Source organism: Bacillus sp. FSL P4-0290, assembly GCF_037975435.1.
In the GTDB taxonomy this organism is placed as follows: Bacteria; Bacillota; Bacilli; order Bacillales; family Bacillaceae; genus Bacillus; species Bacillus subtilis.
Window position 1 is genome coordinate 511030 of the sequence record NZ_CP150253.1, and the last position, 114077, is coordinate 625106.

The 114077-nt window shown below is 41.1% G+C and carries 120 protein-coding genes, 11 tRNA genes, 3 rRNA genes, 3 pseudogenes and 1 riboswitch (2 of these 138 only partly in view); of the genes and pseudogenes, 91 read left to right on the plus strand and 46 right to left on the minus strand.

Translation table 11 applies throughout. The annotated features are described in order from the left end of the window. Positions 1–1281: the 3' portion of a PH domain-containing protein gene (locus MKY10_RS02600; protein ID WP_038428384.1), read on the plus strand. It extends 201 nt beyond the left edge of the window; only the last 1281 of its 1482 coding nucleotides appear in the window; its start codon lies beyond the left edge, outside the window; its stop codon occupies positions 1279–1281. A gap of 196 nt (positions 1282–1477) precedes the next feature. Here MKY10_RS02600 and MKY10_RS02605 read toward each other — a convergent pair whose 3' ends face one another. After that, on the minus strand, positions 1478–2077 hold the full coding sequence (locus MKY10_RS02605; protein WP_015252769.1) for a rhomboid family intramembrane serine protease: 600 nt from the start codon (positions 2075–2077) through the stop codon (positions 1478–1480). A gap of 94 nt (positions 2078–2171) precedes the next feature. Between MKY10_RS02605 and acpS the strand changes: the two genes are divergently transcribed. The 14 genes from acpS (at position 2172) to MKY10_RS02675 (ending at position 12977) form a co-directional block, all read left to right on the plus strand. Continuing rightward, the gene (gene acpS / locus MKY10_RS02610; protein WP_015252768.1) at positions 2172–2537 is read left to right on the plus strand and encodes a holo-ACP synthase; all 366 of its coding nucleotides are present in this window, start codon (positions 2172–2174) and stop codon (positions 2535–2537) included. Between the two features lie 165 nt (positions 2538–2702). Further along, positions 2703–3719 carry an outer membrane lipoprotein carrier protein LolA gene (locus MKY10_RS02615; RefSeq protein WP_080019556.1) on the plus strand — a complete coding sequence of 339 codons (1017 nt, stop codon included), beginning with the start codon at positions 2703–2705 and terminating at the stop codon, positions 3717–3719. 114 nt (positions 3720–3833) lie between these two features. After that, a complete protein-coding gene (alr, locus tag MKY10_RS02620) occupies positions 3834–5003 on the plus strand; it encodes an alanine racemase (RefSeq protein WP_015252766.1) in 1170 nt (389 codons plus the stop codon). Between the two features lie 115 nt (positions 5004–5118). Continuing rightward, positions 5119–5400 (plus strand): type II toxin-antitoxin system antitoxin EndoAI, encoded by a 282-nt coding sequence (gene endB / locus MKY10_RS02625; RefSeq protein ID WP_003225183.1) that lies wholly within the window; start codon positions 5119–5121, stop codon positions 5398–5400. Positions 5401–5404: 4 nt separating this feature from the next. After that, the gene (gene ndoA, locus MKY10_RS02630; RefSeq protein WP_003156187.1) at positions 5405–5755 is read left to right on the plus strand and encodes a type II toxin-antitoxin system endoribonuclease NdoA; all 351 of its coding nucleotides are present in this window, start codon (positions 5405–5407) and stop codon (positions 5753–5755) included. A gap of 114 nt (positions 5756–5869) precedes the next feature. Next, positions 5870–6694 carry an RsbT co-antagonist protein RsbRA gene (rsbRA, locus tag MKY10_RS02635; RefSeq protein ID WP_015252765.1) on the plus strand — a complete coding sequence of 275 codons (825 nt, stop codon included), beginning with the start codon at positions 5870–5872 and terminating at the stop codon, positions 6692–6694. Between the two features lie 4 nt (positions 6695–6698). Beyond that, on the plus strand, positions 6699–7064 hold the full coding sequence (gene rsbS / locus MKY10_RS02640; protein ID WP_003225190.1) for an RsbT antagonist protein RsbS: 366 nt from the start codon (positions 6699–6701) through the stop codon (positions 7062–7064). 3 nt (positions 7065–7067) lie between these two features. After that, a complete protein-coding gene (gene rsbT, locus MKY10_RS02645) occupies positions 7068–7469 on the plus strand; it encodes a serine/threonine-protein kinase RsbT (RefSeq protein WP_003246640.1) in 402 nt (133 codons plus the stop codon). Between the two features lie 11 nt (positions 7470–7480). Then, positions 7481–8488 carry a phosphoserine phosphatase RsbU gene (gene rsbU, locus MKY10_RS02650; RefSeq protein WP_015252763.1) on the plus strand — a complete coding sequence of 336 codons (1008 nt, stop codon included), beginning with the start codon at positions 7481–7483 and terminating at the stop codon, positions 8486–8488. Between the two features lie 61 nt (positions 8489–8549). Beyond that, positions 8550–8879 (plus strand): anti-sigma factor antagonist RsbV, encoded by a 330-nt coding sequence (rsbV, locus tag MKY10_RS02655; protein WP_003234298.1) that lies wholly within the window; start codon positions 8550–8552, stop codon positions 8877–8879. Next, positions 8876–9358, plus strand: a complete 483-nt coding sequence (rsbW, locus tag MKY10_RS02660; protein WP_003234299.1) for an anti-sigma B factor RsbW — start codon at positions 8876–8878, stop codon at positions 9356–9358. The genes rsbV and rsbW overlap by 4 nt, the downstream gene beginning before the upstream one ends. Next, a complete protein-coding gene (gene sigB / locus MKY10_RS02665) occupies positions 9324–10112 on the plus strand; it encodes an RNA polymerase sigma factor SigB (protein ID WP_048654765.1) in 789 nt (262 codons plus the stop codon). Before rsbW ends, sigB begins: the two co-directional genes overlap by 35 nt. Further along, positions 10112–10711, plus strand: coding sequence for a phosphoserine phosphatase RsbX (gene rsbX / locus MKY10_RS02670; protein WP_003246608.1), 600 nt, complete (start codon positions 10112–10114; stop codon positions 10709–10711). Before sigB ends, rsbX begins: the two co-directional genes overlap by 1 nt. A 106-nt stretch (positions 10712–10817) precedes the next feature. After that, entirely contained in the window at positions 10818–12977 is a 2160-nt protein-coding gene (locus tag MKY10_RS02675; protein ID WP_048654766.1) for a Tex family protein, read from the plus strand. Between the two features lie 9 nt (positions 12978–12986). Here MKY10_RS02675 and cmpA read toward each other — a convergent pair whose 3' ends face one another. Further along, positions 12987–13100 carry a cortex morphogenetic protein CmpA gene (gene cmpA / locus MKY10_RS02680; RefSeq protein ID WP_003225207.1) on the minus strand — a complete coding sequence of 38 codons (114 nt, stop codon included), beginning with the start codon at positions 13098–13100 and terminating at the stop codon, positions 12987–12989. Positions 13101–13203: 103 nt separating this feature from the next. On the opposite strand from cmpA, the gene MKY10_RS02685 reads away from it, so the two are divergent. The 8 genes from MKY10_RS02685 (at position 13204) to MKY10_RS02720 (ending at position 14497) form a co-directional block, all read left to right on the plus strand. After that, positions 13204–13656, plus strand: coding sequence for a SprT family protein (locus tag MKY10_RS02685; protein ID WP_003234309.1), 453 nt, complete (start codon positions 13204–13206; stop codon positions 13654–13656). Positions 13657–13778: 122 nt separating this feature from the next. Continuing rightward, positions 13779–13853 (plus strand) — tRNA-Asn (locus MKY10_RS02690). 4 nt (positions 13854–13857) lie between these two features. Continuing rightward, a tRNA-Ser gene (locus MKY10_RS02695) sits at positions 13858–13948 on the plus strand. 29 nt (positions 13949–13977) lie between these two features. Beyond that, positions 13978–14049, plus strand: a tRNA-Glu gene (locus tag MKY10_RS02700). Positions 14050–14060: 11 nt separating this feature from the next. Then, a tRNA-Gln gene (locus MKY10_RS02705) sits at positions 14061–14135 on the plus strand. A gap of 28 nt (positions 14136–14163) precedes the next feature. After that, positions 14164–14239: transfer RNA gene (locus MKY10_RS02710), tRNA-Lys, on the plus strand. Positions 14240–14250: 11 nt separating this feature from the next. Beyond that, positions 14251–14332, plus strand: a tRNA-Leu gene (locus tag MKY10_RS02715). An 81-nt stretch (positions 14333–14413) separates the two neighbouring features. After that, positions 14414–14497, plus strand: a tRNA-Leu gene (locus MKY10_RS02720). 222 nt (positions 14498–14719) lie between these two features. On the opposite strand, the gene MKY10_RS02725 is transcribed toward MKY10_RS02720, so the two are convergent. The 3 genes and pseudogenes from MKY10_RS02725 to MKY10_RS02735 form a co-directional block, all read right to left on the minus strand. After that, positions 14720–15283, minus strand: coding sequence for a GNAT family protein (locus tag MKY10_RS02725; RefSeq protein ID WP_015252759.1), 564 nt, complete (start codon positions 15281–15283; stop codon positions 14720–14722). Positions 15284–15481: 198 nt separating this feature from the next. Continuing rightward, on the minus strand, positions 15482–16000 hold the full coding sequence (locus tag MKY10_RS02730) for a hypothetical protein (RefSeq protein WP_033883541.1): 519 nt from the start codon (positions 15998–16000) through the stop codon (positions 15482–15484). A gap of 10 nt (positions 16001–16010) precedes the next feature. Continuing rightward, positions 16011–16685: pseudogene (locus MKY10_RS02735) on the minus strand (hypothetical protein); the annotation flags it as partial. Positions 16686–16737: 52 nt separating this feature from the next. Here MKY10_RS02735 and MKY10_RS02740 point away from each other — a divergent pair. Both MKY10_RS02740 and MKY10_RS02745 read left to right on the plus strand, forming a co-directional pair. Beyond that, positions 16738–17244, plus strand: coding sequence for a hypothetical protein (locus tag MKY10_RS02740; RefSeq protein ID WP_046664266.1), 507 nt, complete (start codon positions 16738–16740; stop codon positions 17242–17244). A 245-nt stretch (positions 17245–17489) separates the two neighbouring features. Continuing rightward, a complete protein-coding gene (locus MKY10_RS02745; protein WP_113713038.1) occupies positions 17490–17999 on the plus strand; it encodes an HNH endonuclease in 510 nt (169 codons plus the stop codon). 204 nt (positions 18000–18203) lie between these two features. Here the strand turns inward: MKY10_RS02745 and MKY10_RS02750 are convergent, their stop codons facing one another. Further along, positions 18204–18968, minus strand: a complete 765-nt coding sequence (locus MKY10_RS02750) for a hypothetical protein (protein WP_015252754.1) — start codon at positions 18966–18968, stop codon at positions 18204–18206. Between the two features lie 174 nt (positions 18969–19142). Beyond that, positions 19143–19643: a DUF4944 domain-containing protein gene (locus tag MKY10_RS02755; protein WP_015252753.1), complete on the minus strand. Its 501-nt coding sequence runs from the start codon at positions 19641–19643 to the stop codon at positions 19143–19145. Between the two features lie 85 nt (positions 19644–19728). Between MKY10_RS02755 and MKY10_RS02760 the strand changes: the two genes are divergently transcribed. The 8 genes from MKY10_RS02760 to cspC all read left to right on the plus strand — a co-directional run bounded on the left by MKY10_RS02760 (position 19729) and on the right by cspC (position 26853). Beyond that, on the plus strand, positions 19729–20778 hold the full coding sequence (locus MKY10_RS02760; protein WP_015252752.1) for an amidase domain-containing protein: 1050 nt from the start codon (positions 19729–19731) through the stop codon (positions 20776–20778). Between the two features lie 1770 nt (positions 20779–22548). Then, positions 22549–22782 (plus strand): helix-turn-helix transcriptional regulator, encoded by a 234-nt coding sequence (locus tag MKY10_RS02765; RefSeq protein ID WP_003240464.1) that lies wholly within the window; start codon positions 22549–22551, stop codon positions 22780–22782. Beyond that, positions 22779–23132: a hypothetical protein gene (locus MKY10_RS02770; RefSeq protein WP_029725810.1), complete on the plus strand. Its 354-nt coding sequence runs from the start codon at positions 22779–22781 to the stop codon at positions 23130–23132. The genes MKY10_RS02765 and MKY10_RS02770 overlap by 4 nt, the downstream gene beginning before the upstream one ends. An 817-nt stretch (positions 23133–23949) precedes the next feature. Continuing rightward, positions 23950–24126, plus strand: coding sequence for a hypothetical protein (locus tag MKY10_RS02775; protein WP_009966645.1), 177 nt, complete (start codon positions 23950–23952; stop codon positions 24124–24126). Between the two features lie 24 nt (positions 24127–24150). Continuing rightward, complete coding sequence (locus MKY10_RS02780; RefSeq protein WP_015252750.1) at positions 24151–24837, plus strand: hypothetical protein; 687 nt, start codon at positions 24151–24153, stop codon at positions 24835–24837. A gap of 424 nt (positions 24838–25261) precedes the next feature. Further along, positions 25262–25447 carry a hypothetical protein gene (locus MKY10_RS02785; RefSeq protein WP_009966647.1) on the plus strand — a complete coding sequence of 62 codons (186 nt, stop codon included), beginning with the start codon at positions 25262–25264 and terminating at the stop codon, positions 25445–25447. A 349-nt stretch (positions 25448–25796) separates the two neighbouring features. Continuing rightward, positions 25797–26390, plus strand: a complete 594-nt coding sequence (locus tag MKY10_RS02790) for a type 1 glutamine amidotransferase family protein (protein WP_046160077.1) — start codon at positions 25797–25799, stop codon at positions 26388–26390. Between the two features lie 262 nt (positions 26391–26652). Further along, positions 26653–26853, plus strand: a complete 201-nt coding sequence (gene cspC, locus MKY10_RS02795; protein WP_003234247.1) for a cold shock protein CspC — start codon at positions 26653–26655, stop codon at positions 26851–26853. Between the two features lie 675 nt (positions 26854–27528). Here cspC and MKY10_RS02800 read toward each other — a convergent pair. From MKY10_RS02800 to MKY10_RS02810, 3 genes are all read right to left on the minus strand, one after another. After that, the gene (locus MKY10_RS02800; RefSeq protein ID WP_010886417.1) at positions 27529–27990 is read right to left on the minus strand and encodes a CarD family transcriptional regulator; all 462 of its coding nucleotides are present in this window, start codon (positions 27988–27990) and stop codon (positions 27529–27531) included. Between the two features lie 589 nt (positions 27991–28579). Continuing rightward, positions 28580–29443, minus strand: coding sequence for a DMT family transporter (locus MKY10_RS02805; RefSeq protein WP_014478938.1), 864 nt, complete (start codon positions 29441–29443; stop codon positions 28580–28582). A 230-nt stretch (positions 29444–29673) separates the two neighbouring features. Continuing rightward, the gene (locus MKY10_RS02810) at positions 29674–30549 is read right to left on the minus strand and encodes an AraC family transcriptional regulator (protein WP_015252747.1); all 876 of its coding nucleotides are present in this window, start codon (positions 30547–30549) and stop codon (positions 29674–29676) included. A gap of 112 nt (positions 30550–30661) precedes the next feature. Here MKY10_RS02810 and MKY10_RS02815 point away from each other — a divergent pair, with 112 nt between their 5' ends. Beyond that, positions 30662–31621, plus strand: coding sequence for a DMT family transporter (locus MKY10_RS02815; protein WP_015252746.1), 960 nt, complete (start codon positions 30662–30664; stop codon positions 31619–31621). A gap of 122 nt (positions 31622–31743) precedes the next feature. On the opposite strand, the gene MKY10_RS02820 is transcribed toward MKY10_RS02815, so the two are convergent. Further along, entirely contained in the window at positions 31744–32622 is an 879-nt protein-coding gene (locus tag MKY10_RS02820; RefSeq protein WP_015252745.1) for an AraC family transcriptional regulator, read from the minus strand. Between the two features lie 226 nt (positions 32623–32848). Here MKY10_RS02820 and MKY10_RS02825 point away from each other — a divergent pair, with 226 nt between their 5' ends. From MKY10_RS02825 to MKY10_RS02840, 4 genes and pseudogenes are all read left to right on the plus strand, one after another. Further along, positions 32849–34237 carry a PLP-dependent aminotransferase family protein gene (locus MKY10_RS02825; protein WP_044052628.1) on the plus strand — a complete coding sequence of 463 codons (1389 nt, stop codon included), beginning with the start codon at positions 32849–32851 and terminating at the stop codon, positions 34235–34237. Between the two features lie 109 nt (positions 34238–34346). Then, entirely contained in the window at positions 34347–35639 is a 1293-nt protein-coding gene (locus MKY10_RS02830) for an MFS transporter (RefSeq protein WP_015252743.1), read from the plus strand. A gap of 246 nt (positions 35640–35885) precedes the next feature. Next, a complete protein-coding gene (locus MKY10_RS02835; protein ID WP_044052627.1) occupies positions 35886–36260 on the plus strand; it encodes a hypothetical protein in 375 nt (124 codons plus the stop codon). 240 nt (positions 36261–36500) lie between these two features. Then, a pseudogene (locus MKY10_RS02840) lies at positions 36501–37092 on the plus strand (YdeI family protein). A gap of 352 nt (positions 37093–37444) precedes the next feature. Here MKY10_RS02840 and MKY10_RS02845 read toward each other — a convergent pair. Beyond that, positions 37445–38104, minus strand: coding sequence for a hypothetical protein (locus MKY10_RS02845; protein WP_061891303.1), 660 nt, complete (start codon positions 38102–38104; stop codon positions 37445–37447). A gap of 198 nt (positions 38105–38302) precedes the next feature. Here MKY10_RS02845 and MKY10_RS02850 point away from each other — a divergent pair, with 198 nt between their 5' ends. After that, positions 38303–38626, plus strand: a complete 324-nt coding sequence (locus MKY10_RS02850) for a hypothetical protein (RefSeq protein WP_015252739.1) — start codon at positions 38303–38305, stop codon at positions 38624–38626. Positions 38627–38903: 277 nt separating this feature from the next. On the opposite strand, the gene MKY10_RS02855 is transcribed toward MKY10_RS02850, so the two are convergent. Continuing rightward, entirely contained in the window at positions 38904–39179 is a 276-nt protein-coding gene (locus tag MKY10_RS02855; protein ID WP_015252738.1) for an HPr family phosphocarrier protein, read from the minus strand. A gap of 332 nt (positions 39180–39511) precedes the next feature. On the opposite strand from MKY10_RS02855, the gene MKY10_RS02860 reads away from it, so the two are divergent. Further along, on the plus strand, positions 39512–40057 hold the full coding sequence (locus MKY10_RS02860) for a TetR/AcrR family transcriptional regulator (protein WP_015252737.1): 546 nt from the start codon (positions 39512–39514) through the stop codon (positions 40055–40057). A 143-nt stretch (positions 40058–40200) separates the two neighbouring features. Here MKY10_RS02860 and MKY10_RS02865 read toward each other — a convergent pair whose 3' ends face one another. Beyond that, the gene (locus tag MKY10_RS02865; RefSeq protein ID WP_003234225.1) at positions 40201–41064 is read right to left on the minus strand and encodes a DMT family transporter; all 864 of its coding nucleotides are present in this window, start codon (positions 41062–41064) and stop codon (positions 40201–40203) included. Between the two features lie 154 nt (positions 41065–41218). Between MKY10_RS02865 and MKY10_RS02870 the strand changes: the two genes are divergently transcribed. Both MKY10_RS02870 and MKY10_RS02875 read left to right on the plus strand, forming a co-directional pair. After that, a complete protein-coding gene (locus MKY10_RS02870; RefSeq protein WP_061891243.1) occupies positions 41219–42598 on the plus strand; it encodes a PLP-dependent aminotransferase family protein in 1380 nt (459 codons plus the stop codon). A gap of 194 nt (positions 42599–42792) precedes the next feature. After that, positions 42793–43218: a MaoC family dehydratase gene (locus tag MKY10_RS02875; protein ID WP_003234221.1), complete on the plus strand. Its 426-nt coding sequence runs from the start codon at positions 42793–42795 to the stop codon at positions 43216–43218. 52 nt (positions 43219–43270) lie between these two features. Here the strand turns inward: MKY10_RS02875 and MKY10_RS02880 are convergent, their stop codons facing one another. Both MKY10_RS02880 and MKY10_RS02885 read right to left on the minus strand, forming a co-directional pair. Then, a complete protein-coding gene (locus tag MKY10_RS02880) occupies positions 43271–43843 on the minus strand; it encodes an alpha/beta hydrolase (protein ID WP_015252734.1) in 573 nt (190 codons plus the stop codon). Between the two features lie 81 nt (positions 43844–43924). Further along, positions 43925–44254 carry a winged helix-turn-helix transcriptional regulator gene (locus MKY10_RS02885; protein WP_015252733.1) on the minus strand — a complete coding sequence of 110 codons (330 nt, stop codon included), beginning with the start codon at positions 44252–44254 and terminating at the stop codon, positions 43925–43927. A 252-nt stretch (positions 44255–44506) separates the two neighbouring features. Between MKY10_RS02885 and MKY10_RS02890 the strand changes: the two genes are divergently transcribed. Then, positions 44507–45379, plus strand: a complete 873-nt coding sequence (locus MKY10_RS02890; protein ID WP_014478959.1) for a YitT family protein — start codon at positions 44507–44509, stop codon at positions 45377–45379. Between the two features lie 148 nt (positions 45380–45527). On the opposite strand, the gene MKY10_RS02895 is transcribed toward MKY10_RS02890, so the two are convergent. Next, positions 45528–45914 (minus strand): winged helix-turn-helix transcriptional regulator, encoded by a 387-nt coding sequence (locus MKY10_RS02895; RefSeq protein WP_003242640.1) that lies wholly within the window; start codon positions 45912–45914, stop codon positions 45528–45530. Positions 45915–46024: 110 nt separating this feature from the next. On the opposite strand from MKY10_RS02895, the gene MKY10_RS02900 reads away from it, so the two are divergent. Continuing rightward, on the plus strand, positions 46025–46618 hold the full coding sequence (locus MKY10_RS02900; protein WP_015252732.1) for an NAD(P)H-dependent oxidoreductase: 594 nt from the start codon (positions 46025–46027) through the stop codon (positions 46616–46618). A 143-nt stretch (positions 46619–46761) separates the two neighbouring features. Here MKY10_RS02900 and MKY10_RS02905 read toward each other — a convergent pair whose 3' ends face one another. Continuing rightward, positions 46762–47949 (minus strand): MFS transporter, encoded by a 1188-nt coding sequence (locus MKY10_RS02905; RefSeq protein WP_015252731.1) that lies wholly within the window; start codon positions 47947–47949, stop codon positions 46762–46764. A gap of 206 nt (positions 47950–48155) precedes the next feature. On the opposite strand from MKY10_RS02905, the gene MKY10_RS02910 reads away from it, so the two are divergent. The 5 genes and pseudogenes from MKY10_RS02910 (at position 48156) to MKY10_RS02930 (ending at position 52310) form a co-directional block, all read left to right on the plus strand. Beyond that, complete coding sequence (locus tag MKY10_RS02910) at positions 48156–48752, plus strand: TetR/AcrR family transcriptional regulator (RefSeq protein ID WP_015252730.1); 597 nt, start codon at positions 48156–48158, stop codon at positions 48750–48752. A 618-nt stretch (positions 48753–49370) separates the two neighbouring features. Next, entirely contained in the window at positions 49371–49706 is a 336-nt protein-coding gene (aseR, locus tag MKY10_RS02915; RefSeq protein ID WP_015252729.1) for a metal-responsive transcriptional regulator AseR, read from the plus strand. Positions 49707–49718: 12 nt separating this feature from the next. Then, entirely contained in the window at positions 49719–51026 is a 1308-nt protein-coding gene (locus MKY10_RS02920) for an arsenical efflux pump membrane protein ArsB (RefSeq protein WP_015252728.1), read from the plus strand. Between the two features lie 58 nt (positions 51027–51084). Then, positions 51085–51331, plus strand: a pseudogene (locus tag MKY10_RS02925) (hypothetical protein). Positions 51332–51524: 193 nt separating this feature from the next. Further along, complete coding sequence (locus tag MKY10_RS02930; protein WP_015252727.1) at positions 51525–52310, plus strand: GNAT family N-acetyltransferase; 786 nt, start codon at positions 51525–51527, stop codon at positions 52308–52310. A 56-nt stretch (positions 52311–52366) separates the two neighbouring features. On the opposite strand, the gene MKY10_RS02935 is transcribed toward MKY10_RS02930, so the two are convergent. Next, positions 52367–53287, minus strand: coding sequence for an EamA family transporter (locus MKY10_RS02935; RefSeq protein ID WP_044052625.1), 921 nt, complete (start codon positions 53285–53287; stop codon positions 52367–52369). Positions 53288–53419: 132 nt separating this feature from the next. On the opposite strand from MKY10_RS02935, the gene MKY10_RS02940 reads away from it, so the two are divergent. Then, positions 53420–54868: a PLP-dependent aminotransferase family protein gene (locus tag MKY10_RS02940; RefSeq protein WP_015252725.1), complete on the plus strand. Its 1449-nt coding sequence runs from the start codon at positions 53420–53422 to the stop codon at positions 54866–54868. A 117-nt stretch (positions 54869–54985) separates the two neighbouring features. Here MKY10_RS02940 and MKY10_RS02945 read toward each other — a convergent pair whose 3' ends face one another. After that, a complete protein-coding gene (locus tag MKY10_RS02945; RefSeq protein ID WP_015252724.1) occupies positions 54986–55609 on the minus strand; it encodes a flavin reductase family protein in 624 nt (207 codons plus the stop codon). An 88-nt stretch (positions 55610–55697) separates the two neighbouring features. On the opposite strand from MKY10_RS02945, the gene MKY10_RS02950 reads away from it, so the two are divergent. Beyond that, entirely contained in the window at positions 55698–56378 is a 681-nt protein-coding gene (locus MKY10_RS02950) for a winged helix-turn-helix domain-containing protein (RefSeq protein WP_003244115.1), read from the plus strand. 79 nt (positions 56379–56457) lie between these two features. Here MKY10_RS02950 and MKY10_RS02955 read toward each other — a convergent pair whose 3' ends face one another. From MKY10_RS02955 to MKY10_RS02965, 3 genes are all read right to left on the minus strand, one after another. Next, a complete protein-coding gene (locus MKY10_RS02955; protein ID WP_015252723.1) occupies positions 56458–56901 on the minus strand; it encodes a carboxymuconolactone decarboxylase family protein in 444 nt (147 codons plus the stop codon). An 85-nt stretch (positions 56902–56986) separates the two neighbouring features. Beyond that, a complete protein-coding gene (locus tag MKY10_RS02960; protein ID WP_080019537.1) occupies positions 56987–57166 on the minus strand; it encodes a hypothetical protein in 180 nt (59 codons plus the stop codon). Further along, positions 57163–57306 carry a hypothetical protein gene (locus tag MKY10_RS02965; protein WP_014478971.1) on the minus strand — a complete coding sequence of 48 codons (144 nt, stop codon included), beginning with the start codon at positions 57304–57306 and terminating at the stop codon, positions 57163–57165. Before MKY10_RS02965 ends, MKY10_RS02960 begins: the two co-directional genes overlap by 4 nt. A gap of 267 nt (positions 57307–57573) precedes the next feature. Here MKY10_RS02965 and ydfH point away from each other — a divergent pair, with 267 nt between their 5' ends. The 3 genes from ydfH to MKY10_RS02980 all read left to right on the plus strand — a co-directional run bounded on the left by ydfH (position 57574) and on the right by MKY10_RS02980 (position 61721). Then, positions 57574–58797: a two-component system sensor histidine kinase YdfH gene (ydfH, locus tag MKY10_RS02970; protein WP_015252722.1), complete on the plus strand. Its 1224-nt coding sequence runs from the start codon at positions 57574–57576 to the stop codon at positions 58795–58797. Then, positions 58790–59431, plus strand: a complete 642-nt coding sequence (gene ydfI, locus MKY10_RS02975; protein ID WP_003244318.1) for a two-component system response regulator YdfI — start codon at positions 58790–58792, stop codon at positions 59429–59431. The genes ydfH and ydfI overlap by 8 nt, the downstream gene beginning before the upstream one ends. Before the next feature lie 115 nt (positions 59432–59546). After that, the gene (locus tag MKY10_RS02980) at positions 59547–61721 is read left to right on the plus strand and encodes an MMPL family transporter (RefSeq protein ID WP_015252721.1); all 2175 of its coding nucleotides are present in this window, start codon (positions 59547–59549) and stop codon (positions 61719–61721) included. Positions 61722–62133: 412 nt separating this feature from the next. On the opposite strand, the gene MKY10_RS02985 is transcribed toward MKY10_RS02980, so the two are convergent. The 4 genes from MKY10_RS02985 to mneP all read right to left on the minus strand — a co-directional run bounded on the left by MKY10_RS02985 (position 62134) and on the right by mneP (position 65835). Further along, the gene (locus MKY10_RS02985; protein ID WP_015252720.1) at positions 62134–63036 is read right to left on the minus strand and encodes a carboxylesterase; all 903 of its coding nucleotides are present in this window, start codon (positions 63034–63036) and stop codon (positions 62134–62136) included. A gap of 202 nt (positions 63037–63238) precedes the next feature. Next, the gene (locus MKY10_RS02990) at positions 63239–63928 is read right to left on the minus strand and encodes a DUF554 domain-containing protein (protein ID WP_015252719.1); all 690 of its coding nucleotides are present in this window, start codon (positions 63926–63928) and stop codon (positions 63239–63241) included. Between the two features lie 89 nt (positions 63929–64017). Beyond that, positions 64018–64830, minus strand: a complete 813-nt coding sequence (locus MKY10_RS02995; RefSeq protein WP_015252718.1) for a MerR family transcriptional regulator — start codon at positions 64828–64830, stop codon at positions 64018–64020. Positions 64831–64941: 111 nt separating this feature from the next. Then, positions 64942–65835 carry a manganese transporter MneP gene (gene mneP / locus MKY10_RS03000; RefSeq protein ID WP_015252717.1) on the minus strand — a complete coding sequence of 298 codons (894 nt, stop codon included), beginning with the start codon at positions 65833–65835 and terminating at the stop codon, positions 64942–64944. Between the two features lie 476 nt (positions 65836–66311). Here mneP and MKY10_RS03005 point away from each other — a divergent pair, with 476 nt between their 5' ends. From MKY10_RS03005 to MKY10_RS03020, 4 genes are all read left to right on the plus strand, one after another. Continuing rightward, positions 66312–66932 carry a nitroreductase family protein gene (locus MKY10_RS03005; protein WP_029725829.1) on the plus strand — a complete coding sequence of 207 codons (621 nt, stop codon included), beginning with the start codon at positions 66312–66314 and terminating at the stop codon, positions 66930–66932. 15 nt (positions 66933–66947) lie between these two features. Continuing rightward, complete coding sequence (locus tag MKY10_RS03010) at positions 66948–67886, plus strand: ring-cleaving dioxygenase (RefSeq protein WP_029725830.1); 939 nt, start codon at positions 66948–66950, stop codon at positions 67884–67886. Positions 67887–67984: 98 nt separating this feature from the next. Next, complete coding sequence (locus tag MKY10_RS03015) at positions 67985–68374, plus strand: DoxX family protein (protein WP_003234169.1); 390 nt, start codon at positions 67985–67987, stop codon at positions 68372–68374. A 185-nt stretch (positions 68375–68559) separates the two neighbouring features. After that, on the plus strand, positions 68560–68898 hold the full coding sequence (locus tag MKY10_RS03020; RefSeq protein WP_048654932.1) for a thioredoxin family protein: 339 nt from the start codon (positions 68560–68562) through the stop codon (positions 68896–68898). Positions 68899–68937: 39 nt separating this feature from the next. On the opposite strand, the gene MKY10_RS03025 is transcribed toward MKY10_RS03020, so the two are convergent. From MKY10_RS03025 to MKY10_RS03040, 4 genes are all read right to left on the minus strand, one after another. After that, positions 68938–69174: a spore germination protein gene (locus tag MKY10_RS03025; RefSeq protein WP_003244342.1), complete on the minus strand. Its 237-nt coding sequence runs from the start codon at positions 69172–69174 to the stop codon at positions 68938–68940. A gap of 206 nt (positions 69175–69380) precedes the next feature. After that, positions 69381–69674 (minus strand): hypothetical protein, encoded by a 294-nt coding sequence (locus tag MKY10_RS03030; protein WP_009969672.1) that lies wholly within the window; start codon positions 69672–69674, stop codon positions 69381–69383. Positions 69675–69707: 33 nt separating this feature from the next. Next, a complete protein-coding gene (locus MKY10_RS03035; protein ID WP_017695984.1) occupies positions 69708–69938 on the minus strand; it encodes a spore germination protein in 231 nt (76 codons plus the stop codon). Positions 69939–70062: 124 nt separating this feature from the next. Next, on the minus strand, positions 70063–70644 hold the full coding sequence (locus tag MKY10_RS03040; protein ID WP_003234158.1) for a DUF421 domain-containing protein: 582 nt from the start codon (positions 70642–70644) through the stop codon (positions 70063–70065). 208 nt (positions 70645–70852) lie between these two features. Here MKY10_RS03040 and MKY10_RS03045 point away from each other — a divergent pair, with 208 nt between their 5' ends. Continuing rightward, positions 70853–71560 carry a DUF421 domain-containing protein gene (locus tag MKY10_RS03045; RefSeq protein ID WP_003234156.1) on the plus strand — a complete coding sequence of 236 codons (708 nt, stop codon included), beginning with the start codon at positions 70853–70855 and terminating at the stop codon, positions 71558–71560. Between the two features lie 14 nt (positions 71561–71574). Here the strand turns inward: MKY10_RS03045 and cotP are convergent, their stop codons facing one another. Genes cotP through MKY10_RS03060 form a run of 3 tightly spaced genes read right to left on the minus strand, consistent with a single transcriptional unit; the run spans position 71575 to position 72547 of the window. Further along, positions 71575–72006: a spore coat protein CotP gene (gene cotP / locus MKY10_RS03050; RefSeq protein WP_003234154.1), complete on the minus strand. Its 432-nt coding sequence runs from the start codon at positions 72004–72006 to the stop codon at positions 71575–71577. A 12-nt stretch (positions 72007–72018) separates the two neighbouring features. Beyond that, positions 72019–72261, minus strand: a complete 243-nt coding sequence (locus tag MKY10_RS03055; protein ID WP_003234151.1) for a spore germination protein — start codon at positions 72259–72261, stop codon at positions 72019–72021. Positions 72262–72274: 13 nt separating this feature from the next. Then, positions 72275–72547, minus strand: a complete 273-nt coding sequence (locus MKY10_RS03060) for a spore germination protein (protein WP_003243854.1) — start codon at positions 72545–72547, stop codon at positions 72275–72277. Between the two features lie 298 nt (positions 72548–72845). Here MKY10_RS03060 and MKY10_RS03065 point away from each other — a divergent pair, with 298 nt between their 5' ends. The 3 genes from MKY10_RS03065 to MKY10_RS03075 all read left to right on the plus strand — a co-directional run bounded on the left by MKY10_RS03065 (position 72846) and on the right by MKY10_RS03075 (position 74419). After that, positions 72846–73442, plus strand: a complete 597-nt coding sequence (locus tag MKY10_RS03065; protein ID WP_015252712.1) for a TetR/AcrR family transcriptional regulator — start codon at positions 72846–72848, stop codon at positions 73440–73442. Then, positions 73439–73783 carry a DoxX family protein gene (locus MKY10_RS03070; protein ID WP_015252711.1) on the plus strand — a complete coding sequence of 115 codons (345 nt, stop codon included), beginning with the start codon at positions 73439–73441 and terminating at the stop codon, positions 73781–73783. The genes MKY10_RS03065 and MKY10_RS03070 overlap by 4 nt, the downstream gene beginning before the upstream one ends. 162 nt (positions 73784–73945) lie before the next feature. Then, entirely contained in the window at positions 73946–74419 is a 474-nt protein-coding gene (locus MKY10_RS03075) for a GNAT family N-acetyltransferase (protein WP_015252710.1), read from the plus strand. 159 nt (positions 74420–74578) lie between these two features. Here MKY10_RS03075 and vmlR read toward each other — a convergent pair whose 3' ends face one another. The 3 genes from vmlR to dinB all read right to left on the minus strand — a co-directional run bounded on the left by vmlR (position 74579) and on the right by dinB (position 78607). Beyond that, entirely contained in the window at positions 74579–76222 is a 1644-nt protein-coding gene (vmlR, locus tag MKY10_RS03080; RefSeq protein WP_015252709.1) for an ABC-F type ribosomal protection protein VmlR, read from the minus strand. 318 nt (positions 76223–76540) lie between these two features. Then, entirely contained in the window at positions 76541–77917 is a 1377-nt protein-coding gene (locus MKY10_RS03085) for an amino acid permease (protein ID WP_339226158.1), read from the minus strand. Positions 77918–78088: 171 nt separating this feature from the next. Further along, positions 78089–78607, minus strand: a complete 519-nt coding sequence (gene dinB, locus MKY10_RS03090; protein ID WP_046380803.1) for a damage-inducible protein DinB — start codon at positions 78605–78607, stop codon at positions 78089–78091. A gap of 168 nt (positions 78608–78775) precedes the next feature. Between dinB and MKY10_RS03095 the strand changes: the two genes are divergently transcribed. Next, a complete protein-coding gene (locus MKY10_RS03095; RefSeq protein WP_003242874.1) occupies positions 78776–79234 on the plus strand; it encodes a MarR family transcriptional regulator in 459 nt (152 codons plus the stop codon). Beyond that, positions 79231–81888, plus strand: coding sequence for an MMPL family transporter (locus MKY10_RS03100; protein ID WP_061891241.1), 2658 nt, complete (start codon positions 79231–79233; stop codon positions 81886–81888). The genes MKY10_RS03095 and MKY10_RS03100 overlap by 4 nt, the downstream gene beginning before the upstream one ends. A gap of 146 nt (positions 81889–82034) precedes the next feature. Here MKY10_RS03100 and MKY10_RS03105 read toward each other — a convergent pair whose 3' ends face one another. Both MKY10_RS03105 and MKY10_RS03110 read right to left on the minus strand, forming a co-directional pair. Further along, positions 82035–82664, minus strand: coding sequence for a nitroreductase family protein (locus tag MKY10_RS03105; RefSeq protein WP_003234135.1), 630 nt, complete (start codon positions 82662–82664; stop codon positions 82035–82037). A gap of 15 nt (positions 82665–82679) precedes the next feature. Then, on the minus strand, positions 82680–83174 hold the full coding sequence (locus MKY10_RS03110; RefSeq protein WP_015252703.1) for a MarR family transcriptional regulator: 495 nt from the start codon (positions 83172–83174) through the stop codon (positions 82680–82682). A gap of 310 nt (positions 83175–83484) precedes the next feature. Between MKY10_RS03110 and MKY10_RS03115 the strand changes: the two genes are divergently transcribed. Then, positions 83485–84693: an MFS transporter gene (locus tag MKY10_RS03115; protein WP_014475975.1), complete on the plus strand. Its 1209-nt coding sequence runs from the start codon at positions 83485–83487 to the stop codon at positions 84691–84693. Between the two features lie 36 nt (positions 84694–84729). Here MKY10_RS03115 and MKY10_RS03120 read toward each other — a convergent pair whose 3' ends face one another. After that, on the minus strand, positions 84730–85467 hold the full coding sequence (locus MKY10_RS03120) for a sulfite exporter TauE/SafE family protein (RefSeq protein ID WP_003234130.1): 738 nt from the start codon (positions 85465–85467) through the stop codon (positions 84730–84732). Between the two features lie 248 nt (positions 85468–85715). On the opposite strand from MKY10_RS03120, the gene MKY10_RS03125 reads away from it, so the two are divergent. From MKY10_RS03125 to MKY10_RS03135, 3 genes are all read left to right on the plus strand, one after another. Then, entirely contained in the window at positions 85716–86390 is a 675-nt protein-coding gene (locus MKY10_RS03125) for a GntR family transcriptional regulator (protein WP_003234129.1), read from the plus strand. A 126-nt stretch (positions 86391–86516) separates the two neighbouring features. Then, positions 86517–87779 (plus strand): glycoside hydrolase family 18 protein, encoded by a 1263-nt coding sequence (locus MKY10_RS03130; RefSeq protein WP_236833328.1) that lies wholly within the window; start codon positions 86517–86519, stop codon positions 87777–87779. Between the two features lie 159 nt (positions 87780–87938). Then, positions 87939–89126: a glycosyltransferase gene (locus MKY10_RS03135; RefSeq protein ID WP_015715326.1), complete on the plus strand. Its 1188-nt coding sequence runs from the start codon at positions 87939–87941 to the stop codon at positions 89124–89126. 38 nt (positions 89127–89164) lie between these two features. Here MKY10_RS03135 and MKY10_RS03140 read toward each other — a convergent pair whose 3' ends face one another. Further along, a complete protein-coding gene (locus MKY10_RS03140) occupies positions 89165–89875 on the minus strand; it encodes a membrane lipoprotein lipid attachment site-containing protein (protein WP_015252697.1) in 711 nt (236 codons plus the stop codon). Between the two features lie 65 nt (positions 89876–89940). After that, positions 89941–91329, minus strand: a complete 1389-nt coding sequence (gene phoB / locus MKY10_RS03145; protein ID WP_015252696.1) for an alkaline phosphatase PhoB — start codon at positions 91327–91329, stop codon at positions 89941–89943. A 331-nt stretch (positions 91330–91660) separates the two neighbouring features. Between phoB and fra the strand changes: the two genes are divergently transcribed. Further along, complete coding sequence (fra, locus tag MKY10_RS03150; RefSeq protein ID WP_015252695.1) at positions 91661–92032, plus strand: iron chaperone frataxin; 372 nt, start codon at positions 91661–91663, stop codon at positions 92030–92032. An 80-nt stretch (positions 92033–92112) separates the two neighbouring features. Here fra and MKY10_RS03155 read toward each other — a convergent pair whose 3' ends face one another. Next, positions 92113–92610, minus strand: coding sequence for a YdhH/YoaO family protein (locus tag MKY10_RS03155; RefSeq protein ID WP_015252694.1), 498 nt, complete (start codon positions 92608–92610; stop codon positions 92113–92115). Positions 92611–92627: 17 nt separating this feature from the next. Next, positions 92628–93110: a GNAT family N-acetyltransferase gene (locus MKY10_RS03160; RefSeq protein WP_015252693.1), complete on the minus strand. Its 483-nt coding sequence runs from the start codon at positions 93108–93110 to the stop codon at positions 92628–92630. A gap of 82 nt (positions 93111–93192) precedes the next feature. On the opposite strand from MKY10_RS03160, the gene MKY10_RS03165 reads away from it, so the two are divergent. Beyond that, a complete protein-coding gene (locus MKY10_RS03165; protein WP_015252692.1) occupies positions 93193–94170 on the plus strand; it encodes an HD domain-containing protein in 978 nt (325 codons plus the stop codon). A gap of 142 nt (positions 94171–94312) precedes the next feature. Beyond that, complete coding sequence (locus MKY10_RS03170) at positions 94313–94933, plus strand: YdhK family protein (protein ID WP_015252691.1); 621 nt, start codon at positions 94313–94315, stop codon at positions 94931–94933. A 12-nt stretch (positions 94934–94945) separates the two neighbouring features. On the opposite strand, the gene pbuE is transcribed toward MKY10_RS03170, so the two are convergent. Beyond that, complete coding sequence (gene pbuE / locus MKY10_RS03175) at positions 94946–96112, minus strand: purine transporter PbuE (protein ID WP_003234105.1); 1167 nt, start codon at positions 96110–96112, stop codon at positions 94946–94948. 55 nt (positions 96113–96167) lie between these two features. Next, a riboswitch (purine riboswitch) is annotated at positions 96168–96267 on the minus strand. Positions 96268–96443: 176 nt separating this feature from the next. Between pbuE and MKY10_RS03180 the strand changes: the two genes are divergently transcribed. The 8 genes from MKY10_RS03180 (at position 96444) to gmuG (ending at position 103690) form a co-directional block, all read left to right on the plus strand. Further along, positions 96444–96755 (plus strand): PTS sugar transporter subunit IIB, encoded by a 312-nt coding sequence (locus MKY10_RS03180; RefSeq protein WP_003242472.1) that lies wholly within the window; start codon positions 96444–96446, stop codon positions 96753–96755. Continuing rightward, the gene (locus MKY10_RS03185; RefSeq protein ID WP_015252690.1) at positions 96755–97087 is read left to right on the plus strand and encodes a PTS lactose/cellobiose transporter subunit IIA; all 333 of its coding nucleotides are present in this window, start codon (positions 96755–96757) and stop codon (positions 97085–97087) included. The genes MKY10_RS03180 and MKY10_RS03185 overlap by 1 nt, the downstream gene beginning before the upstream one ends. A gap of 18 nt (positions 97088–97105) precedes the next feature. Continuing rightward, complete coding sequence (gene celB, locus MKY10_RS03190; RefSeq protein ID WP_003244271.1) at positions 97106–98434, plus strand: PTS cellobiose transporter subunit IIC; 1329 nt, start codon at positions 97106–97108, stop codon at positions 98432–98434. A gap of 17 nt (positions 98435–98451) precedes the next feature. Continuing rightward, entirely contained in the window at positions 98452–99849 is a 1398-nt protein-coding gene (gene gmuD, locus MKY10_RS03195; RefSeq protein WP_015252688.1) for a 6-phospho-beta-glucosidase GmuD, read from the plus strand. A 148-nt stretch (positions 99850–99997) separates the two neighbouring features. Continuing rightward, positions 99998–100711 (plus strand): transcriptional regulator GmuR, encoded by a 714-nt coding sequence (gene gmuR, locus MKY10_RS03200; RefSeq protein WP_015715336.1) that lies wholly within the window; start codon positions 99998–100000, stop codon positions 100709–100711. A gap of 28 nt (positions 100712–100739) precedes the next feature. After that, positions 100740–101639, plus strand: coding sequence for a fructokinase GmuE (gene gmuE / locus MKY10_RS03205; protein WP_014479017.1), 900 nt, complete (start codon positions 100740–100742; stop codon positions 101637–101639). Further along, positions 101636–102583: a mannose-6-phosphate isomerase, class I gene (gene manA, locus MKY10_RS03210; protein WP_041850757.1), complete on the plus strand. Its 948-nt coding sequence runs from the start codon at positions 101636–101638 to the stop codon at positions 102581–102583. Before gmuE ends, manA begins: the two co-directional genes overlap by 4 nt. A gap of 18 nt (positions 102584–102601) precedes the next feature. Further along, a complete protein-coding gene (gene gmuG, locus MKY10_RS03215) occupies positions 102602–103690 on the plus strand; it encodes a mannan endo-1,4-beta-mannosidase (protein WP_041850758.1) in 1089 nt (362 codons plus the stop codon). A gap of 58 nt (positions 103691–103748) precedes the next feature. Here gmuG and MKY10_RS03220 read toward each other — a convergent pair whose 3' ends face one another. Further along, entirely contained in the window at positions 103749–104603 is an 855-nt protein-coding gene (locus tag MKY10_RS03220) for a manganese catalase family protein (protein ID WP_021481617.1), read from the minus strand. A gap of 333 nt (positions 104604–104936) precedes the next feature. Between MKY10_RS03220 and MKY10_RS03225 the strand changes: the two genes are divergently transcribed. The 12 genes from MKY10_RS03225 to tsaD form a co-directional block, all read left to right on the plus strand. Next, positions 104937–105013, plus strand: a tRNA-Arg gene (locus MKY10_RS03225). A 13-nt stretch (positions 105014–105026) separates the two neighbouring features. After that, positions 105027–105100: transfer RNA gene (locus MKY10_RS03230), tRNA-Gly, on the plus strand. A gap of 161 nt (positions 105101–105261) precedes the next feature. Then, positions 105262–106811 (plus strand): 16S ribosomal RNA (locus MKY10_RS03235). Positions 106812–106981: 170 nt separating this feature from the next. Then, positions 106982–109909, plus strand: a 23S ribosomal RNA gene (locus MKY10_RS03240). Positions 109910–109964: 55 nt separating this feature from the next. Continuing rightward, a 5S ribosomal RNA gene (gene rrf / locus MKY10_RS03245) occupies positions 109965–110080 on the plus strand. Together the 16S, 23S and 5S rRNA genes with 4 tRNA genes alongside form the textbook arrangement of a ribosomal RNA operon. Before the next feature lie 14 nt (positions 110081–110094). Then, positions 110095–110171, plus strand: a tRNA-Met gene (locus tag MKY10_RS03250). 60 nt (positions 110172–110231) lie between these two features. Then, positions 110232–110308 (plus strand) — tRNA-Asp (locus tag MKY10_RS03255). Between the two features lie 180 nt (positions 110309–110488). Further along, complete coding sequence (gene thiL / locus MKY10_RS03260) at positions 110489–111466, plus strand: thiamine-phosphate kinase (RefSeq protein WP_015252686.1); 978 nt, start codon at positions 110489–110491, stop codon at positions 111464–111466. A gap of 14 nt (positions 111467–111480) precedes the next feature. Further along, entirely contained in the window at positions 111481–111957 is a 477-nt protein-coding gene (tsaE, locus tag MKY10_RS03265; protein WP_015252685.1) for a tRNA (adenosine(37)-N6)-threonylcarbamoyltransferase complex ATPase subunit type 1 TsaE, read from the plus strand. Next, the gene (gene tsaB, locus MKY10_RS03270) at positions 111938–112627 is read left to right on the plus strand and encodes a tRNA (adenosine(37)-N6)-threonylcarbamoyltransferase complex dimerization subunit type 1 TsaB (protein ID WP_015252684.1); all 690 of its coding nucleotides are present in this window, start codon (positions 111938–111940) and stop codon (positions 112625–112627) included. The genes tsaE and tsaB overlap by 20 nt, the downstream gene beginning before the upstream one ends. Before the next feature lie 9 nt (positions 112628–112636). Further along, positions 112637–113092, plus strand: a complete 456-nt coding sequence (gene rimI, locus MKY10_RS03275) for a ribosomal protein S18-alanine N-acetyltransferase (protein ID WP_015252683.1) — start codon at positions 112637–112639, stop codon at positions 113090–113092. Then, positions 113085–114077, plus strand: partial view of a tRNA (adenosine(37)-N6)-threonylcarbamoyltransferase complex transferase subunit TsaD gene (gene tsaD, locus MKY10_RS03280; RefSeq protein ID WP_015715342.1) — the 5' portion only. It continues 48 nt past the right edge of the window; 993 of the gene's 1041 nt are visible here — the first part of the coding sequence; the start codon lies at positions 113085–113087; the stop codon falls past the right edge of the window. Before rimI ends, tsaD begins: the two co-directional genes overlap by 8 nt.

Below are 114077 nucleotides of genomic sequence, written 5' to 3' on the forward strand. Positions count from 1 at the left end.
AGAAGGTTTACCTATCGAATTGAAGATGATGAATTTAGAATCGAAGAAGGCTTATTTGTTACGAAAAAGCGATACATATCGATTGATCGGATTCAAACGATGAATACGAGCGCAGGCCTTGTCCAGCAAATCTTTAAGCTTGTGAAGCTGCAAATTGAAACAGCAGGCGGAGGCAAGGAGGCAGAAGCCGTTCTTTCTGCTATTTCTGTTGAAGAAGCGGAACGCATCAAAGAAGCTGTCTTTAAGAAAAAAGCGCAAAGACGAGAAAATGAACTTGATGAAGAACGGCTTGAAGCTGAAGAGGAGTTGGTTCCGGCCGTTGAGGTGCAAGAGCACTATCGCATGAACGCGAAAGAATTGCTCATGGCCGCTTCTACCTCCGGCGGAATCGGAGTCATTATCTCCGCTGTATTTGCACTTATTTCCCAGCTTGATGAAGTGCTGCCAATGGATTGGTTATTCGATAAGTTTTCCTTCCTTCAGCACGCCAGCATCGGTATTTACGCGGTACTGATTTTTATCGGTTTATTTATCGCCTGGATTTTCAGCATCGCGGGCATGATGTTTAGATACGCGAACTTTCAAATCATAAAAAAAGAGCAGGAACTGGTGATTTCAAGGGGAATTATTGAAAAACATCAAGTCACGATTCCATTGCGAAAAATACAAGCCATTAAAATCAAAGAAAATATCATTCGTCAGCTTTTCGGCTTTGTAACGGTGTCCATCGTCAGCGCAGGAGGCGGTGACCGGGAAAAAGAAGAAGGCGCTTTGACCATTCTCTTTCCAATGATTCATAAAAAAAAGCTTCCGCACATGCTCCGAACATTTACGCCGGAATACACGCTGGAAGAAAACTGCCGCCGCCTGCCGCGGCGCGCGTTGAAACGCTATTTGTTCCGTTCTGTCATTTTTTCACTCTTTTTGATCATCCCGTTATGTATCTTCTTTCAGCCATGGGGCTATCTGTCAGTGATCCTGCTGCCGATAGAATTGTTCTTCGGCTATCTCGCGTATAAAGAGGCTGCATGGACGATCAACGGGGACCGTCTTCAGCTGACGTCTAGATTTATAGGCAGAACAACCGCCATTGTACTGAAAAAACGAATGCAGGTCTGCAAGTTCAGCCAATCCTATTTCCAAAAGAAAGGCCGCTTGTATACCATTTCTACTTCGGTGAAATCATCGAGCCATATGGAAGAATTAACGGTGAGGGATGTAGGTGAAGAGGATGCAGCCTTCATTTTAAAGTGGTACTCATATGAAAAAGCGGACGGTTAATACCGCCGCTCCAGCGTGTCGGCTAACCCTCGCATTCGTTGTCAGGACTGCGCTTCGGTGCTCACGAATTAGAACATTCGCTCCGCTCCTATGCTCGTCCTTCCTAGACTTCAAGGGTTTTCAATCACGCTGAAAAGATGACAAAATCCTAAAATGAAAACCATTTTAGGATTTTGTCAACAATCTGAAGCGGCGGTTAATACCGCCGCTCTTTTTTTTGCACGCATAAAAACGAAAGAAGAAACCCGCCGCATAGTCCAAACAAATGGGCCATCATGTTAATATTGGAGTTGATAAACGACATGAGAACGGCAAATGCGAGCAGTGTGATGATCATTTTGGAATGCTCCTGCCCAATTAACTCATTGCGAAAAAGAACCATAAACAGGTACACGCCGAATAGCCCGAAAATTGCGCCTGAAGCACCGACATGCACGTAATCAAGCGGCTCTGTAACATAAGTGCCGATATTGCCGATGATGCCGGAGCCGGCGTATACAAGAAGGAAACGCGCTTTTCCCAGCATGCGTTCCAAAGCCGGGGCAAATAAAAAGATGGACATGGAATTAAACAGCAGATGTGTGAAACCGGCGTGCAGCAAAATCGGTGTGATCAGCCGCCACCATTCCCCGTTTGCGACACCTAGATTATAGCCTGTGACGGTATCCCTCCATAACATGACTGAATGGGCAGGAAGTGAAAAAAACAGCCAGAGAACAGCTTGCAAAGCCAATATAAAGGTGACAACGGGGTAAAGCCTGATAAACGTTTTAAAATTTTCAGTCCGTATAAACATTCCGAGCCCCTTTTCTTCATTTTGGTATATCTATAGTAACACGTTTATGAGACAAACCATTTAAATAGTACGTACGCAAAGGAGGTTATCATACATGATTTACGGCATTGGGCTGGACATTACCGAGCTTAAACGCATCGCCTCTATGGCTGGGCGCCAGAAAAGGTTTGCCGAGCGGATTTTGACGCGAAGCGAGCTTGACCAATACTATGAGCTTTCAGAGAAAAGAAAAATCGAATTTCTCGCAGGCAGATTCGCGGCAAAAGAAGCTTTCTCGAAAGCATTTGGCACCGGCATTGGGAGGCAGCTCAGCTTTCAGGACATTGAAATTAGGAAAGACCAAAATGGCAAGCCCTATATCATTTGCACGAAACTGAGCCAGGCTGCCGTTCACGTATCGATCACTCATACAAAAGAATACGCTGCCGCGCAGGTTGTGATTGAAAGGTTGTCAAGCTAGTCTGCATATTAGGGAAACCCCACTCATATATTTGATAGTGCATTAAGGGAGACAAGTTGTTTGAGGCTTTTATGGTACGCATCTGTTCTGCCTAAACGTGTACCGAGCGTACCGTTAAAGTCAAACAAGCGATTTCTTCCTTTTACATCAATTGAGAAAAAGGGGTTGAAAAAGGTGAGAAAAAGCTTTGTTTTGCTTTTAACGGGACTGCTTGCTGTTCTTATTCTTTCTGCCTGCGGGCAAAAAACACAGCAAGATATTGTGGCCGGGTTAGATGAAAAGGCGAAAGAATACACCTCGTACAAAGCAAAAGCGAAAATGACCATCGAGACAGGGAGTGAGCCTCAAGTATACAATGTGGAAATCTGGCACAAAAAGCCGTCTCTGTACAGGGTTTATTTAGAAAATCCGAAAAAGGACCAAAATCAAGTCATTTTACGAAATGAAAACGGAGTATTCGTTCTCACGCCGTCTTTAAATAAGAGCTTCAGGTTTCAAAGCGATTGGCCGAACAACAGCAGCCAGGTTTATCTGTTTGAATCGCTCGTAAAGGATGTTCAAAACGATTCGGATGCAGTTTTCACAGCGAAAGAAAAGAAATACGTATTCGAAACAAAAACAAACTATCAGCATAACAAAATGCTGCCCACGCAAGAAATCACATTTAACAAAAAAGATATGAGCCCGTCATCTGTCAAAGTGATGGATACTGACCGGAAAGTGATGGTCAAAGTAGAATTCAGCAGCTTTGAATTTAATAAACAATTTGATAAAGAATCATTTGATGAAAAGAAAAATATGACCCTTTCTCAAATGGATGTTGCCACAAGCGCGAAGCCTTCCGATACATTTGCGGTCAAAACGCCGCTGGAACTGCCGCTTGGCGTCAAGCTGCTTGAAGAAAAAGATATATCTACTGAAGACGGGAAGCGCATCATCATGACGTACGGAGGAGAAAAATCATTTACGTTAATTCAGGAAAAAGCCCAGATTGCCAAGGCTTCCTCCTCCGTTACGCTGAACGGCGAACCGGTAAATCTCGGCTACACCATCGGCGCCTTGTCGGATGCATCATTGTCATGGACATATGAAGGTGTAGATTACCTTCTCTCTTCTAAAGATCTTTCTAAAGAGGAAATGGTGAAAGTAGCGAAAAGCATGCAGGGACAATCATCGAAATAACCGCCAAAGGCCAAACATGATTTGGCCTTTTTTTCGTTAGACATCGTTTCCCTTTAGCCTTTAATTTTAGTATGATATGTAAATGATATTGAATAAAAGCTAGGAAGTGTCGTAATGAGCACAAAACCTTTTTACAGAGATACGTGGGCGGAAATTGACTTGTCCGCAATAAAGGAAAATGTCAGCAATATGAAAAAACATATCGGTGAACATGTCCACCTGATGGCAGTTGTGAAAGCAAACGCCTACGGGCATGGTGATGCAGAAACAGCAAAGGCTGCTCTTGACGCAGGTGCTTCATGCCTGGCCGTGGCCATTTTGGATGAAGCGATTTCACTGCGCAAAAAGGGATTGAAGGCGCCTATATTGGTGCTTGGCGCGGTTCCCCCAGAGTATGTGGCAATCGCTGCTGAGTATGACGTGACCTTAACAGGTTATTCTGTTGAGTGGCTTCAGGAGGCAGCCCGCCACACGAAAAAAGGTTCTCTTCATTTTCATCTGAAGGTCGATACGGGGATGAACAGGCTTGGTGTAAAAACAGAGGAAGAAGTTCAGAACGTGATGGCCATTCTTGACCGCAACCCTCGTTTAAAGTGCAAAGGGGTATTTACCCATTTTGCGACAGCGGATGAAAAAGAAAGAGGCTATTTCTTAATGCAGTTTGAGCGCTTTAAAGAGCTGATTGCTCCGCTGCCGTTAAAGAATCTGATGGTCCACTGCGCGAACAGCGCCGCCGGTCTCCGGCTGAAAAAAGGCTTTTTTAATGCAGTCAGATTCGGCATCGGCATGTATGGCCTTCGCCCGTCTGCTGACATTTCGGACGAGATACCGTTTCAGCTGCGTCCGGCATTTACCCTGCATTCGACGCTGTCACATGTCAAACTGATCAGAAAAGGCGAGAGCGTCAGCTACGGAGCCGAGTACACAGCAGAAAAAGATACATGGATCGGGACGGTGCCTGTAGGCTATGCGGACGGCTGGCTCCGAAAATTGAAAGGGACCGACATCCTTGTGAAGGGAAAACGCCTGAAAATTGCCGGCCGAATTTGCATGGACCAATTTATGGTGGAGCTGGATCAGGAATATCCGCCGGGCACAAAAGTCACATTAATAGGCCGGCAGGGGGATGAATATATTTCCATGGATGAGATTGCAGGAAGGCTTGAAACCATTAACTATGAGGTGGCCTGTACAATAAGTTCCCGTGTTCCCCGTATGTTTTTGGAAAATGGGAGTATAATGGAAGTAAGAAATCCTTTATTGCAGGTAAATACAAGCAATTAACTTACCTAAATGGAGAATTCATAAAACAGCTTTGCTTGAAGAGTGAATAATGGTATCATTATCACTGGATGGATAAAAGAGTCGTATCCGTAAGTTTGGTGGAGGTGTATGTTTTTTGTCTGAATCCAGCGCAAGAACCGAAATGAAAATCAGCTTGCCCGAAAACCTAGTAGCTGAATTGGATGGTGTAGCGATGCGGGAGAAACGAAGCAGAAACGAACTGATATCACAAGCAGTGAGAGCGTATGTCAGCGAACGAACAACTCGTCACAACCGTGATTTGATGAGACGCGGCTATATGGAAATGGCGAAAATCAACCTGAATATTTCTTCTGAGGCTCACTTTGCGGAGTGCGAGGCTGAAACGACAGTTGAGCGCTTAGTCAGCGGAGGATAATCATTTGATTGTGAAACGCGGCGATGTTTATTTTGCTGATTTATCTCCTGTTGTTGGCTCAGAGCAAGGCGGGGTGCGCCCGGTTTTAGTGATCCAAAATGACATCGGAAATCGCTTCAGCCCAACTGCTATTGTTGCAGCCATAACAGCACAAATACAGAAAGCGAAATTACCAACCCACGTCGAAATCGATGCAAAACGCTACGGTTTTGAAAGAGATTCCGTTATTTTGCTGGAGCAAATTCGGACGATTGACAAGCAAAGGTTAACGGATAAGATTACTCATCTGGATGATGAAATGATGGATAAGGTTGATGAAGCCTTACAAATCAGTTTGGCACTCATTGATTTTTAGACATATTTGCAGGTTGCTCAAATAGAGCAACTTTTTTTGTTTTCAAAAAACATAAACGATATAATAGTGAAATAACGAAAAAATATGTTGTTTTTTATTGGGAGGTAAGCGAATTTGATGTCGAACCAGACTGTATACCAGTTCATTGCCGAAAATCAAAATGAACTGCTCCAACTGTGGACTGACACACTAAAAGAATTAAGCGAGCAAGAATCCTATCAGCTGACTGACCAAGTGTATGAAAATATATCTAAAGAATATATCGACATTCTGTTGCTGTCTGTTAAGGACGAAAATGCTGCTGAAAGCCAAATCAGCGAACTGGCGCTTCGAGCGGTCCAAATCGGACTGTCTATGAAGTTTTTGGCTACTGCGTTTGCTGAATTCTGGAAGCGTCTCTACACGAAAATGAATGATAAGAGATTGCCAGATCAAGAGAGCACGGAATTAATCTGGCAGATTGACCGCTTTTTCAGCCCGATTAACACAGAAATTTTTAATCAATACTCAATCTCATGGGAAAAAACAGTATCTCTGCAAAAAATCGCGCTGCAAGAGCTGTCTGCGCCGCTTATCCCGGTGTTTGAAAATATCACTGTGATGCCTCTTGTCGGAACAATTGATACCGAACGCGCGAAACGAATTATGGAAAACCTTCTTAATGGCGTCGTCAAACACCGTTCCCAAGTCGTGCTGATTGACATTACAGGTGTCCCTGTCGTCGATACGATGGTTGCCCATCATATTATTCAGGCATCAGAAGCTGTAAGGCTTGTCGGAGCAAAATGCCTGCTGGCCGGAATCCGCCCGGAAATTGCTCAAACCATCGTCAATTTGGGGATTGATTTATCCCAAGTTATAACTAAGAATACCCTGCAAAAAGGAATTCAAACAGCATTGGAAATGACGGATCGAAAAATCGTTTCATTGGGGGAATAACATTTTGAGACATCCGAAAATCCCGATCTTGAAACTGTATAATTGCTTATTAGTGTCCATTCAGTGGGAACTTGATGACCAAACAGCATTAACCTTTCAAGAAGACTTATTAAATAAAATATACGAAACAGGTGCTAACGGAGTCGTCATTGACCTGACATCTGTGGATATGATTGATTCATTTATCGCGAAAGTGCTGGGCGACGTCATTACAATGTCTAAGTTAATGGGGGCTAAAGTCGTCTTGACCGGCATTCAGCCTGCTGTGGCAGTGACGCTGATTGAACTTGGAATCGCACTTGAGGAAATCGAAACTGCGCTCGACTTAGAGCAGGGGCTTGAGACATTGAAGCGGGAATTGGGGGAATAGCGAATGAACGACCAATCCTGTGTAAGAATCATGACAGAATGGGATATTGTGGCCGCCAGACAGTTGGGACGAAACGTTGCGAAAGAACTGGGTTTCGGCACGGTAGACCAGGCTAGAATTACAACGGCTATTTCAGAATTAGCCAGGAATATTTATTTATATGCCGGCAAAGGGCAGATTGGAATTGAACAGGTCGCAGACAGAGGAAAAAAAGGCCTGAAAATTATAGCGGAAGACCAAGGGCCGGGAATTCCTGATATCCGAAAAGTCATGGAAGACGGGTTTTCAACGTCTGGAGGACTTGGTGCGGGACTTCCCGGGGTCAAAAGGCTGATGGATGAATTCAGCTTAAATTCCGTAGCGGGGGAAGGAACAGAGATACAAGCCATCAAATGGCTTCGGTAGGAGGTAAGAACGTGGATTTTAGGGAGGTTATTGAGCAGCGGTATCATCAGCTGCTTAGTCGATATATAGCCGAATTAACAGAAACATCTTTATATCAAGCCCAAAAATTCAGCCGAAAAACAATCGAGCACCAAATTCCTCCGGAAGAAATCATCAGCGTTCACAGAAAAGTGCTGAAGGAGCTGTATCCAAGTCTCCCGGAAGATGTGTTTCATTCGCTGGATTTTTTAATAGAAGTCATGATTGGCTATGGAATGGCTTATCAGGAGCATCAAACCCTTAGAGGGATACAGCAGGAAATCAAATCAGAAATTGAAATCGCGGCAAATGTCCAGCAGACGCTTCTCGGAACTAAAGTTCCTCAGGAGGAAGCGCTGGATATCGGCGCCATCAGTGTTCCCGCTAAACAGATGAGCGGTGATTACTACCACTTTGTCAAAGACAAGGAATCCATCAATATCGCAATCGCGGACGTGATCGGAAAAGGCATTCCAGCGGCTTTATGCATGTCCATGATTAAATACGCAATGGACTCTTTGCCGGAAACGGGCATACACCCTTCTCAAGTGCTGAAAAATTTGAATCGTGTTGTTGAACAAAACGTTGATGCCAGTATGTTTATTACGATGTTTTATGCGAATTACAATATGGACAAGCATCAATTTACATATGCTTCAGCGGGACATGAACCGGGATTCTATTATTCTCAAAAAGACAACACGTTTTACGATTTAGAGGCCAAAGGACTCGTTCTCGGCATCTCGCAGGACTATGACTACAAACAATTCGATCAGCATCTGGAAAAGGGCGATATGATTGTTTTATTTTCTGACGGCGTCACAGAATGCAGAACGGAAAACGGTTTCTTGGAGCGTCCTGATCTGCAGAAGCTCATTGAGGAACATATGTGTTCCTCCGCGCAGGAAATGGTCAAAAACATTTATGACAGCCTCCTCAAATTGCAGGATTTTCAGCTTCACGATGATTTTACGTTAATTGTTTTGCGGAGAAAGGTTTAACGTCTGTCAGACGAGGGTATAAAGCAACTAGTGATTTGAAGGAAAATTTGAGGTGATACGAATGAATATAAATGTTGATGTGAAGCAAAACGAGAATGATATACAAGTAAACATTGCAGGAGAAATTGATGTATACTCAGCCCCGGTGCTTAGAGAGAAGCTCGTTCCTCTGGCAGAACAAGGAGCTGACTTAAGAATTTGCCTGAAAGATGTCAGCTACATGGACAGTACCGGATTGGGCGTTTTTGTAGGGACCTTTAAAATGGTGAAAAAACAAGGCGGTTCGCTGAAACTTGAAAATCTATCTGAACGGCTGATCCGACTGTTTGACATTACAGGCTTGAAGGACATCATTGATATTTCTGCAAAGTCAGAAGGTGGAGTGCAATGAAGAATAATGCTGATTACATCGAAATGAAAGTGCCGGCCCAACCTGAATATGTGGGAATTATAAGACTGACGCTGTCAGGGGTCGCAAGCAGAATGGGCTATACGTACGATGAAATTGAAGACTTGAAAATCGCAGTCAGTGAGGCGTGCACAAATGCGGTTCAGCACGCTTACAAAGAAGATAAAAATGGGGAAGTGTCAATACGATTCGGTGTGTTTGAAGACCGTTTAGAGGTTATTGTGGCGGATGAAGGAGACAGCTTTGACTTTGATCAAAAGCAGCAGGATCTAGGGCCGTACACACCTTCGCACACAGTTGATCAATTATCAGAAGGAGGGCTCGGTCTATATTTAATGGAAACGCTCATGGATGAAGTCAGAGTGCAAAACCACTCCGGCGTCACCGTAGCGATGACAAAGTATTTAAATGGGGAGCGAGTTGATCATGACACAACCATCAAAAACTACGAAACTAACTAAAGATGAAGTCGATCGGCTCATAAGCGATTACCAAACAAAGCAAGATGAACAAGCGCAGGAAACGCTTGTGCTGGTGTATACAAAACTGGTTGATATGCTTGCGAAAAAATACTCAAAAGGCAAAAGCTTCCACGAGGATCTCCGCCAGGTCGGCATGATCGGGCTGCTAGGCGCGATTAAGCGATACGATCCTGTGGTCGGCAAATCGTTTGAAGCTTTTGCAATCCCGACAATCATCGGTGAAATTAAACGTTTCCTCAGAGATAAAACATGGAGCGTTCATGTGCCGAGACGAATTAAAGAACTGGGTCCAAGAATCAAAATGGCGGTTGATCAGCTGACCACTGAAACACAAAGATCGCCGAAAGTCGAAGAGATTGCCGAATTCCTCGATGTTTCTGAAGAAGAGGTTCTTGAAACGATGGAAATGGGCAAAAGCTATCAAGCCTTATCCGTTGACCACAGCATTGAAGCGGATTCGGACGGAAGCACTGTCACGATTCTTGATATCGTCGGATCACAGGAGGACGGATATGAGCGGGTCAACCAGCAATTGATGCTGCAAAGCGTGCTTCATGTCCTTTCAGACCGTGAGAAACAAATCATAGACCTTACGTATATTCAAAACAAAAGCCAAAAAGAAACTGGGGACATTCTCGGTATATCTCAAATGCACGTCTCGCGCTTGCAACGCAAAGCTGTGAAGAAGCTCAGAGAGGCCTTGATTGAAGATCCCTCGATGGAGTTAATGTAATGATCCAGGTTGAAGAAAACGAGCATATTCAAACTCTAGTATATCAACTGAATAAAGAAGGGAAATCGATTTGCGGTGACAGTTTTTTTATGAAAGCTGATGATAAGGAGTTAATTTGCGCGGTTGCTGACGGACTGGGAAGTGGATCACTTGCTAATGAATCCTCTGCAGCCATCAAAGACTTAGTGGAAAACTATGCGAGTGAAGACGTAGAAAGCATTATCGAACGCTGTAATCAGGCGATGAAAAACAAAAGAGGCGCTACAGCATCTATCCTGAAAATCAATTTTGAGCAAAGGCAGTTTACGTACTGCTCTGTCGGAAATGTACGGTTTATTCTGCATTCCCCGTCTGGTGAAAGCTTTTATCCTCTGCCGATTTCGGGCTATTTATCAGGCAAGCCGCAAAAATACAAAACGCACACCGCCACCTATGAAAAGGGTTCAAAGTTCATTATACATACAGATGGACTCAACGTACCTGATATCCGCTCCCATTTGAAAAAAGGCCAATCGGTAGAAGAAATATCGAATTCGCTGAAAATGTATACGACATCGAGAAAAGATGACCTGACCTATATTCTCGGACAGCTGTCCTAGAGAATAAGAACAAGAAGAAGCCGGAATGCCGGCTTCTTTTTTTATGTGTTTTTTTCGGTTTTTGATACACTAGAGAAAGAACGACAAAATTGGAGGCTTTGGTTACATGGAAACGTCAGCCCTTTTAAAACAGCAAATTGCGAAAGAAATAGGTTTATCACAAAAACACGTTGAAAGTGTCATCCGCCTGCTTGAGGACGGCAATACAGTCCCGTTTATTGCCCGGTATCGAAAAGAGCAGACGGGTTCAATGGATGAGGTTCAGATTCAGACGATTTCTGAACGCTGGCAATACATACAAAACCTGAATCAGCGAAAAGAAGAAGTCATCAGGCTGATTGCAGAGCAGGATAAACTGACAGATGATCTAAAACGTAAAATCGAGCAATCGGTGAAGCTTCAGGAAGTGGAAGACCTTTATCGCCCTTATAAACAAAAACGTAAAACAAAGGCGACAGTCGCCAAAAGCAAAGGCCTTGAGCCGCTTGCCGACTATATCCTGACACTTCCCCAAGATGATCGTCTGGCAGCAACTGCAGACCAATACATCAGCGAAGAAAAAGAAGTGTTCACACGAGAAGAAGCGATTGAAGGCGCCAAGCACATTATTGCGGAACAAATCTCAGACGAGCCGACCTTCAGAAAGTGGATTCGCCAGGAAACCTTCAAAAGAGGAACCATTAAGTCTGCAGCCGGAAAGTCGGCAGACACCGATGAGAAAAATGTGTATGAAATGTATTACGAGTATGAAGAGCCAATTGCAAAAGTTGTTCCGCATAGGGTGCTGGCAATGAACCGCGGCGAAAAAGAAGACATTTTAAAGATAGCGATTGAACCGCCTGCGGATCACATTAAGGCGTATTTAGAAAAACAAGTCATCAAAAATCGCTCAACATCCGTAAGAGAGATTTTGCAGGAGACAATTGATGACAGCTATAAAAGGCTGATCCAGCCGGCAATCGAGCGTGAAATCAGGAAAGAGCTCTCAGAAAAAGCTGATGAACAGGCGATTCATATTTTCTCAGAGAATTTGAGAAAGCTTCTTTTGCAGCCGCCGATGAAAGGCAAAACCGTTCTCGGTGTTGACCCAGCCTTTCGAACCGGCTGTAAGCTCGCTGTGTCAGATGAGACTGGAAAAGTCTTGAAAATTGATGTGATCTATCCGCATGCGCCAGTCAACAAAACAAAAGAAGCCCATGAAAAAGTGAAAAAGATTCTTGAGCAGTATCAAGTTGAGATGGTGGCGATCGGAAACGGCACAGCATCCAGAGAAACAGAACAATTCATCGTCAATGTACTCAAAGACATGCCGCGCAAAATTTATTATGTGATCGTCAATGAAGCGGGAGCAAGCGTCTATTCGGCTTCTGAGCTTGCCAGAGAAGAATTCCCTGACCTTAAGGTTGAAGAGCGCAGTGCCGTATCTATTGCTCGGAGACTTCAAGACCCGCTCGCGGAGCTCGTTAAGATCGATCCGAAGTCTGTTGGTGTCGGACAGTATCAGCATGACGTCAGCCAAAAACGCTTAAATGAATCTCTGCGGTTTGTCGTCGAAACTGTCGTAAACCAGGTTGGAGTAAACGTCAACACAGCCTCCGCCGCGCTGCTTCAATATGTAGCTGGATTATCGAAGTCTGTAGCAGGCAACGTTGTCAAAAAACGCGAGGAAATCGGAAAGTTTTCAAATCGAAAAGAACTGAAGGACATCCCAAGGCTCGGTGCGAAAACCTATGAACAATGTATCGGTTTCTTAAGAGTGCAGGAAGGGACAGAGCCTTTGGATAGAACAGGCATCCACCCGGAAAGCTATAAAGAAACAAAAGCACTTTTGAAAAAACTCGGACTTTCAACAGAACATATCGGCACGGCGGAATTGAAGGACAAAATCAATCAGCTGGCGCTCTCTGAAACGGCAAAAGAGCTGGGAATCGGCGAAATCACTCTGAAAGACATTTGTGAACAGCTGACAAGGCCGGAACGCGATCCACGCGATGAGGTGCCTAAGCCTTTGCTGAAAACAGACGTCCTTCAGCTGGAAGATTTGAAAGAGGGAATGGAACTGCAGGGCACCGTGCGCAATGTAGTGGACTTCGGAGCGTTTGTTGATATCGGAGTCAAACAAGACGGGCTTGTGCATATCTCAAAATTGAGCAATCAATTCGTCAAGCATCCTCTTGATGTCGTATCTGTCGGCGATATTGTGACAGTTTGGGTTGACGGCGTAGATGTACAAAAAGGCAGAGTATCGCTGTCTATGGTAAAATAAAAGCACTGCTTACGAGCAGTGTTTTTTCCTATAGAAATACCAGCATTGATTCAGCAGTTTAATTTGGTAATTATCTTTTTCAAGGAACGCTTTTTGCATCTGCTTTTTAAGCCAATTTGGCATAGGCTCATTCCTCCTCAGCTTTTATCATAAGAGGGACGGTGATTACCATATTGTATGCGAACGGTGAATTGTCCCGTTCAATGTTTTTTAAGTGAGGTGCACTATGGATAATATAGAGCTTCAAAAGCTGACAGAGGATATTTCTAAAACGTATTTTAAAAAGCCGTTCCGCCATCAGGCGCTTTTTAATGACAGGCTTAAAACCACTGGCGGCAGGTACCTGTTAACCTCCCATAACATTGAATTGAACAGAAAATATCTGATTGAACACGGCAGGGAGGAGCTGATCGGCATTATCAAGCACGAGCTCTGCCATTATCACCTCCACCTTGAAGGAAAAGGGTACAAGCACAGAGACAGAGATTTTAGAATGCTTTTGCAGCAGGTCAACGCGCCGAGGTTCTGTACACCCCTTAAGAAAAAAGCGGAAAACAAAAAAACTTATATGTATATCTGTACGGCCTGCGGCCAACAGTATATAAAGAAGCGCGCCATGAACCCTGACAGATACAGGTGCGGAAAATGCCGCGGGAAAATAAAAAGAATTTTTTCGTGAAAAAGGTTGACGAATATGGCAAGCCTATGTTACATTATAAAAGTCGTTACGAGAGATAAATAAAAATATTTACCTCTTGACACTGTAAATCAAGGCTGATATAATAAGTCTTGTCTCATTATTCCACAGTAGCTCAGTGGTAGAGCTATCGGCTGTTAACCGATCGGTCGCAGGTTCGAATCCTGCCTGTGGAGCCATATTGGAGAAGTACTCAAGTGGCTGAAGAGGCGCCCCTGCTAAGGGTGTAGGTCGCGTAAGCGGCGCGAGGGTTCAAATCCCTCCTTCTCCGCCATAAGATTTCGATATAAGTTCTCAACCATCGGCCCGTTGGTCAAGCGGTTAAGACACCGCCCTTTCACGGCGGTAACACGGGTTCGAATCCCGTACGGGTCATTCCATTTCGTTGGGCTATAGCCAAGCGGTAAGGCAACGGACTTTGACTCCGTCATGCGTTGGTTCGAATCCAGCTAGCCCAGCCATTTTTATTTTTTTGAAATCTAATAGTAAGAGCCATTAGCTCAGTTGGTAGAGCATCTGACTTTTAATCAGAGGGTCGAAGGTTCGAGTCCTTCATGGCTCACCATTTGTATTTTTGCGGGTGTGGCGGAATTGGCAGACGCGCTAGACTTAGGATCTAGTGTCTTACGACGTGGGGGTTCGAGTCCCTTCACCCGCACTTTATTTACAAAGTGCATGCAAATCGGTTTTACTAGGTTAAGAGCCTACTAAACCAGCACAAACACAATTTAATGATCACGCGGTCGTGGCGGAATGGCAGACGCGCTAGGTTGAGGGCCTAGTGGGTGAATAACCCGTGGAGGTTCAAGTCCTCTCGGCCGCATCCCAATAATACCAAGGGTTAGTGTACCTTGGTATTTTTTGTGTCTTTTGAACAGAACGTATTTTGTGACTAAAACTGACCACTTACTTTAAGTAGGTGGTCTGATTTGTCCGCAAAAGTATATAGTTTAATAAGATAAAAAGGGCATTGTATATTAGCATACAAAATATGTTATGCCCTTTTTTGTTTTAATAACGCCTCCGTTATTTTAAGGGTACAATGTTACTTTATTATGGAATAAAAACAAGTGTCGGTCAGCTTGCTTCCATCTGCGGATAAATCATCATTTCTTAAAGTGCCTTCGAATACAAAACCAAGTTTTTCTGGAATAGCACGACTTTTAAGGTTTGTCGATTCACACCTTATTTCAATTCTTCTAAATTTGATATTGTTTAACCCAAAGTCAGCTAATTTCTTTACTGCTTCTACCATATACCCATTCCCGCTAAATGTGGTATTTCCCCAGTATCCAATTTCACATTTAGGTATGTCCCAGTCAATCCCCTGAAGGCTAGTTATTCCAATAAAGCCCTTGGTATCTTTATTAAAAATAAGAAAACGAAAACTTTTTCTTTTTAGAAAATTTATATGGGCAAGTCTTAAATTTATCTCTGTTTCTTCAACAGTGGGAAGTTTTTGAGCAAATGGCAACCACGCTTTTAATTCATTAAAGGAATCCCTAATTGCTTGGTTTACAATTTTCCCGTCTCCTGTTTGGTGTGGTGCTCGAAGGATTAGTCTTTCTGTTTCCAATTGTAAAGGCACATCTAACAATAAAGGATTCATTTGATTTCTCCTCTCGGAAGTTCAATGTTAAAAATTGAAAATAAGTAATGAAAACTCTTATCTCTAAGAAATAATTTTTGAGGACGAGTTACAACTTCTTGGTATCTATTTGTTTATCTATGACACCTCCAGTAAGAATTGAATATTTTTTATTCTCATCAAAGAATTTTTTTACTCTAGAGTAATTCACATTTAGCCTCACATACATTTAATTTTGGTTTGCAATTCATCGATCTTATTAAGTTCATACTCATAATCACAGTTACCTTCTAAAACAAAATTCATAGTTTCAAAGAAACTTTTCGCATTCTTTAAGAGTGATTCAAAAAAATCAAGTTTCGGTAGTAATACTTTTTGTTTTTGGTCAATTTCAAATAACAACATATCATTCGATATTGATTTCATTTTCAATAGAAGGGGTTGATCTGGAAAATAAGTTTCGCTTTTTCCTGTTTCAATAGCTTCTTCAATTAGATTTAAAAAATAAGCCCACAATTGATCAACCAAGTCCCACATAGTGACATCAATCAAATCTTGTTCACCATATTTTAAAATAATCGCCCCAGATAAATAGTAAGAGTCTAACTGTGGTTTTATGTTCTTTAGTCCCTCTATATTGCTAAGTGGAACAAAGTAATCGTCAATATTATTTTTTAAGATTGAAAGATCGTTTATCTTCTTATTTGGCCTAAGAATTAATGATTCAATATAAAACATTTTACCTCTCCTATTTTTCTGGATAGAATTGTCCTACTCTTCCTTTTTGAAAGCCAACAACATATTGTTGACCCTCATATATTCCTCTAATTTGATAACTAAATTTAGTTCCTTTTTTCGTTAACTCTTCACTGTTTTGTTTCATAATTGATTCTATCGCATCTGCAACATCGTTAACAGTCATCTCTTTATTAAGAAAAGATTGTTGAGACTTAATTGAACCATCCCATAAATTGGGATGATGGCGCTCTAAAATATGCTTCATTCCTCGCTTATCAATGAGGAATGATTGTCCTCCAAAAGTGTATTTTCTGCTTTGGAAAGTTTTTAATTCGTTTACAACTTCATGCGGTTTAGCTTTCTTTAATCCTTGTACAGTAGACGAGTTCTTAAATATTTCAAGTGCAGAGTTTTTATAATTCTCTCCATCAAGCACGTTAAAAGGAAAAGTCCCTGAACCACCAGCCATTGCGTACTGTTGTTCAAAAACACTTGGTATTTTAACGTATTCAATTCCTTTTTTTATTCCTGTTTTTGAAACTTCAAGTGTCTTAAGTGCAGCAACTTTTGAACCGGCTTTTGCAACTTTGGATACTTTATCAATACCCTTTGAACCCACTAATGCAAGAACAACCGTACTGCCTACATAGGAAACCCATTTTGCTCTGCTGTAGCTATCTCCATTAAATTCCGATGATAGTGTTAGGAAGACTGTATTATAAAAAGAGAGACAGAATATGGAGGAACTAAAAGAGAGTTTAGGGAAAACAATTGCACTAAACATAAAAGAAAAACAAGCCATTAAACCGACAGGGTTCTGGACATTTTTCTGTAACCCAAAGGTTTGGGCTATTGATGATTTTTTGAGTTCAAACCAAATAGAAGATACATTTTCCATTACAAGTTGGCAAAAAGAGTGGTTTAAGGAAGGTCCACAAGGGATTATTAGAGTTGGTCATGATAACCGGAATAAAAAAATGTTAAATGGTAAACCAAAATTAAATCGAGGTATTTATGCGGTAGTAGAAATAACGGGGAAACCCATCTATTCTGATAAAGATGAAAATTATTATTATGAAGAAAGTGATCATTTCAATTACAGAGTACCAGTTAGATACATTAAGAATTTGCTGCATTCACCAATCTTACTTGAGGATCTAGATTTTGAAAATGATGAATATGATAAGTACTTAATCGAAGGGTTTCAAGCCTCATCAATGCCGTTAAATCCAAAAGCATTTTAAAAAATATCTTCATTGATTCATAACACTGATGCACATCCTTTGAGAATTGGAGAACAATACTCAAGAAAAGATATTTACAAGATTTTTAACGTACCAGAGGGTAAACAGGGCGGTAATAATGATGTATTTGTCTTTATCAATATAAGTTCTGCCGGAAGAACGGGGCATGGTTACGATAATAAATTTATCGGAGATGACCTCCAATGGTTTGGTAGTATTCATTACAAAATGCTTCTATTCAATCTATGTTAAAACCCAAAGGTAATATTTATATTTTCACACAGGAAGATAGTAATAATCCCCTGTTTACTTACCAAGGAAATGCTAGAGTAAAAGAGTTTCATGACACTAAGCCAGTCAAAATTATTTGGGAATTTAATGATGAAAAAGAAATCCGACATAATCAAATGACTGAGGAAATTGATAACCCAACAAGATATATTGAAGGAGCCACAAAACAGGTCTCATTCAACGTTTATGAGAGAAATCCCATGGCGAGGAAAAAGTGTTTAGAGCATTATGGTTTTAGTTGTGTCATCTGTGGGTTTGATTTTGAGAAGGTATTCGGAGAATTGGGTAAAGGCTTTATTCACGTACATCATATAATTGAGTTAAATCAGATAGGCAAGGAGTACGAAATTGACCCGATCAACGATTTACGTCCAGTTTGTCCAAATTGTCATGCTATGTTGCATAAGAAAAAACCAGCTTTCACGGTTGAGGAGTTAGTGGAAATTATCAACGATAATAGATAAAAGCCAACCATTGTTTAAATCGGGTTGCTGCTCCATTTTTACTTCCAATTAGAAATTACAAATAAATGCACTTAATTAAAAAGAATTCGGCGCTATATAGGATTTGTGACGGGAAATACAGGTTTCACTTTATTGAGAGCTGATGGAAAATAAAGAGACAATAAATATTGTTGCTGGCTTGTCTCTTTATTCCATAAGGAGGCTCTAACTTTGCCGATTCAACCGTCTTTGTTTCAGAATGGTGATTATTAGAAAGGAAATCCCCCCAATAATGCAGTAAATAAAAAAAACAACTAAAAGTTTAGGGTGTTCTAATGACGTTACGAGAATCAGAATAAAAGGTATGAAAATTAAAAATATCAAGTTCAAAATAGAGCGTTTATTTACTAGAACCCATTTTCTCTCAATCATGTCATCCAGACATGCAACTAAAAAGAATAGACCAAATAAACCAGTTGTTAATTTTGTTATGTTCCAGAATGGATGTTGGGAATAACCTAGGGAAAATGCAAGAACTAAGTATAATACAACTAGTGCTGAAATAATTGGAGGAATAAATACATCTTTTAAATTAGATAGTGAGCGAGTTATAGTTTCCATAATGCTCTCACTATATATAATGTTATCATTGAACTTTATTAACTTAATAGCCTTTAAAATTTCATTTTTTATCTTTTCTGATTTATACCCACTACATTCATCGAGGTTTTTTTCTAAGATGTTTCTTATTATCAAATAGGTTTTTAAATCAAGTAATGGTAGTTGAGTTTGTACATATTTTAAAAATTCATCATCGGTCAAACTTTCTCTTCCAATAGTATGATACTGTTTTAATATCTCTGAAATAATCTTTAGTGAATTTTCTCTCTCTGTCTTTCGAAGTTCCTTATCTTTTTCATAAACAGATTTGATTTGTCGGCTTAGCCAAATAGTGAATATAAAAGTAAGTGTTATAGTTAGACCAAGCAAGTATTGTCTCCAACAAGGTTTTTAACAGAATCCAATATTAACTTTTTCATTCTTAGTTCTCCTTAGCATCATTCTTTTAATTAAATAGTATACTGCTGAGCAATGATTAAACTGAAGAATTTCATAAAAAGAAACCAGTTCAGATAAAGAACTGGTTAGAATAAACTCAAAGAATTAATGATTAAATAAAGTTTTCTTTGAAAGAACGAACTTTTCAGTATTGAATGATTGGTTATCTTGTTTCCATTTCACTTGAACCGTTATCTTAGATCCTTTTAGATCAGATTCTTCTAAACGCTCTAAAAATGAAAATGATTTTTCTTTAGCTGATCCATCGCTAGAGGTACCACCTGAATAATCTTTCATAGGGATATCGCTGTTAAAATCTGAAGAATCAAGAAGTGTTTTATTATCTTTCATTATTGTTATTGATTCTATATAAGTTTTATCAGTTTTATCTTTATCGCCAATCCAAAGAATCTCCCCGCTAAACTCTTTTGGAGCATCTTCATTCTTTTTAAAGATTACTTCCCAGTTGTGATCCTTACTTTTACCTTCCCAGTTAGGATATTCGAGATTGTAATGGTTATAGATTTTTAATGAGAAAAACACTAGGAAAATAATCACCAAAGCAGAAATTGTAAATAAAACAGGTCTTTTATACTCCTTTTTCATAAATAACCTCCAAAAAATGTATTGATTTTTCCTCAAAAAGTAATTACTATATGATAGTACCATAAATTCAAATAAGGAGAAACAAATGAAAAAAATTGCACTTAGTCTTATAGTAACATCGGCTTTGAGTTTCACTTTCTTTAATAATGCTCATGCAGCTGAAGCTGAAAATGAGAACTTAACAGTCAAGCAAGGGGAAACCGAAGTCCAAAAGTATTTAAAAGCACAACATTTGAATTATAACATTAATTCTCAGGATTACATTAATTTTCTTCAAGGTATTAATGAAAAAGCCGATGAGATAACAAAATCAGGTTATAACTTTTCTTTAATGGAAGTCTATTCAGATACTTATTTAGAGGAATTGGCTAAGTACGCCGCCCAAGAAGAAAAAAAAGATGAGAATGGTGAAGTAGAGGTTGAAAACTTTGATCTTCCTAAACAAGTTGAAAATGAAACTGTTAAACAAGTACAACAAGAAAATATAAAAGAAGACAAACAAGCTGAAGCAAAAGTTGAAGAAATTAAAGAAGAATCAGGTCAAATTCCAATTGACTATATGGCAAGTACTAATTCTAATTCCTTTTTTGTAACTCAACTGGGGTCTAGTTATAGTAGATCGGCTGCAAAAAAATACATGGTTAACAATTGGAATAAGAAGACGAGTCAATATGGGTACTATGGAGAAAATAGCGGTGGAGGAGATTGCACCAACTATGCATCACAGGTAGTTTTAGCTGGTGGAATGCCAATGAATACTACGGGATTCAGCTTTAATCGTGGTCACCATAAAACCACAAAAGGTTGGTATAATCAATCAGTGCCTAGAAGTGCGGCAAGAACATATTCAACTTCATGGACTGTTGTTTCAGATTTTTATACATATTGGGCCGGTACAAAAAAACATAAAGTTTACAATTTAACAAGTCCTAAGGATGTTTCAAAGTATGTCAAGACAGGTGACGTTATTCAGATGTACTCTAAATCGTCTAAAAAATGGAAGCATACTGCTGTTATCTATGATGTTTATAAAGGGTATCCAAGATATTCTGCACATTCAAGTGCACACTTATATGCACATTTAGAAAAAGACTGGAAATCAAAGTATTATAAATATAGAGTTATCAAATTCTAATCCTAACAAAAATTGAACTAGTTACTTTGTGTGACTAGTTCTTTTTTTGTCTAAAAAAAATTTGAGATGGATTAGAATAGTATCTATAATGAATACTTACTCTATTTTCACACCTAAAAAATTAACACCCCTTAAATCATTTGAACATAATGAAAGTTGATGAAGAAGGAAATAAGGGGGGTTTTTGCTCACCAATTATTAACCATAATTCATACAAGCTATAGAAATGATGTAAAGTGGAGTTAGAAAGTGTAGTAAAAATAAGCTTTCATAACCAATGTTATAGATTTACTATGTTGAGAGCCTTTCTAATACAAACCAGAAAATGCATGTGTGTTACCTATCATTTTTAGGTTCCATTATATGTAATAAAATCAAAAAGAATAAACGGAAAGGATACCAGTTAAAATTAAAAGAATACGGGTTTATAATAACCTCAAAGATTTATATCCTATAATAGTGTAAAAATAAACTTTTATCATATTTATTACATATAAGATTGGAGTCTGAAATGAAAAAAGCAAGTTTATTTTAGCAGCTATCCTTTCTATTATTCTATTAGTTTTTTTAAGTTGGTTCTTTTATACTGCTACGCATCAGCCGCCAATTCTAAAGGGGCATTCAAAAGATGGGAAATGGAGCGCTGTCTATGCTCCTGAAAAAGACATTGATCTTGCAAGGAAAGATTTGTGGGCTGTTCATATTAAATGGGAAGGCAGATCTGAATTTTTGATAAAAAAGGTTGTTTTCAAAGAAAATAATACGGTGGAAGCATCAGGTCAAGCAGGTGATGAACCTAAGAATGCAAAAGAAATAGCAGTAGCCATAATGGCAGATCCACCAAATACCTCCAATGATTATAAGGTAGTAGTCACTTAGGAAGAGAATGGAAAAAAAACAAAAAGACATTATTCAGGTAAATAAAGAAACCAAACGTTCATTTGTTATTCCTAATGTAATAAAAAGAATTTTAAGTTTAGGATAAAGCTAAAACACTCTAATAGGAATATTTAAAAAAGCAGGTGAACGCGCCTGCTTTTTTTATGTTTATCTTAATTTTCACCTTAACCGATTACTTCGAGCAGGGCTGTTACTAAGTAAACATCAATAATAAGGTGATTTTTTTAAAAAAGACCGCTACTCCATTTTTGCTCCTCAATATATATAAATCATTATAAAACCTTATAATCAAAATAAATAAACACTGATATAAAAAGGTTTTGTAACAGAAAACACAGAATCACTTTATTGAGGGCCTAGTGGGTGAATAACCCGTGAGGTTCAAGTCCTCTCGGCCGCATCAATGATACCAAGGGTTGTAGACCTTTGGTATTTTTTGTGCTTATTTTTAAAATTGTCTACTGCCCTAAAACTGCCTACTTACCTACAGTAAGCCAACTAGATTTTCTGTTTATTTGGATTTAGCTATTCGTAAACATCAATTGTGTCCACAACTTCTGCCTCTTCAGAGTGATAACCAAGAATTATTGTTCGGTTAGCACCACCAGAACCGTTTACTGTTGTTTTTGGAAATTGATCACCTGTTGTATCACTGAATATCATAAAATGTACCGCCAAGAACCACAAATTACACCAGATCGATAAGTGAACCCTGACGAAATCATGAATTTCGTCAGGTTCTTTCTGCATTCTGGTTCATGATTAAATCAAAGTAATCTAAGTAAACATAAAAGTATTTTATATTTTTGTATAAGTTTACTTTACTTTTATATAAGGTGGATTTATAATTTGGTTCAAGAGGTGATGGTCATGAAGAAAGATTTTGGTGATTCGATCTCAAATAAGGTTTATGAATATCGTGTACTTGCCAGATTGTCTCAGCAAGAATTAGCAAAGAAAGTCGGGGTTTCCAAACAAACCATCTTTGTAATGGAGAAAGGAAATTATGTTCCGACTCTGCTGTTAGCTTTTCGAATTGCCGAATTTTTTAATGTGGATGTAAACGAGATTTTTACTTATGAGAAAGGAAATGATCAAAAATGAAAATGAATTCGATCACAGATACGATCACCAACGCAATTTTTTCCCCTTTAAAGTCCTGGGCTGAACATTCTCCGGGAAATTGGAATATTCTTATTGGTAGCGGGTTTGTATTGCTTGTAGTTGGATTGATTCTCACAATCGTATTTCATAAAAAAATGGGTAAGACTGACGAGAGAACAAATCAAATAGCATTAAAAAGTTGCCTCTATATGTTATGTGCACTAATTTTGTGCGACACGATTTTCCCGAAAGATTATATGTGGCAAGTTTTCTTCTTATTTAAGTATTCTATTGCATTCTTTGCTTCAGCAATCTATCTAGCTGTTCGATATAAAAAAGATTTTATGTGAATTCAATAACCGAGAAAGATAGTGTCTCTGAAGTTTTAATTGTTTTAGGAGAGGGAACGAATATGAAATCATTTTATAATGAGATTTGGAGAAGTGAGGAAGTAGGTTTTTGCTCACCAATTATTAACCATAATTCATACAAACTTATAGAAATGATGTAAAGTGGACTTAGAAAGTGCAATGAGCTTTCATAACTAATGATATGGATTTACTATGCTGAGGGCCCAGTGGGGTGAATAACCCGTAAAGTTCAAGTTCGCTCGGCCGCACCCCAATAATACCAAGGGTTTACCATCTTTGGTGTTATTTTTTTATGCAGAAAAACGACTATGGAAGATCGTATGCTAACCAATACTCACCAGTTATTTAAAACCACTTATTATATTTCATATTCCCCTGTATCCCCAAACCAAATAATTCAAAAAACGGTATCCTACATAGAACAGGAGTCAGATTTCTTTTTTTTGAACATTTTCATCACCTCTCCATATTATCAACAAACACGAAAAGGATTTTAATGAAAATAAAATGATTAGCGTATGTATCTCTAATTCTCAAAATGAATGAATAGTCCTTTTTAAGATTTACACACAGTTATTCTCCAAGGAAAAATGACTCAATTTTTCGATTTTTTATGTAAATCAAAAAAGAATCATGTTAGAGTAGGTGTGCTGAAAATAATTCAAAAAATTATTTTGAGATATGATTAAAGTAATATTGCCAGAGAGTTTCAATTGGACAAAATTGTAAGTGTTTAATACACTGGGGCTGCAATCAAATATGCACCTGGAATCAATTGCTAAACGGGGGAGTTTATATGAACAACAAGAAAAATATCTTTGATATTGTAATGTACATTATTTTCGGTGTGTTAAGTCTTTTTCTAGTTGCAAAAACTGATTATGGCACTGGAGTTTTAGTGTTTGTTGCAATTTTATACCTCGCTGTTATTGCTTATAAAATTAAGCAAGTATTTAGTAATTCAGATTCTTAAGGTGTAACACAAGGAGGATTTCAATTGAGAAAGAAAAGAGTTATTACTTGTGTTATGGCTGCATCATTGACTTTAGGCTCACTTTTACCTGCAGGTTACGCTTCTGCAAAGGAGGACTCTAAGACAACCCCTTCTTACGAAGAACTAGCTCTACATTACAAAATGAAAAGTGAAAAGATTTCATCGAACGGGAAATTAGTTGAAATTGAGTATGTGAGTGGAAATGAAACTCACAAAGTTCAGATGAACGGAAATGATCATACTGTAAAAGTCGATGGCATAGAACAAAAAGGTTTAAACTTTGAGTATGATGAAAATGTTGCTAAAAGAACAAATTATGAAAACAATAATTTGAAATCAAATGAATTCACAACACAGGCTGCAAAACCTAAAAAGGGATACCATTATGTGGGGACTTTATCTGGGCATACAAAAGCAGCTAAAAATGCGTTATCAGTTACAATGTCATTAGTCGGTATTGTCCCTGGCTTGGGATGGGGGAGTAAGGCTGCCACTATTTTATTCTCTTATTGGGCAAAAGAACAAATCCCTGATGCGTATTATAAATATGATTTATACGAAAAAGGAGCAATGACTGATAGTTGGTATCAGTATGCTACAGTTCAATTTTTTGAAGATAAAGCTCATAAAAAGAAAATGGGCAAACCTTGGACAAGTACTCCTGCAAAAGTAGATTTACCTAATAGCTAATTTTAAAATCACTTTGTCTTTATAAAGGACAAAGTGATTTTTTGTTATACAGAAGTAAAATCCCTCGTCTGAGGAATCTTGGAAAAAACTTGGTTCAATTTTGATATAACATGTTTTTTTCTTGCTAATTTAGTTTTTCTATGTATCGCTACACATTCTAAATAATAAGATATTAGCCGGACGGTTGATGCCAAGCTCAAAAGTTTATATGGAAGTCAAAGCATAAAAAAGGGTGTTACAACGTGTAGTCTTCTTTTTATTTTGCCAACGTAACAAGTGTGAAAGTAATGATTTGTAGGATCAGTTAAGAAAGGTTTAAGATTAGATATTGAAAAATTTTATATATTTTCAATAAAATACTGGTACTATAATAAATGTATACAGATTGTATGGAGATGTAATTAATTAAAAAGGAGTTTTTTAATTGCGTTGGAGTAAATGGTTCAATGTTTTTTGTATAGTAGCATTGGGATCAATATATGGTTATAAATTATTTACTAACCAAGAAGTCAGTACTACTCGTTTAATAATAGCTTCTGTAATTGTGTTGTGGAATATTGTTGGACTTTTTAGCAAAGAATCAGTAAAACAAGCACAGCAAGCAAATTAAAAGTCATAAAGTTGGGAAAGAAGGATGTTACTTATGTAGTATCCTTCTTTATTATTCCTTGAAAAATGAAACAAATTGGAGATTACAGCTTATATAATCAATTGAAGTCGTTGATTATTTTCATGAACAGGAGATTTAATGCTTTCTGATGAAATATTATCGTATGAATGTTGCAAGAGGAAACGTTACTCAAAGATTACAGGGATGTGATGAACACTCCTCTTTATCGCACTCACCTGACCCCAAATTGTTGGGGAAGGGCAGGTACGGAAGATAGAGTATTTTTTCTTCGTAACAAATCGAAAAGGTTGGATAATAAAAAACTTATAATCTAAGGCGGTATATAGTTGTGAAAAAGGCGTTATTTCTTATATTAGACCAGTATGCAGATTGGGAAGGTGTTTACTTAGCATCTGCATTAAATCAAAGAGAAGATTGGTCGGTTCACACTGTTTCTTTAGACCCTATTGTAAGCTCAATAGGTGGTTTTAAAACATCTGTCGATTACATAATAGGGTTAGAACCTGCAAATTTTAATTTGCTAGTTATGATTGGCGGGGATTCCTGGAGTAATGACAATAAAAAACTATTACATTTTGTAAAAACTGCATTTCAAAAAAACATTCCAATAGCAGCGATATGCGGTGCAGTGGATTTTTTGGCGAAGAATGGTTTGCTGAATAATCATAGCCATACAGGTAATTTTGTTTACTTATGGAAAGATTACGAACAATATAAACCCATTAGCAGTTATGTAGAGAAACAAGCAGTAAGAGATAAAAATTTGGTTACTGCTAATGGAACTGCCCCTATTGAATTTACTAATTTAATTTTAGAGATGATTGATTTTGATACTCCTGAGAACATAGAGAAAATGATGTATATGAATCGTTATGGTTTTTATCATTTTTGTGATAAATATGGAAATCCATTTGTTGATTAATTTGCTGGAAATGATTTTCCCGAATAGGGGGCTTTGCGATTGAGTTGAATTTCCTAATAAAGCAAAGAAAGATGATTTGAGGTCAAGTTTAACAAATAATGCCATCAATATTAATTTGCAGTTATTTCCGATACCTGATATAATAAAGAAGAATTATTTTTGTTCGGTGTAAAGGATAGTATGAAGATTGACTTTTCGTCTTGATGATACTTTGGGCAAGGATAGTATATACTGTGTGGTTACACACTAGGAGGCAACAAAAATGGAACAAGGTACAGTTAAATGGTTTAATGCAGAAAAAGGTTTTGGCTTTATCGAACGCGAAAATGGAGACGATGTATTCGTACACTTTTCTGCAATCCAAAGTGACGGATTCAAATCTTTAGACGAAGGTCAAAAAGTATCGTTTGACGTTGAGCAAGGTGCTCGTGGAGCTCAAGCTGCTAACGTTCAAAAAGCTTAATCTTCAATCGTTTATACAAACAGGCTCTTTATATAGGGCCTGTTTTTTTATGTCTATATCATACTCAATAAAAAACCCTACTCAACGTTCGAGTAGGGAGATGCTACAAGGTATAGAAAAAGATTTAAAACTTCAAAGGTTTGTTTACAGTATAACATACTGGATTGACAATATGCGGAATGTATATAAATTATTTAATGTTTTGTTCAAATATAACTCTTTTTTTCACTAACCTGTTCGTTAATTTAAGTAAGATTAATGAATTATAAAAATGGTTTCATCTAGATGTTATAACTCGCATATCTCTTTTATGAGAAGAAGATAAACAATTATTATTCAATGTGGCAGTGGATATAAGAAATTCTTAAAAATAATGAGGAGATCGATTGTTTTTTTCTCCTGGAAATAATCACTTAGAGATACCTAAAACAATGAAAGCCCTACCTCTCTTCCATCCTTACGGCTCCTTGTCCGTGCCAGTGTGAATCAGGATACTAAAAAAAGTGACTATTTTATTGAATTTTTTGGTAAAACTTCAATCTTCGCAGAAGAAATGTAAATAATAAAAATGGATTAGAATGTAGGAATAACAAAAGAGGTCGTTAATGTTCTAAACATAAGTTGGAGAAGATTTGCTTTTCATCATAATATACCGAAATATCTTTTGGGATGTATCTAACCAAAACTTTTTATTTGTTTTTCAGTGATTCCTTTAATTACTTCCAGTTCACTAATCAAAAATTCATATGCATTATCCAGCATTTTTTTTTCGCTTGCATTAAGTGCTTTTTCTTTCTTCATACGCATTAAATCACGTACAACTTCAGCGCCTTCTTGTATTTCACCTGTTTTTATTTTGTCCGTGTTTATTTTGTACCTTTGCTTCCATGGCAGTAACCTATCTGATTCTCCATGCTGAAAAATGTGCATAATGTGTTTTAATGCAAGTATATCGGTAACTGGTCGTATATTCGAACTCAATATTTTACTCGTTGGAATCATAACTGTCATATTACTGATTGACATTCTTATGACATAATACTGTTGTTTTTCCTCTAAGAATTCTTTTTCTTCTATGGCTTCAATTATACCTGCTCCGTGCATTGGATAAACAATGTTATCGCCAATTTGAAACATATCATCCACCTCCATATATGGTATCCTTCTTAAGATTACCATATATGGAGGTGTAATATCAAAATTTTAATAATAACATGATCGAATTTTTGATGTCAATAACTTTTTTGAAAAAACAGATCAAGCAAAAACAATAGGGAACGTGTCGGATTTCCAATCAGGAAAAGGTCAATTGATCCGTGTGAGCAGTTTTTCATTGGCTCAATGACATCACAGAAATGATTTGAGTAGAAATAAGAAGGAACGATATTTGTGAAATGTCAGCTAAAAATATTAAAAATACATGATTAAGTTCTAATTTCTTTATCGATTTGATATGGATAACGGCCCACTTACTTAATGATGCATTTTCACTTATCTTGCGAACAGAAAAAGGTTTGTTGATAAACATTTAGCCACCAAATTGGCATTATTACCATGGAAATTGAGGACCTTCAAATGGGTATTGAGGTGAAAAGAAAAATAAAGAAAGGAGAGATTATAAATGAAGACCAGAACATAAAGAAGTAAAGGGGAAAGAACAAGGTTAATTGAAAAGCAAACTATATAAAATAGTTTGCTTTTTTTGTTATGAATTCACTTCTTTTTCTTACTCTTTAATGACTAATAAAACACCGCTAAGAATTAAAAACGAACCTATCCAAAATGTCCCGCCTATTTGTTCTCCAAGCAGAATCCATCCGAGTAAGGTTCCAACCAGAGGCTGAAAAAAGAAAAAGAGGCCTCCACTTGAGGCATTTAATAATTGTAAGCCGCGGTTCCACAATAAAAAAGCACAAGCGGTTGAAACAATTCCCAAATACAAAAGACCACCTAGAATTTTAGGGTCAAGCAGTAGTGGCGTAAAAATCGTGCTAGGTTTTACAAAAGGAGTTAGTGCCACAATGGCCACAAAAGTTGAATACGTGGTAACAAGTATAGGCGAATAGCTGTTTGGCACGCGTTTGATAAGCACTGACATCAGTGCCCATGTAAGGGCTGCAACAAGCAGAGAAATACCGCCAAGCTGATTAGAGGTATCAATATGTCCGTTTCCAACAATAAATAATACGCCTGTGGTCGCTAAAATTATTGAAGTTCCTTTTTTTATATTCAATGGTTCTTTAAGTAATAGACGAGCAAAAATAACCATGAACGCTGGTGTGGAGGACGTAATAATTGCTCCCATTTGTGCTGAAGACAACATCGTTCCATATTCTTGTGTAACAATTGAAATGGTGTTGCCAACAATTCCAATGGCAACAATTAATAAAAGGTCGCGCTTATGAATTTTCCAAGATTGTTTCCTTATCAAACCAACAATAAGAAGCGCAAGGATGGCGATGACGTACCTGATCCAAACCAATTCAAAAGGCGGAATTACTGCGACAACAACCTTAACCACAACATACATGCCACCCCAGATACTAGCGGCTAAAGCTAAATATATAGAACCTAACAGGGTATTTTTCATTTTTTTGTTCCCTCCGTATTTAAAATTAGGTCAATAAATGCCCTAACGGAGAGAAGTAGTCACTTTACTCCATTAAGGGCGGAGAAGTGCTACTGGAACATCATTTTCAAATAGTGGAGCTAAAAACATGTTATGATCACCTCGATTTTCAAGAATGACTATCATTATACAATGTTGGTTTTAAAGCCGTAAACACCTTAAGAGGACTCCGTTTATTAATAGAATAAACTTTATGAATTCATTTTTTTGTATGATAATGGCGTCATATTCATCGCTTGTTGAAATTTACTTATGAAATAACTGGTACTGTTAAATCCAACTTGATAAGACACTTCTGTCACATTGGATTCAGGGTGTTGCAGTAATAATAAGCTTTTTTGAATTCTATAATCCATTACATAACGTAATGGCGTCTTATTCAGCATTCGTTTAAAATAACGGCAGCATTCAGAACGGCTCAGTTGGCCAGCTTTTGCAATGTCCTCTAATGTGATTTTTTCAGCATAATGGAGATGGATCCAGTTTAACATTTGTTTCATTCGATGACTTTTTATCATTTCAGATTGATCGTACTCTAATTGAAAACCATTAACGACCAGGTTTTTCCACATTAACGTTAATTGCATCGTAATGTCAATCTCATAGAGCGATGTCTTTTGTTGAATCAATTGATTTATTTTTTTAACAGCATCTAGAATATTTTTTGCCCACTGTTGATTTCCAGCCAAAAATAAATAGGGCAAATTGGTTGAAAACATATAGGGCTGAACATAGCTTGAATACAGTTCCTGAGATAAAACGAAATGGGGTGACACATTCAAGCAAATATACGTACAATCCGAGCCTTCCTTTTCTTCGGCCATGTGCAGGCAGCCGCTATTGATAAATAATCCATCCCCTTCGTGAACCTCTATTTTTTCTTCATTTATTTGAAAGAGAGCTATCCCTTTTAGTATCAAAACAAATTGGATTTCATCATGCCAATGAAGCGGAATATAGCCATTTATATTTTGATTGATCGTTGTCTTGTAGCAGGCAACTGGCAATTCTACCGTTCGGTGCTCTGTTAATTCTTTTAAATTTTGATCGATCACAAAATTCTTCATTCTGACTTCACACCTCAATATATTTATATTTTTTCATTCAATTTGAGTATTTTTTATCATGTTTTGCATTTATTATAACACTATTATTATATTTATTAGTGAGGAGTCATGTATGAATACTTCCAATAGAAGAATGGGATTGTTCTATGTTATCACAGGGGCGACATGTTGGGGGATTGGAGGCACAGTAGCCAAAAAACTTTTTCAAGAATATCAAATTGATGTCAATTGGCTTGTAACGACACGCTTGCTTACGGCTGGAATGTTACTTTTAATGCTGCAACTGTTCAGAAAGGATCGGTCTCAGGTTATTGAGGTTTGGAGAAACAAAGCGTCGGCTGGCCAGCTTCTTATTTTTGGCCTATTGGGAATGCTAGCTGTGCAGTACACATATATGGCATCCATTCAACATGGGAATGCTGCCGTTGCTACATTATTGCAATATTTATCCCCAGTAATCGTCATTATCTACACGCTTTTGCGAAAACAAACGGTTCTTACCAAACAAGATATCATTACTGTTGTACTTGCTTTAGTGGGTTGCTTTTTTTTGTTAACAAATGGTTCAATGTCTCAACTTTCAGTGCCGGCAGCTGCAGTAGTATGGGGAGTTTTATCAGGATTCGCGGCAGCTTTTTATACTTTGTATGCCGTTGGTTTATTAAATAAATTTGATTCTCTTGTCGTTGTAGGTTGGGCTATGATTATTGGCGGTTTTGCATTGGGTTTTATCCATCCGCCATGGCAACTGGATTTTCAACGATTAACTGCTGAGGCGTATGCATATATTTTATTTGTGATATTATTTGGAACAATGATTGCGTTCTGGTTCTTCATAAAAAGCTTGGAAAGCCTCTCTCCAAAAGAAACAAGCCTACTAGGCAGTCTAGAGCCTCTATCAGCTGTTGTAACAACTGTCGTTTGGTTAAAAGCGCCATTTGGTTCTTTTCAATGGATTGGTGCTATTTGTATTATAGGGATAACTTTAATATTGGCTTTACATAAAGAGCCTTCTATGGAGAGTGAAAAATCGATATTAAAGATTAGGAATCATGCAAATCGGGATATATAGGGGCTTTTTTTGCTTACATGACCGGTCCGGCAATGAAAAACACTGGTGGAGTTTGAGCCCTCTCGGCAATATCAAAAATACCAAGGGTTTTGACGCCCTTGGTATTTTTTCTTCAAGAACCTTCAATTTTTCTTTTTTGTAATTGGTATCCAAATTTCACTTTTAAAAGATGGTGATGTTACATCCTTATGCTCGTTCCACAATATTTCTGGACCTTCTATTTGTTCGTAATTTGACGATGGAAACCATTCGGAATAAATGCGTCCCCATACTTCTTGCAGTGTATCCGGAAATGGCCCGATTGATTCGAATACAGCCCATGTTGAGGCAGGAACTTCAAGCCGTAAGAAATTATCTGGACACTGTTTCGTTGTGGCTACGCCAATATAGTGATCGAGCTCTCCGTTTTCCTCTGTCCGACCTTCAGAAAAATTGGTGGATGCACTAATGAGGCCTGATGGTGCTACATTAGAAAGCTCTTTTAGTTTATTTATTGCTTTTTCATCTAAACTTTCCCACATAGATGCAATCTCCGGATTAATCCCTTTAAAAATAATAGGAACTCTTTTTTTAATGCCAACGATGCGAAATGCCTCTTTTTCTTCAATACGGTAGTTCATTTCATTTCCTCCTTTAATTGTTAGCTGGAAGGTCATTCGTGGATAAGCTTTAAGGGAATGGCCATTAAGTCTGGCTTTTGATGGGTTTATGCCATGTAAATTTTGGAATGCCCGTGCAAAAGAATCAGGTGAGTTATAACCGTACTTTATTGCAATATCAATCACTTTTACATTGCTGTCTTTCAGTTCAAAAGCTGCAAGAGTAAGACGTCTGCGACGAATATATTCCGATAATGAAATACCTGCAAGGAAGGAAAACATCCTTTTAAAATGATATTCAGAGCAGAAAGCAAGCTTTGCTGCCTCTTGAAAATCAATATCATTAGTGAGGTTTTCTTCAATATACTTTAACGCCCTATTCATACTTTTAAGCAAATCCATTTATTTGGCCTCCTTTAACCAAAGAATAACAGGAGTGAAATGTATTTATCCGACATTCTGTGCACAGTTTTGCAGGATGACTTATATGAAATAAAGTAAGTGATTCACTTGTATTTGTACAGGTTTTATTGAAGCATGCTGTTCATAAAAAGGCATCAATAAAAGAAAGTTATAATTGTCTTATAAACGGCACATTCATATAATTGAGTGAAAAAGGATGCGTATCATGCCTATCAATTCTTTTGAAAATTATCCGATGAGCTGGAAGCCATCGATTGATAAAGCTGAAAAGCCTATTTATAAAGCACTTGCAGGGCAATTGGAACAGGATATTTTAAACGGAGTTTTATTACCTGGAACAAAACTTCCTCCGCAGCGAGAATTGGCTGATTATTTAGATTTAAATGTGAGTACGATTTCCAAAGCATTTAAAGTGTGTGAGTTAAAGGGGCTGCTGAGTGCGACTGTAGGGAGCGGCACATTTGTATCGTATGATGCGTTGTCGAATGCGTATTTACTTGAGGATACAAAGCCGACACATTTAATTGAAATGGGAGCAATACTTCCAGATCACGCTTCATATGAGCCCTTGTTACACCAACTGAAAAACATGATTCAGGAGGAGGATTATGAAAAATGGTTTAGCTACGGCCGGGCAGGCGAAAGCCTTTGGCAAAAAGATGCAGCTGTAAAGCTCATCCAAAGAGGCGGATTTGAAACATCCGTTGATCACATTTTATTTGCAAATGGAGGGCAAAATGCGATTGCAGCGACATTGGCGAGTCTTTGTAAGCCTGGAGACCGCATCGGAGTTGACCATCATACGTACCCTGGTTTAAAAACTGTTGCATCATTGCTTAGTGTGCAAATCGTACCGATAAAATCAGAGAACGATGAAATGAGTCCGGAGTCACTTGAATATGCGTGTAAAAATGAAAATATTAAAGGTTTGTATTTAATCCCGGATTATCATAATCCGACGACTTCCTTTATGTCTGTTGAGAATCGAAGAATGGTTGCAGACATTGCAAAGAAATATAATCTATTTGTTATTGAGGATGCATCGTACCATCTTCTCAACAAAAATCCGCTTCCGGCACTCGCCTCATTCGCACCGCAACAGGTTATCCATGTTGCAAGTTTATCAAAATCGTTAGCGCCAGGCCTGCGTTTGGCTTATGTAGCAGTGCCGAGACAATATAAGGAGCCAATATCAAAGGCGCTTTATAATTTAAATATAACCGTGTCCCCGCTATTAGCTGAACTTACTGCTCGCACGATTGTATCAAATCAATTTGAAGTCTTAATTGAAAGTCATCGTGAACAAACCATTCGCAGAAATCAACTCGTAAACCGATATGTTGCGGGATATACATGTTTAGGTGTTGAAACAGGCATTTTTCGTTGGTTGATGTTACCGGGTAAAATAACAGGCGCTCAATTTGAAGAGTTGGCTGCTCGACATGGCGTTCAAGTGTATGCGGCTGAACGCTTTGTAGTAGGCAATAGTTGTCCTGAAAGGGCTGTAAGGGTTTCTGTCTGTGCACCAAAAACACTTGAAGAGCTTGAACAAGGATTAATGATCCTGAGACGTTTGCTAGACGATCTTACCTAATATTGTTTGCCATACAATTATGACATTGTATGGCTTTTTTGTGCGTGTTATGATGATCCACATCTAGAGGGAGGTTTATACAAAATTGGCTTTTAGAAAGGAAGGTCAGATGATGTTAGACAAGGACAGCGTAAAAGCAATAGATGTTCAAACTGCTTCATTACAAAGCTACATCGGTTCACCAGAAAAACAAAAATCGTTATACAAGCGTACACTATTCGTTGTGAGTATCTCACAAATTTTTGGCGGTGCGGGGCTGGCGGCAGGAGTGACTGTCGGTGCGCTTATTGCACAGCAAATGCTTGGCACTGATGCGTTTGCTGGTCTGCCTTCTGCGTTATTTACTTTAGGGTCAGCAGGATCTGCATTAATTGTTGGAAGACTTTCTCAACGTTATGGCCGTCGAACAGGTCTTTCGGCTGGCTTTATGATTGGCGGACTTGGAGCAATAGGCGTTATTATGGCAGCAATCATAAATAGTATTTTCTTGTTATTTATTTCGTTGCTTATTTACGGTGCAGGTACAGCCACTAATTTACAGGCCCGTTATGCTGGTACAGACTTAGCAAATCATAAGCAGCGAGCGACTGCTGTTAGTATTACGATGGTTTTTACTACATTTGGCGCAGTGGCAGGTCCAAGCTTAGTGAATGTGATGGGGGATTTCGCTCTTTCTATTGGTGTTCCATCACTTGCTGGCCCTTTCATTTTAGCCGCAGCAGCATATATTTTAGCAGGTGTGGTCCTTTTCATTATGCTTCGTCCAGATCCATTAGTTATAGCAAGAACAATAGAAGCGGCAAATGAAGAGCCTGGTGATAAAGGACATTTGGCGGCAACTGAGCATACAGAAAACAAAAAAGGGATAATCGTTGGGGCAACAGTTATGGTTCTTACCCAAATAGTAATGGTAGCTATTATGACAATGACACCGGTTCATATGAGACATCATGGGCATGACTTGGGGGCAGTAGGGCTTGTTATTGGTTTTCATATAGGTGCTATGTATCTCCCTTCACTGGTTACAGGTGTTCTTGTAGATAGGTTGGGACGTACCGCAATGGCTATTTCCTCTGGAACAACGTTGCTTTTGGCAGGTGTAATAGCAGCATTTGCTCCGGGAGATTCTATGGTTCTTCTCGTCATTGCTCTTTCTTTACTCGGATTAGGGTGGAATTTTGGTTTGATAAGCGGGACTGCCCTTATTGTAGATTCAACTGATAGTGCCACACGAGCTAAAACGCAGGGGACAGTGGATGTTCTGATTGCGTTGTCAGGAGCTGCTGGCGGAGCATTATCTGGAATGATTGTGGCAGGGTCAAGTTACCTCGCATTATCATTTACTGGAGGGATGTTGTCCTTATTACTCATTCCAGTGGTGGTATGGTTTAGGGGACGATAAAGGATAGGATTGTTTAATTTACATTAATTTGTTATATTGTTAGATAAAGTCTATTGCGTCGTCTAATAATCTAACTAACTATAGTTGCTCCATTAAATCTAAATCAGCAATTTTGGTATAAAGATTTGTGACCAGGATTCCTTATAGCTGTGTCACTCACTGCATATTCTTTAATTGAATCACATAAAATGGTTATCGGATTTGAAAAAGGCAGGATTACTCGCTTTAGGTAAAGGAGTCATCACGTTGTTAAAAAGGTTTTCTCTTGTTTTTGTTACACTAATGATGTCTATCGTTGTTGTTTTAGCGGCCGCTAAAGAGTCGCCTGGAGATTATGTCATCTCATTTGATGAACCTATTATCTTGATGATCTCAATTGGAATCGTTGTATTTTTATTTATCCCTCCATTAGTCATGTCCTTTTTTGGCAATTTGGTTGTAAGAATAATATCTGGTGTATACCAATGTTTTATCGTTTTCACTCTTCTGGGGCTCATTCCAATTGGATTTCTTATTCCCAATGGCTTTTTGACAATTCTAGTTTCTATTGCAGGAACTTTAGTCAGTATAGCTAGTGTTGCCGTAACCTTATGCATTGGCAAGAATAAAAAAGATATATAATCATCGAACTGTTATTTTTTCAGATTGTCAGTGAAATAATAAAACAAGATGAGAAGGCTTTGTGGGCCTTCTTTTTTTTTTGTTGTTGCATCATCCCCACTGTAAGCTTAATCTATTGAATAATAAGAGAAGGAACCTATAGAAGAATAAAATAAATAACGAGATGTCAAAAATAAAACTGGACTTCATTATTGTCAATTCACGTAAATGTAAAAAGCTTGGAAAGAGGGGAATTCCTTCATGACAAATAGCAGAACGAATCCGAAGGTTGATGAATTTTTAAGTAAAGCGAAAAAGTGGAAGGAAGAATTTGAGAAGTTGAGAACCATCATTCTTGACTGTGAGCTGACTGAAGATTTTAAGTGGATGCATCCTTGTTACACATACAATAATAAAAATGTCGTTTTAATACATGGGTTTAAAGAATATTGTGCGCTTCTGTTCCACAAAGGTGCCCTATTACAGGATGCCCATGGAATTCTCATTCAACAAACGGAGAATGTACAGGCGGCGCGCCAGATTCGGTTTACAAATGTTCAGGAAATAAATGAGCTAGAAAACATTTTGAAAGCCTATATTCACGAAGCCATTGAAGTTGAAAAAGCCGGTTTGAAAGTATGTTAACAAAAATATTGAATTGAACATTCCTGAAGAACTTCAAAAAAAATTCGATGAAATCCCTGCCTTGAAAACTGCTTTTGAAGCATTGACCCCGGGACGGCAAAGAGCATACACTCTTTATTTTTCTCAAGCCAAACAATCCAAAACCCGAGAATCGAGAGTCGAAAAATATGTGCAAAAAATTCTCGATGGAAAGGGATTAAAGGATTAGGCACGCCAAGGTTCAGGCTAAAGGAATAGCATCATAGCGTAATAAGATCATTTCTATAGAAGAAAAACAAGCATAGTAAGATGCTTGTTTTTTCTTAGGACAACATTCACTTACTGCTGAAATGCTTCTTTTGATTAACATTGTATGCCACTAGACAGCGTTATAAAATATTAATGCAACACCTAGAAATAGCTCAATGGTACGGCTCATCACATTTAGAATGCCAAGGAGAACTAATAGAACCGGAAGATTTTTAGTAAGTTACTACACTCCAAACTTTGTTTTTTATATTAATATATCTTATTTCCTTATTAACCATTGTATTTAGTCAGGTACAGACAAACGAATACGATTAATGAATCATCATGATATCAATGAGCCGCTTGATTTTTTCCTTGTCACCTGTATCAACATACACTGTTTTTCTGTTTTTTATGATATTCTCAGTCACTTCCCTCATGACGCCTTTTTCTACATCATCAGCGGAATCCCAGCGTAAAGGCACATTATATACATGAATCGTGCCATCCCCATTGCCATGATAAGTGACTGATCCATCCACTAAACGAGAACCTGCTAACTGGGTTACATCTTCTGGATAGCTGGCACTTGTATCATCATTAGGATTAATTGGCTCGCCAGCCGAAATATGTCGAACATTTAATTCATCTATCTCTTGATTAGGTCCAAGTTGAAGCCAAACTCTGGCATATTCGATTTTTTCCGAAGAGTATGCTGCCAATACATTGTCTTCTTTGCTTTTCTCTTCTGCTGAAGAGGTCTCATTTGCAGCTTTTGTTGCGAATTCTTCTGATTCTGTTATTGGCTCCGCTTCATCCTTGCGTATTTTGGTTCTCTCTTCAGGCTCAGTGTGTTTTTCGTCAGTTTGCACAGCAGAAGCTTGATTTGAAGGTTGATGTGCTTCTTCATCCTTACTGCCCGTACATCCAGCAAGCAAAATCATGAGCAGCAGGGCAGTAATACAAAAATATATCTTTCTGTGTTTCTTCATTCTTTCATTCATTCCTCCCTCTCCATTAACTCAGGTCAGCTTCATATATAAGTTTATGTATCTAAATATTACCATGGAATAGATAGGATGATATTGAAAACTGTTTAAGAAGAGGAAACGATCTTGAATAACATCGCGAAAACTTAAGAATTCTTAAGAAGTTTTGCCCCTTTTTCTATGTTTTCAAGCGGGAACATGATGAAGGATTTAGAACGTAAATATCCAGAGTTGAAAAAATTATTGGAGACTTACAATTATAAGTTTTTGGCGCTGGGGATGATTTATCCAATAGCTCCAACAGATGTCGTTTGTTTTTTATCGGCAGCTGTAGGAATCAAGTATACCACTTACATTTTAACGGTTATCGTTACGAATATCCCTTTATTGATATTTTCGAGTTTCATTGTGATCAATTTTAGTGAGTCATTAATGGGAACTGTATTGGTTGTCGCATCATTTGTTTTGGTTTCTATTGTATCCATTAAAATGTGGAATACCCTTAAGCATAAACGGAGCACATAGAAATGCCACGGGACTAACCATTTATAGCTTATAAGCACCTGTAGAGATTTAAGTTCTTTCTGTATCCAATAATACCAAGGGTATAACTGCCCTTGGTATTATGTTCTGCTGCACATATATAAACCCTCCATTTTCGTTTGTAGATCCTTTTTTATTTTTGTATTTTAGGTTGAATGATCACCAGACGATAAATGAACGCATGAACTGAAAAGCTGTTTTGCCGCAAAATAAATAAATCAACCAACGATAACAATCTCGCTACTACGATAGATTTTGATTACTGTATATAATCATTTTTTAGTAAATGCTCTTTCATTTTTTGAATTGCCTTCGCTTCGTCGGCTCCATGAGCGTATATATGTATTTCGGTTCCTGGTTTAATTCCTAAATCCATAATGTCCATGATGGATTTTGGCGCTTGTTTGAGGTTAACAGTTTTCCCTTGGTATTCAAGAAAAATATCTGATGTAAACCGATGAGCTATACTGACTAACAGGGTAGCCGGTCGCGCAAACCCTGTTTCCTTAATGATCGTAAATTGTCTTTTAATCATTCTTCACCTCATTAAAGTCTGCCTCTTGACGGATTTATAGTTGGGTTGCAGATCAAATTTGAATTTAGAGTACCTTTAGGATAAGTGATCTAATTTCATCATTTTCTCTGCATTTTGAAATAACACCCTTTCTTTGTGTTTACAAAATAATTCTCAACTAACTAAAATGGACAATAACTTCATTCGGGAAAAAGCATGATTCACTATCAGCTTTTATTTATTATTGTAAATACAAACATGGTGTGTACAATGGTTACATTCAGGCGATTTGTTGATTATTCAACATTCCACTCTAAATTGTTGATTATCTTAAGAAAGTTTGGTGAAAAGCTATGTCCAAAGTGGATAGAAGAATAACCAAAAGCCAAGAGGCTATTAAAATAGCTCTGATTGAGCTGATGACTGAAAAAAGTTTTGATCATATTACGATTAAGGAAATTTCTGAAAGGGCAAATGTAAACCGGGGAACAATCTATCTTCATTACTTAGATAAATTTGATCTATTAGAAAAAATTATGGAAGAGCATATAAACAATATGGGGGATTTTTGTGAGTCGGCAGCTGAAATGGACTGGATTGAATCGACTGTACACTGCATGGAATACCTTGAGAGTAATTATTTATTCTTTTCGACGATGTTAGCCAGTGAAGGCGCTCGATATTTTCGCAGTCAGTTCCTTAAGTTTAATATCGAAGAGTTCAGGAAAGATGTAGATGTAACGAAAGGCAAGAATTACGGCCAAAGTGAAGATGTCATTGTTGAATTTATAGCAAATGCTTACGTAGGGGTAGTGGAATGGTGGTTAAAAAACGAAATGCCTTATCCGCCTCGTGTCATGGCAGAAAAAGTGGGGGATTTATTAGAGAGGATTTTATAATGGAGGCAGGAAATGGGTGTTGACTTATTTGTCTAGGCGGGAGATTCAAGTCTCCTCGATCGCATACAAAATACCAAGGGCCAGCAACCCTTGGTATTTTTATACCTTCATGCATTTTTGAAGTTCATGCTTAAAGGTCTGCCTTACTTTGCAAATCGCCGAGCTGCTGCAACGCACATGATAACGGCGATATTCACTGCTACGAGTGCCCAGCCTACTTTCTCGTGCAGTATCACTGAGGCAAGCAGCAGTCCAAAAAAAGGCTGGAGAAGCTGGAGCTGCCCAACCGCTGCAATTCCCCCTTGGGCAAGACCTCGATACCAGAACACGAAGCCAATCAGCATGCTGAATAAGGATACATATGCAAGACTGAGCAGCGCGGGAACGCCGATCGCCGACCATGAGTCCGGCGTAAAAAAGAACGACAATGGCAGCATAAGAGGAAGCGACAGAACGAGTGCCCATGAGATCACCTGCCAATTCCCCAGACGCCGTGAAAGTTTGGCCCCTTCTGCATAACCAAGACCGCATACGACAATAGAAGCCAGCATGTACGCGTCGCCAAGCGGGGATGAACCTCCCCCCTGAATGAGGGCGAAACCTGCTACTAACAAGCTGCCGGCAGCTGAGAAAATCCAGAAGACGGGCCGAGGGCGTTCACCCCCGCGCAGTACGCCGAAGACTGCCGTTGCGAGTGGAAGAAGTCCAATGAAGACAATGGCGTGTGCGGATGTGACATGCTGAAGCGCTAAAGCTGTCAGCAACGGGAAACCAATCACTACGCCAAACGCTACCACTAATAATGAAATGAGGTCTCTTTTGGCAGGATGCTGCTGCCGGAAGATGAGAAGGAGACCTCCCGCCAGTACACCAGCTATCGCAGCACGGCAAACGGTGAGAAATAACGGATCGAAGTCTGACACAGCCAAACGGGTCGCAGGCAGCGAGCCGCTGAAAATGAGTACGCCTATAAAACCATTTATCCAGCCATTTGTTGTTTTGTTCATTATAATCACTCCACATATCTTTCTTGTTCATTGTCTGTATTTTCTTAACAAAACCAGCAGCTAAGGATTACAATGACTATAAACTGGAATTGGCCTTTTTTAAACGGCCAGTTTTCATAAAAAAATGCATACCAGTTAGGAGAACAACGTGCAAATGGATATCACGCCTTTTTTGAATAGAACTCTGGATATTCCGCTTTATCGGTATTTTAAAGAAAATATGCATCGGGGCCGTATTCAAAAAGGAATGAAGCTTCCTTCAAAAAGACTTTTGGCGAATCAGCTTTCCATCAGCCAAACGACTGTAGAACGTGCCTATGAACAGCTCGCTGCTGAAGGTTATATTGTGAGCAAGCCAAGAAGCGGGTGGTTTGCTGATTATCATGATTCTGATTTTGCTTATGATAGAATGCCAAGCACAACACCCATTCAACAAGAAGCAGAAGCAAATAAACAATGGATTGATTTTCATTATGGAAATGTAGATTCTTCTTACTTCCCTTTTTCCGCATGGCGAAAAAGCATGGTCAATAGCTTAGACCAATATGGACACGAGCTTTATCGGCCGGGACATGTTTTAGGAGAGTTTGAGCTGAGAACACTCATTGCAGAGTACCTGTATCAATCTCGGGGTGTTCATTGCGGCCCTGAACAAGTGATTATAGGTGCCGGGAACCCTATTCTGCTGCAAATCTTGTGCCAAGTTTTTGAGCCGAATATTTCTATAGGGTATGAGGATCCTGGTTATCCAAGAGCACGCAAGATTTTTGAAGCCAACCGCATGAATATTGTTCCTATACCAGTCGATGCTGAAGGAATCTGTATACAGAAGATCAAAGAACAGCAGCCAAACCTTGTATATGTCACACCTTCCCATCAATTTACGCTGGGAACAATCATGACGATCAACAGAAGAATTCAGCTGCTCAAATGGGCGGCCGAAAATCAATCCTTTATCATAGAGGATGATTATGACGGGGAATTTAGGTACACAGGACAGCCGGTTCCTTCTCTGCAAGGGCTTGATCAGCATAACCGTGTCATTTATATGGGCACTTTTTCTAAGTCTCTTTTGCCCTCGCTGCGTATCAGCTATATGATTCTTCCTTCGCCTCTTTTAAAAAAGGGGCATGAAATCACGTCCTTATATAAGCAGACAGTGTCCTGCCACAGTCAGCTAACCCTAGCTGAATTTATAAAAAATGGAGAGTGGCAAAAACACATCAACAGAATGAGAAAACTTTACCGCAAAAAAAGAGCCATTGTATTAGAGGCAGTGCAAAGGGAATTAGGAGAGCATGTCAGAATCCGCGGAGAAAACTCTGGGCTTCGTATCTTACTTGACGTTTATTTGCCATTTGGTGAAAAAGAGTTAATTGAGAAGGCGAAAAAACATGGAGTAAAAATTTATCCTGTTTCTCTTTCTTATCAACATCATCCTCCTGCAAAAACGGTCTCGCTCGGGTTTGCAGGGGTTTCTGAATCCGACATAAGAGAAGGCATAAAAAAACTGAAGGCTGCCTGGAAGATATGAGGGAGCTTTCAGTTTAGCAAAACGGCCAAGTGACGGAACTAAGTGTTGAGAGCTGTTCAATATTTTTTAAGTATATGATGAGTGCCAGCAGTCCAGCCCACGATATGTCTGTTTAGCGAAAAACAGAATTTTTTATTTGCTCATCACAGTGCTAAAATAAACAAAATAGACAATTGAAAAATAGAGGTGTAAGAATGAAGTTAGATGAGTTTACAATTGGCCAGGTCTTCAAAACGAAATCATTAAAAGTATCAAAAGATGATATTATGCGGTTTGCGGGTGAATTTGACCCTCAGTATATGCATGTAGATGAAGAAAAAGCGAGTAAAGGCAGATTTAATGGAATTATCGCTTCCGGCATACAAACACTGGCCATATCTTTTAAACTTTGGATTGAAGAAGGTTTCTATGGAGACGATATTATAGCCGGAACAGAGATGAATCATATGACATTCATAAAACCTGTATATCCGGATGATGAATTGTTTACAATTGTTGAGGTTCTTGATAAGCAGCCAAAGAGAAATGAATTGGGAATACTCACAGTATTGCTATCTACTTATAATCAAAAAGAAGTAAAAGTGTTTGAAGGTGAGTTATCTGTATTGATCAAACGATAACTCAGAAAGCCCGCTTTTCGCGGGCTCGATTGAAGCAGATGGGTGAAAGATGTTAGCGAGTTTCCTTTGAAAAATAAGAGGTTAAAACATCATAAACAATAGGCAAAGAAGTAAATCCATCATCTTCTAGAAAATGACCTCCGTGCTGAATTTCATATAACGCAGCGTCAATTTGTTGTGCCAGATCCTTGCTGAATGAAAAAGGCACAATTTGGTCGTCCTTAGAAGCAATGACAGCACGGTGCTTCGCGGACTCGATGATTTTTTGATGATCAAACGATCCCTGTGTAAATTCATCTAACATCTGTAAAGTGGGCAACGATTTGGCAAAGCCGGAAACAAGTATGATTCCGCCAAGCTGTTTTCGTAATTGAATATGTTCCAAAAATCTCAAAATGGCAGGGCACCCTAAGCTGTGCGCAACCAAATACGTATTTTCGTGTAAAGTGTGCTGATATAAAGAGAGTGTCTCCAGCCAATCCTCAAGTCTTGGCTGGAGCGGATTAGGCATGTTTAAAATGTCTGCTTGGACCCCATCTGCGAGCAGACGTTTTTTCAACCAAGGGAACCAATGATTTGTTGAGGAGGCTCTGTAGCCATGAATGATATAGACTTGTTTTGTCATTATTTCCTCCTAAGAAATATTTTCATTCAGTATAAAATTCCTCTCATTGGGAAACAAGTACGCACTTTTTTGTAAGTAGCTTTACATATGAGGCACTCCTTGTGCCATTCCCCACTTACACATCTCACCTATGAGGGGATACAAAGATCGCCCTCTGTCAGATAACGAATACTCTACTTTCAGTGGGGTTTGAGAAACCTCAGACCGATGAATAAGGCCGTCAGTTTGCAATTCCTTAAGCTGTGCGCTTAACATTTTATGGGTGATGAAGGGCATAGCCCTTTTCAGCTCGCCGTATCTCATCATTTTTTCACACCCTAACTCATAGAGTATTCTCATTTTCCATTTGCCCCCTATAAGAGACAAGGTGTATTCAAATGGGGCTTGTTTACTGCGGCACAGGCTATCCATGTAATCGAACCTCCTTTTTAAGGTATCATATCAGAATAATTCAGGATTTTCGGTGTTGAAGTTTGAGGGCGATTCGCGATCTGAACTGAAAGGAACGCTTGCTCAACAGGCGGCACGGTACATGAATGTTCTAAGTCAAAGAGGGTTACCTTACTGTTAATTACTTTATTTAAAAAAACGCATGTTTTTAGCTGAAAATATCTATTATGGTATATTTAAATATAACGAAATATTTGAGAAATGAGGAATGGTATGAATACAACCAAAAAACATAAGAAATTTAAAGCGAAAATGATTTTCCAAATCATCATGGTTATCATTGGAGGAATCATAGCGGCGTATGGACTAGAAACAGTGCTCATTCCAAACAGTGTATCTGATGGAGGGGTGACGGGTCTTAGCATCGTTGGTTCACAGCTATTCAACTTGCCGCTAGGGATTTTGATTGCTGTGATCAACATTCCATTTGTCTGGTTAGGATATAAGCAAATTGGGAAAAGCTTTGCATTATTATCAATTATCGGAATCGTATCGCTTGCCGCGGGGACAAGCTTTTTCCACCACACACCCGCAATTATAGAAGGAGATACCCTTTTAATTACCGTTGTCGGCGGGATTATCCTTGGATTTGGAATGGGGCTGGCGCTGCGTAATGGCGGCGCATTAGATGGTATTGACATGCTTGCTGTGCTGCTATCCCGAAAACTGCCATTCGGAACGAGCGATCTCATTCTATTCTTAAACCTATTTGTGTTTATTTTTGTTTCCACAGTATTTGGCTTACAAGGGGCATTGCTTTCAGTCATTGCTTACTACATTGCATCCAAAGTGATTCATGTTGTGGAGGAAGGCTTAAGCGGCTCTAAAACCTTTCAAATTATTACAACCCAACCTGAATTAATGGTAGAGACAATACGTGATCAATTAGGCCGAAGCGCCACATATAAAGAAGCTTACGGGGGTTTTTCCCACGAGAAATTTAAAGAAATCACATGTGTCATCAACCGTTTAGAAGAAACCAAACTAAAGGAAATTATTAATGATATTGATAAATCCGCCTTTGTCACCGTATATGACGTAGCTGAAGTGAAGGGCAGCAATTTTAGAAGTCTTAATCATCATTAAAAAATAGAATGACCTTTTTAACGGTAACTGACATATCGCCGGTAAATGTAATCAAAAACACTTTTTGAGGGCTTGTGGGTGTCACCGGTGAAGGTCTGAATCACAGAAATACCAAGGGCGTCAAAACCCTTGGTATTTTTTCTGGTTATTAGATTTTATCTTCAGCTTTACGTGCTGCTTCGAGCTTATCAATCCTGTCTTTATATTTTTCTCCCCAGTCCTTCATGTGCAGGATAACAGGTTCTAATGTTCTTCCAAACTCAGTTAAAGAGTATTCGACTTTTGGAGGGACCTGTTTATAAACCTCGCGGTGAATCACGCCATCCCGTTCCAATTCTCTTAATTGTAGCGTGAGCATACGCTGGGTAATTTTTGGGTATAGTTTTCGAAACTCATTAAACCTCTTTTTACCGTCAATGAGATGATAAAGAAGAATGCCTTTCCACTTACCTCCGATGATATCTAATGTTGTCTCCACCGGACATCCTTCAAAGTCATCAGAAGAATAATCAATGCCGAGTTTACGATTTCTCAAGCTGTTCACTCCTAATAGTATACTTTTTGATACTATATACATTCAATGTGCGTACTTTTTATATTTTAATATACATCATATAATGATGTCACATCTAAGGAATGAAAGGAATGGATCATATGAAAACACTCGTACTCGTTGTACATCCGAATATAGAATCCTCTCGTATCAATAAAAAGTGGAAAGAAGCCGTTTTAAGTGAACCAGATGTAACTGTCCATGATCTTTATGAAAAATATCGCGATCAACCAATTGATGTGGAATTTGAACAACAGCAGCTCCTGGCCCATGACCGTATCGTTTTTCAGTTTCCATTATACTGGTACAGCAGCCCACCGCTTTTAAAACAGTGGTTTGATGAAGTGTTTACGTTTGGCTGGGCTCATGGTCCCGGCGGAAATAAATTGAAGGGGAAAGAGTGGGTAACTGCCATGTCCATCGGTTCACCTGAACACTCTTATCAAGCCGGCGGATATAACTTGTTTTCGATAAGCGAGCTGACAAAACCGTTCCAAGCATCTGCCCATTTAGTAGGCATGACCTATCTGCCTTCCTTTGCCGAATATCGCGCCAATACAATCAGTGACCAAGAAATTGCCGAAAGTGCGAATCGGTATGTAAAGCATATTACAAATATAGAATTAAACCCGAAGGTTCGCCTGCAAAGGTATTTGAAACAGCTGGAGGGTGTCGATTTAACATAAAGATTGATTTTGGAAAATCCTGTACTCACCAAGCAGGATTTTTTCTTGTTCAACAGAGGGATTTTAACATATAGCAAAAAAAGAAGAAGCCACCAAAAATAAGCTATTTGCTTGGTCCTGACTGCTTATTTTTGGTGAAATACTTATTTCTCTGTGATGAAATAAAGCAAAGCGATGACCGGAAAAGCGATTCCAATCCATAATGCTGTACTCCATCCGCCTGAGGCATATGCCCATCCTCCAATTGATGACCCTATCGCACCGCCTAGAAAGAAGATCGCCATGAATAATCCGTTTAATCGACTGCGAATTTCAGGCGCCAACGAAAAAATAGCACGTTGACTGAGCACAAGGTTTGCAGATACACCCATATCTAACAGAATAGCTGCGGCCACTAGAACTGTTATACCGACGGGGGAGCTGCTCTGAATCATGAGCGGCATTAATAAAGAGACAACGACAACAACGAGAGCGATTCCAGTGGCAAGCCTGGTTAAGCCTCGATCAGCCAGCCGGCCGCCTATTGGTGCAGCGACTGCACCCGCAATGCCCACCAATGCGTAGAGTGCTATTGCCTTCTGAGAAAAATGAAAATCAGGACCCGACAATAATAAAGGAACGGTAGTCCAGAACAAGCTGAAAGCTCCAAATACAAACGCATGATAGATGGCACGGCGGCGTAAGACTGGAGTCGTGCGCAGCAGTTTCCACATTGAACCGAGTAAGGCAGTATAGTTTGTATTTGCTGTTGGTTTTCTGGCAGGAAGCACTTTTGATAATACGATGGCCAGGATAACACTTACCACGGCGGACAAAGCGAATATTGCATTCCACCCCCAGATATCAGCGACTAGACTAGATATCGGACGGGAAAGCATAATACCGAGTAATAAGCCGCTCATGACATTGCCAACAACCCGGCCGCGTGCAGCGTCTGATGCAAGGTATGATGCAAATGGAACAAGCACTTGGGCTGCGATTGACCCCAATCCGACGAAAAACGCAGCTGCTAAAAACAGTGTTCCATGCTTCACAAATGCTGTTAGTGTCAAAGCCGCTGCGCTTAGAAGGAGCGATGCAACGACAAGTTTTTTGTTTTCGATAATATCTCCTAAAGGGACAAGGAATAGTAAGCCGGCAACGTATCCGATTTGGGTGAGTGTGACGATCAATCCAGCACTGCCTGGAGAAAGTCCAATTGCCTTACTAATTAATCCGACCAAGGGTTGTGCATAGTAAAGATTAGCAACAATGATACCGCATGCTGTTGCGAGAAGAAGGGTTAAACTGGGTGAGATCCTCTGACCTGCTTGTTTGTTTCCATTAGCCATAAGAATGAACTCCTTTTTAAGTGGTTTTTTGAGTGTAATCATGACTTCTCAACACAAGTGATTTTATAAACTGAACGTTCAGTTTCGTTGATTAAGGAAAATAATATACTAAACGTTCAGTTTTGTAAATGGGTTTCTGTTTTCTTTTTTTATTCAGATTAAGTATACTGAACGTATAGTTTATATTGCGGGAAGGAATGATTCATGTGCAGAGTAAACGAGGGCGGCCGCGTGATGAAGGAACGCATAAGGCGATTCTCTCTGCAGCCTATGGCCTATTGCTGGAAAAAGGCTTCGATGCGGTGACAGTCGATAAAATTGCCGAGCGTGCGAAAGTGAGTAAAGCAACGATTTATAAATGGTGGTCTAACAAAGCTGCCGTTATCATGGACAGCTTTCTTTCGACAGCGACGGACAGGCTGCCTGTGCCTGATACAGGGTCGTCAGTACAAGATATAGTAACCCACGCCACGAATTTAGCTAGGTTTTTGACAAGCCGGGAAGGAACCGTTATTAAGGAATTAATAGGGGCAGGGCAGTTGGATGAAAAATTGGCAGAAGAATATCGCACGCGATTTTTCCAGCCTCGCCGCCTCCAAGCGAAAGGCCTTCTAGAAAAGGGAATTCAGAAAGGTGAATTGAGAGAGAATCTTGATATTGAAGTAAGCATAGATCTCATTTACGGACCAATTTTCTATCGTCTGCTTATAACAGGGGATGAGGTGAATGATTCCTATGTGCATGATTTGGTGAGGAATGCGTTTAAGGGAGTTCAAGCTACCTCTGCTACAGAGAGTATGTAGCTGATAAGAACTGCAAAAGCTACGGATTATATGACAAATTGGTTCCATCGTACGTGAAATAAAAGATTTTTGTTGCTGAGCGGAATCATCGAGGGAAAAGTTCTCTTATCGGATGTCGAAAAAGAAGTCATTCAATCGTGAATACATATTATTACATTTCCTTTTCATCGATTGGAACAAGGGTTCTATACTTCAATGGAATATCGCAAAGTTGGAGTATTTAAAGAACAGGGGAAAACGATGGCCATTATGTAGGTGTCATGGCAATGGAAAAATACTTGCAATGTAAACAGGCCTCTAAAGAGACCTGTTTTTTAATATCCAGATGATTGTCTAGTTTCAGCTTGGGCTCTATGACCACTCCCATAACTGAAATAGTCTAATATTTATACCGGAATATTTGATGTTCCAAATATAAGGGATTGTTTATATAAATAAAAGTTTATATAATGACGGGGGCGCTAAGGAAACGCGGGGAGCGACTCAGGTTTTCGTTTCAAAGTTTTGATCCTTAAGATATACGGAGCGCTACATATGGAAACGTAAAGGGGAATGTATAATCATTTGGCGTGTATATAACGATTTGCTTATATATTGATTTAGGAAGGAGGAGCTCATATGACGATTGATGTTGCGGCGATGAGTCGTTGTTTGAAAACACTTAGTGATCAAACTAGGCTTATAATGATGAGATTATTTCTTGAAAAAGAATATTGTGTCTGTCAATTGGTTGATATGTTCGAAATGAGCCAGCCCGCCATAAGCCAGCATTTGCGGAAATTAAAAAACGCAGGTTTTGTGAATGAGGACAGAAGAGGCCAATGGCGTTATTATTCAATAAATGGTTCCTGTCCTGAGTTTGATACATTGCAATTGATCTTACATCAAATTGATCAGGAGGATGAATTGTTAAACCATATCAAACAAAAGAAAACTCAAGCGTGTTGCCAGTAAGGAGGCATTAGATTGACATCAATGATTTTGGCAGTATTCATCTTTTTATTAACTCTAGTATTGGTCATATGGCAGCCGAAAAATTTATCTATAGGGTGGTCAGCCTGTGGAGGCGCAGTTTTAGCTCTAATAGCAGGTGTTGTCAATTTTCATGATGTGTTAACTGTGACAGGGATTGTTTGGAATGCGACATTGGCTTTTGTGGCCATCATACTGATATCGTTAATTCTTGATAATATCGGTTTCTTTGAATGGGCAGCGCTTCATATGGCTAAGGCTGCAAAAGGATACGGTGTGCGGATGTTCGTTTATGTATCTCTATTAGGAGCTATTGTCGCCGCGTTATTTGCAAATGACGGTGCAGCTCTTATATTGACACCAATCGTATTAGCGATGGTCAGAGCATTACATTTTAATGAAAAATTAGTTTTTCCTTTTATCATTGCCAGCGGATTTATTGCGGATACCACTTCGCTTCCTTTAGTAGTGAGCAATTTGGTCAACATTGTTTCAGCGGACTATTTTCATATTACGTTTATTGATTATGCATCCAGAATGGTTGTCCCGTACCTGTTTTCGCTGCTGGCGAGCATCATTGTACTTTACCTTTTCTTTAGAAAAAGCATACCAAAACGCTATGATCTGACTGAGGTTAAAAAACCTGTTGAAGCAATTAAAGATCAAAACATGTTCAGACTGTCATGGTATATCTTAGGGCTGCTGTTAATTGGATATTTTGCAAGTGAATTTTTTTCTATCCCTGTATCAGTGGTAGCGGGCAGCATTGCAATCATTTTCTTAATCGCTGCGCAAAAGAGTCCGGCCGTCCATACAAAGAAAGTGGTGAAAGAGGCGCCATGGGCTATCGTATTCTTTTCAATTGGCATGTACGTTGTTGTGTATGGTGTCCGAAATGCCGGATTAACGGATGTCCTTTCAGATGTGATTCAAGCCGCAGCTGATCAAGGATTGTTTGCTGGGACAATTGGAATGGGCTTTATTGCGGCGATCCTTTCTTCCATTATGAATAACTTGCCGACTGTTATGATTGACGCATTGGCGATTGCCGGTACAGATACACATGGGATGATGAGAGAAGCGCTTATTTATGCAAATGTGATCGGTTCAGATTTAGGGCCTAAAATAACACCGATTGGTTCCTTGGCGACATTATTATGGCTTCATGTTCTTTCGCACAAAGGTATGAAGATTTCCTGGGGCACGTATTTTAAAACAGGAATTATCCTCACGATACCCACTTTATTGATCACACTTGTCGGCCTGTATATTTGGCTGCTGATAATCCATTCTTGTTTCTAAAAGGACAAGGTCACTATATCAAGGAAAACAATGCACTGGTAACTCTTGCCGCAGCCAAATGGCTGAAGGGTGGGGGAGAAAATATCTTGGGGACAAGTGGAATGAGTATAGCGCTGAAATCGAATGTCATGGATGACATCTGAAAGCTGTCAAAGCTATGAAAGAAGCAGGGATTGATATTTCAAATCAAACATCGGATAAATTTGATGATCCGGCAAAAGCACACGGAACAGAAGAAGTGTTTCCAAAGGGTCCGTGATGAAATTGGTGACCGTTTAAAACAGTTTGCTGTAACTGGGGAATAAAGAATCGATATATTCAGCGTTTCCTTGGGTTATATAATGCAATGTGTTGTTCAACAGGTGTCTGCGAGCTGAGTGCAGACACCTGTTTTTGTTTTTATTTGTCTGAGATTCGTAACAGGGAAGTTATTTAGCTGGTGACAGAGGAAAATTGATTTGTGAACAGAATCATGAAGGAGACGGTGTTTTAAAGGAGTTGTCTGTTTTGCAGGAATTAACAAAAGAAAAATACAGTAGCTTAAAAACAATGTTTGATGACAAATATTGTCCCACATTTGTCTATTCAATATTAGACCAAACCATTCCGGGAGCTGTTTATGCAGATGATCAAACCTTTCCTAAATCGTTTTTTATAGGAACTGAATCAGGCATTTATTTTATTGCGGGAGACCAAGGGAATCGGGATTTTCATGATTTCATTGCAGGATATTATGAAGAACAAGTGAAATCATCAAAACGATTTACCTTGTTTTCTTCCAGTGATACATGGGATAGCGTAATGAAACCCATACTGAAAGATGACTTGAACCAAATGAGAAGAGCTGCATTTTCTTATCAACCAAAATCTTTCAAAAAGACTTTGCAACTGCCAAAGGGTCTTGTATTGAAAAGAATAGACGAAGACATCATTTCACACAGCACAGCGTTTAACAGCGCGTATTATGAGGAGTATTGGGATTCTGTCTCACAGTTTGCTTCAAAAGGTTTTGGATTTGCCGTATTACATGGCAATCATGTAGTAAGTGAGTGTACTTCTATATTTTTAGGGCATAATCGAGCGGAAGTGGATATCTATACACTTGAGGAATATAGAGGACTGGGGTTAGCTTATTGCGTAGCAAATAGGTTTATAGCGTTTTGTATTGAAAATGGGATTGTTCCTAGCTGGGATTGTGATATCTGCAACAATTCGTCCATTGCATTAGCAGCTAAACTAGGGTTTAAGACGGTAACGGAATACACTATTTACTACACTGGCTAACCTTAATGAAAGAACCTTAAAAGGAGATACCAACCGATGTTGGTATCTTTTTTGTTTTAGAGTTTTTTAATCCTTTTAACAGAAAAATGGGTGATGAAAATCTTATTCATTTTATTTACTTTTAGGTAGGTAAAACATACCCCGCCAACTGTAACCACTCCGCCTAGCAGAGAGAGCAGTGTGGGTATTTCGCCGATCCAGATCCAAGATATGATCAAGGCTAAAGCCGGTGTAACATAAAGTGAAAGGGTTGCTTCTGAAGCACCGACGAGTGAAGTGACATATGCAAGGGCAAAGTATGGTACAACTGTTGGCAATAAACCTAAATAAACAATCGACAATGTAGCGTTCAAAGGTGCGTCTATCACCTCCGAGCCTAAGCCAGGCAAAAAAATAAGCATAGGTACTGTTCCGCCCCAAATTGTAAATGTAACAAATGGAATAAAACCATATTTTTTTATATAGCGGGCTTGAAAAACGAAATAAATACTCTCCGAAAATGCTGCCAGCAGGATGACCAAGATACCGCTCATTGAATATGTAAAGTCTCCCGCCCCAAATGCAATCAATAATACACCCAATAAACTGATCATAGAGCCAAGCCATTTCGTAAATCCAAAATGCTCTTTATAAAACAGGCGGGATAGCATGGCTGAGAAGATCGGTGCCGTAGTAACGAGTAAGCTTGCAACTCCGGCACTAACTGTTTTTTCACCGATGTTCAGCAAAATGTGATAGAATGCAAATCCTAAAAACCCTAAAAGAAAAATGGCAGGAATGTCTTTCAAGTCGGGTAGGCGCATCTGAGTCAAAACAGCAAAAAGCAATAATGCCATAGAGCCGATTAACAAACGAAATAAAGCAAGGTGTTCTGGCGTGTACCCTTCAAGTCCTGCGCGAATTCCCGGAAAAGCAGATGCCCATAAACCAATCATGAGACTATGAGATATAATTATTTGAACTGTTTTCTTTCGCATTCCTCTCACTCCTCTTTACAAAAACCAACCAGTTATTTAATGTGTTTCTATACTAATAAAGATTTGATGATATGGCTTCAACCAGTTCAATAGATTTTGACCCAACCAATTTATTTTAAGGAGACCGATTCTATGAGCTTTCCAGAAGAAAAAAAGATGAAAAAGCTCCCTAAGTACAGACAAATCGTTCATTTTATTAAAGAGAAAATAGGAAATGGAGAGTGGCCGATTGGAAGCAAGATTCCAAGCCAGCGCACGCTTGCAAAAGATTTTCAGGTAAATCGGAGCACAGTGATTACAGCGTTAGAGGAATTGATGGCCGATGGGCTAATAGAAGGCACAATGGGGAAAGGCACAGTTGTTATCAACAACACATGGACACTGATGGCTAAGAATTCTGCTCCCGATTGGGATCAATATGTCACCTCTGGCATTCAGATGCCAAGCCGAAAAATCGTTCAAGAGATAAATCAATCAGAATCAAATACAGACCTTATACAGCTCAGTAAAGGTGAACTTTCAGCTGAGATTTTTCCTTTGGCTGTTATGAAAGAGATGATGGGGAAGGTATCTCAACACATGGAGGCATTCGGATATGAAGAACCAAAAGGTTACTTACCTTTGAGGGAGGCATTAAGCAACTATTTAAAAACCATTGGAATCAACGTCTCATCTTCTTCCATTCTGATTGTCTCAGGAGCGTTGCAAGCCTTGCAGCTGATATCAATGGGGCTGTTACAAAGAGGATCAACCGTTTATCTTGATCAGCCCTCCTACCTTTATTCATTACACGTATTTCAATCAGCTGGTATGAAGCTGACTGGACTTCCTATGGATAATGAAGGACTTTTGCCTGAAAATGTTCATTTAACAAGAGGAGAGCGGGGAAGGGCTATCTTATATACAAATCCATGTTTTCACAATCCGACTGGTATTCTTATGTCTAAAAAGCGACGGGAAGAAATCCTAGCAGTAAGTGAGAATACACAGCTTCCTATTATTGAAGATGACATTTATCGTGAGTTATGGATCGATGAAATTCCGCCATATCCTATTAAAACAATTGATAAAAATGGACACGTACTGTACATAGGAAGTTTATCGAAAACATTAAGCCCAGGTTTGAGGATTGGATGGATCGTCGGACCGGAACCGGTGATTGAACGTTTATCTGACATTAAAATGCAAACAGATTATGGATCCAGTTCGCTATCCCAGAGAGTAGCGGCAGAGTGGTTTACTTCCGGCCAATACCAGCAGCATGTAGAAAAGGTTAGGCAGCAATTAAAGGTGAGAAGAGAATTGGCCTTGAGTGCTTTAGAAACTCATTTGAAAGATGTGGCGACATGGAATATCCCAAAAGGAGGATTTTTTGTCTGGATAAAAATATTGCCTTCCATATCAATGAAATTACTTTATACTAAAGCCTTATCAAAAGGGATTCTGCTCAATCTCGGCAGTATCTATGCTCAGGAAAAAGGGAATTATATTCGCTTATCATATGCTTATGCATCTCTTGAAGACCTTCAAAAGGGGATTTATGAGTTGGGTTTAATGATAAAAGAATTGGCAAGCAGGTAACTTTTATATCCTTAAATGGATGTTTCACTAAAAAAGAGATCAAGCCTAATGATCGCTTGATCTGATAATAACAAGGGTTACTAGAATAGATCAAATCATGGTTCGGTCTTAAAATGATCATGTCTCTGAGCGAAAAGTCTTTCCGACTTCTCTTCCTAAACCAAAGTAATGTCTGAAATTATAGATAAGCGGGCTCCATTTGGAAGGGTTGATATGGTTTTCGTCTAGTATAATACTTTCCTCGGCATGAAAATGTAGTGCCTGCGTCTCTACAATTGCGAATGACGATTCATATTCTGGAAGCCGAATGTGTTTCACTTCGGCTTCTATTTGGATAGGGCATTCTTTGATTCGTGTTGGTGATACTGTTTTTGATTGTAAAGGCGTTAACCCTGCTGCCTCGTATTTTTCTTTTTTATATGTAAATCCGAGCTGCTTCTTTAAAGGCGGTATGCTTTTTTTTCCGCTATAAGATGAAATTCTTTCAACGTTTTCCCATAATTCCGGGCCAGGCAAGTTTATGACACACTCTTTGTGTCTTTCCAAATTGTCGATGGCTTTTCCTCCCAGTCCTACTCCAAGGATTATATAATGTCCAAGAGCCCAAGAAGAAGACATAGGACTAATATTAGTGGTTCCATCCTCATTCAATGTGGTTAGAAGAAATGTCGAGGTACCATAATACATGATCTTGGGTTTGATTTCCTTAAATCGACGAGTGTCTTGTTTTTTGATGTCCAACGTTTTTTCCTCCTTTCACGCTTACATTTATATTGTAAAGGATTAACATTTCAACTATCATCGAAATATGAATGTAAGGAGGAAAATCATGAATCCTAATATTGCAAAAATCTCTTCGTTGCTATCAGATCCCTCGCGTTCTTCCATTCTTCTCAGTCTGATGGATGGAAGGATACACCCTGCGGGAGAGCTTGCATATCTCGCTAACATTAAACCTCAAACTGCAAGTTTTCACCTGAATAAATTGCTTGAAGCAAAGCTGATTAGCGTAGAGAAGCATGGGAGACATCGGTATTACAGATTGGCTGACTCAGATGCTGCAAATGTGATCGAACAATTGCTTCATATTGCGCCTAAAGCAAAAGTCAAATCTTTAAAAGAGTCAAAAGAGAAAAAGGACTTGCATTTCGCCCGGACCTGTTATGATCATTTGGCAGGTTATGTGGGCGTGCAAATGGCACATTCACTAGTTGAGCAGGGGATGTTAAAAAAAGTTGATTTAAACTTTGAGGTGACTTCAGAGGGTGCTTTATTCTTTTCGAAGTTAGGCATCAATGAAGAGCAACAACGGAATAAGAGGAGAGCCTTTGCCCGCTGCTGTTTGGATTGGAGTGAACGGCAGCATCATATTGCAGGAGCATTAGGAAACGCCCTATTGGTGCGCATGTTAGAAGAAGAATGGATCGTTCGTATGCCTAAAACGAGAGCGATTAGGATTACACAAAGCGGGAAAATCGCGTTTGAAAAGCACCTAAACGTGAAGATTTAGGACTTTGAAGCGGAAACACCAGATGATGAGGCACGATATCTAGGAGGAGTAAGATTTGTTCTAATCTTACTCCTTCTTCTTATTTTGAAGCAGCTCGATTCCCCATTGCAATAGAGATGCGGTTCCAACTGTTTATTTGATTAATGATGAGAACAAGGTCAACATATTGTTTTTCATCATAATGTTCCCGCACCCGATGATATAGCTCATCAGGAACCCTTTTAGATGGAATGAGCGTGATGTGTTCAGATAGTTCGAGAGCCGCTTTCTCTTCAGGTGAGTAAAAATCACATTCATTCCAAGCATGTAAACAGTAAATTCGCTGTTCAGTTTCCCCCATTTTGCGGGCATCGGACGTATGCATATCTAAGCAGTAGGCACAGCCGTTCATTTGAGAGACTCTGATTTTGATTAGTTCTCTCGTCGTTCGGTTAATTGAGGATTGTTTCGTGTATTTCTCCATATCCATCATGATTTTCATACCTTCAGGTGCAATCTCATAGTAGGACACTCTTTGACTCATAAAGCAAGACTCCTTTCCATAGAATACCTAGATTGTATCCCGGTATTGATCATTTTACCAATGTGCGGTTTGAATGACAGCTGTTTCAGCGTCTTTTGGAAAGAAGCTTCTTTGAATAAAAATAAGGGTAGCCAGCAATGATGAGTGGAGCTGCTAATGCAAGCAGTATCCATGAGCCTGATTGGCTGTCTCTAGTGATTCTAATGAATATATAAGTACCGATCAGAAAATATAATAAAGCACCTAGAAACCAATACATGTTCAATCCTCTTTTTCCTTGCTTTTTGGTTGCGCATTTTTGTCTGTCATATGGCTTAATCGATCAGGGTTCTGATTTTTTAATACCTTTTCGGTCCGGATTCCTTTTCTCTTTAATGATAAAATTGTGAGATCAATCGATTTCAATGATGATCATTCCTTCAATGAATAGTAAGTTCCTTATGATTTTAAAGGTAAATTTGAAAAGATAAAACGTACATAGAGGCAGAACGTTCATGTACGTTTGGGCAATGATCACTTGTTGGAAACTCTAATGTTTCCCTGCACCTGATATTGTTGTGTTCCTTCTCTTCCTATAAAATGATTGGATACATGTATGTTTGCAAGTTGAAATATGGGTTCGATTTTCATGAGTCTCTATTCGGTGAAACAGGTAAAGGAAGTGGATAAGGTTTGCTTATAAGGAATCCTTTTAAAGATAAATATTACTCACATGATAGGCGGGCATTAAACATGCTTGCACTCAGAGTGCCGGGCCTGGCTTTTATTCTCATGATCTATATAGCCTCTATCGTGCTGCAATTTGTTTCTGGGGGCTGGTCCATTTTATTGCTTTATGCGTTTACCATATTAATCGCCATTTTTGCTTTGCTTCATTGGCACTCATATCGCTGGGTTAAGAAAAGGGTGGTTCTGTATTTTGTGATACAAGGTTTGATCACCTTTACACTTGCTAATCTCATGACTGGCTACCTTATGCTGGTCATCATTGGCCTTTATGCATTTTTGATTGGACAGATTTTAGGAATGGCAGACAGAAGAAGGACGATTCCCATTCTTTATCTATTGCTGCTGCTGGTCATAAATTCGGCGTATCACCTTCATAAAGGTGAAGTTTTGCATTTTATTGTTATTGCTGCGCCGATCATGATTGTCATCATCACTTATGCCGCAACATTTTTTGCCCAAGTCGATGAAAAAATAAAAGCTCAATTGACTCTTGAAAGGCTGGAGCTGGCTCATCAGCAGGTAGAACAGCTGACGCTGCAGAACGAAAGACAGCGGATGGCCCGAGACTTACACGATACGCTTGCTCAAGGTCTTGTCAGTTTAAATATGCAGCTGGATGCGATTCATGTTCATCTCGCCAAAGGCAACACAGAGAGAGCGAAGGAAATCATACAACAATCGATGAAAAGAGTGAAAAGCACATTAGCTGATGCACGTTCAGCTATTGACGATCTCCGCAGCAAATCAGAAGAAATCGGTGTTTTAAAAGAAAGAATTACCTCGCTAATGGATCATTTTATAGAGTCGACAGGCATGGCTTGTTTATTAGATTACAGATTGCATCAGGTGCTGGATGTGCGTACAGCTGAAAACTGTTATTACATCATTGGAGAATGCATGACGAATGCGGCAAAGCATGCTGAGGCGAAAACAATCTGGATATCCATTTGGGATGATGAAAAGGGAAGGCTCCATTTAACAGTTAAGGATAACGGCAAGGGATTTGATGTTGAAAAAGGAAAGAAAAAGAGAGGACATTATGGGCTTCTTGGCATACAAGAACGCGTCAGGGCAATAAATGGCCAATTCAATATCAAGAGTACAAAATTGAAAGGAACACAAATTGAGATCACTGTACCAATTCAGGGAGAGATGCAAGATGAATAAGGTTTTAATCGTTGATGACCATCTTGTCGTGAGGGAAGGTCTGAAGCTTTTAATTGAAACGAATGATCAATACACCATTATAGGAGAGGCGGAAAATGGAAAAGTCGCAGTCCGTCTTGCAGATGAATTAGAACCGGATATCATTCTGATGGATTTGTATATGCCGGAGATGAGCGGGTTAGAGGCCATTAAACAAATAAAAGAAAAACATGATACCCCCATCATTATTTTGACTACATATAATGAAGATCACTTAATGATCGAAGGGATTGAATTAGGAGCGAAAGGATATCTGTTAAAGGATACGAGTTCAGAAACCCTTTTTCACACAATGGATGCAGCGATCAGAGGAAATGTGCTATTGCAGCCTGATATCCTCAAACGTCTGCAAGAAATCCAATTTGAGCGGATGAAAAAGCAGCGCAATGAGACGCAGCTGACAGAAAAGGAAGTCATTGTTCTAAAAGCAATTGCTAAAGGTCTTAAAAGCAAAGCGATTGCCTTTGATTTGGGCGTCTCTGAGCGAACAGTAAAGTCTAGATTAACGTCCATTTACAATAAATTAGGCGCGAATTCAAGAACTGAGGCAGTAACGATTGCCATGCAAAAAGGTATTCTGACAATAGACAACTAAACTGCATATTTGAAAGTTGCCCAAACGTACATGCCCGAATGTACGTTTTTTTCATTTCATTGTCAACTACAATGAGAAAGAATGTGATCAAGCAATGCGTTGAAAGGAGATTATCATGTCAAAAATGTTATATACATTAGGAGGATGGGTTGCTCGCAATCGCATAAAAGCAATATGTGCGTGGATCGTTGTGTTAGTTGCTGCGATAGGCCTTGCAGTGACCTTGAAACCAAGTTTTTCTGAGGATATGTCCATACCTGACACACCTTCGGAAAAAGCGATGGATGTGATTCAAAAAGAATTTCCTCATGGTCCTGATAAAGGGAGCATACGGGTTATTTTCGGTGCTGGTGATGGGGAGAAACTTACTGGGAAGCCAGCAAAAAAAGCAATAGAAGATACGTTCAAAGAAATCAGTAAAGATGATTCTGTTGACTCGATTGCAAGTCCTTTTGTGACAGGGACAATCGCGAAAGATGGCACAGTTGCCTATGCTGATATCAAGTATAAATCATCAGCAGATGATATAAAGAATTACTCTATCAAACACTTAAAAGACATGTTGAAACTGGCTGATGATGAAGGATTGCAAACTGAGCTAAGCGGAGATGTACCGGGAGCCGAGATGGAGATAGGCGGTGTCTCTGAAATTGTCGGCATTATCTTGGCTTTTGTCGTTTTAGCCATTACATTCGGTTCTTTATTAATAGCAGGTTTGCCGATTTTAACTGCACTGATTGGTTTAGGTGTAAGTATTGGACTGGTTTTGATTGGGACACAAGTATTTGATATTGCTTCCGTCAGTCTTTCATTAGCCGGAATGATTGGCCTTGCTGTTGGTATTGATTATGCTTTATTTATTTTTACGAAACACCGCCAGTTTTTAGGCGAAGGCATACAAAAGAATGAATCAATTGCGAGAGCAGTGGGAACAGCGGGAAGCGCAGTCGTTTTTGCGGGACTTACTGTTATCGTTGCACTTTGCGGATTAACTGTCGTTAACATTCCTTTTATGTCTGCGATGGGGCTGACAGCAGGGCTTAGTGTACTGATGGCTGTTTTGGCTTCCATCACACTTGTGCCTGCGGTCTTATCGATTGCAGGGAAGCGGATGATTCCGAAATCAAACAAGAAAATAGAAAAACAAAGCACTGAAACAAATGTCTGGGGACGCTTTGTCACCAAAAATCCTATCATGCTAAGTGTATGCAGCATTCTGATTTTGATCGTCATTAGTATCCCATCTATGCATTTGGAACTGGGCTTGCCTGATGCTGGGATGAAAGCTAAGGATAATCCGGATCGCCGGGCATATGACTTGCTTGCCGAAGGCTTTGGAGAAGGATTTAATGGCCAATTAACAATCGTAGCGGATGCCACAAATGCTACAGAAAATAAGGCGGAGGCTTTCGCAGATGCAGTGAAAGAAATAAAGGGTTTAGACCATGTAGCAAGTGTCACCCCTGCAATGCCTAATAAAGAAGGGAACTTTGCCATCATTACGGTCGTTCCGGAAACAGGTCCAAATGATGTCACAACGAAAGATTTGGTACACGATGTACGCAGTTTGTCAGATAAAAACGGAGTAGATTTGCTTGTTACTGGATCGACTGCAGTGAATATTGACATTTCAGATCGCCTGAATGATGCGATACCGGTGTTTGCTGTACTTATTGTTGGCTTTGCGTTTGTATTGCTGACCATCGTTTTCCGTTCGCTGCTTGTGCCGCTTGTTGCTGTTGCAGGTTTCATGTTGACGATGACAGCCACTCTTGGAATCTGTGTATTTGTCTTGCAAGACGGGAATCTCATCGACTTTTTCAAAATACCTGAAAGAGGGCCGATACTCGCGTTCCTGCCGATTTTATCTATTGGGATTCTGTTCGGGTTAGCCATGGATTATCAAGTATTCCTTGTCAGCAGAATGCGTGAAGAATATGTAAAAACAAAGAATCCAGTACAAGCCATTCAGGCTGGATTAAAACACAGTGGTCCTGTTGTTACAGCAGCCGGCTTGATCATGATCTTCGTTTTTGCAGGATTTATCTTTGCAGGTGAAGCTTCTATTAAAGCCAACGGATTAGCACTTTCCTTTGGTGTGCTCTTTGATGCCTTTATTGTAAGAATGACACTGATTCCAAGTGTCATGAAGCTGATGGGGAATGCAGCTTGGTATTTGCCGAAATGGTTAGACAAGATTATTCTGAACGTGGATATAGAAGGGCATCAACTGACAAAGGAAATACAGCCAGAAATAGATCATGAACAAAAGAAACAAATCAGTGTGTAATAGAAAAAGCAGATCTTTTATGATCTGCTTCTTTGCTTATGGTAGTATTCAGAAGATGAAGTCGGCAGTTAAAAGGAGACACTTATGGCGCAATCACTCATTTTCGATATGGATGGAACTTTGTTTCATATTGGCAGAAGCTGCATCATACTAGCAGGCATCCAGGAGAAGTGATAAAGCATATCAAATGATTTTTTTGACGCTGCCTTCTCTCCATGATGCCTAGGTTCTTGATAATTCTAAGAATAAACCAACTGATCATATAAGAAACCTAAAGAAACAAACACACAAAACCAGCTGCGGGTTTTGTCCAAGAAAAATAGAGTCCATAAGAGGGACTCTATTTTTTGAAATGCCCGGCTAGAAGCATATTGCAGGACTTTATGAATGCAAATCACTATCTTATAAGCCCTTACCGTGAAATGCCTGTTTCTGCATTGAAAAAACGCATTACACGTTCATTTACGTAAGCGGGTTGTTCCATCGATAAAACATGTCCGGCATTTTTAATGACTTCCACCTCAATATCAGGAACGAATGAAGAGGCTCGGTGCAGGGCTGAGTGGGGATCATAGATGACTTCATGTTCACCAAGTAATAATAGGATAGGAACTCTTGCTGAACGTAATTCCTCATCGGTAAAAACATACGGAAATCCGTCGGCATTAGGATTTGGATTTCTTGATCCATCCTGCCACATTACCCCTGCCTGAAACTGCTTCACAAAAATCGGGTGCAGCACATTCTGATCATTCATCATCCAATTTAAGAATGTTTCAACTCCATTTGACGCTGTAAGGCCAAGAGCGTATTTGTAGAAATCGTGATGAAATGGCAAAAACGTTTCTGCCGGACTCAGTATAGCTGCGCTTTTTACTCTCTCAGGCATACGTAAAAGGAAATTCATCGTATGGAGACCGCCAAGCGAAAGTCCGATCATGTGGGACTTTTCGATCCCCAGATTGTCAAACACATCAAGAAGCCAATTGGCGTAATCCGTTCTTGTACCGCTTACATTCTCAGGAATACTCTTGTTTTTATCACCTATGATATCAACTGCATAAGTTCTGTATTTACTGCTCCAATCGGCGATGTTGGGATACCACATCGTCGAGCTGAATAATGCTCCGTGGAGTAATACAAGCGGCGGGGCATCCTCTGGGCCGCTTGCAATCACATGTGTTTGACCAAAACGAGTAGATATATAGAATGATTTACAACGGACCGGCCAAAGACTAAGGCTTTCATTATAAGTTTGATAATAGCGGATACCGTTGTCACTTAATTCGGGAATACTAGATGAATGGTTTGACATACAAATGCCCCTCCCAACATTGTTTAAATGAATGTGCCGTTTCGTGATGGGGAATCTGATTTTGATATAACAGACTTTATTTACAATATAATACAGTTGTTGTTAGACGTCAAATCCAAGATGAAAAGGAAATAAAACGATTGGAACAGATTATTGAAAATCAATATAACAGAATATTAACCTCCTTTGTGGAGCCGCTTCATTAAAACCGCAATCCAAATGCATGAATCACAAAAATCACAACAGGAGGGATCAAGAGGGAAGGCAGCAAATTCAATGTTTTGAACTTCTTGATTCCAAGAATGCTTAGACCTGAACTGAGGATGAGTATGCCTCCCACAATTGTGATTTCATTAATAAGGTCTGTATTGATTGCGCTCTCCATTACTTTAGCAAATAAATAGATGGAGCCTTGCCAGGCAAATAATACAATGGCTGCAGCCGCTATTCCAAAACCAAAAGTTGAAGCGAGCACAATGGAGGTGATCCCATCTAACATCCCGTTTGTCAGGAGGTATGTATAATCTCCATGCAAAGCGGCTTCAACAGGGCCCAATATTGACAGCGAACCTATACAAAATAATAAGACCGCAGTAGATAAGCCCTCTGCTAAATTACTTTTAGAAAATTTGTTCACCAGCTTGTTGAATCGTAATTCTAAATTGATGATCTGGCCTAGCAAACCTCCAATGGCTAAACTCACGATGAATAGAATGGGATATTTACTATCAGGCAAATGCTGTGTAATGGCGTTGATCCCCAGCGCGACTGCAGCGAATCCCATTGCCTGCATCAAAATATCCTGGTATTCATCTTTAATGCCTTTTTTGAATATCCCCCCGATTATGCTTCCTGCAATGATCATCACTGTGTTAAAAATCGTTCCAAACATAAGCTTTCTCCTCCAAAAATCATTCCTGCATAAAAAATAAACCCTCTAGTTAGTAGAGAGTCAAGGGAGATCAAAACATATTCATGAGATTATTTGATGGGCAGCAGGATTTCAGTCACGTAATTATCTAGGTTATTCGTAATGCCATAATCAATGAGTGTGATTTCAATTGAGTCCCCTGCTACCTCATAATGATGTTCTTTCATATATGCCAGTAATGTTTTGTAGTATGGTTCGGCTTCGAGGTGTGACCCTCTAAACCTAATTTGCAGATATTCTCTTGAAGGAAAGATGATTTCTGAAGAAGTTTTTTCATTTTCATCTTCAAGAATCATAAATATACTGGAATATTTGTCAAACTGTTTTGCTTTCACATTTGCTGCTGATATGGATAAACCGATCTTGCCTATGAATATATCTTCGTTCACATTCAGGTGGGTTCTCAATTCAGCTAACGAATGTTCGATATCATGGCCGAGAACATATTCATGCTGCAAGTAAGCCACACGCATTGCGGGAAGTTTGATTTTTGTAATTTGATATAACGGCATGTTAACGGCATCTTCTATATGTGTGATGCGTCGGGAGATCTTTCGTTCAATGCGTTCCAATTCTTTCTTTTTGCGATCAATTTCAGCCTGCTGGCTTTTTAGTAAATGAAGAAGAGTGTTTGTATTTTGAGAGTTATAAAAATCAAGAAGCTTATTGATTGGCAGGCCTAGGGCCCTCAAATACTTGATGGTATCAAGCCGCTCAAACTGTTGGGTAGAATAATATCTATAGTTCGTTTGCTCATCTTTATATTCCGGTTTCAAAAGGCCGATTTCATCATAATACCGAAGAGCAGAGATTTTCACATTGAATAACTTTGACACTTCTCCAATCGAAAAAAATTCCTTCATTCTAACAACCTTTCTGTGCCTATGATTGATATACACACATTATATAGTACGGCGAGTTCTAAAGGTAAAGTTTGCATCATAAAGAAAAAGCTCCTTCTAAAAAGGAGCTTTTCACTCTTCGAAATAAGGATTTACATGGATGAGCACTTCTTCTACATCTGAAAACTGTCTTTTGATTTCATTTCGAATTTCGCGGGCAATATCGTGTCCCTGCTTAATTGTCAAATCATGATCCAAAGATAAACGGACATCAAGCAATTTATAGTGGCCATGTTCTCGCGCGCGGATTCTATCAATTCGTTTTACTTGATCACATTGAAAAATAACAGCTTTATATTCCTCTATCAGCTCGGGATCAACACTCTTTTCCATGAGCACATCAACAGACGGCCTGATTAATTCCATTGAAATCTTAAAAATGAGGTAAGCAACGATTGCACTGGCAATGGCATCGGCGTACAACAGATAGGACCATCCGCGGGTGTTTCCGATGATAGCCAACAGAACGCCGATAAAAGCGGCAAGAGAGGCAACGATATCGCCTTTATGATCGTACGCAATCGCTATAATCGCTTTGCTGTTCCATTTTTCCCCTTGCTTTATAGAATAACGATATAAGATTTCCTTAGCCACGTACGAAATCAGAGCCGCAAACAATGCGCTGTATTGGGGAACGCTTGGCCCTTTAACAAAGGACAGAATCGCTTCTATGAGGATATAAACGGATACGATCACTAAGATAATTCCTACAATCGCCTCACTAATGACTTCAGCTTTTCCGTGACCAAAAGGATGGTCTTGATCGGGCGGTTTATTGGAAATTCCGATCACTGCCAAGACTGCAATCGAAGCAACGACATCTGCCGCGGAATGTATTCCGTCTGCAAACACGGCTTCACTATCGCCTACCAGCCCAAAAAAGACCTTTCCTGCCATTAAGATCAGATTGGCGATCAATGCAATCAAAGCAACTTTTCTGCTTATTTGTTCTCTTTCACTTGCCATTTTTTCCTCCTATAAAACTGCACAAAAAAATAGGAGTGCTCTATATATGCTCTCCGTATCCTTTCCTGTGTAATCACTTTGCTTATCATACCAATTCAATTTCGAGTGGGTCTATAGCAACGTTGTTTCCTGTTTACTAATAAATAAGGTGACAGAAAAAAAGTTGGAGCTGTGCTAAAAAGGTCATACAGCAAACAAATGAGTTCTTATGTAACAACAGTGATGATTCGCTATTAAAATGCTGCCGTCAGTGAAAAATTTCCACCTGATTGTCAAAAACCTATTGACATGAGAAGATCTGTATTTTATTATTATCTCATATTAAAGATATCTTAATTCGAGATATTTGATTGAAAAGATCAGTGATCAAGCGTAACTGTAAGTGTTCACTCGTTGTCATTTCTTTTACACAATATTCAATATGGATTTTTTATAATATAATATCTCGAATTCGAGATAAAAGGGAGTGTATCATAATGGCTGAATTTATACAGTTAGTCAATGAAAGACGATCTGCAAGCAATTTTCTTTCAGGTCATCCAATCACAAAAGAAGACCTCAATGAAATGTTTGAATTGGTTGCATTGGCGCCATCGGCTTTTAATTTGCAGCATACAAAATATGTGACGGTTCTTGACCAGGACGTAAAAGAAAAGCTGAAGCAGGCCGCAAATGGACAATATAAAGTGGTTAGCTCTTCTGCGGTTCTCTTGGTATTAGGGGATAAGCAGGCATATCAACAAGCGTCTGATATCTATGAAGGTTTAAAGGTATTGGGGATATTAAATAAGCAAGAGTATGACCACATGGTACACGACACCGTTTCGTTTTATGAAAACAGGGGAGAACAATTTAAGAGAGATGAGGCGATAAGGAATGCTTCACTTTCTGCGATGATGTTTATGCTGAGTGCTAAGGAAAAAGGCTGGGATACCTGCCCGATGATCGGCTTTGATGCGGAAGCCGTAAAACGGATTTTGAACATAGACGACCAATTTGAGGTTGTCATGATGATTACGATTGGAAAAGAAAAAACAGAGAGCAGAAGACCGCGCGGCTACCGGAAGCCTGTGAATGAGTTTGTTGAGTATATGTAAAAGGAGCGGATAAAAATGGCGAAAAAAACGATGGGAATTCATCATATTACAGCGATTGTCGGTCACCCTCAAGAGAACACAGATTTCTACGCAGGAGTGCTTGGGCTTCGTTTGGTCAAGCAAACTGTCAATTTTGATGACCCAGGTACGTATCATCTTTATTTTGGGAATGAAGGCGGGAAGCCGGGAACAATCATTACCTTCTTTCCGTGGGCCGGAGCCCGCCAAGGCGTCATTGGAGACGGTCAAGTTGGCGTGACTTCGTATGTCGTGCCGAAAGGGGCTATGGCATTTTGGGAAAAGAGACTAGAAAAGTTCAACGTTCCCTACACCAAAATCGAGCGCTTTGGGGAACAATATGTAGAATTTGATGATCCTCATGGACTGCACTTAGAAATCGTGGAAAGAGAAGAAGGAGAGGCTAATACGTGGACTTTCGGAGATGTAACGCCCGATGTTGCCATTAAAGGTTTTGGGGGTGCAACCCTATTATCAGCGCAGCCTGACAAAACCGCTGACCTTTTAGAAAACATCATGGGGCTGGAGCGAGTCGGCAAAGAAGGAGACTTCGTTCGTTATCGTTCCGCCGGTGATATCGGAAATGTGATTGACCTTAAGTTAACGCCTATTGGCCGCGGGCAAATGGGGGCCGGAACGGTGCATCACATCGCTTGGCGGGCTAACGATGATGAAGATCAGTTAGATTGGCAAAGATATATTGCTTCCCACGGATATGGTGTAACTCCTGTTCGGGATAGAAACTACTTTAATGCCATTTACTTCAGGGAACACGGGGAAATCCTGTTTGAAATCGCAACTGATCCCCCGGGCTTTGCACATGATGAAACACAGGAAACAATGGGCGAAAAACTGATGCTGCCTGTGCAATATGAACCGCATCGCACACAAATTGAACAAGAGCTGCTGCCGTTTGAAGTAAGAGAGTTAGATTGATTTGACACATAAAAAATAAAGAAACATATATTCAATTGATGATTGCTGGATACCGTCAGCAAAGAATCAGATAAAATCAAAGATGAGGAGAGATACAAATGGAAGATGCAGGACTGTTGCTTATTCGTATAATGATTGGTGTGGTGTTTTTGTTTTATGGCACACAAAAATTATTCGGCTGGTTTGGCGGATACGGGATTAAAGGAACCGGACAATGGTTCGAATCAATTGGGGTGAAACCAGGAAACGTTGCGGCCGCTCTATCAGGTCTTGGGGAGTTAGTAAGCGGAATTCTATTTATTTTAGGCGTATTCCTCCCGCTTGGAGCTGCTATCATAACGATCATCATGTTAGGTGCTATCGTAAAAGTCCATGGAGCGAAAGGTTTTGCGAATGGCGCCGGAGGTTTTGAATATAACCTGGTGCTCATTGCAGTTTCCATAGGGGTTGCACTCATCGGTTCAGGAGCTTACGCTTTGCATTTTTAATACGAAAGTATGTAAGAACAGTTGCTGCTTGTCGGTAACTGTTCTTTTATTTTGACATTTTCGGCAAGCTTGCAGGTACTCTGCAAAGCAAAAAAGCGGATATCATAAATATAAATCTGTATAGTGAATGATACGTATTGATGAGCTTGGTCATGAAAAACAGACCTATTTGAAGGAGTAAATGGATGAAAAAGATGACAGAATTACATTCATTAGTTTCTATAGAAAACTTTATCAAACAGCACAAATTCAGTTTTATTTATATATCAAGGCCTGCCTGTTCAGTATGTCACGCAGTTCTGCCCCAGATCAGAATAGTATTGGATCAGTTTCCAAACATCAAATTGGGGCATATCAATGCTGACGATGTAGCAGAGGTCGCCGGCAGATTTTCAGTTTTCACCGTTCCTGTGCTTCTTTTGTTCATTGATGGGACTGAGTTTCTAAGAGAAGCCCGTTTTGTTCATTTTGAACAGCTTGAACAAAAGCTGAAAAGGGTTTATCGATTATATGAAGGCGAATAAAGGAATAAGGCAAAAAAAGAACTCAAATGAGTTCTTTTTTTATTCTTCACTAGGCGAAGAAGGGTTATCAACCTGCCCTTGATCACTTGTATCATTATCACAACTTGCTGAAATAATAATTGAATGAGAAGGAGAGTAATCTCCTAATGTGAAATTCACTCCGTAATTTTTGCTGTTCGCAGTATGGCTGTTTTGCAAGTTTTGTCCGATATCTGTATTGGCGTTTTGTGTCATTCCATTTATCGTGAGATTTGAGATGTTGATTTGAGATCGCATGCTTCAAAAACTCCTTTCACTCAGAAGTAGCCGTCATAGAGGACGCTGACAGTCTATTTACTTCTATGATATTGCGTTTTTATATCATTGCATCAACATAATGGTAAAAATAATAGCGAGTGAATGAGCATCTCTTTTGAAGATGATCAACCTATCAGCAGAAATAAAGCCGCCTGATAAAGAGGCGGCAGATCGTTATATGTCATCTATGAATTTGATGTATCGTTTTTCGTTTGCCTGAAGGATAAGATGGTCGTTTTTAATGATGAGTAGGAGCCTATAGCAGCGTAGCCATAAAACCAGCCCATAAATACGCCAGAAAAGAGGCTGTGTCGATGGCTTATGAAAACAGAAATGACAAGGCCTGTTATTAAGGCAACTGACGGTACAAAAGTTTTGGGGATTTTCAATAATATTTTGAGGATTTGGGTTATCAATATGATGATTGGAACAGCTATCACAGCATCCCAAAAGTTCGTGTGAATAATTGGAAAAGCCATACGGCACCTCATGAAGTGTTTATTTCTTAATTTTTACGCTAAAAGCTTGGAAAGCAGCTCTTGGATCGCATATGTTACATTTTGGGATTGATTGGCGGAGCTTGTTTGGCTTAAAGTATTGGATTCAAAAACCAAACCTGTATTACTCCCACCGGAACCCTCTGTTGTTTTAGACACAGAGAACGGGCTGATGGAAACTGCAAATCCGTTATTAAAAACGCTGTTCCCGGATATCGAATGAATATAAACTGGGAATTTCATCATTCATCTCTCCTCTCTGTTATGACCTGTTTATACAATATGGTGTGTGAGCAGCAGTTGCTTAAACAAAACGGCAAAAACTTTCAATAAGAGACAAAAACCTGCAAAATGCCACAAGCGCCTTTTGTTAATGCAGCTTTTTAGGGACGTTTTTTTTATTTTTTTTGCCAACTTCATCAAAAATATTCTGATTGCCAGACTGGGCTTGTCCGTCCTTATTTATGAAATCGGGGTGAATGAGTTTTTTCAGATCCCTGACTGTTAAAGGCTTGGCGTCATCAGTCAATTCAATTCCTAATTGTCCGTTGGCCTCTAATGTCGCTATTTTAACATCTTGTATAGCCGTAACGCCGTGAAGCCTTAGCTGCATTTCAAGCTGGTCAGCTGTAAGTCTCATCTTCTTTAAGTTTTCGATATGAAGCTGTCCGTTTTCAATGACGATTTTTGCTTTTCCGGTTAACATCTTTTCAATGGTGTTCGATTTCATTTGGATCCATTCCATAACGATGAGTGTGCTTGTGAAAATTGCCGCTGCAATTAATGTTTTGAAGAGGCTGTACTCGATGATTGGCTGAACGATAATAGTTCCGATCGAAATCATGACAACCGTTTGAGTTGACGTCATTTGTGCGATTGATTTCCTTCCTGAAATTCTCAGCAAAATGACCCCGGCTACAATGAGAACAAGAGATTCCCAAGTGAAATTCATGCTACCACCTGACCAATGATGAATTAGATTTGTCATGGGATTGGCTTTTCTTCCGGCCAATCGCAATTTAATATATCCGAAAGGCAGTCGGTTCATTCTGTCCTGAACCGAACAATATTTTTGGTATAGATGGATATATTAAGCCAAACAATGATAGCAACAGGAGTTTTTTGGCCGAAACAATCTGGGAAGCGGGGAGCGCCATAACATGATTGAACTTGAAGTTGTCATTAGAACGGTTGCCAGCTTTGGCTTGCTGTTAATCGCAGAACGAATTTTAGGCAAACAGACAATCTCTCAAATGACGATTTTTGATTTTATTGCGGCGATCACACTAGGGGCGATTGCTGCCGGATTAGCTTACAATACTTCAATAAAACCGCACAATATGGCCATTTCGTTTAGTATTTTTGTGCTAACCATTTTTCTAATTTCGTTTCTGTCGATAAAGAACAGGAAGCTGAGGAAATTTTTTGCCGGAGATCCAACAGTGCTGATTCAAAACGGGAAGATACTTGAATCAAATATGAGGAAAATGCGTTACACACTTGATTATTTAAATCAGCAATTACGGGAAAAAGAAATATTTAATATCGAAGAAGTTCTTTTTGCCATTCTTGAAACGAATGGTCAGCTGACTGTGTTAAGAAAACCGCAATTCCGGCATGTGACCAAACAGGATTTAATGATTGCGGTAAACCAAGAACAAAGGCTTCCGATAGAACTTATTATGGACGGAGAAATCATTGAGAATAATTTAAAGCAGAATCGTTTGACGGAATCCTGGCTTTTGGAAGAATTGCGAAAAAGAGACATAAAGGTGAAAGAGACCGTGTACGCAGTGCTGCTGGGTAATGGGGATATTTATGTGGATCAATATAAAGACCATATATCAGTCCCTATGGATAAGGAATGAAGGAACAATCAATCTTAAAGCCCCTTATTGAACGCAACGGTTTCAACTTGTCTTGGGTACGAAATATGCAGAAGCCCGTTTAACAGCTGAATCTGTAACAAATGAGTTTCAGCGGCTTCGGGAAGCTGAATGATTCGCTCAATTTCTCCGTAATACCGTTCACGCAGCACTTCCATTTCGGCTGGAAAAACAGGCGTGATCGTTCCTTTGATCAGCAGCTGGGTTTTAGACAGTAAACGGATCGTTAATTCTTCCTCATACACACCGGGCATTTCCACAATGATAAAATTATATTCCTCATCTTGATAAAAGTCGTAAACAAACGTAGAAGCTTCGGAATCAAAAAAATGTTCCGGGGCTTTATATTTGAGCACATTTGTCCAAAAGTCACTTTGTTTATATTCATTCGTAATCTCAAGCCACTTTCGAATTTTTTCGAAATCCATATGAGATTCTCCTTAAATTTGATTTGAAATCGGCGCAGAAGGGTTTCCGATTTGGTCTTGGTCACTAACGTCTGAATCAATATTTCCAGTGTTTAAAAGTGAAGACGTAGGCGAAAGATCCCCTAAGGAAAAGTTTGCTCCAAAATATTTGCTGTTCGCAGTATGGCTGTTGTGCACAGTCGGACCGACATCTATATTTCCGTTTTGCGTGACGCCGTTGATCTTAATATTTGCGATATTAATTTGATATGGCATAGACGAAACCCCTTTAATCTAAAATTGGCGGTGGTGCAATCGGAGGAGCATTAACGTTGGATGTATCAGAGTTGCCGATAGATGTCTGGTCATTTACATCAGGATCGTTTAAGAAGTTTTCCATTACGGATTCTGTAGGTGATGTATCACCGAAAGAAGAGTTGGTCCCTTGAGATTTTTGATTGTTGGTAGGGCTGTTATAAGCAGCTTCGCCTATTGTAATTGAACCATTGCCCGAAATACTGTTGATCTTCAAATAATATAGGTTGATTACTGTAGACGGCATCCCATCACACCCTTCCATCTTTCTGTACAGTACATTATGCGCCGCTGCACCCAATTGTTCCTTGCATTTACGGGCAAAACTCTATCTGGCCCCGGAGTGATGCTCAATTATCAGTGAATGAAAAGCCATTGATATAGGAATCAATGAATTGATTCAGTTATTCGAAATGCATGAGACCTTTTAATAAAGGAAGCTGGCAAACAGGATCAGTTTGAAATCATTGACAATGAAGCTAATGCCATGAAATAATACTCGTGAGTAACATTAATCGTGAGTATTATTTTTGGGGTGGTCCTAGTTGAAAAGTAAAGGACGTAAAGGAGTAGAAAGCCGAAAACGGTTACTTAAAGCTGCCGCTAATGAATTTTCGGTTCGGGGATTCCATGACGCGAAGGTAAGTGAAATTGTGAAAAAAGCTGGGTTCACGCAGCCTTCATTTTACCTGTACTTTCAAAGCAAAGAAGCCATCTTTGCCGAGTTAATAACCGATTTTCACTCTCGAGTCAGAAAGCTGACAGAGTCACTTCTTCTGGAAAACGGATTAAACACGGAGGATGTGTCAAAACGGGTACTGCTAGCTGTAGAGACTGTTTTTCAATTTTTGGCTGAGGACAAGGATTTAACCAAGATCGGCTTTTTTCTCAACCCGGAAGCAAAACAAATGAAAAAAGACTTGGCGATGGTTTTGAAAGAGAACTTAGAAGCAGAACAGCGGCTTGGCTATTTTCACTCTGAGCTGGATATGGAAACTGTCGCTGAGTGTTTGATCGGCATGATTGAACATTTAACCGATTCATTTTTGTTAACCGGAATCAAAGATCCGGCAAGCCTCGCAGCAGAGGTTGTGAATCTTTTAATATACGGGATGCTTCCGAAAGGGAATGACGTAAGATGATATCTATTATGATGAAAGTCAGTTTGGCAGTTTTTATGCTTGCGGGAGGCATCATAAAGGTAAGCTGCGTTCCCTTTCAAGTTGAGCATTGGCGGCATTATCAATATCCATTATGGTTTCTGACTGTTACCGGCATTCTCGAAATAGCCGGGGCACTTGCTATGACAGCGGGAATTTGGAATCGGTATGCAGCGATTGGAGCAGGTGTTCTGTTTGTCGTTCTCATGGCGGGAGCAATTCATGCGCATATGTTTCGAGCAAGACAATCGGTCATCATGGCGATACCAGCGATGATTTGTTTGATTGTTTCTATCATAATCATCATGGGGAGTTACACGTAAGCTTTTCACTAATGTTTAAGAACAAGCCCATTTGCAGGAAATCTCCTTTTCTTATCGAATAATAGAAAGTCCAGGAATTAACTGAATCAGTAAAATAGAGCTCCATTTCTGCGTTATTCGTCCGGCATCAGCTGGGCTTTTTTTATAAAGGAGGAATACAGGATGGCATTAACTTTGGAAGACATGACTGAGGAAGAGTTCGAAGCCTTTCGAGTGATGTCCGTGCAAAATTATGCGAAACAAAACATAACGTCAGGAACTTGGACGGAAAAAGAGGCATTTGAGAAATCGGAGCAGGCATATGAGAACATGATTCCGAATGGGCGAGACAGCAGCAATCATTATTTTTGGAACATCACAAATGACCAAGGGGAAAGAATGGGCTGGCTCTGGCTGTATGCTGATCCGTTTCATCCGCAAAAGGAAGCGTTTATCTATTCCTTTGGATTGTATGAAGCCTTTCGCGGAAAAGGACTTGCTCAATTGGCGCTTCAAACGCTTGATGAAAGAGCAAGAGAGCTCGGTGCGGAAAGGCTGGCTCTACATGTATTTGCACACAACGAGACAGCCGTCTATCTTTATCAGAAGATGGGCTATGCCATGACCAATATACGTATGCGGAAACAGCTATGCTGAAAAGCCGCTTACGTTACCCAAATACAACATGCCTATCTGGAAGCGGTGGCAGGGTACTATAAGTCATCATTAGAAAGATTAAGGTCATGGGAGGCTTGAACATATAAAGAAAAAGGACAACAGCTGTTGTCCTTTTCAATGCCGCTTGAACTTTCTCCCTCAGTCTTTTTTGTCTTGATGATCCAGCTCTTTTATTCGTTTCGTAAGCTCATTGAAAGCCTGATCAAGCTCCTTATACCCTTTATCATTTGGCGTCATAAAACTGAGCTTTCCCAGCACTTCTTGTCTTTCTGTCTCAAGCTTTAACCGAAGCTCCTCCCGCTCATTTCTTTCTGAAGGAGCGTCGTTTAACTGCTTTTCGATGCCGTTGTTTGAGATGACGAGTTTACTGTTTGTTGTTTTTTCGAGAAAGTATCGGTCATGTGAAACCGCCAGCAATGTGCCGCTGTATTGTGACAGTGTTTCTTCCAGCTGTTCGCGTGACGGCAGGTCGAGATGGTTTGTCGGCTCATCTAAAATCAGCACGTCTTTTTCCTCCAGAATATATGCCATCAGCTTGATCTTTACACGCTCACCCATACTCATATGCTTGATCGGTTCAGTCCATTGGGCGGCTGTAAAACCTAAGTGCCTCATCAGATTTTGAACGTGCCCCCTTGCTTTGAATGTTTCATTCTCAAATAACTCTTCCGGTGTTTGTTCTAAAGGCAAATCAAACACCTCCTGCGTTAAATAGCCGATGTTTGCGGACGGCGACACCCATACACTTCCTTCTGCTGTTTCCTGTCCCAGAATGATGTTCAGTAATGTCGTTTTTCCGCTGCCATTGGGGCCTATGATCGCAACCTTTTCGCCGTGCTGAATCGTAAAGTTTGCGTTTTTAAAGAGGGTCCTTTCTTCAAACGCTTTTGTTACATTCTGAACTTCTAAAAAACGTTTTCCTGTTTTGTGGGTTGTATCGATTGAAAAGCGGACTGTATATTCTGGGGTAACGGGTTTTGCCTTTGCTTTTTCCAGCTCTTTTTCAAGCCGCTTCTGCTTGGATTTTATCTGGGCATCCGTACGCTTCGCTTTTACCCTGTGATATTCTTTAAACCCTTCCTTTTTCGTCGATTGAGCATGGGCTTTTTCCGACCAAGAAGCGAGCTCATTCATTTGTGCTTCAATCCGTTCGACCATTTTTTGCTGCTTTTCATATTCACGCTGCTGGGTGAGTCTTTTCTTCTCCCGGAACTTCATATACCCGGAGTAATTCCCTTTGAATTCAATCAGCGTCTGATCCTCAAGCGACCATATTTTTGTTGCGGCTTCGTCTAAAAAATATCGATCGTGAGAAACGAGAATCACCGTGCCGCTATAATGTTTCAGCTGTTGGATGAGAAATTGCAAGCTTTTTTCATCAAGGTGGTTTGTCGGTTCATCTAACAGCAGCAGATCTGCATCCTCTGATAGTCCTTTCGCCAGCCGCGCTTTCAGTTTTTCACCGCCGCTTAACTGATGAAAATCACGAAGAGGCACATGCCATTTCTCCAGTAACTTCTTTTCGGCAGGTGTCTGATCCGCAAAGGAATATGCCGCTGTTTCCTGTTCAACCAAAGCCAGTTTTATATCCTTTCGAAGGATTTGACCCTGGGAAGGGGCTAAGTCATTGTGAATGAGGTGCAGCAGCGTAGATTTCCCAGCGCCGTTTTTGCCGATAATCCCAATGATATCTCCTTGCTGAACACTGGCATTTATATTTTTAAAAACAGTCAGATCCTTCACTTCATAGCTAACGTTTGTTAATGTTACGATCTCTTTCATCCATATCCCTCGCTTTAAAGGGAGAATAAAAAAATCCTCCCAAATGTGTTGGAAGGATTAGCCGTGCCTGTGCATGATCAAATAAGCTATTTTTTATAAATAGCAGGTCGTATATATAGAAAATGGGCAGACTAATCCTATTTTTTGATTTGAAATATTGATTTCAAACGATAAAAATAAGATTAGTTAATCATTGTCCACCCATCATCCCTTCTTGTTTTGATTACAAACACTATAGCATACCTTCAAATTCAAAAGCAAAGGTCATTTTCATCAAAAAAACTCCTGCTCTCATTTTTGAGGCAGGAGTTTCGAGTGTTATTGATGCTTCGCTTTTCTCACTTTATAAATCACAATCAGCAAAATAAACCAAACCGGTGTGACAAATAAGGAAACACGAGTATCCTGTGCCAGTGCCAGCACAACCAGAACAAACGCCAGGAACGCAAGAATCAGGTAATTTGTAAACGGATAAAGCGGAAGCTTAAACTTGTTTGTTTTCGCTAATTCAGGTCTTGTTTTGCGGTATTTCATATGGCAGATGACCGTAATTCCCCAAATGTAGATAAAGCATACGGTTGAAATACTTGTGATCAGGGTGAATACGCCTTCTGGCATGATGTAGTTTAACGTAACACCGATTAAAATCACGATAGCTGAAAAGAATAAAGCATTTCTTGGCACTTTACGCTGAGTCAGTTTCGCCATTGACTCAGGCGCATTGTGATCTTTCGCCAGGGAATAGACCATACGGCTTGTACTGAATACAGCGCTGTTGCATGCTGAAGCAGCGGAAGTCAATACAACAAAGTTGATAATACTTGCAGCCCCGACGATGCCAACCGCGACAAATACTTGTACGAATGGGCTTTCGCTGGGATTGATGACATCCCAAGGATAGATGCTCATAATCACGAGAAGAGCCCCGATATAAAAAAGCAACACACGGACAGGAATATTGTTGATCGACTTAGGGATTACTTTTTCAGGATTTTCTGTTTCACCGGCTGTAAGCCCGACAAGCTCAATGCCGACAAAAGCAAACACAACCATCTGGAACGAGAGGATAAACCCGTGCATGCCATTCGGGAACAGGCCTCCGTGGCTCCAGAGATTTGTGAAGCTGGACACTCCTGAGCTTGTGGAAAAGCCTTTGAAAATCATCACAAGGCCAATGACGATTAACGCCAAAATGGCAATGACTTTAATCAAAGCAAACCAAAATTCTAATTCTCCAAACAGCTTGACTGTCGCCAGGTTCATAATCAGTAAAATAATTAGAGCGATTAAGCCAGGCACCCATTGCGGCACACCCGGGAGCCAATATTGAGTGTAGAGCCCGACTGCTGTCAGATCAGCCATCGCAATGGAAATCCAGCAGAACCAATATGTCCAGCCGGTGATAAATGCTGCCATATCGCCTAGGTAGTCTTGTACAAAATCCACAAAAGAGTGATAGTTCAAGTTTGATAACAGCAGTTCACCCAGCGATCTCATAATTAAAAAGCAAATGATCCCTGTGATCATATAAGCAAATAAAATCGAAGGTCCGGCAAAATGAATCGATTTGCCCGAGCCGAGAAATAAGCCTGTCCCAATGGCTCCGCCGATGGCGATGAGCTGGATATGCCTGTTTTTCAAGCCTCTCTGCAACGTTTGCTGATTTATATTGTCTTTCGTCATGTCGTCTGTCACTTTATGTGTTCCTCCATTGAAAATTGTTTATTGAGTCAGCAATCTATTTTTAATGATTATTATAACACTAAAATTTCTATCTTTTTTACTAAAAAAGGATTGATGAAAAGAATTTTAATGTGATTTGGACTATTTCCCGAAAAAAGCGGCTCCATTTAGGGAGCCGCTTTTTTATGCTTTTTCAGTTTTTGTCATAAACAGGTAGAGCCCGTAATCTGTCGGTGCGGATGCGTAGCCTGCCTGCCGCAGCATTGCTGTGATATTGCCGCGGTGGTATGTCCCGTGGTTGACAACGTGGGGAAGCAGTTCGGAAACAGTTGTTTTCATGATTCCGCTTGAGGGATTTTGAACCTGGAGTGGCTTATTGAGCTGTTCTTTTTGCTGTAAAAATAGTATATAGCGCTCGGATAACCTCAGAAAAAGGTCTTCCATTTCCTCTATTTCTTTAGCCTCTGTCTGTTCTTTAAGCTGTTCAGCTAAAGCCAACGCATCGCTCAAGGTTTTGCCGGAAAACACTTCAATCCAGCCGAGATCAGAAAGATAAACATGAGACAATACATGGGATATTGACGGAAACACGCTTTGAATTTCTTGATGGTATATCTCTTTTGGAAGCTCTTTTAATCGGTTGAATATTTGTTGATTGGCCCAGACGTTATATTCATACAATTTGAATGCCAAATCTGACATGTTAAAATTCCCCCTTTCGTGTGTATAGCTTCCATTATACACGAACATGAGTTCTTATGTAGAGTGCTCGAAAATAAAATTTGTTGACATATATAGTTTAGAGGAATAAACTAATTGACATTGAACATAAAGTTTAGTGGGGTAAACTATAATGAGGAGGGGAAGATATTGAATGAACAAAAGCTATGTCAGGCGATAAACCTGTTTGTGGAAGTCCTGCTTGAAGGGACAGAATTTGTGCATCGTGAAATCAATCAGGATGTCTTCAAGCATATCTCAAGGGAACAGGCAGACCTGTTGAAAATTTTAAAAGTCAAGGGCCCAACCTCTCCCGGCAGCCTGGCCATGTACCAAAATGTACATAAGAGCGCGATCTCTAACAGACTGAAAAAGCTGCTCGAAAAGGGATTGGTTCAATGGGACGACTGTCCGGAAAAAAGTGATAGGCGCTCTAAGCTTATTAACATTACACCCAGTGGTGAACACATACTAGAAGAATTAGATTCAGCCATCTTTAACGCGCTCAAACCGCTGATTGATGATATAGATGAGGAACACTTACATTCCATCATCGAGATATTCACCATTTTAAAAAGCAAATTTAAAGGAGGAGATTCTGCCGAATGAGAGCAATCATCAAATTCAAGTGGGCAATTGCAGCCATAGTATTAGCACTTACCGTCGTTTTGAGTTTGTTTTCTCCGAACTTAACGGAGCTGGCCAATCAAAAGGGGCAGGCCCAGCTTCCCGCTGATGCTGTTTCAGAAAGGGCAAACGCCATTTTAAAACAAGCAGGAGAAGACAATAATTCGATCAGTGTTGTCTTTACATTAGACAACGCTTTAAAGAAAGAAACAGAGAATCAGCTCCGGATAATGATCGATAAAATTAAAAAGATCGACGGTGTAGAAGAGGTAACATCTCCTCTGTCAGCGGAAAAAGAAGTCAAAGACCAGTTGATGTCGAAAGACAAGAAAACCGTTCTCATGCCTGTCACGATTACAGGTTCTGATAAAAAGGCGGAAAAAATTGCGGACGAGATTTATCAAATCGTTCCTGATGACTTGACGGCATATATTACGGGAGCTTCCCTTATCAACCAGGATTTCGCTCACAGCTCAGAGGAAGGGCTTAAGAAAACGGAAGTGATCACAGTCTGCCTGATCATCGGTTTACTGTTGATCGTGTTCCGATCTGTTGTGACGCCTTTTATCCCGATTGTGGTTGTCGGTTTTTCTTATCTGATCAGTCAATCCATACTGGGCATCCTTGTATACAATGTTGATTTTCCAATCTCGACGTTTACGCAAACCTTCTTAGTCGCGATCCTGTTCGGCATTGGAACAGATTACTGCATACTGCTTCTTACACGATTCCGTGAAGAATTGGCAAACGGGCATGATAAAAAAGAAGCGGCGCTTATCGCTTACCGCACAGGGGGAAAAACCTTATTTATCAGCGGATTTGCGGTATTGATCGGATTTTCCGCCTTAGGATTTGCGAAGTTTGCGATTTTCCAATCCGCAGTAGGGGTAGCAGTCGGTGTGGGAATTTTAATGATCATCCTCTACACACTGCTACCATTATTTATGGTGACGCTGGGAGAAAAATTATTCTGGCCTTCTAAGAAAGTGCTGTCACACAGTGATAACAAACTATGGGCGTTTCTCGGCAGACACTCCGTTGCGCGTCCGTTTCTGTTCATTGTCATCACGGTGGTGATTACGCTTCCGTTCATCTTGACCTATGATGACCAGATTTCATTCGACTCAACTGCGGAAATCAGCAGCGATTATAAATCTATAAAAGCTCTCGAGGCCATTAAGGATGGATTCGGGGAAGGAAAAGCGTTCCCGATCAATGTTGTCGTAAAAGGAGACAAAGATCTTACAACAGCTGATACAATCCCCTATCTAGGAAATATCAGCAAAGCGATCGAGAAAGTTGATCATGTTGACTCTGTTATGACCATTACGCAGCCGACTGGTGAAAAAATCAAAGATTTATATATTGATAACCAGCTAGGATCGGTTTCAGACGGGCTGGATAAGACGGTGAAAGGGATTGCCGATGTCCAAAGCGGATTAACGGATATAGAAAAAGGACTGAATCAAATGGCAGGGCAAACCGGCTCGGCCTCAAATGGAGGGTCTGGCGGTTCACTGGGCGATGCGGCAGATGGCTTGGGCAAAATCAATCAGCAGCTGCAGCTCGTGAGCAAACAGATTTCCCAAACCGGCAATACCGCACAGACCGTGCAGCAGCTTACGGCAATAAGCGGACAGCTTGGCCAGATTCAAACCGGCCTTGAACAAGCGAACCAACAGCTCTCAGGCCAGCAGGCACAAGCCGGAACGCTGACAGAAAGCCTAAAGAAGCTGTCCGAAGGTGTGAGGAGCGCAAATCAGGGCCTGACGAAAGTCTCTGACGGTATTACAGCTTCCAGTGATATGTTAGAGGATATGAGCAAAAGTTCAACTGTAAGAGATACAGGCATATTCATTCCTGGTCAAGTAATGAAGGACAAAGACTTTAAGAAGTCAATTGACCAGTATTCCTTTGCAGACGGCAAAGGTGTTCAATTAAGTGTCGTTCTGGATTCAAATCCGTACTCAGAACAAGCTATTGCGACAATAAACCAAATCAAAAAAGCTGTCGCAAACGAAGTTGACGGCACTCCTTTGGAGGATGCACAGATCGTATACGGCGGGGTCACGAGTATGAACGCGGACTTAAAAGAGCTGTCCACAACGGACTTCTCCAGAACAATGGTGATTATGATTATAGGCCTGTTTATCGTGTTAACCATTTTGTTCCGCTCAATGATCATGCCGATTTATATGATCGCGTCATTGCTGCTGACGTACTATACGTCGATATCCATAACAGAATTAATTTTTGTAAACGGCTTAGGAAACGCGGGTGTCAGCTGGGCAGTGCCATTCTTCAGCTTTGTCATCTTGATCGCGTTAGGGGTAGATTATTCAATCTTCTTGCTGGATCGATTTAAGGAAGAGGTGCACCTTGGCATTGAGCAAGGTGTCGTCAGGTCAATGAGCAAAATGGGATCTGTCATTATTACAGCTGCAATTATATTGGCCGGTACGTTCGCGGCGATGATGCCTTCAGGTGTTAATACACTGATGCAGGTGGCAAGTGTTATCATCATCGGGCTCTTGCTTTACGGCCTTGTCATTCTTCCGCTTTTCATCCCGGCAATCATTGCGACCTTTGGAGAAGGAAACTGGTGGCCGTTCGGCAGGAAGAAAGGAAAAGAATAATCGAGAGAAGAGTGATGAATGGTCATCACTCTTTTCTCATGACTAAACGACGAACTTCAGACGTGTTACCCAAAAAAGGTCAGACGATCAAACGGCGGCTGTACTTAAAAACAAAGAGCCCGGAAAACATTCCCGGGCTCTTTGTTTTATTTCCATTCTGCAATTGTATCAATCGGCAGACGGTAGGAAGCATAGCCTTCGTCTGCTGCTTTTCCGATAGAAAGTAGCATAACCGGTACATAACGTTCTTTATCTAATCCGAAGGTTTCCGCGATGTTTTCTTTATCGTATCCGCCGATCGGGTTTGTATCGTAGCCATGCGCGCGTGCAGTCAGCATCAGCTGCATGGAAACGAGACCTCCGTCAATCAGGATCGTTTCACGGTTGACCTGTGCCGGAAGCTTTTCAAAATGTGCGGTCAGCGCGGCGATTTGTCTGTCTTTGACCTCCTGCGGCATGTAACCAAGTTCCACGGCTTTTGAATAGATTTCTTCTAAGTAGTCTGCATTGTTCATGTCTGCAAATACAGCGATGACAGCAGATGATGTTGTGACCTGTGTTTGGTTAAAGCTTGCAAGCGGTGCGAGCTTTTCTTTTCCTTCCGGGCTGTCAATGACAAGAAAACGCCATGGCTGCGCGTTAACAGAAGATGGGGCAGTTGTTGCTTCCTCTAAGATCTCTGTCATTTCTTCTTTGCTGATTTTTACTGCCGGATCATAGTTGCGGATAGAACGGCGGCCTTTCATAATTTCCATAAAATCGTTTGTTTTGATCATGTTGATACACTCCTCTTAAGCTTCGATATTATTTATATTGTTTCGCATGCGCGCCAGCACATCAATGAGCAGGCGGCGTTCTTCTGCGCTTACATTTGCGAGCATTTCCTTCATGAAACGCTCCTTTTCCTTCTTAGAAGACTCAATTCGCTCTCTTCCTTGGTCTGTTAACCGAACAAGGGTGATGCGGTTGTCCTCAGGCTTGCGCCGCCTTGATACCATGCCTTTAGCTTCCAGCTGTTTCAGGTGTCTGGTAACGGCTGCGCTATCGATATTTACTTTCTTTTGAAGGTCGCTTTGACTGATCTCATCTGCATGATAAAGCAATGTCAGCAATTCCAAACGAGATTGGCTGATGCCCGTGCATGCCTCGAACTTCACGCCAATCACCTTGTTCACGCCTTGCAGCTGATATAAAATCTCGGCTTCCTCTGAACAAAATGACGCCAAAACCCATCCCTTCTTTCCTGTCAAAACTATTAATTGATATATCAATGATTGACACGTCAATTAATATACAACGATTGATTTCATCTTGCAAGCCATTTGCACTTTTGAACAACCTCCCAGCGCATAAAATTCGCTAGGCTAGAACTTAGCAAAAAAAGCTGGCCGTTTCTTCAGATGATGCTGATCACGATGATTCCCCGCATCATTCCCTTTATAGGTGTTCTGAATATCACTTTGCCTAGCCCGTGCTCAAGCGGCTTTCACAGGCTGAAAGTTATGATACAATATACAAATGTTTCACAGCTTCAATCCATAGTTGGAGCTGACATCCATTATATAAGGGACTAGGTTGAAGGGAAGGTTTGATAACATGCTGCACAATCCAACTGGAAAAGAACGCTTGGCACTAGCGTTTCTGCTCGGCATGCTTGCTATATTGGGCCCGCTTAATATAGATATGTATTTGCCAAGTTTTCCTGAAATCGCGGAAGATTTATCAGCAAGTGCTTCACTTGTTCAGTTAAGTTTAACAGCCTGTCTGGTCGGACTTACGATCGGCCAGCTGATTGTCGGGCCGGTCAGCGATGCGCAGGGAAGACGAAAACCGCTATTAATCTGTATTTTTTTATTTGCGTTATCTTCTCTGTTTTGTGCACTGTCACCCAATATAACAACTTTAGTGGCTGCGCGTTTTTTACAGGGCTTCACTGCTTCTGCAGGGCTTGTGCTGTCTCGCGCAATCGTCCGCGATGTGTTTACCGGAAGAGAGCTTTCTAAATTTTTCTCGCTGTTAATGGTCATTACCGCGGTGGCGCCAATGGTTGCGCCTATGACAGGCGGTGCCATTTTGCTTTTGCCGTTCGCAACGTGGCATACAATTTTTCACGTCTTAATGATCATCGGATTTTTACTAGTTCTTCTGATTGCATTGAGGTTAAAAGAAACGCTTCCGCCGGAAAAACGGATTCCAAGCTCAATCGGAACATCCGTCAAAACGATGGGCAGCCTGCTGAAGGATCGATCCTTTATGGGGTACGCGTTAACTGTCGGATTTATTCACGGGGGAAGCTTTGCATATGTGTCTGGTACGCCTTTTGTATACCAGGATATCTACGGGGTGTCTCCGCAGGTATTTAGTATTCTTTTTGGCATTAACGGGCTGGCGATTATATCGGGCAGCTTTATCATCGGACGCTTTGGCGGAATCATTCATGAAAAAAGCCTGCTTCGTATAGCGGTCATTACGGCTATGATTGCGACGGCTGTGCTATTAACCATGACCATGATTCACGGTCCTCTTGCTACATTAGTCATATCCATTTTCATTTACATGATTACGATCGGCATGGTTCTGACCAGCACGTTTACCCTGGCCATGGAAAAGCAGGGGCACCGCGCCGGAAGTGCAAGTGCGCTGCTTGGGATGCTCCCGCTGCTCCTTGGTTCAATCGTGTCACCGCTTGTAGGCATTAATGAGACAACAGCCGTTCCGATGGGAGCGATCATGTTTGTAACAGCTGTCATCGGCTCACTGGCGTTTTTTGGATTAACGAAAGAACGAGTAGGGCAGAATTCATAAAAAAAACCTGACATGACGTCAGGTTTTTTGTTTTATTTAGAATAACAACAGCAGGCCTGCAATCGCCGGAGTCAAAAAGATGGCTGATTTCAAAACCACCTTTGGCATGAGGTTGGTGAATTTCGCGCCTACATAGGCACCGCACATTGTCCCGACCAGAACTTTGACAAGCAAAACGTAATCAACAAAACCTTCTGTAATATATCCGATGCCTCCACCTACAGCCAGAGGGATGATCACAAGCATCGTCGTTCCGACAGAATGGCGAATGGACAGATTCAGCATAATCATTAAACCGATTTGAATAAAAGGTGCCGACCCGATGCCGAATGTGCCGGAAAGAACGCCGGCTGCAATTCCTAAGATGACCGCTCTCGTATACGTTGAAAGAGTGCTTTGATTCACTTGAGCCTTCTCTTTTAAAATAAATAATCTGATTAAAATGAGAATTGCTGATAAAAATAACATTCCAGCCGTCAAATAATGAAGCAAATCAGCCGGAATAAAAGAAGTCAGCTTGGCGCCGAAAAATGAGCCAACCGCAGCAAAGCCTCCGACTATTAAGCCGATTTTCATTTGAATGTTGCCCTCGCGATAGTGGCTGTATGCCCCTGATAAGCTTGTAAAAGCCATGCCGGCAAGCGAAGTGCCTAAAGCCGTATGAATCGGGATATGGAAAAGAAGCGTTAAAAGGGCAATGACAAAGCCGGCTCCACCGGCGCCAATAAAGCCTAAAATAATTCCTAGAAGAAACATAACAAGAATAATGAGCATATTTTTTCCTCCATTGAAAAAATGTAAAAATGTAATCGTGCGCTATTCTGGCGGAGGTATGGTGTCCTATTGACGAAGAAAAACATGCCGTTTTTTCAGTTGCCAGTAGTCCGTCGACCGTCGTTCAGCAAACATATCGTACCTCAAATTCAGGGATCTGACAAGGCAGTTTGTTGCTTCCCATTACCATCTGTTATATGATTTTGATGAAGAAAAGCCCTTGAATATATTCAAAAGAGGTATTATATATGGACGATTTTAAATTAGATAAACCGACTCCCTACTACCTGCAATTTTATAACCAGCTAAAAAAAATGATCTTCAACGGGACTTTTAAGCCTGGGGAACGGATAAACGAAACACAGCTGGCGAAAAGCTTTGGCGTCAGCCGCTCTCCGATAAGGGAAGCCATGCGATTGCTTGAGAAAGATGGTTTGTTAAAAGCGGATGACCGAAATGGGTTTTCGATCACGTCGTTAACGGCAAAAGATGTAGATGAGATTTATAAAATCAGAATTCCGCTGGAGCAGCTGGCAGTCGAATTAGTCATAGACGAAGCGGACGAAGAAGAGCTGACCATACTCGAAAAACAGCTTGAAGAAACAGAGAAAGCCATTCACAACGGCACGGAAGATACGGAAATCATTCGTTTAAACCAAAAATTTCATGAGCTGCTGGTTGATTTCAGCCATAACAGACATTTGAAAAATTTGCTTGAGCATGTAAATGATCTGATTCATTTTTGCAGAATCCTTAATTATACCGGCGACCACCGTGCAGAAACGATACTACGTGAGCACCGCAGGATATTTGAAGAAGTGAAAAAGAAAAACAAAGAAGCAGCCAAACAACATGTGCTGGCTCATTTCAATCATGACTGTGAGCATTTGAAGCATGTGCTTGAAGAAGGAAAAGAGAATTGATTTGTATGATCCGGTACCAAGGGGGAGCAGAACCCTTGGTATTTTTTTATGTATTCACCACATATCTAAGAGGCCCCGTTAATAAGATTTTATGATGGATTGACTAACGAATAATGGGGGTTAAACATGTTTATCCATATCGTCGGGCCTGGTGATTCTTTGTTTTCCATAGGCAGAAGATACGGTGCTTCTGTTGATCAAATCCGGAGTGTGAATGGTTTAGATGAGACAAATATCGTGCCGGGGCAGGCTCTGCTTATCCCTCTTTATGTATATACAGTCCAGCCGAGAGATACGCTTACCGCCATTGCAGCTAAAGCGTTTGTGCCATTAGAGCGACTGCGAGCGGCCAATCCGGGCATCAGCCCAAATGCTTTACAAGCGGGAGCAAAAATAACGATTCCTTCGATCTCAAATTACATTGCGGGGACATTGAGTTTTTATGTGCTCCGAAATCCTGACCTCGATCGGGAGCTGATCAATGATTATGCGCCATACTCGTCTTCAATTTCGATTTTTGAATATCATATTGCACCGAACGGCGACATTGCAAACCAATTGAATGATGCGGCTGCTATTGAGACAACTTGGCAAAGACGGGTCACGCCGCTGGCAACAATAACGAACCTTACATCAGGAGGCTTCAGTACGGAGATTGTTCACCAAGTGCTAAACAATCCGACAGCGAGAACCAATCTGGTCAACAATATTTATTACTTAGTTTCCACAAGGGGATATGGCGGTGTGACAATCGATTTTGAGCAGGTGAGCGCCGCGGATCGCGATCTTTTCACTGGGTTTTTACGCCAGCTGAGAGATCGCCTTCAGGCGGGAGGGTATGTGCTGACGATAGCCGTTCCTGCAAAAACAAGCGATAATATTCCATGGCTGAGAGGCTACGATTACGGGGGGATAGGAGCGGTTGTCAATTATATGTTTATCATGGCTTATGATTGGCATCATGCCGGAAGTGAGCCGGGTCCTGTAGCGCCGATTACTGAAATAAGGAGAACCATTGAGTTTACGATTGCGCAGGTGCCGAGCAGAAAAATCATTATCGGAGTCCCGCTCTACGGGTACGACTGGATCATCCCGTACCAGCCGGGCACAGTTGCTTCAGCGATTTCAAATCAAAACGCAATCGAAAGAGCGATGAGGTACCAAGCCCCGATACAATATTCAGCCGAATATCAATCACCGTTTTTCCGGTACAGTGATCAGCAGGGGCGGACGCATGAGGTATGGTTTGAGGATGTCAGGAGCATGAGCCGGAAGATGCAGATCGTCCGCGAATACAGATTGCAGGCTATTGGCGCTTGGCAGTTAACGCTGGGCTTTACACCGGGCCCATGGCTTCTGCGGAAATTTTTCACGATCAGAAAAGTGTAAAAAAAGACACCAGAGCTTGGGTGTCTTTTTTTGATTAAGTCCAGAGCAGCAGAATAGTTCATTCATTTGTACCTTGCATGGGTTGTGTTCCCATTTTACGATTAGTAGTAGTCTGATCAAACAAAGAGTCAGAATACGATTTGAGAGGGAGTTGTCTACATGAAGACAGTATTGATTTTGAATTTTCCTGCGGAAGGCCATGTGAATCCTACCTTAGGCATTACAAAAGCGTTTTCCGATAAGGGATATGATGTCCATTATATATCCACTGAAAAATATAAAAAACGATTAGAAGCAGCGGGAGCAACGGTCCATCTTCACCGGGATCTGCTGCGAACGACACCTATTCATGTCGGTTCGCCCAATGGCATTCTTGATTTCGTGAAAATCCATATCAAAACGTCATTGGACATTTTACAGATTGTCAAAGACTTATCTAAGAGCATTCAATTTGATTTTGTTTATTATGATAAATTCGGCGCGGGGGAATTGGTAAGGGATTACTTAGATATTCCAGGAGTCTCTTCATCGGCGTCTTTCTTGTTTGGCGAGGAGCACCTGAAAATCCTGCCGCTGCATCCGGAGTCTGGAGCGCCGCTTGAATTGGATCAAGAGTGCGAAGATCTTTTGGCAAAAATGAAAGAAACGTACGGTGTTGCCCCGAAAAACCTGGTTCAATTCATGAACAATAAAGGGGAATTGAACGTAGTGTATACAAGCCGTTATTTTCAGCCAGAAAGTGATCGTTTCGGGGATGAATGTCTGTTTATCGGGCCGAGCTTTCCAAAGAGAGCGGAAAAAACGGATTTCCCGATTGAACAGCTAAAAGATGAGAGTGTCATTTATATTTCAATGGGGACTGTACTGGATCATACAGAGGATTTCTTCAACCTTTGTATTGATGCATTTTCAGGCTTTAACGGAAAAGTCGTCATCGCTGCCGGAGAAAAAGCGGACCTGACCAAATTAAAGCAGGCGCCGGAAAACTTTATCATTGCTCCGTATGTCCCTCAGCTGGAAGTGCTGGAGCAATCGGATGTTTTCATTACACACGGCGGAATGAACAGCGTAAACGAAGGCATTCATTTCAGCGTGCCACTGGTTGTCATGCCTCATGACAAGGATCAGCCGATGGTGGCGCAGCGTCTCTCTGAACTCCATGCAGGCTATGTCATCTCTAAAGATGAAGTCAATGCCCAAATATTAAAACAGGCCGTAGATGAGGTTTTGCGCAACGATCAGTATACGGCAGGCATTAAAAAAATCAATCAAAGCTTCAAGGAATGTATGGACATGGAAGAAGTGATGGAGCGGATTGATGAGTTGATTCGCCAAAAAAACAAATAAGAAAAAGAACTCCCGTACCTTGTACGGGAGTTCTTGATTTAAAACTTGATTTTGATTTTTTGAGCATCACTGATTTTCTTATGGTTATGGTCAAAGACGTCACTTGTCGTGATTTCGATCCACTTGATCTCTTTTGTTTTCTTCTCAGCATCCGCGGCCTTATCATGAGCATGGCGGCTTGATGCGTTCACAATAAAGCCGAGATTTCCGGACTTTTCGGCGCCGCCTTCCAATTCGCCGTTTAACTCTTCAAGATAAATATCTTTGTTCCATTCAAAGGTTTCGCCCGTATTTGTTTTCATCAATGCAATCGGCGCAACATTTACTTTTTTTGAAGAGGTGTTCTTGATATCAACGAAAACCTTAACGAAATCAAACTCTTCATCGTGTGTTAACTCATGAAAGTAATCAATCATGCTGTAGTCCGGGCGCAAGTGGATCAGCTTCATTTCTTTTACTGTTAACTCCACGTCGCCAATCTTATAGGTTTTGTTCACTTGTTTGATATCTTTTAAGACAGCTTTTCCTTTATCATCTGAAAACGTTTGGCCGACCTTAAGCAATGACCGGTCATCAGTTACCTGGGAATTAGGTTGATAATTATCTGTGCTGTCCTTCTGGGATGAAGTGCTTTGCGGCTCAGCTTTTACTGTTTTCTCCCCGCCTGCATGCTGTTTTTCAGTACTGGCGTTTGATGAGCAGCCCGCAAGCATGATAGCAAAAACGAAAATTGAAAGAATTCTTCTCATGATGATTCCTCCATTAAAAAGAGATCCCGTTACTTCATACAAGCAACGGGACACCTTGTATTCTTTTACTTATCGTTAATCTTAATGTTGTATTGTAAAGCCTTGAAAACATTTTTGGCGATTTCTGTATTGTCGATTTGGCCGGCAAATGTCTCACTAGACGGACCGTATGCATAGACGGGAACATCTTCACCGGTATGTCCGCCTGTTGTCCATCCAGTGTGAGAGCGTTTATTAAAGATGTTCTCGATTGCGTTATCGATATCCAGTACTTCCTTCGATTTTGCCGCTTCTTCAACAGATTGAATTTCGGCTTTTGTTAAAGTCAATTTCTTTTGATCGATATATGTTTTCAACGTTTTTTCAACATCCGCGCCGTCAGCGATCTTTTCTGCCATAAAGTCTGGTGTGCGCTTTGCGGCTTTAATGGGTTCACTGAACCAGTTGTAGATGCCGTCCGCACCGATGGAATATCCGCCGGTTGAGTGGTCAGCCGTTGCGACAACCAATGTGTGCTTGTCTTTTTTAGCGAAATCAATAGCCGCCTTATAAGCTTGTTCGAAGTCTTCCATCTCGCTCATGGCGCCAACGATATCATTGTCATGGCCCGCCCAGTCAATCTGGCTGCCTTCCACCATGAGGAAGAATCCGTCTTTATCCTTGTTTAATTTTTTAATGGCTGTGTTTGTCATATCTTTAAGTGATGGAATATCCTTCGTACGGTCAATCTTTTTAGGCAGGCCGCCGTCAGCGAATAGGCCGAGAACTTGGCTGTCTTTGTTTTTCAGCATGTCCTTGCGATCATCCACGTAGCTGTACCCCGCCTTTTTGAATTCCTTAATCAAATTACGGTCCTTACGGTCAAAATTGCTCTTTCCTCCGCCTAGAAGGACATCAATTTTGTGCTTGCCGTTGACCATCTCATCAAAATAATCATCCGCAATTGAGTTCATATTTTTTCGGCTGTGGTCGTGTGAACCAAAAGAGGCCGGAGTGGCGTGTGTAATTTCTGAAGTGGCCACAAGTCCTGTTGCTTTTCCTTTTTCTTTCGCAGCTTCAAGCACCGTTTTGGCTTCTGACCCGTCGTTATCAACGGCTATGGCATTATTGTATGTTTTAATTCCCGCAGACATAGCCGTTGCCGCCGCTGCAGAATCTGTTACATTTTGTTCAGGATCATCGGGGTAAGTTGTTTGCTGGCCGACAAGGTACTGATCAAAAGCCGTAGGCTCCACAACTTTTGTCTTTTTATTATCCTTTAAGTATCGATAAGCAGACGTATAAGACACACCCATACCATCACCAATCAGAACAATAACATTTTTAATTTCGTCGTGGTTCCCCTTTTTCTTTTCCTGGGCGCTGGCTTCAGGCACACTGCCGCTGGCTAAGCTGCTGAACGCAATTGATGTTAAAACCGCGATAGGCAGTAATTTCTTCGGGAATTTTTTCAACTGGATAACCTCCTAAATATAGATGAATCTCAATGACAACCCAATTATATTTTTAAACTGTTAAGCTAGTATTAATGGATTTTAAAGATTGGATTTACAAGAATAATGAACTGCTATCAAGAGAAAGGAAAGAGTGATAGTACTATAGAAATAAATTGGAGGAATAGATACTGGCCGTGGATAGGCGGACTGAAATCTGCTATAGTCGCATACAAACAACCCGCTTACATCTTGAACAATTTTAAGTATTATGTTGGAAAGAGGTATTGTGTAAGCACATGTCTGAGCAGTTCATATGGAGTGGCATCATTTTATTTTAGGAGGGAACAACATGGACGTTTTTTCTGAGTATTTAGCGGGGATTGATGACCCGTTCCACCGAGAAAGAACGGAAGAGGTGTTAACTTGGATAAAAAATAAATATCCAAATTTACATACAGAAATAAAATGGAACCAACCGATGTTTACGGATCACGGTACATTTATTATTGGCTTTAGTGTTTCTAAAAAGCATTTAGCTGTCGCTCCTGAAAAAGTAACGATAGCGCACGTAGAGGATGATATTGTGAAGGCCGGATATGATTACACCGAGCAGCTGATACGTATCCCTTGGAACGGTCCAGTTGATTACACGCTACTTGAGAAAATGATTGCGTTTAATATTCTGGACAAGGCGGAATGCTCCACTTTTTGGCGGAAATGAAAAAAGTAGAAAAGGCATAACATATGAGCTGTATAAAATATGCTATTCCTTTTCATTTGTCTATTTTTCGTTTTGATCATCTATTGCTGCTTTTCATCAAACAAGGTCTTTTCATTGAGCGTAAGCTGACTCGCAGAATAATGATTACCTTGTTTCCATTTCACTTCAATGGTTATATCATGGCCTTCAAGCTCATCTTCATCTAACCGCTCTAAAAAAGAAACAGACTTTTCCTTTGCGCTTCCATCAGAAAAAGTGCCTCCAGAATAATCATGCATCGGGATTTCCGTGTCAGAACTCAGCAGAATTTCATCATCCTTTTTTACAATCAGTGATTCCAAATAAGTGTTGTCTGTTTCATGTGGTTCACCGATCCAATAAAGTTCGCCGCTGTATTCATTCGGTGCATCTTCATTTTTTGTGAAAACAGCTTCCCAATTCTGATCTTTGCTTTCTCCCTGCCAATTCGGATACTCCAAACGAACATGATGAATCAGGTGATAGGAAAAAAAGATCAAGCAGAAAGTGATTAATAGGAATGCCGTGAAAATGAGAGGGTATTTATAATGACTGGACATAAAAGACTCCTATTCGTTTAATCAATTACCTTCGAAAATAGAATTTCATCCCGAATCAAAATGCCGTTTTCAGCCACCTCGGGAATCTCCGGCTTGAGTCGGCGCGCTTTTTCAACTGCGTTCGGAAACACTGCGGCGAATTGATAGCCTCTCTTTTGATAAAACGCCATCGCATGTACATTATCATTCGTTGTGATAAGCTTTATTCGTTGACAATGTGCATATTTAGCCGTCTCTTCAACCTGCTGAAGTAAAGCTGTGCCGATTCCTTTATTTTCAATCATACTATCTAATGAAATAATTTCACAATCTTTCCCATCTATTGTGTATGTAATACAGCCAATGATTTCGCCGCTTTCATTTACTGCGGCAAATCCATCTAATTCATCACACCGAAAAATGCCACTGGAAATCGCCATCTCGGGTGTACCCCAATGCTTGGCAAAAAAATCGATCAACATATGTTTCGCTATCTCATTGTTTGGGATGATCATCATCATAACACTCCTCTATTGAAAGATTGCATATGTACTATCAATATAAACAATATATAACAGAAAAAATAGATGTTGAGGTGACGGCATGGAAATAAGCGATGTTATTTACGGGCACCACCATTTAGACGGTGTGCTGGAAGAGCTTATCAAAAGCGCTCCTGTGCAAAGATTAAAAGGGATCTATCAAGGCGGAGCAAGCTTTTTAGTCAATCGAAGGTGGAATGTGACCAGGTATGAGCACTCCATCGGCGTGATGCTCCTCATCAAAAAGCTCGGAGGAACGATAGAAGAACAGATTGCAGGTCTGCTCCACGACGTATCACACACAGCTTTTTCTCATGTGGTTGACGTTGTCTTTGAAAATCAAGCAGAAGACTATCATGAAAACATCTTTCAACAAGTCATTGTTCACTCTGAAATCCCGGACATTCTACAAAAACACGGCTATCATACTGAAGAACTTTTATCTGACGATTCAAAGTGGACATTGCTCGAACAGCCCGCACCGGAGCTGTGTGCTGATCGGACAGACTATACGCTGCGTGATATGTACCGATATGGACACATTAGCCTGCATGAAGCGCAAACCTTTTTGGATCATCTTATTGTGAGAAACGGAAGGATGTTTCCAGATAGTATTGAAGCTGGCGAATGGTTTGTCAGTGTGTACTACAAGGAAGTGATTGATTTCTTTTTGAATCCTGTGAATGTATATGGATATGAATATTTAGCGCGAGCATTGAAGGCAGCGCTGCGGCATGATGTCATATCCGCAGAGGATCTGCTGAAAACGGACCAAGAGGTACTGAACATCCTGCGTACATCAAAAAATGAAGAAGTTCTGAGCTTGCTTACATCTATTCATCCCGGCATACAAGTAATAGAGGATGACATCCAGTACGATTTCCATCAAAAGAAGAAAATGCGCCTAATCGATCCATCCATTTTTCTTGATGACGAATGGATCAAATCCTCAGATGCTTCTGAAAAGGTGAGGAAAATGGGTGAGGCCGCTTATCAAAAAGCAAAAAAAGGTGTGTATATAAAAGTCTTAAATCAATAAATGCCGCCTGACAGCGGCCTTTTTTCATGTTTGGCTTTGCAAACAAAGGGGAATAGGACAAACTGCGGGAACGCTTTATGAGAATATCAGCGTATTTACATACCGTTCGGGGGTATAGTATTATCGAGAGGGCATGTTTTCATTGTCTGCGGGCAAAAGTTACAGGAAAAAAATGAAGCAAAGGAGAATGAACATGAAAATCTCTAAAAATGCACTGGGAATTCTGATGTTATCTCTTGTTTTTGTTTTATCAGCATGCGGCAATAACAACAGTACGAAAGAAAGCACACATGACAATCATTCAGACTCCTCATCACATGAAGAGATGGACCATTCCGGATCAGCTGACGTTCCAGAGGGATTACAGGAATCTAAAAATCCGAAATACAAAGTAGGCAGCCAAGTAATCATCAATACTTCTCATATGAAAGGCATGAAAGGTGCCGAAGCTACGGTAACAGGCGCCTATGATACAACGGCGTATGTGGTTTCTTATACTCCGACTAATGGGGGACAGCGTGTGGATCATCACAAATGGGTGATCCAAGAAGAAATCAAAGATGCCGGAGATAAAACGTTACAACCCGGAGATCAGGTGATTTTAGAGGCTTCTCATATGAAAGGCATGAAAGGAGCAACAGCCGAGATCGATTCCGCGGAAAAAACAACTGTATACATGGTTGACTATACATCGACAACAAGCGGCGAAAAAGTGAAAAACCACAAATGGGTCACCGAAGATGAGCTTTCAGCTAAATCATAAAAAATCCTCCTTTTACAAGGAGGATTTTTTTGCTGTTTGAACAGGTCTTGTTAAAGAAATGAAAGCAAACAGGACAGCGATGATCACAATCGATCCGCCGCACCATGCCGTTGAAACCACAGTACCCGTCTGATCCAAAACAACACCGCCAATGGCTGAGCCAAGGGCAATTCCGACTTGGAGGGCCGATGTGTTAAAGCTTTGCTGAATGTCAGACGAATCAGGTGCAATTTCAATTAAATAGCTTTGCTGAGCCGGGGCGAGGCTCCAGCTCAGAAGACCCCAAATCACCATGACAGGCAAAAAGAAAATCATAGACGATGTAGACAGCGGCAGTAAGAACATAATGATGGCAAAGGAACCGGTCACCAGCAAAATGCTCTTAAAGGAACCAAGCCGGTCAGATAGCGCTCCTCCGAAAGGGCCTCCGCATACAGCAGATATCCCGAAAAGGAAATAACAAATGCTGACCCAGAAAGAGCTCAGGTGAAGAGTCTCTTCTAAAAACGGCGCAAAGTAAGCGTAAAGCGTGTAGTGGCCAGCTAATGTAAACATCGTGACGAGGTGTGAACTCGCGATTTTCAGATTACCGATCGTCTTGAGTTGTTCCCGGAAAGGAATCATTTTCTCCGCCGGTATTCTTTCAAAGAAGATTGAAATAATCAGCATGGAGATCAGTGCCAACAGGCCGATGCCAAGGAACAAAATCCGCCACCCGAAGGAATCGCTGATTAAGATTCCGAGCGGCACGCCTAATGCGATAGCAGAGCTGAATCCCATAAAAATAATTCCGATTGCGCGGGCTCTGTATTCAGGCGCTACAATTTTCGGGGCAATTGTTAAAGAAAGCACAACAATCAGCCCTGTACTCATTGCTGCCAATACCCTAGATACCATCAGTGTTGCGAAATTAGGGCTGAAATAGGCGACAAGATTGCTAAGGAAGAAAACAAATAAAGCAATTAGATATAAGCGCTTCCGCTCAATCTTCGCAGTCAATGCCAAAAGCAGCGGCCCAGATACTGCATATCCCAGCGCAAACACACTGATCAGCTGTCCGGCTGAAACAATGGAAATGTCTAAATCATTTGCGATCTGAGGAAGAATTCCCCCCACAATTAACTCAACCAATCCGACTGCAATCGTAGAAGCTGCAAGCAGGAAAACTTTGAAATTCATAACAAACTCCTTTACTTAAATGTTTTGATAAATAAAAAAAATCCTGATTACAAAAAATGTCATAAACAAATTTTGTAATCAGGATTTTACGGTTCCTGGTAGACACCCTCAAACCATATTATTGAGGTTATACAAGTGATAATAGCTATTTAATTGATTCGTTTCCGTTGATGAGTGTACCACATTATGAATGAATCTTCCATAGAAAAATTTACAAAATGATGAACCGGACAAGCATATGATTATATTTATTTTACAAAAGTATAGACATTTAAAAATAAATGACTATAATAATCCATGTAAGCGTTTTAATCACAAGGGGGGATAGCAGTTGAAAAAAATATTACTCGCGTGCAGTTCAGGAATGTCTACCAGTTTATTGGTGACAAAAATGAAGGAATACGCACAGTCTATCGGTGAGGAAGCAGAGATTTGGGCTGTTGGCCAGGATAAAGCAAAAGAAGACATGAGAAAAGCGGATGCCGTTTTGATCGGTCCGCAAATGAGCTTTCTGAAAAGCGAACTCCAAAAAGAAGCGGATCAATACAACATTCAAGTTGAAGTCATTGACATGATGGCCTACGGAATGGCAGATGGGAAAAAAGCGTATGAGCAGGCATTGTCCTTAATGGTGAATCAATAATGGAACAGATGAAAATCACGAATTTAACAGACGAGCAAATCAGTTTTCAGCTAATCCTGCACAGCGGAAATGCCCGCAGCTGCATCATACAATCACTGCGCGCCTACAAAGAAGGGAACAAGGACGAGGCTGATGCCCTCATTGCCAAGGCTGAGCAGGATTTATCCGCGGCCCATGACATTCACTTTCAAATGATACAGAAGGAATCCGGCGGAGAAGCAACAGCTTTTTCATTGCTGCTTATGCATGCAGAGGATCATCTGATGTCAACATTATCCATGAAAGAATTAGTGAAAGAGATGCTTGATCTCTTTAAAACCAAGAATCTATAAATAATCGGGGTGGATAGGGTGTTCGAGAAAATCAGCCAATTCCTTGTTCCAATTGCAGGGAGGTTAAACAATAACCGCTATTTGCAAGTGTTGCGTGATGCATTTATGCTGGCTTTCCCGCTGACGATATTCGGGTCCATTTTTGTTGTGTTAACGAATTTGCCGTTTCTAAACAAAATCATGAACGCCTCAATGCTTACGTCGTTTCAGTCTCATTTCGGCATTGCCTCCACGGCGACAATGGGCATTATGTCTGTCTTTGTTGTGTTCGGGATAGGCTATTACCTGTCAAAAAGCTATCAGGTCGAAGCTGTATTTGGCGGAGCGATCGCTTTGGTTTCCTTTTTGCTCTTAACGCCATTTATCATTCAGCCAGAAACAGGAGATGCCATTACAGGGGTTATCCCGGTCGATCGTCTCGGTGCAAAAGGGATGTTTCTTGGGATGATTACGGCATTTCTTTCTGGTGAAATTTACAGAAGAATCGTTCAAAAAAACCTGACAATCAAAATGCCAGCCGGCGTTCCGCCTGCTGTAGCAAAATCATTTGCCGCACTTATTCCGGCTTTTATCACATTGACCGTATTTTTGTTGATTAACGTAATGGTGACTCTGTTTTTTAAAACAAATATGCACGACGTTATTTATCACGCGATTCAGGCTCCGCTTGTCGGACTTGGAAGCGGTATCATTCCAACGCTGATTGCCGTGTTTTTCATACAAATTCTTTGGTTTTTCGGACTGCATGGACAGATCATTATCAACTCCGTGATGGACCCGATTTGGAATACACTGCAGGTAGAAAACCTTTCTGCTTACACGGCGGGAAAAGAAATCCCTCATATTATTTCAAAACCGTTTATGGAGATTTATACAGTAGGGATGGGCGGAACCGGGATGACGCTTGCGATTGTGTTTACCATTCTCATATTCATGAAAAGCAGGCAGATGAAGCAAGTATCAAAACTTGGCCTCGCTCCCGGTATTTTTAACGTAAACGAACCGATTATCTTCGGGCTTCCGATTGTCATGAATCCGATCATTATTGTGCCTTGGGTGCTGGCACCGATGGTTGTTACGCTCGTCACCTATCTGGCTATGTCAGCCGGGCTCGTTCCGCCTCCGACTGGTGTGACAGTGCCGTGGACGGTTCCATTGTTCATTAATGGCATCATGGCGACGAACTCAATCATGGGGGGCGTGATGCAGCTTATCAATCTGCTGATTGTCTTCGTGATCTGGTTTCCGTTCCTAAAAGCAATGGATAAATTAAATCTGGCAAAAGAAAAAGAACAGGCTGTGCAGGAGACAGCTGCTCAGCAAAATGATAACAGCATAAAAATGTGACATAAGGGGAGAGAGACTTGGCACAAACAGAACAATATCGTTTTCCAAAGGATTTTTGGTGGGGATCATCGGCTTCAGCAACACAAACGGAGGGTGCCGCCGACAGAGACGGAAAAGGCCAGAATATATGGGATTATTGGTTTGAAAAAGAACCGCATCGTTTTTTTGATCATGTCGGCCCCGCAGACACATCCCAATTTTACGACAACTATAAAGAAGATATCAGGCTGATGAAGGAGCTTGGCCACAACTCGTTCCGGATGTCGATTTCCTGGTCACGTTTAATACCAAACGGAACGGGCGAGATCAACGATAAAGCCGCAAATTTCTATAACAATGTCATTGATGAGTTAATCGCTAACGGAATTGAACCTTTTGTCAATTTGTTTCATTTCGATATGCCGATGGCGCTTCAAAAAATCGGCGGCTGGGTCAACAGAGAGACGGTTGACGCGTATGAAAACTATGCAAGAACTTGCTTCCGTTTGTTTGGCGGCCGGGTGAAAAAATGGTTCACGCATAATGAACCAATCGTTCCCGTAGAAGGCGGATACCTATATGATTTTCATTATCCAAACAAGGTAGACTTTAAAGAGGCCGTCCAGGTTGGATTTCATACGATGCTGTCAAGTGCCCGCGCCATTCAGGCTTACAGGGAGATGGAGCAGGACGGAAAAATCGGAATCATTTTAAATTTGACCCCATCATACCCGAGAAGCAGCCATCCGGCGGATGTAAAAGCCGGGGAAATCGCAGACGCGTTTTTTAACAGATCCTTTTTAGACCCATCTGTCAAAGGCGAATTTCCAAAAGAGCTGGTTGACATTTTGAAGCATGAAGGCTTTATGCCTGATTACAACGCTGAAGATCTTGACATCATCAAAAAGAACACGGTTGACCTGTTGGGAGTGAATTATTACCAGCCGAGACGTGTGAAAGCGAAAGAACATCTTCCGAATCCCGACGCTCCTTTTTTGCCTGACAGGTATTTTGATCCCTACGTCATGCCGGGCCGCAAAATGAATCCGCATCGCGGCTGGGAGATCTATGAAAAAGGCGTTTATGATATTTTAATTAATTTAAAAGAAAACTACGGCAACATCGAGTGTTTTATCTCTGAAAACGGTATGGGGGTTGAAGGTGAAGAGCGATTCAGGGATGAACAAGGCATCATTCAAGATGATTACCGGATTGAATTTATAAAAGAGCACCTCAAATGGATTCACCGCGCCATACAGGAAGGCTCGAACGTAAAAGGCTATCACTTATGGACGTTCATGGACAACTGGTCTTGGACAAATGCCTATAAAAACCGATACGGGTTTGTATCAGTCAATCTTGAGAAAGACGGGGAAAGAACCGTCAAAAAGAGCGGAAAATGGTTCAAAAAGGTTGCTGAACATAGCGGTTTCTAGATTTTCCTAAAGGCCAAGATCTTCCGGCAATCATCATAACGAATAGAGATGACGAAAATCCGCAACATTGATGAAATAGGGAAAAGAACTTATGATATCCGTAAAAGCTTATGTGATATCAGACTCTAACAGCTGCCGGAGGATGCCAATGAATAAATACGAAATTATTGCAAATGAAATGAGAAATAGAATTAAAAATAACGTATATCCGATCGATCAGCCCATTCCTGATGAAGTATCTCTTGCAAAAGAATTTAACTCAAGCCGCATGACGATGAAGAGAGCCTTGGATAATTTAGTTGCCGAGGGTCTGCTGTTCAGAAAACGAGGCCATGGCACGTTTATTATTCAATCTGCAATACAGGATGACCATGTACATGTAGTCAGCAATGAGATTCTCGGATTGACCAACTTGCTGAAAGATAAAAAAATCCAAAGCAAGGTCATTCAGTTTGAAGTGCAATTTCCCACTGAGGAAGTGGCCGCCCATTTGTCTATTGATCAGAAAACACCGGTTTATTATGTCGTTCGGCTGCGAATTGTAGAAGGTGAACCCTATGTATTAGAAAAAACATATATGCCGACTCATTTAATACCGGGCATTAATGACGATGTCCTTCATGATTCGATCTACAATCACATTACAAATGTGCTACAGCTCAAAATCGCCGGAACGCATCGGAAAATCAGAGCCTGCAAATCTGATCATATTGACCAGCAGCATCTGGGCTGTAAACAGGATGATCCAATTCTTGAAGTGGAACATGTGGGCTTCTTAGATACCGGGATTCCATTTGAATATTCCTTTTCACGTCATCGGCATGACAAGTTTGTTGTGACTTCTGTAAACATACGGCGCTGATTGCGGAGACAACAAGGAGGCCATCTGCATGCTTGGCGGTATTGAAGCAGGCGGCACAAAGGTTATTTGTGCTGTCGGTAAAGAAGATGGAACAATCATTGACCGAATAGAATTCCCTACAAAGATGCCGGATGAAACGATAGAGAAAGTGATTCAATATTTTCGCCAATTTTCATTACAGGCGATCGGCATCGGCTCCTTTGGCCCCGTTGATAACGATAAAACCAGTCAAACATACGGTACCATTATGGCCACGCCGAAAGCGGGCTGGAGACACTACCCCTTTTTGCAAACCGTTAAGAACGAAATGAAAATCCCAGTCGGATTTAGTACAGATGTCAACGCTGCGGCGCTGGGTGAATTCCTTTTCGGTGAAGCGAAGGGTCTCGACAGCTGCCTGTATATAACGATTGGTACTGGCATCGGTGCGGGCGCAATTGTAGGGGGCAGGCTCCTTCAGGGGCTGTCGCACCCAGAGATGGGCCATATTTATATCCGGAGGCACCCGGATGACGCATACCAAGGGAAGTGTCCTTATCATGGAGATTGCTTTGAAGGCTTGGCTTCCGGTCCCGCCATTGAAGCGCGCTGGGGAAAAAAAGCCGCGGATTTATCAGGTATAGCACAAGTCTGGGAACTGGAAGGGTACTATATTGCCCAAGCACTGGCTCAGTATATTTTGATCCTTGCACCTAAAAAAATCATTCTTGGCGGCGGCGTCATGCAACAGAAACAAGTGTTTTCTTATATCTATCAATATGTACCGAAAATCATGAACAACTACTTAGATTTTTCTGAATTGTCAGATGATATAAGTGATTATATTGTACCTCCACGTTTAGGCAGTAACGCCGGAATCATCGGCACGCTAGTTTTAGCGCATCAGGCCTTACAAGCAGAGGCAGCATCCGGGGAGGTGCGATCATGACGCATCCATTATTTTTAGAGCCTGTCTTTAAAGAAAGACTATGGGGAGGGACGAAGCTTCGTGACGCTTTTGGCTACGCAATACCCTCACAAAAAACAGGTGAGTGCTGGGCCGTTTCTGCACATGCCCATGGCCCGTCGGCTGTAAAGAACGGCCCGCTGGCAGGAAAGACACTAGATCAAGTATGGCAAGATCACCCAGAGATATTCGGGTTTCCGGATGGTAAGGTGTTTCCGCTGCTGGTAAAGCTGCTGGACGCCAATATGGATCTCTCCGTGCAAGTCCATCCTGATGATGATTATGCAAAACTGCATGAAAATGGCGACCTTGGTAAAACGGAGTGCTGGTATATCATTGATTGCAAAGATGACGCCGAACTGATTTTGGGACATCACGCAAGCACAAAGGAGGAATTCAAACAACGAATAGAAAGCGGTGATTGGAACGGGCTGCTGAGGCGAATCAAAATCAAGCCCGGAGATTTCTTTTATGTGCCAAGCGGTACACTCCATGCATTATGTGAGGGAACCCTTGTCCTTGAAATCCAGCAAAACTCTGATACAACGTATCGCGTATACGATTATGACCGCTGTAATGACCAGGGCCAAAAAAGAACTCTTCATATAGAAAAAGCCATGGAAGTCATAACGATACCGCATATCGATAAAGTGCATACACCGGAAGTAAAAGAAGTTGGTAACGCTGAGATCATTGTTTATGTGCAATCAGATTATTTCTCAGTGTACAAATGGAAGATTAGCGGCCGAGCTGCTTTTCCTTCACATCAAACCTATTTGCTGGGGAGTGTTCTGAGCGGATCAGGACGAATCATAAATAATGGTATTCAGTATGAATGCAATGCAGGCTCACACTTTGTCTTGCCTGCGCATTTTGGCGAGTTTTCAATAGAAGGAACATGTGAATTCATGATATCTCATCCTTAATGAATGGGGGAGTTGCATTTGTTTAAGAAACATACGATCTCTTTGCTCATTATATTTTTACTTGCGTCTGCTGTTTTAGCAAAACCAATTGAAGCGCATACTGTGTCGCCTGTGAATCCTAATGCCCAGCAGACAACAAAAACAGTGATGAACTGGCTTGCGCACCTGCCGAACCGAACGGAAAACAGAGTCCTTTCCGGAGCGTTCGGAGGTTACAGTCATGACACATTTTCTATGGCTGAGGCTGATAGAATCCGAAGCGCCACCGGGCAATCGCCTGCTATTTATGGCTGCGATTATGCCAGAGGATGGCTTGAAACAGCAAATATTGAAGATTCAATAGATGTAAGCTGCAACGGCGATTTAATGTCGTATTGGAAAAATGGCGGAATTCCGCAAATCAGTTTGCACCTGGCGAACCCTGCTTTTCAGTCAGGGCATTTTAAAACACCGATTACAAATGATCAGTATAAAAAAATACTAGATTCTTCAACAGCAGAAGGAAAGCGGCTAAATGCCATGCTCAGCAAAATTGCTGACGGACTTCAAGAGCTGGAGAACCAAGGTGTGCCTGTTCTGTTCAGGCCGCTGCATGAAATGAACGGTGAATGGTTTTGGTGGGGACTTACATCATATAATCAAAAGGATAATGAAAGAATCTCTCTATATAAACAGCTCTACAAGAAAATCTATCATTATATGACCGACACAAGAGGACTTGATCATTTGATTTGGGTTTACTCTCCCGACGCCAACCGAGATTTTAAAACTGATTTTTACCCGGGCGCGTCTTACGTGGATATTGTCGGATTAGATGCGTATTTTCAAGATGCCTACTCGATCAATGGATACGATCAGCTAACAGCGCTTAATAAACCATTTGCTTTTACAGAAGTTGGCCCGCAAACAGCAAACGGCAGCTTCGATTACAGCCTGTTCATCAATGCAATAAAACAAAAATATCCTAAAACCATTTACTTCCTCGCATGGAATGATGAATGGAGCCCAGCAGTAAACAAGGGTGCTTCAGCTTTATATCATGACAGCTGGACACTCAATAAGGGAGAAATATGGAATGGCGATTCTTTAACGCCAATCGTTGAATGAATCAGTAATGTACAATAAGAAGGTGCTCAAGAAGTTTCTTGAGCACCTTCCCACTGGATTAAGCATTCATATCGCCTAACCCAGGACTGTGTTCATTCGGTATTTCAGGAAGCACTGGTACGGGAAACCCTGCCGGAGGATCTATTACTTGTAACTCTCCGCCATTTCGGCTTGGAGATTTCCCTTGATAGATTTCACCGATTCTCGTTTCATCCAACCTAAAGTTAAACTGTGCATTATGGTAGCCTAATTCGACATACTTTCTGCACTCAGGATATTTATTAATGTCATAATTCGGTACAGGGAGGAGCTTCGCCCACTCAACGCCCAATGTCTCGAGCGCTTTCGCGAATGCATTCTGGTGAGCATTGTCGCGTACAATCAGAAAAGCAAGTGTTTCGCGGAACGTCTGATTAGAGCTCATTTCATAAATTCTTGTTTTTTGCAGCACACCTGTCGACTCAAGAAGCAGATTATCAAGCAGGTCAGTAATTAAGTTTCCGTGGTTATACACCCACGACCCGTTCCACGGATTGCCCCCTGCATCAACGGGAAGGGAACTTTGCGCACCAATAATATAATGATGAGGATTAGCATGTTTAACGGCTTCATTAAGTGGTGCTTGATCTGCACCTTGACTGCCGACACCTTCACCGCCTGATTCATCTAATAAAGCATTGATTGTGTTTTGAACCAGTTCAACGTGGGCAATCTCCTCTAAAAAAATGCCGCGAAGCAGATCGCGGTACTGTTTCTGCTTTCCTCTGAAATTAGAGCTTTGGAAAAAAAACTGCATCATTGTACGCATTTCTCCGTAATGACCGCCTAATATCTCCTGCAGGACCTTAGCAGCTGCCGGGTCTGGCTTGTCCGGTTTAATGATATTAATCAGTTCCTCTTTGTAGTAATACATAACACGCCTCATTTCTTCTTAAGAGATTTTCTTATATTATTTGTAAGATGAGATAAAATATATACATGATAAGCATGGGAAGGCGTGAAAGAAGAAAATAAAAAAATACAGGAAAAGTGTTGACCAAATAAAACAGGCATGGTATATTATTAAACGTCGCTGATGAACAGCGTGAAACAAAACAGAAAAACAAAAAGTTTTCCTAAGGTGTTTACAAGATTTTAAAAATGTGTATAATAAGAAAAAGTCGAATTGAAAAAGATTCGAAAAAACATTAAAAAACTTCTTGACTTCAACATCAAATGATAGTATGATAGTTAAGTCGCTTGATAAGCGCCCGTAGCTCAATTGGATAGAGCGTTTGACTACGGATCAAAAGGTTAGGGGTTCGACTCCTCTCGGGCGCGCCATATAAGATACCACGCGGGTGTAGTTTAGTGGTAAAACCTCAGCCTTCCAAGCTGATGTCGTGAGTTCGATTCTCATCACCCGCTCCATTATTGAATGATCTTTGAAAACTAAACAAGACAAAACGTACCTGTTAATTCAGTTTTTAAAAATCGCACAGCGATGTGCGTAGTCAGTCAAACTAGGGCCTGCACGACGCAGGTCACACAGGTGTCGCCGCAGGATGCGGTGAACTTAACCTGTGATCCATTTATCGGAGAGTTTGATCCTGGCTCAGGACGAACGCTGGCGGCGTGCCTAATACATGCAAGTCGAGCGGACAGATGGGAGCTTGCTCCCTGATGTTAGCGGCGGACGGGTGAGTAACACGTGGGTAACCTGCCTGTAAGACTGGGATAACTCCGGGAAACCGGGGCTAATACCGGATGGTTGTTTGAACCGCATGGTTCAAACATAAAAGGTGGCTTCGGCTACCACTTACAGATGGACCCGCGGCGCATTAGCTAGTTGGTGAGGTAACGGCTCACCAAGGCGACGATGCGTAGCCGACCTGAGAGGGTGATCGGCCACACTGGGACTGAGACACGGCCCAGACTCCTACGGGAGGCAGCAGTAGGGAATCTTCCGCAATGGACGAAAGTCTGACGGAGCAACGCCGCGTGAGTGATGAAGGTTTTCGGATCGTAAAGCTCTGTTGTTAGGGAAGAACAAGTACCGTTCGAATAGGGCGGTACCTTGACGGTACCTAACCAGAAAGCCACGGCTAACTACGTGCCAGCAGCCGCGGTAATACGTAGGTGGCAAGCGTTGTCCGGAATTATTGGGCGTAAAGGGCTCGCAGGCGGTTTCTTAAGTCTGATGTGAAAGCCCCCGGCTCAACCGGGGAGGGTCATTGGAAACTGGGGAACTTGAGTGCAGAAGAGGAGAGTGGAATTCCACGTGTAGCGGTGAAATGCGTAGAGATGTGGAGGAACACCAGTGGCGAAGGCGACTCTCTGGTCTGTAACTGACGCTGAGGAGCGAAAGCGTGGGGAGCGAACAGGATTAGATACCCTGGTAGTCCACGCCGTAAACGATGAGTGCTAAGTGTTAGGGGGTTTCCGCCCCTTAGTGCTGCAGCTAACGCATTAAGCACTCCGCCTGGGGAGTACGGTCGCAAGACTGAAACTCAAAGGAATTGACGGGGGCCCGCACAAGCGGTGGAGCATGTGGTTTAATTCGAAGCAACGCGAAGAACCTTACCAGGTCTTGACATCCTCTGACAATCCTAGAGATAGGACGTCCCCTTCGGGGGCAGAGTGACAGGTGGTGCATGGTTGTCGTCAGCTCGTGTCGTGAGATGTTGGGTTAAGTCCCGCAACGAGCGCAACCCTTGATCTTAGTTGCCAGCATTCAGTTGGGCACTCTAAGGTGACTGCCGGTGACAAACCGGAGGAAGGTGGGGATGACGTCAAATCATCATGCCCCTTATGACCTGGGCTACACACGTGCTACAATGGACAGAACAAAGGGCAGCGAAACCGCGAGGTTAAGCCAATCCCACAAATCTGTTCTCAGTTCGGATCGCAGTCTGCAACTCGACTGCGTGAAGCTGGAATCGCTAGTAATCGCGGATCAGCATGCCGCGGTGAATACGTTCCCGGGCCTTGTACACACCGCCCGTCACACCACGAGAGTTTGTAACACCCGAAGTCGGTGAGGTAACCTTTTAGGAGCCAGCCGCCGAAGGTGGGACAGATGATTGGGGTGAAGTCGTAACAAGGTAGCCGTATCGGAAGGTGCGGCTGGATCACCTCCTTTCTAAGGATATTATACGGAATATAAGACCTTGGGTCTTATAAACAGAACGTTCCCTGTCTTGTTTAGTTTTGAAGGATCATTCCTTCGAAACGTGTTCTTTGAAAACTAGATAACAGTAGACATCACATTCAATTAGTAACACAAGATATCACATAGTGATTCTTTTTAACGGTTAAGTTAGAAAGGGCGCACGGTGGATGCCTTGGCACTAGGAGCCGATGAAGGACGGGACGAACACCGATATGCTTCGGGGAGCTGTAAGCAAGCTTTGATCCGGAGATTTCCGAATGGGGAAACCCACCACTCGTAATGGAGTGGTATCCATATCTGAATTCATAGGATATGAGAAGGCAGACCCGGGGAACTGAAACATCTAAGTACCCGGAGGAAGAGAAAGCAAATGCGATTCCCTGAGTAGCGGCGAGCGAAACGGGATCAGCCCAAACCAAGAGGCTTGCCTCTTGGGGTTGTAGGACACTCTGTACGGAGTTACAAAAGAACGAGGTAGATGAAGAGGTCTGGAAAGGCCCGCCATAGGAGGTAACAGCCCTGTAGTCAAAACTTCGTTCTCTCCTGAGTGGATCCTGAGTACGGCGGAACACGTGAAATTCCGTCGGAATCCGGGAGGACCATCTCCCAAGGCTAAATACTCCCTAGTGACCGATAGTGAACCAGTACCGTGAGGGAAAGGTGAAAAGCACCCCGGAAGGGGAGTGAAAGAGATCCTGAAACCGTGTGCCTACAAGTAGTCAGAGCCCGTTAACGGGTGATGGCGTGCCTTTTGTAGAATGAACCGGCGAGTTACGATCCCGTGCAAGGTTAAGCAGAAGATGCGGAGCCGCAGCGAAAGCGAGTCTGAATAGGGCGCATGAGTACGTGGTCGTAGACCCGAAACCAGGTGATCTACCCATGTCCAGGGTGAAGTTCAGGTAACACTGAATGGAGGCCCGAACCCACGCACGTTGAAAAGTGCGGGGATGAGGTGTGGGTAGGGGTGAAATGCCAATCGAACCTGGAGATAGCTGGTTCTCTCCGAAATAGCTTTAGGGCTAGCCTCAAGGTAAGAGTCTTGGAGGTAGAGCACTGATTGGACTAGGGGCCCCTACCGGGTTACCGAATTCAGTCAAACTCCGAATGCCAATGACTTATCCTTGGGAGTCAGACTGCGAGTGATAAGATCCGTAGTCGAAAGGGAAACAGCCCAGACCGCCAGCTAAGGTCCCAAAGTATACGTTAAGTGGAAAAGGATGTGGAGTTGCTTAGACAACCAGGATGTTGGCTTAGAAGCAGCCACCATTTAAAGAGTGCGTAATAGCTCACTGGTCGAGTGACTCTGCGCCGAAAATGTACCGGGGCTAAACGTATCACCGAAGCTGCGGACTGTTCTTCGAACAGTGGTAGGAGAGCGTTCTAAGGGCTGTGAAGCCAGACCGGAAGGACTGGTGGAGCGCTTAGAAGTGAGAATGCCGGTATGAGTAGCGAAAGAGGGGTGAGAATCCCCTCCACCGAATGCCTAAGGTTTCCTGAGGAAGGCTCGTCCGCTCAGGGTTAGTCGGGACCTAAGCCGAGGCCGAAAGGCGTAGGCGATGGACAACAGGTTGATATTCCTGTACCACCTCCTCACCATTTGAGCAATGGGGGGACGCAGGAGGATAGGGTAAGCGCGGTATTGGATATCCGCGTCCAAGCAGTTAGGCTGGGAAATAGGCAAATCCGTTTCCCATAAGGCTGAGCTGTGATGGCGAGCGAAATATAGTAGCGAAGTTCCTGATTCCACACTGCCAAGAAAAGCCTCTAGCGAGGTGAGAGGTGCCCGTACCGCAAACCGACACAGGTAGGCGAGGAGAGAATCCTAAGGTGATCGAGAGAACTCTCGTTAAGGAACTCGGCAAAATGACCCCGTAACTTCGGGAGAAGGGGTGCTCTGTTAGGGTGCAAGCCCGAGAGAGCCGCAGTGAATAGGCCCAGGCGACTGTTTAGCAAAAACACAGGTCTCTGCGAAGCCGTAAGGCGAAGTATAGGGGCTGACGCCTGCCCGGTGCTGGAAGGTTAAGAGGAGCGCTTAGCGTAAGCGAAGGTGCGAATTGAAGCCCCAGTAAACGGCGGCCGTAACTATAACGGTCCTAAGGTAGCGAAATTCCTTGTCGGGTAAGTTCCGACCCGCACGAAAGGCGCAACGATCTGGGCACTGTCTCAACGAGAGACTCGGTGAAATTATAGTACCTGTGAAGATGCAGGTTACCCGCGACAGGACGGAAAGACCCCGTGGAGCTTTACTGCAGCCTGATATTGAATGTTGGTACAGCTTGTACAGGATAGGTAGGAGCCTTGGAAACCGGAGCGCCAGCTTCGGTGGAGGCATCGGTGGGATACTACCCTGGCTGTATTGACCTTCTAACCCGCCGCCCTTATCGGGCGGGGAGACAGTGTCAGGTGGGCAGTTTGACTGGGGCGGTCGCCTCCTAAAAGGTAACGGAGGCGCCCAAAGGTTCCCTCAGAATGGTTGGAAATCATTCGCAGAGTGTAAAGGCACAAGGGAGCTTGACTGCGAGACCTACAAGTCGAGCAGGGACGAAAGTCGGGCTTAGTGATCCGGTGGTTCCGCATGGAAGGGCCATCGCTCAACGGATAAAAGCTACCCCGGGGATAACAGGCTTATCTCCCCCAAGAGTCCACATCGACGGGGAGGTTTGGCACCTCGATGTCGGCTCATCGCATCCTGGGGCTGTAGTCGGTCCCAAGGGTTGGGCTGTTCGCCCATTAAAGCGGTACGCGAGCTGGGTTCAGAACGTCGTGAGACAGTTCGGTCCCTATCCGTCGCGGGCGCAGGAAATTTGAGAGGAGCTGTCCTTAGTACGAGAGGACCGGGATGGACGCACCGCTGGTGTACCAGTTGTTCTGCCAAGGGCATCGCTGGGTAGCTATGTGCGGACGGGATAAGTGCTGAAAGCATCTAAGCATGAAGCCCCCCTCAAGATGAGATTTCCCATTCCGCAAGGAAGTAAGATCCCTGAAAGATGATCAGGTTGATAGGTCTGAGGTGGAAGTGTGGCGACACATGGAGCTGACAGATACTAATCGATCGAGGACTTAACCATATTTTTGAATGATGTCACACCTGTTATCTAGTTTTGAGAGAACACTCTCAATTTGTTTGGTGGCGATAGCGAAGAGGTCACACCCGTTCCCATACCGAACACGGAAGTTAAGCTCTTCAGCGCCGATGGTAGTCGGGGGTTTCCCCCTGTGAGAGTAGGACGCCGCCAAGCATTACTTTTATCATCGCGGGGTGGAGCAGTTCGGTAGCTCGTCGGGCTCATAACCCGAAGGTCGCAGGTTCAAATCCTGCCCCCGCAACCAAATATATGGTTAAATAAGGAGTGCCCTAAGGGTGCAACCAAAATAATCCTATACAAATATGGTCCGGTAGTTCAGTTGGTTAGAATGCCTGCCTGTCACGCAGGAGGTCGCGGGTTCGAGTCCCGTCCGGACCGCCATTAATGTAAACGAAACGATCATGTTTTCGTTTTTTTTGTGTTTTCTTTTACTGTATCTTCTGCTTGGTGTCATAGCCAAGCTTTCTTTATATCGGGAACATCTTGGATATTCCAGCAAAATTCGATAAACTAGGAAGAGCACATATAGGCATAAGCAGGGTTGAAAGGAGATTTTGGTTCATGGATGAATTTGATTTGATACATAGCATTACTCCGCGGACCATTCACCATTCTTCCGTTGATGTAGGAATAGGGGATGATGCAGCGCTCTACACTGCGAAACACGGCGTTCAGGAAATTGTTTGTGTTGATACTATGGTAGAAGACGTGCACTTCAAATTACACTATTCCTCACCTGAAGATATCGGGTACAAGGCGTTAGCCGTTAATATAAGTGATATTGCCGCGATGGGAGGCATTCCTAAGTTTTATCTGGTATCACTTGCGGTACCTTCAAAATGGACGGCATCCGAAATCAAGGCGATGTATGAAGGAATGAATGAACTGGCGAAACTATATCATATGGATCTGATTGGCGGCGATACAGTTTCTACCGCTGACAAATTAGTCGTTACAGTCACTGTAATCGGTGAAATTGAAAAGGGACAGGCCTGTTTGCGCAGCTTGGCAAAACCGGATGATATTGTGTTTGTAACCGGTGAAATCGGTTCTTCTGCAGCAGGGCTTTCTTTATTGCTGGAAGAGACTAATCCTCAAAACTCATCTGTGGAAACGGATTACTTTATCCATAGGCATAAACGGCCTGAGCCAAGAGTAAGCGTCGGCAGATTATGCTCGAGTTTTAAACGGGCAGCTTTAAATGATGTTAGTGACGGATTGGCTAGTGAACTGAACGAGATTGCAGAAGCCAGCTGTGTTTCAATTGAAATTGATGAAAGCATGCTTCCAATTCATTCTGATTTACCTAAGCTTCATCCTAACTGGAAAGAATGGGCTTTGTTTGGCGGTGAGGATTTTGAGCTGACAGGGACGGTTTCAAAAGAGGAGTGGGAAGTGTTGAAGCAGCAGTGCGCAGCACGTCAACTTCCCATTACAAAGATTGGCCATGTCAGGGAAAAAACAAAATCTAAAGTGATCCTAAAAACAGATCAAACATCAATGATCTTAGAGAAAAAGGGATATAATCATTTTAAATAAGACGGGTGACTCGTGTGAAGCAATTAAAATGGAGAACTGTAAATCCAGAAGAAACAAAAGCAATTGCCAAGCTTGCGGCAGCGTTTGCTAAACCGGGAGACGTCCTGACATTAGAGGGCGATTTAGGTGCAGGAAAAACGACTTTTACGAAAGGTTTTGCAGAAGGGCTGGGAATTACACGTGTTGTAAACAGTCCGACTTTTACAATTATAAAAGAATATAACGATGGCGTACTTCCTCTTTATCACATGGATGTGTATAGAATGGAAGATGAAAGTGAAGATTTGGGACTTGATGAATATTTTCACGGACAAGGTGTCTGTCTCGTTGAATGGGCTCATTTAATTGAAGAACAGCTGCCGCAGGAGCGACTGCAAATTGTCATCAAAAGAGCTGGTGATGATGAGCGGGAAATTACCTTTACTGCTGTCGGGAATCGGTATGAAAAGCTTTGTGAGGAGTTAAGTAGACATGACAATATTAGCAATTGATACATCAAATTATACATTGGGCATTGCGCTGCTTCGAGAAGACACTGTTATAGCAGAATACATTACATATTTGAAAAAGAACCACTCTGTAAGAGCGATGCCTGCTGTTCATTCATTGCTGAATGATTGTGATATGGCACCGCAGGACCTTTCTAAAATTGTCGTTGCAAAAGGCCCTGGTTCATACACAGGAGTAAGAATAGGTGTGACGTTGGCCAAAACACTTGCCTGGTCTTTAGACATTCCAATAAGTGCTGTATCAAGTCTTGAGACGCTTGCGGCAAATGGCCGGCATTTTGACGGTCTGATCAGCCCAATCTTTGATGCTAGACGGGGACAGGTGTACACAGGTCTGTATCAATATAAAAATGGACTTTTAGAGCAAGTTGTTCCAGATCAAAATGTGATGCTGGCAGATTGGCTGGAGATGTTAAAAGAAAAGGATCGTCCTGTTTTGTTTTTAGGTCACGACACTTCTATTCACAAGCAGATGATAGAGGATGTTCTTAGAACAAAAGGATTCATTGGAACTGCCGTCCAGCATAACCCGCGTCCTTCAGAATTGGCTTTTCTCGGGAAGGAAAAGGAAGCAGCTGATGTTCATGGGCTTGTCCCGGATTACTTGCGGCTGGCAGAAGCTGAAGCGAAATGGATTGAAAGTCAAAAGTAGGGTGATAGGATGAAAACAAAAGCAGCGGTCAGAAATATGCGGCTTGAAGATATAGATCACGTATACGAAATCGAAGCATCCTCCTTTACGTCTCCTTGGACGAAGGATTCGTTTTATCATGAGCTGCTGGAAAATCCATATGCTCATTATCTCGTGATTGAAAAGGACGGCCATGTTGTTGGGTATTGCGGGATTTGGATTGTGATGGATGATGCCCAGATTACAAATATAGCGATAAAACCAGAGTATCGCGGCCAGTCTTTAGGAGAAACGCTTTTTCGCTCAGCTGTTGAACTGTGCAAAGAAAAAGACGCAAGGCGGCTTTCGCTTGAAGTGAGGGTTTCGAATCATCCTGCTCAAGGCTTATATAAGAAATTCGGGATGCAGCCCGGCGGAATAAGAAAGAACTATTATACTGATAACGGGGAAGATGCGTTAATTATGTGGGTGACGATAAATGAGTGAGCAAAAAGACATGTACGTATTAGGAATTGAAACAAGCTGTGATGAGACTGCTGCAGCTATTGTGAAAAACGGAAAAGAGATCATTTCAAACGTAGTAGCCTCTCAAATTGAAAGCCATAAGCGCTTCGGAGGCGTTGTTCCGGAAATTGCTTCAAGACATCATGTTGAACAAATCACTTTGGTTATAGAAGAGGCGTTTCGCAAAGCTGGCATGACGTATAGTGATATTGATGCGATTGCAGTAACAGAAGGTCCGGGACTGGTGGGAGCGCTTCTTATCGGAGTGAATGCCGCTAAAGCATTGAGCTTTGCACATAACATTCCGTTAGTAGGCGTTCATCATATAGCCGGTCATATATACGCGAACCGTCTTGTAGAAGACATCGTGTTCCCGGCACTGGCATTGGTCGTTTCAGGAGGCCATACAGAACTGGTTTATATGAAGGAACATGGATCATTTGAAGTCATTGGGGAAACCCTTGATGATGCGGCAGGAGAAGCCTACGACAAAGTGGCTCGGACGATGGGATTGCCATATCCGGGTGGACCGCAAATTGACAAGCTAGCTGAAAAAGGGAATGACAATATTCCGCTTCCTCGCGCATGGCTTGAAGAAGGCTCTTACAACTTCAGCTTTAGCGGATTGAAGTCTGCGGTGATCAATACGCTTCATAATGCATCCCAAAAAGGGCAAGAGATTGCTCCGGAAGATTTGTCTGCCAGTTTCCAAAATAGTGTGATCGATGTCTTGGTAACCAAAACGGCGCGCGCGGCAAAGGAATATGATGTCAAACAGGTCCTTTTAGCCGGAGGAGTAGCTGCAAACAGAGGCCTCAGAGCTGCATTAGAAAAGGAATTTGCCCAGCATGAAGGGATTACGCTTGTCATTCCTCCATTAGCTTTATGCACGGATAATGCTGCGATGATTGCTGCTGCTGGTACAATTGCTTTTGAAAAAGGAATTCGCGGTGCATATGATATGAAT

Coding starts and splice junctions, on each gene's coding strand:
- MKY10_RS02605 (WP_015252769.1), bottom strand. CDS start 2,077: ATGTTTATACGGACTGAAAATTTTAAAACGTTTATCAGGCTTTACCCC.
- acpS (WP_015252768.1), top strand. CDS start 2,172: ATGATTTACGGCATTGGGCTGGACATTACCGAGCTTAAACGCATCGCC.
- alr (WP_015252766.1), top strand. CDS start 3,834: ATGAGCACAAAACCTTTTTACAGAGATACGTGGGCGGAAATTGACTTG.
- rsbT (WP_003246640.1), top strand. CDS start 7,068: ATGAACGACCAATCCTGTGTAAGAATCATGACAGAATGGGATATTGTG.
- rsbV (WP_003234298.1), top strand. CDS start 8,550: ATGAATATAAATGTTGATGTGAAGCAAAACGAGAATGATATACAAGTA.
- rsbW (WP_003234299.1), top strand. CDS start 8,876: ATGAAGAATAATGCTGATTACATCGAAATGAAAGTGCCGGCCCAACCT.
- sigB (WP_048654765.1), top strand. CDS start 9,324: ATGACACAACCATCAAAAACTACGAAACTAACTAAAGATGAAGTCGAT.
- rsbX (WP_003246608.1), top strand. CDS start 10,112: ATGATCCAGGTTGAAGAAAACGAGCATATTCAAACTCTAGTATATCAA.
- MKY10_RS02675 (WP_048654766.1), top strand. CDS start 10,818: ATGGAAACGTCAGCCCTTTTAAAACAGCAAATTGCGAAAGAAATAGGT.
- cmpA (WP_003225207.1), bottom strand. CDS start 13,100: ATGCCAAATTGGCTTAAAAAGCAGATGCAAAAAGCGTTCCTTGAAAAA.
- MKY10_RS02685 (WP_003234309.1), top strand. CDS start 13,204: ATGGATAATATAGAGCTTCAAAAGCTGACAGAGGATATTTCTAAAACG.
- MKY10_RS02725 (WP_015252759.1), bottom strand. CDS start 15,283: ATGAATCCTTTATTGTTAGATGTGCCTTTACAATTGGAAACAGAAAGA.
- MKY10_RS02730 (WP_033883541.1), bottom strand. CDS start 16,000: ATGTTTTATATTGAATCATTAATTCTTAGGCCAAATAAGAAGATAAAC.
- MKY10_RS02740 (WP_046664266.1), top strand. CDS start 16,738: ATGGAGGAACTAAAAGAGAGTTTAGGGAAAACAATTGCACTAAACATA.
- MKY10_RS02745 (WP_113713038.1), top strand. CDS start 17,490: ATGTTAAAACCCAAAGGTAATATTTATATTTTCACACAGGAAGATAGT.
- MKY10_RS02755 (WP_015252753.1), bottom strand. CDS start 19,643: ATGAAAAAGGAGTATAAAAGACCTGTTTTATTTACAATTTCTGCTTTG.
- MKY10_RS02760 (WP_015252752.1), top strand. CDS start 19,729: ATGAAAAAAATTGCACTTAGTCTTATAGTAACATCGGCTTTGAGTTTC.
- MKY10_RS02765 (WP_003240464.1), top strand. CDS start 22,549: ATGAAGAAAGATTTTGGTGATTCGATCTCAAATAAGGTTTATGAATAT.
- MKY10_RS02770 (WP_029725810.1), top strand. CDS start 22,779: ATGAAAATGAATTCGATCACAGATACGATCACCAACGCAATTTTTTCC.
- MKY10_RS02775 (WP_009966645.1), top strand. CDS start 23,950: ATGAACAACAAGAAAAATATCTTTGATATTGTAATGTACATTATTTTC.
- cspC (WP_003234247.1), top strand. CDS start 26,653: ATGGAACAAGGTACAGTTAAATGGTTTAATGCAGAAAAAGGTTTTGGC.
- MKY10_RS02800 (WP_010886417.1), bottom strand. CDS start 27,990: ATGTTTCAAATTGGCGATAACATTGTTTATCCAATGCACGGAGCAGGT.
- MKY10_RS02805 (WP_014478938.1), bottom strand. CDS start 29,443: ATGAAAAATACCCTGTTAGGTTCTATATATTTAGCTTTAGCCGCTAGT.
- MKY10_RS02810 (WP_015252747.1), bottom strand. CDS start 30,549: ATGAAGAATTTTGTGATCGATCAAAATTTAAAAGAATTAACAGAGCAC.
- MKY10_RS02815 (WP_015252746.1), top strand. CDS start 30,662: ATGAATACTTCCAATAGAAGAATGGGATTGTTCTATGTTATCACAGGG.
- MKY10_RS02820 (WP_015252745.1), bottom strand. CDS start 32,622: ATGGATTTGCTTAAAAGTATGAATAGGGCGTTAAAGTATATTGAAGAA.
- MKY10_RS02825 (WP_044052628.1), top strand. CDS start 32,849: ATGCCTATCAATTCTTTTGAAAATTATCCGATGAGCTGGAAGCCATCG.
- MKY10_RS02830 (WP_015252743.1), top strand. CDS start 34,347: ATGATGTTAGACAAGGACAGCGTAAAAGCAATAGATGTTCAAACTGCT.
- MKY10_RS02845 (WP_061891303.1), bottom strand. CDS start 38,104: ATGAAGAAACACAGAAAGATATATTTTTGTATTACTGCCCTGCTGCTC.
- MKY10_RS02850 (WP_015252739.1), top strand. CDS start 38,303: ATGAAGGATTTAGAACGTAAATATCCAGAGTTGAAAAAATTATTGGAG.
- MKY10_RS02855 (WP_015252738.1), bottom strand. CDS start 39,179: ATGATTAAAAGACAATTTACGATCATTAAGGAAACAGGGTTTGCGCGA.
- MKY10_RS02860 (WP_015252737.1), top strand. CDS start 39,512: ATGTCCAAAGTGGATAGAAGAATAACCAAAAGCCAAGAGGCTATTAAA.
- MKY10_RS02865 (WP_003234225.1), bottom strand. CDS start 41,064: ATGAACAAAACAACAAATGGCTGGATAAATGGTTTTATAGGCGTACTC.
- MKY10_RS02870 (WP_061891243.1), top strand. CDS start 41,219: ATGGATATCACGCCTTTTTTGAATAGAACTCTGGATATTCCGCTTTAT.
- MKY10_RS02875 (WP_003234221.1), top strand. CDS start 42,793: ATGAAGTTAGATGAGTTTACAATTGGCCAGGTCTTCAAAACGAAATCA.
- MKY10_RS02880 (WP_015252734.1), bottom strand. CDS start 43,843: ATGACAAAACAAGTCTATATCATTCATGGCTACAGAGCCTCCTCAACA.
- MKY10_RS02885 (WP_015252733.1), bottom strand. CDS start 44,254: ATGGATAGCCTGTGCCGCAGTAAACAAGCCCCATTTGAATACACCTTG.
- MKY10_RS02890 (WP_014478959.1), top strand. CDS start 44,507: ATGAATACAACCAAAAAACATAAGAAATTTAAAGCGAAAATGATTTTC.
- MKY10_RS02900 (WP_015252732.1), top strand. CDS start 46,025: ATGGATCATATGAAAACACTCGTACTCGTTGTACATCCGAATATAGAA.
- MKY10_RS02905 (WP_015252731.1), bottom strand. CDS start 47,949: ATGGCTAATGGAAACAAACAAGCAGGTCAGAGGATCTCACCCAGTTTA.
- aseR (WP_015252729.1), top strand. CDS start 49,371: ATGACGATTGATGTTGCGGCGATGAGTCGTTGTTTGAAAACACTTAGT.
- MKY10_RS02935 (WP_044052625.1), bottom strand. CDS start 53,287: ATGCGAAAGAAAACAGTTCAAATAATTATATCTCATAGTCTCATGATT.
- MKY10_RS02940 (WP_015252725.1), top strand. CDS start 53,420: ATGAGCTTTCCAGAAGAAAAAAAGATGAAAAAGCTCCCTAAGTACAGA.
- MKY10_RS02950 (WP_003244115.1), top strand. CDS start 55,698: ATGAATCCTAATATTGCAAAAATCTCTTCGTTGCTATCAGATCCCTCG.
- MKY10_RS02955 (WP_015252723.1), bottom strand. CDS start 56,901: ATGAGTCAAAGAGTGTCCTACTATGAGATTGCACCTGAAGGTATGAAA.
- ydfI (WP_003244318.1), top strand. CDS start 58,790: ATGAATAAGGTTTTAATCGTTGATGACCATCTTGTCGTGAGGGAAGGT.
- MKY10_RS02980 (WP_015252721.1), top strand. CDS start 59,547: ATGTCAAAAATGTTATATACATTAGGAGGATGGGTTGCTCGCAATCGC.
- MKY10_RS02985 (WP_015252720.1), bottom strand. CDS start 63,036: ATGTCAAACCATTCATCTAGTATTCCCGAATTAAGTGACAACGGTATC.
- MKY10_RS02990 (WP_015252719.1), bottom strand. CDS start 63,928: ATGTTTGGAACGATTTTTAACACAGTGATGATCATTGCAGGAAGCATA.
- MKY10_RS02995 (WP_015252718.1), bottom strand. CDS start 64,830: ATGAAGGAATTTTTTTCGATTGGAGAAGTGTCAAAGTTATTCAATGTG.
- mneP (WP_015252717.1), bottom strand. CDS start 65,835: ATGGCAAGTGAAAGAGAACAAATAAGCAGAAAAGTTGCTTTGATTGCA.
- MKY10_RS03005 (WP_029725829.1), top strand. CDS start 66,312: ATGGCTGAATTTATACAGTTAGTCAATGAAAGACGATCTGCAAGCAAT.
- MKY10_RS03010 (WP_029725830.1), top strand. CDS start 66,948: ATGGCGAAAAAAACGATGGGAATTCATCATATTACAGCGATTGTCGGT.
- MKY10_RS03015 (WP_003234169.1), top strand. CDS start 67,985: ATGGAAGATGCAGGACTGTTGCTTATTCGTATAATGATTGGTGTGGTG.
- MKY10_RS03020 (WP_048654932.1), top strand. CDS start 68,560: ATGAAAAAGATGACAGAATTACATTCATTAGTTTCTATAGAAAACTTT.
- MKY10_RS03025 (WP_003244342.1), bottom strand. CDS start 69,174: ATGCGATCTCAAATCAACATCTCAAATCTCACGATAAATGGAATGACA.
- MKY10_RS03030 (WP_009969672.1), bottom strand. CDS start 69,674: ATGGCTTTTCCAATTATTCACACGAACTTTTGGGATGCTGTGATAGCT.
- MKY10_RS03035 (WP_017695984.1), bottom strand. CDS start 69,938: ATGATGAAATTCCCAGTTTATATTCATTCGATATCCGGGAACAGCGTT.
- MKY10_RS03040 (WP_003234158.1), bottom strand. CDS start 70,644: ATGAATTTCACTTGGGAATCTCTTGTTCTCATTGTAGCCGGGGTCATT.
- MKY10_RS03045 (WP_003234156.1), top strand. CDS start 70,853: ATGATTGAACTTGAAGTTGTCATTAGAACGGTTGCCAGCTTTGGCTTG.
- cotP (WP_003234154.1), bottom strand. CDS start 72,006: ATGGATTTCGAAAAAATTCGAAAGTGGCTTGAGATTACGAATGAATAT.
- MKY10_RS03055 (WP_003234151.1), bottom strand. CDS start 72,261: ATGCCATATCAAATTAATATCGCAAATATTAAGATCAACGGCGTCACG.
- MKY10_RS03060 (WP_003243854.1), bottom strand. CDS start 72,547: ATGCCGTCTACAGTAATCAACCTATATTATTTGAAGATCAACAGTATT.
- MKY10_RS03070 (WP_015252711.1), top strand. CDS start 73,439: ATGATATCTATTATGATGAAAGTCAGTTTGGCAGTTTTTATGCTTGCG.
- MKY10_RS03075 (WP_015252710.1), top strand. CDS start 73,946: ATGGCATTAACTTTGGAAGACATGACTGAGGAAGAGTTCGAAGCCTTT.
- vmlR (WP_015252709.1), bottom strand. CDS start 76,222: ATGAAAGAGATCGTAACATTAACAAACGTTAGCTATGAAGTGAAGGAT.
- dinB (WP_046380803.1), bottom strand. CDS start 78,607: ATGTCAGATTTGGCATTCAAATTGTATGAATATAACGTCTGGGCCAAT.
- MKY10_RS03100 (WP_061891241.1), top strand. CDS start 79,231: ATGAGAGCAATCATCAAATTCAAGTGGGCAATTGCAGCCATAGTATTA.
- MKY10_RS03105 (WP_003234135.1), bottom strand. CDS start 82,664: ATGATCAAAACAAACGATTTTATGGAAATTATGAAAGGCCGCCGTTCT.
- MKY10_RS03115 (WP_014475975.1), top strand. CDS start 83,485: ATGCTGCACAATCCAACTGGAAAAGAACGCTTGGCACTAGCGTTTCTG.
- MKY10_RS03120 (WP_003234130.1), bottom strand. CDS start 85,467: ATGCTCATTATTCTTGTTATGTTTCTTCTAGGAATTATTTTAGGCTTT.
- MKY10_RS03125 (WP_003234129.1), top strand. CDS start 85,716: ATGGACGATTTTAAATTAGATAAACCGACTCCCTACTACCTGCAATTT.
- MKY10_RS03130 (WP_236833328.1), top strand. CDS start 86,517: ATGTTTATCCATATCGTCGGGCCTGGTGATTCTTTGTTTTCCATAGGC.
- MKY10_RS03135 (WP_015715326.1), top strand. CDS start 87,939: ATGAAGACAGTATTGATTTTGAATTTTCCTGCGGAAGGCCATGTGAAT.
- MKY10_RS03140 (WP_015252697.1), bottom strand. CDS start 89,875: ATGAGAAGAATTCTTTCAATTTTCGTTTTTGCTATCATGCTTGCGGGC.
- fra (WP_015252695.1), top strand. CDS start 91,661: ATGGACGTTTTTTCTGAGTATTTAGCGGGGATTGATGACCCGTTCCAC.
- MKY10_RS03155 (WP_015252694.1), bottom strand. CDS start 92,610: ATGTCCAGTCATTATAAATACCCTCTCATTTTCACGGCATTCCTATTA.
- MKY10_RS03160 (WP_015252693.1), bottom strand. CDS start 93,110: ATGATGATGATCATCCCAAACAATGAGATAGCGAAACATATGTTGATC.
- MKY10_RS03165 (WP_015252692.1), top strand. CDS start 93,193: ATGGAAATAAGCGATGTTATTTACGGGCACCACCATTTAGACGGTGTG.
- pbuE (WP_003234105.1), bottom strand. CDS start 96,112: ATGAATTTCAAAGTTTTCCTGCTTGCAGCTTCTACGATTGCAGTCGGA.
- MKY10_RS03185 (WP_015252690.1), top strand. CDS start 96,755: ATGGAACAGATGAAAATCACGAATTTAACAGACGAGCAAATCAGTTTT.
- gmuR (WP_015715336.1), top strand. CDS start 99,998: ATGAATAAATACGAAATTATTGCAAATGAAATGAGAAATAGAATTAAA.
- gmuE (WP_014479017.1), top strand. CDS start 100,740: ATGCTTGGCGGTATTGAAGCAGGCGGCACAAAGGTTATTTGTGCTGTC.
- manA (WP_041850757.1), top strand. CDS start 101,636: ATGACGCATCCATTATTTTTAGAGCCTGTCTTTAAAGAAAGACTATGG.
- MKY10_RS03220 (WP_021481617.1), bottom strand. CDS start 104,603: ATGTATTACTACAAAGAGGAACTGATTAATATCATTAAACCGGACAAG.
- thiL (WP_015252686.1), top strand. CDS start 110,489: ATGGATGAATTTGATTTGATACATAGCATTACTCCGCGGACCATTCAC.
- tsaB (WP_015252684.1), top strand. CDS start 111,938: ATGACAATATTAGCAATTGATACATCAAATTATACATTGGGCATTGCG.
- rimI (WP_015252683.1), top strand. CDS start 112,637: ATGAAAACAAAAGCAGCGGTCAGAAATATGCGGCTTGAAGATATAGAT.